This window comes from Gluconobacter sp. GP1, assembly GCF_032913585.1.
Taxonomy (GTDB): domain Bacteria; phylum Pseudomonadota; class Alphaproteobacteria; order Acetobacterales; family Acetobacteraceae; genus Gluconobacter; species Gluconobacter cerinus.
In genome coordinates, this window is record NZ_JASGXC010000001.1 from 689,392 (window position 1) to 804,734 (window position 115,343).

General features: G+C 53.9%; 97 protein-coding genes and 1 tRNA gene (2 of these 98 only partly in view). 62 read left to right on the plus strand and 36 right to left on the minus strand.

The annotated features are described in order from the left end of the window. The 3 genes from R5H23_RS03135 to R5H23_RS03145 all read left to right on the plus strand — a co-directional run. Positions 1-637, plus strand: the 3' end of a protein-coding gene (locus R5H23_RS03135) for an oligosaccharide flippase family protein (RefSeq protein WP_317214317.1). It extends 692 nt beyond the left edge of the window; the window shows 637 of its 1,329 coding nt (coding positions 693-1,329); the start codon falls outside the window, past its left edge; the stop codon is at positions 635-637. A 516-nt stretch (positions 638-1,153) separates the two neighbouring features. Then, positions 1,154-3,493: a TonB-dependent receptor domain-containing protein gene (locus R5H23_RS03140; RefSeq protein ID WP_317214318.1), complete on the plus strand. Its 2,340-nt coding sequence runs from the start codon at positions 1,154-1,156 to the stop codon at positions 3,491-3,493. Next, positions 3,493-4,845: a PepSY domain-containing protein gene (locus tag R5H23_RS03145; RefSeq protein WP_317214319.1), complete on the plus strand. Its 1,353-nt coding sequence runs from the start codon at positions 3,493-3,495 to the stop codon at positions 4,843-4,845. The genes R5H23_RS03140 and R5H23_RS03145 overlap by 1 nt, the downstream gene beginning before the upstream one ends. Here R5H23_RS03145 and R5H23_RS03150 read toward each other — a convergent pair. Then, positions 4,828-5,472, minus strand: coding sequence for an SCO family protein (locus tag R5H23_RS03150; protein ID WP_317214320.1), 645 nt, complete (start codon positions 5,470-5,472; stop codon positions 4,828-4,830). The two genes, R5H23_RS03145 and R5H23_RS03150, sit on opposite strands and share 18 nt — an antisense overlap. 70 nt (positions 5,473-5,542) lie before the next feature. Beyond that, positions 5,543-6,307 carry a GntR family transcriptional regulator gene (locus tag R5H23_RS03155; RefSeq protein ID WP_317214321.1) on the minus strand — a complete coding sequence of 255 codons (765 nt, stop codon included), beginning with the start codon at positions 6,305-6,307 and terminating at the stop codon, positions 5,543-5,545. Positions 6,308-6,483: 176 nt separating this feature from the next. Between R5H23_RS03155 and R5H23_RS03160 the strand changes: the two genes are divergently transcribed. Genes R5H23_RS03160 through R5H23_RS03185 form a run of 6 tightly spaced genes read left to right on the plus strand, consistent with a single transcriptional unit; the run spans position 6,484 to position 14,971 of the window. After that, the gene (locus tag R5H23_RS03160) at positions 6,484-8,835 is read left to right on the plus strand and encodes a TonB-dependent receptor domain-containing protein (RefSeq protein ID WP_317214322.1); all 2,352 of its coding nucleotides are present in this window, start codon (positions 6,484-6,486) and stop codon (positions 8,833-8,835) included. Between the two features lie 4 nt (positions 8,836-8,839). Then, complete coding sequence (locus tag R5H23_RS03165) at positions 8,840-10,192, plus strand: NCS2 family permease (RefSeq protein WP_317214323.1); 1,353 nt, start codon at positions 8,840-8,842, stop codon at positions 10,190-10,192. Between the two features lie 13 nt (positions 10,193-10,205). Beyond that, positions 10,206-11,282 (plus strand): nucleoside hydrolase, encoded by a 1,077-nt coding sequence (locus R5H23_RS03170; RefSeq protein ID WP_317214324.1) that lies wholly within the window; start codon positions 10,206-10,208, stop codon positions 11,280-11,282. Beyond that, complete coding sequence (locus tag R5H23_RS03175; RefSeq protein WP_317214325.1) at positions 11,275-13,050, plus strand: adenine deaminase C-terminal domain-containing protein; 1,776 nt, start codon at positions 11,275-11,277, stop codon at positions 13,048-13,050. Before R5H23_RS03170 ends, R5H23_RS03175 begins: the two co-directional genes overlap by 8 nt. Next, on the plus strand, positions 13,050-14,312 hold the full coding sequence (locus R5H23_RS03180) for an amidohydrolase (protein WP_317214326.1): 1,263 nt from the start codon (positions 13,050-13,052) through the stop codon (positions 14,310-14,312). Before R5H23_RS03175 ends, R5H23_RS03180 begins: the two co-directional genes overlap by 1 nt. After that, on the plus strand, positions 14,309-14,971 hold the full coding sequence (locus R5H23_RS03185) for a phosphoribosyltransferase (protein WP_317214327.1): 663 nt from the start codon (positions 14,309-14,311) through the stop codon (positions 14,969-14,971). Before R5H23_RS03180 ends, R5H23_RS03185 begins: the two co-directional genes overlap by 4 nt. Before the next feature lie 84 nt (positions 14,972-15,055). Here R5H23_RS03185 and R5H23_RS03190 read toward each other — a convergent pair whose 3' ends face one another. Next, positions 15,056-16,747, minus strand: a complete 1,692-nt coding sequence (locus tag R5H23_RS03190; RefSeq protein WP_317214328.1) for a thiamine pyrophosphate-binding protein — start codon at positions 16,745-16,747, stop codon at positions 15,056-15,058. Positions 16,748-16,845: 98 nt separating this feature from the next. Between R5H23_RS03190 and R5H23_RS03195 the strand changes: the two genes are divergently transcribed. The 3 genes from R5H23_RS03195 to R5H23_RS03205 all read left to right on the plus strand — a co-directional run bounded on the left by R5H23_RS03195 (position 16,846) and on the right by R5H23_RS03205 (position 19,691). Further along, positions 16,846-17,742, plus strand: coding sequence for a LysR family transcriptional regulator (locus R5H23_RS03195; protein WP_203548875.1), 897 nt, complete (start codon positions 16,846-16,848; stop codon positions 17,740-17,742). Positions 17,743-17,931: 189 nt separating this feature from the next. Beyond that, positions 17,932-18,231 carry a hypothetical protein gene (locus R5H23_RS03200; RefSeq protein ID WP_317214329.1) on the plus strand — a complete coding sequence of 100 codons (300 nt, stop codon included), beginning with the start codon at positions 17,932-17,934 and terminating at the stop codon, positions 18,229-18,231. Next, the gene (locus R5H23_RS03205) at positions 18,231-19,691 is read left to right on the plus strand and encodes a PepSY-associated TM helix domain-containing protein (protein WP_317214330.1); all 1,461 of its coding nucleotides are present in this window, start codon (positions 18,231-18,233) and stop codon (positions 19,689-19,691) included. Before R5H23_RS03200 ends, R5H23_RS03205 begins: the two co-directional genes overlap by 1 nt. A gap of 286 nt (positions 19,692-19,977) precedes the next feature. On the opposite strand, the gene R5H23_RS03210 is transcribed toward R5H23_RS03205, so the two are convergent. Then, the gene (locus R5H23_RS03210) at positions 19,978-21,249 is read right to left on the minus strand and encodes an MFS transporter (RefSeq protein WP_317214331.1); all 1,272 of its coding nucleotides are present in this window, start codon (positions 21,247-21,249) and stop codon (positions 19,978-19,980) included. Between the two features lie 395 nt (positions 21,250-21,644). On the opposite strand from R5H23_RS03210, the gene rfaE1 reads away from it, so the two are divergent. The 4 genes from rfaE1 to purU all read left to right on the plus strand — a co-directional run bounded on the left by rfaE1 (position 21,645) and on the right by purU (position 27,066). Further along, a complete protein-coding gene (gene rfaE1, locus R5H23_RS03215; RefSeq protein WP_317214332.1) occupies positions 21,645-23,075 on the plus strand; it encodes a D-glycero-beta-D-manno-heptose-7-phosphate kinase in 1,431 nt (476 codons plus the stop codon). 222 nt (positions 23,076-23,297) lie between these two features. Then, complete coding sequence (locus R5H23_RS03220) at positions 23,298-24,119, plus strand: SDR family oxidoreductase (protein ID WP_086633893.1); 822 nt, start codon at positions 23,298-23,300, stop codon at positions 24,117-24,119. 91 nt (positions 24,120-24,210) lie between these two features. Beyond that, a complete protein-coding gene (locus R5H23_RS03225) occupies positions 24,211-25,614 on the plus strand; it encodes a DUF2252 domain-containing protein (RefSeq protein ID WP_317214333.1) in 1,404 nt (467 codons plus the stop codon). A 573-nt stretch (positions 25,615-26,187) separates the two neighbouring features. Then, complete coding sequence (gene purU / locus R5H23_RS03230; RefSeq protein ID WP_086633890.1) at positions 26,188-27,066, plus strand: formyltetrahydrofolate deformylase; 879 nt, start codon at positions 26,188-26,190, stop codon at positions 27,064-27,066. Between the two features lie 10 nt (positions 27,067-27,076). Here the strand turns inward: purU and R5H23_RS03235 are convergent, their stop codons facing one another. The 3 genes from R5H23_RS03235 to R5H23_RS03245 all read right to left on the minus strand — a co-directional run bounded on the left by R5H23_RS03235 (position 27,077) and on the right by R5H23_RS03245 (position 28,981). Then, the gene (locus R5H23_RS03235; protein WP_211515338.1) at positions 27,077-27,943 is read right to left on the minus strand and encodes a DNA/RNA non-specific endonuclease; all 867 of its coding nucleotides are present in this window, start codon (positions 27,941-27,943) and stop codon (positions 27,077-27,079) included. A 65-nt stretch (positions 27,944-28,008) separates the two neighbouring features. Continuing rightward, positions 28,009-28,093, minus strand: a tRNA-Leu gene (locus R5H23_RS03240). Positions 28,094-28,198: 105 nt separating this feature from the next. Next, complete coding sequence (locus tag R5H23_RS03245; protein WP_317214334.1) at positions 28,199-28,981, minus strand: methyltransferase domain-containing protein; 783 nt, start codon at positions 28,979-28,981, stop codon at positions 28,199-28,201. 168 nt (positions 28,982-29,149) lie between these two features. On the opposite strand from R5H23_RS03245, the gene R5H23_RS03250 reads away from it, so the two are divergent. From R5H23_RS03250 to R5H23_RS03265, 4 genes are all read left to right on the plus strand, one after another. After that, positions 29,150-30,007, plus strand: a complete 858-nt coding sequence (locus R5H23_RS03250; RefSeq protein WP_317214335.1) for a neutral zinc metallopeptidase — start codon at positions 29,150-29,152, stop codon at positions 30,005-30,007. Positions 30,008-30,162: 155 nt separating this feature from the next. Continuing rightward, positions 30,163-30,681 carry a hypothetical protein gene (locus tag R5H23_RS03255; RefSeq protein WP_317214336.1) on the plus strand — a complete coding sequence of 173 codons (519 nt, stop codon included), beginning with the start codon at positions 30,163-30,165 and terminating at the stop codon, positions 30,679-30,681. Further along, positions 30,681-31,577 (plus strand): cytochrome c peroxidase, encoded by an 897-nt coding sequence (locus R5H23_RS03260; protein WP_317214598.1) that lies wholly within the window; start codon positions 30,681-30,683, stop codon positions 31,575-31,577. The genes R5H23_RS03255 and R5H23_RS03260 overlap by 1 nt, the downstream gene beginning before the upstream one ends. A gap of 152 nt (positions 31,578-31,729) precedes the next feature. Then, positions 31,730-32,188, plus strand: coding sequence for a cytochrome c (locus R5H23_RS03265; protein WP_317214337.1), 459 nt, complete (start codon positions 31,730-31,732; stop codon positions 32,186-32,188). Positions 32,189-32,258: 70 nt separating this feature from the next. Here R5H23_RS03265 and R5H23_RS03270 read toward each other — a convergent pair whose 3' ends face one another. The 3 genes from R5H23_RS03270 to petA are packed head-to-tail and all read right to left on the minus strand — an operon-like array spanning position 32,259 to position 34,803. Beyond that, the gene (locus R5H23_RS03270) at positions 32,259-32,945 is read right to left on the minus strand and encodes a cytochrome c1 (protein ID WP_317214338.1); all 687 of its coding nucleotides are present in this window, start codon (positions 32,943-32,945) and stop codon (positions 32,259-32,261) included. Further along, entirely contained in the window at positions 32,942-34,138 is a 1,197-nt protein-coding gene (locus tag R5H23_RS03275) for a cytochrome b N-terminal domain-containing protein (protein WP_317214339.1), read from the minus strand. Before R5H23_RS03275 ends, R5H23_RS03270 begins: the two co-directional genes overlap by 4 nt. Before the next feature lie 8 nt (positions 34,139-34,146). Next, on the minus strand, positions 34,147-34,803 hold the full coding sequence (gene petA / locus R5H23_RS03280) for a ubiquinol-cytochrome c reductase iron-sulfur subunit (RefSeq protein ID WP_211504407.1): 657 nt from the start codon (positions 34,801-34,803) through the stop codon (positions 34,147-34,149). 243 nt (positions 34,804-35,046) lie between these two features. Here petA and R5H23_RS03285 point away from each other — a divergent pair, with 243 nt between their 5' ends. Then, entirely contained in the window at positions 35,047-37,125 is a 2,079-nt protein-coding gene (locus R5H23_RS03285; RefSeq protein ID WP_317214340.1) for a phosphocholine-specific phospholipase C, read from the plus strand. Positions 37,126-37,186: 61 nt separating this feature from the next. Here the strand turns inward: R5H23_RS03285 and nadC are convergent, their stop codons facing one another. The 7 genes from nadC to R5H23_RS03320 all read right to left on the minus strand — a co-directional run bounded on the left by nadC (position 37,187) and on the right by R5H23_RS03320 (position 45,114). Next, complete coding sequence (nadC, locus tag R5H23_RS03290; protein ID WP_317214341.1) at positions 37,187-38,044, minus strand: carboxylating nicotinate-nucleotide diphosphorylase; 858 nt, start codon at positions 38,042-38,044, stop codon at positions 37,187-37,189. An 11-nt stretch (positions 38,045-38,055) separates the two neighbouring features. Next, positions 38,056-39,525 carry an L-aspartate oxidase gene (locus R5H23_RS03295; protein WP_317214342.1) on the minus strand — a complete coding sequence of 490 codons (1,470 nt, stop codon included), beginning with the start codon at positions 39,523-39,525 and terminating at the stop codon, positions 38,056-38,058. A gap of 2 nt (positions 39,526-39,527) precedes the next feature. Then, a complete protein-coding gene (gene nadA, locus R5H23_RS03300) occupies positions 39,528-40,511 on the minus strand; it encodes a quinolinate synthase NadA (RefSeq protein ID WP_317214343.1) in 984 nt (327 codons plus the stop codon). A gap of 81 nt (positions 40,512-40,592) precedes the next feature. Further along, positions 40,593-41,474, minus strand: a complete 882-nt coding sequence (locus tag R5H23_RS03305; RefSeq protein WP_317214344.1) for an NrtR DNA-binding winged helix domain-containing protein — start codon at positions 41,472-41,474, stop codon at positions 40,593-40,595. Between the two features lie 101 nt (positions 41,475-41,575). Next, the gene (locus tag R5H23_RS03310) at positions 41,576-42,646 is read right to left on the minus strand and encodes an NAD(P)-dependent alcohol dehydrogenase (protein ID WP_317214599.1); all 1,071 of its coding nucleotides are present in this window, start codon (positions 42,644-42,646) and stop codon (positions 41,576-41,578) included. A 105-nt stretch (positions 42,647-42,751) separates the two neighbouring features. Continuing rightward, a complete protein-coding gene (locus R5H23_RS03315; RefSeq protein ID WP_317214345.1) occupies positions 42,752-44,110 on the minus strand; it encodes an amidohydrolase family protein in 1,359 nt (452 codons plus the stop codon). After that, positions 44,107-45,114: an ABC transporter substrate-binding protein gene (locus R5H23_RS03320; RefSeq protein WP_317214346.1), complete on the minus strand. Its 1,008-nt coding sequence runs from the start codon at positions 45,112-45,114 to the stop codon at positions 44,107-44,109. The genes R5H23_RS03315 and R5H23_RS03320 overlap by 4 nt, the downstream gene beginning before the upstream one ends. A 313-nt stretch (positions 45,115-45,427) precedes the next feature. On the opposite strand from R5H23_RS03320, the gene R5H23_RS03325 reads away from it, so the two are divergent. After that, positions 45,428-46,450 (plus strand): isopenicillin N synthase family dioxygenase, encoded by a 1,023-nt coding sequence (locus R5H23_RS03325; protein ID WP_408874325.1) that lies wholly within the window; start codon positions 45,428-45,430, stop codon positions 46,448-46,450. A 3-nt stretch (positions 46,451-46,453) separates the two neighbouring features. On the opposite strand, the gene R5H23_RS03330 is transcribed toward R5H23_RS03325, so the two are convergent. From R5H23_RS03330 to R5H23_RS03350, 5 genes are read right to left on the minus strand one after another with little or no spacing between them, the layout of a single operon-like run. After that, positions 46,454-47,635 (minus strand): MFS transporter, encoded by a 1,182-nt coding sequence (locus R5H23_RS03330; protein ID WP_317214347.1) that lies wholly within the window; start codon positions 47,633-47,635, stop codon positions 46,454-46,456. A gap of 57 nt (positions 47,636-47,692) precedes the next feature. Then, a complete protein-coding gene (locus R5H23_RS03335) occupies positions 47,693-49,000 on the minus strand; it encodes a lipase family protein (RefSeq protein WP_317214348.1) in 1,308 nt (435 codons plus the stop codon). Further along, positions 48,997-49,866 (minus strand): methylenetetrahydrofolate reductase, encoded by an 870-nt coding sequence (locus R5H23_RS03340; protein WP_317214349.1) that lies wholly within the window; start codon positions 49,864-49,866, stop codon positions 48,997-48,999. The genes R5H23_RS03335 and R5H23_RS03340 overlap by 4 nt, the downstream gene beginning before the upstream one ends. Further along, a complete protein-coding gene (locus R5H23_RS03345) occupies positions 49,863-50,717 on the minus strand; it encodes a bifunctional 5,10-methylenetetrahydrofolate dehydrogenase/5,10-methenyltetrahydrofolate cyclohydrolase (RefSeq protein WP_317214350.1) in 855 nt (284 codons plus the stop codon). The genes R5H23_RS03340 and R5H23_RS03345 overlap by 4 nt, the downstream gene beginning before the upstream one ends. Before the next feature lie 28 nt (positions 50,718-50,745). Next, complete coding sequence (locus R5H23_RS03350; RefSeq protein ID WP_064274384.1) at positions 50,746-51,327, minus strand: NAD(P)H-dependent oxidoreductase; 582 nt, start codon at positions 51,325-51,327, stop codon at positions 50,746-50,748. Positions 51,328-51,480: 153 nt separating this feature from the next. Here R5H23_RS03350 and R5H23_RS03355 point away from each other — a divergent pair, with 153 nt between their 5' ends. Together R5H23_RS03355 and R5H23_RS03360 are read left to right on the plus strand one after the other, a co-directional pair. Next, positions 51,481-52,236 (plus strand): IclR family transcriptional regulator, encoded by a 756-nt coding sequence (locus R5H23_RS03355; protein ID WP_317214351.1) that lies wholly within the window; start codon positions 51,481-51,483, stop codon positions 52,234-52,236. A 9-nt stretch (positions 52,237-52,245) separates the two neighbouring features. Next, positions 52,246-53,127, plus strand: a complete 882-nt coding sequence (locus tag R5H23_RS03360; protein WP_317214352.1) for a bifunctional 5,10-methylenetetrahydrofolate dehydrogenase/5,10-methenyltetrahydrofolate cyclohydrolase — start codon at positions 52,246-52,248, stop codon at positions 53,125-53,127. Positions 53,128-53,170: 43 nt separating this feature from the next. Here R5H23_RS03360 and R5H23_RS03365 read toward each other — a convergent pair whose 3' ends face one another. Both R5H23_RS03365 and R5H23_RS03370 read right to left on the minus strand, forming a co-directional pair. Then, positions 53,171-54,529, minus strand: coding sequence for an FAD-binding oxidoreductase (locus tag R5H23_RS03365; RefSeq protein WP_317214353.1), 1,359 nt, complete (start codon positions 54,527-54,529; stop codon positions 53,171-53,173). Beyond that, positions 54,526-55,362, minus strand: coding sequence for a creatininase family protein (locus R5H23_RS03370; protein ID WP_317214354.1), 837 nt, complete (start codon positions 55,360-55,362; stop codon positions 54,526-54,528). The genes R5H23_RS03365 and R5H23_RS03370 overlap by 4 nt, the downstream gene beginning before the upstream one ends. Before the next feature lie 219 nt (positions 55,363-55,581). Here R5H23_RS03370 and R5H23_RS03375 point away from each other — a divergent pair, with 219 nt between their 5' ends. From R5H23_RS03375 to R5H23_RS03415, 9 genes are all read left to right on the plus strand, one after another. Beyond that, entirely contained in the window at positions 55,582-56,106 is a 525-nt protein-coding gene (locus tag R5H23_RS03375) for a DUF2165 domain-containing protein (protein ID WP_317214355.1), read from the plus strand. Positions 56,107-56,229: 123 nt separating this feature from the next. Next, positions 56,230-57,231, plus strand: a complete 1,002-nt coding sequence (locus tag R5H23_RS03380) for an ABC transporter substrate-binding protein (protein ID WP_317214356.1) — start codon at positions 56,230-56,232, stop codon at positions 57,229-57,231. Beyond that, the gene (locus R5H23_RS03385; protein ID WP_215750299.1) at positions 57,228-58,025 is read left to right on the plus strand and encodes an ABC transporter ATP-binding protein; all 798 of its coding nucleotides are present in this window, start codon (positions 57,228-57,230) and stop codon (positions 58,023-58,025) included. The genes R5H23_RS03380 and R5H23_RS03385 overlap by 4 nt, the downstream gene beginning before the upstream one ends. After that, the gene (locus R5H23_RS03390) at positions 58,022-58,786 is read left to right on the plus strand and encodes an ABC transporter permease (RefSeq protein WP_317214357.1); all 765 of its coding nucleotides are present in this window, start codon (positions 58,022-58,024) and stop codon (positions 58,784-58,786) included. The genes R5H23_RS03385 and R5H23_RS03390 overlap by 4 nt, the downstream gene beginning before the upstream one ends. After that, on the plus strand, positions 58,783-60,069 hold the full coding sequence (locus tag R5H23_RS03395) for a cytosine deaminase (RefSeq protein WP_317214358.1): 1,287 nt from the start codon (positions 58,783-58,785) through the stop codon (positions 60,067-60,069). Before R5H23_RS03390 ends, R5H23_RS03395 begins: the two co-directional genes overlap by 4 nt. A gap of 32 nt (positions 60,070-60,101) precedes the next feature. Then, positions 60,102-61,691 (plus strand): CocE/NonD family hydrolase, encoded by a 1,590-nt coding sequence (locus tag R5H23_RS03400; protein ID WP_317214359.1) that lies wholly within the window; start codon positions 60,102-60,104, stop codon positions 61,689-61,691. Positions 61,692-61,696: 5 nt separating this feature from the next. Beyond that, entirely contained in the window at positions 61,697-62,122 is a 426-nt protein-coding gene (locus tag R5H23_RS03405; RefSeq protein ID WP_046901873.1) for a cupin domain-containing protein, read from the plus strand. Then, the gene (locus tag R5H23_RS03410) at positions 62,119-62,880 is read left to right on the plus strand and encodes a cysteine hydrolase family protein (protein WP_211500824.1); all 762 of its coding nucleotides are present in this window, start codon (positions 62,119-62,121) and stop codon (positions 62,878-62,880) included. The genes R5H23_RS03405 and R5H23_RS03410 overlap by 4 nt, the downstream gene beginning before the upstream one ends. Before the next feature lie 493 nt (positions 62,881-63,373). Further along, positions 63,374-63,739 (plus strand): hypothetical protein, encoded by a 366-nt coding sequence (locus tag R5H23_RS03415; RefSeq protein WP_317214360.1) that lies wholly within the window; start codon positions 63,374-63,376, stop codon positions 63,737-63,739. Here R5H23_RS03415 and R5H23_RS03420 read toward each other — a convergent pair. Next, positions 63,688-66,096, minus strand: a complete 2,409-nt coding sequence (locus tag R5H23_RS03420) for a TonB-dependent receptor (RefSeq protein ID WP_211500825.1) — start codon at positions 66,094-66,096, stop codon at positions 63,688-63,690. The two genes, R5H23_RS03415 and R5H23_RS03420, sit on opposite strands and share 52 nt — an antisense overlap. Before the next feature lie 511 nt (positions 66,097-66,607). Between R5H23_RS03420 and R5H23_RS03425 the strand changes: the two genes are divergently transcribed. After that, entirely contained in the window at positions 66,608-67,519 is a 912-nt protein-coding gene (locus R5H23_RS03425; RefSeq protein WP_233126160.1) for a LysR family transcriptional regulator, read from the plus strand. A gap of 18 nt (positions 67,520-67,537) precedes the next feature. Here R5H23_RS03425 and R5H23_RS03430 read toward each other — a convergent pair whose 3' ends face one another. Next, positions 67,538-68,656: a THUMP domain-containing protein gene (locus R5H23_RS03430; RefSeq protein ID WP_317214361.1), complete on the minus strand. Its 1,119-nt coding sequence runs from the start codon at positions 68,654-68,656 to the stop codon at positions 67,538-67,540. A 238-nt stretch (positions 68,657-68,894) separates the two neighbouring features. On the opposite strand from R5H23_RS03430, the gene R5H23_RS03435 reads away from it, so the two are divergent. The 7 genes from R5H23_RS03435 (at position 68,895) to R5H23_RS03465 (ending at position 76,983) form a co-directional block, all read left to right on the plus strand. Then, positions 68,895-69,917: an aldo/keto reductase gene (locus R5H23_RS03435; RefSeq protein ID WP_317214362.1), complete on the plus strand. Its 1,023-nt coding sequence runs from the start codon at positions 68,895-68,897 to the stop codon at positions 69,915-69,917. Positions 69,918-70,244: 327 nt separating this feature from the next. Continuing rightward, a complete protein-coding gene (locus tag R5H23_RS03440) occupies positions 70,245-71,891 on the plus strand; it encodes an FGGY-family carbohydrate kinase (RefSeq protein WP_317214363.1) in 1,647 nt (548 codons plus the stop codon). Between the two features lie 71 nt (positions 71,892-71,962). Beyond that, positions 71,963-73,279, plus strand: a complete 1,317-nt coding sequence (locus R5H23_RS03445) for a sugar ABC transporter substrate-binding protein (RefSeq protein WP_317214364.1) — start codon at positions 71,963-71,965, stop codon at positions 73,277-73,279. 11 nt (positions 73,280-73,290) lie between these two features. Further along, positions 73,291-74,199, plus strand: a complete 909-nt coding sequence (locus R5H23_RS03450) for a carbohydrate ABC transporter permease (protein WP_046901879.1) — start codon at positions 73,291-73,293, stop codon at positions 74,197-74,199. Position 74,200: 1 nt separating this feature from the next. Next, on the plus strand, positions 74,201-75,028 hold the full coding sequence (locus tag R5H23_RS03455; protein WP_317214365.1) for a carbohydrate ABC transporter permease: 828 nt from the start codon (positions 74,201-74,203) through the stop codon (positions 75,026-75,028). A gap of 53 nt (positions 75,029-75,081) precedes the next feature. Next, entirely contained in the window at positions 75,082-76,185 is a 1,104-nt protein-coding gene (locus R5H23_RS03460) for a sn-glycerol-3-phosphate ABC transporter ATP-binding protein UgpC (protein WP_317214366.1), read from the plus strand. A gap of 24 nt (positions 76,186-76,209) precedes the next feature. Next, complete coding sequence (locus tag R5H23_RS03465) at positions 76,210-76,983, plus strand: SDR family NAD(P)-dependent oxidoreductase (protein ID WP_046901882.1); 774 nt, start codon at positions 76,210-76,212, stop codon at positions 76,981-76,983. A 47-nt stretch (positions 76,984-77,030) separates the two neighbouring features. Here the strand turns inward: R5H23_RS03465 and R5H23_RS03470 are convergent, their stop codons facing one another. The 3 genes from R5H23_RS03470 to R5H23_RS03480 all read right to left on the minus strand — a co-directional run bounded on the left by R5H23_RS03470 (position 77,031) and on the right by R5H23_RS03480 (position 82,989). After that, a complete protein-coding gene (locus R5H23_RS03470; RefSeq protein ID WP_317214367.1) occupies positions 77,031-79,064 on the minus strand; it encodes a phosphocholine-specific phospholipase C in 2,034 nt (677 codons plus the stop codon). 12 nt (positions 79,065-79,076) lie between these two features. Further along, on the minus strand, positions 79,077-81,446 hold the full coding sequence (locus R5H23_RS03475) for a TonB-dependent receptor domain-containing protein (RefSeq protein WP_317214368.1): 2,370 nt from the start codon (positions 81,444-81,446) through the stop codon (positions 79,077-79,079). 190 nt (positions 81,447-81,636) lie between these two features. Continuing rightward, positions 81,637-82,989 (minus strand): inorganic phosphate transporter, encoded by a 1,353-nt coding sequence (locus tag R5H23_RS03480; RefSeq protein ID WP_064274565.1) that lies wholly within the window; start codon positions 82,987-82,989, stop codon positions 81,637-81,639. A 204-nt stretch (positions 82,990-83,193) separates the two neighbouring features. Here R5H23_RS03480 and R5H23_RS03485 point away from each other — a divergent pair, with 204 nt between their 5' ends. The 3 genes from R5H23_RS03485 (at position 83,194) to R5H23_RS03495 (ending at position 86,360) form a co-directional block, all read left to right on the plus strand. Continuing rightward, positions 83,194-83,361, plus strand: a complete 168-nt coding sequence (locus tag R5H23_RS03485) for a hypothetical protein (protein WP_157091186.1) — start codon at positions 83,194-83,196, stop codon at positions 83,359-83,361. 12 nt (positions 83,362-83,373) lie between these two features. Beyond that, positions 83,374-85,026, plus strand: coding sequence for an alkaline phosphatase family protein (locus R5H23_RS03490; RefSeq protein ID WP_317214369.1), 1,653 nt, complete (start codon positions 83,374-83,376; stop codon positions 85,024-85,026). 161 nt (positions 85,027-85,187) lie between these two features. Further along, entirely contained in the window at positions 85,188-86,360 is a 1,173-nt protein-coding gene (locus R5H23_RS03495; RefSeq protein WP_317214601.1) for a cytochrome c peroxidase, read from the plus strand. Positions 86,361-86,364: 4 nt separating this feature from the next. Here the strand turns inward: R5H23_RS03495 and R5H23_RS03500 are convergent, their stop codons facing one another. The 4 genes from R5H23_RS03500 to R5H23_RS03515 form a co-directional block, all read right to left on the minus strand. Next, entirely contained in the window at positions 86,365-88,494 is a 2,130-nt protein-coding gene (locus R5H23_RS03500; protein WP_317214370.1) for a M3 family metallopeptidase, read from the minus strand. A gap of 74 nt (positions 88,495-88,568) precedes the next feature. Beyond that, positions 88,569-89,126 (minus strand): thioredoxin, encoded by a 558-nt coding sequence (locus tag R5H23_RS03505; protein ID WP_317214371.1) that lies wholly within the window; start codon positions 89,124-89,126, stop codon positions 88,569-88,571. 16 nt (positions 89,127-89,142) lie between these two features. Then, entirely contained in the window at positions 89,143-89,565 is a 423-nt protein-coding gene (gene arfB, locus R5H23_RS03510) for an alternative ribosome rescue aminoacyl-tRNA hydrolase ArfB (protein ID WP_211496242.1), read from the minus strand. Positions 89,566-89,608: 43 nt separating this feature from the next. Then, positions 89,609-90,667, minus strand: coding sequence for an AraC family transcriptional regulator (locus R5H23_RS03515; protein ID WP_317214372.1), 1,059 nt, complete (start codon positions 90,665-90,667; stop codon positions 89,609-89,611). A gap of 182 nt (positions 90,668-90,849) precedes the next feature. On the opposite strand from R5H23_RS03515, the gene R5H23_RS03520 reads away from it, so the two are divergent. The 6 genes from R5H23_RS03520 to R5H23_RS03545 all read left to right on the plus strand — a co-directional run bounded on the left by R5H23_RS03520 (position 90,850) and on the right by R5H23_RS03545 (position 97,971). After that, on the plus strand, positions 90,850-92,232 hold the full coding sequence (locus R5H23_RS03520) for an ethanolamine ammonia-lyase subunit EutB (RefSeq protein ID WP_317214373.1): 1,383 nt from the start codon (positions 90,850-90,852) through the stop codon (positions 92,230-92,232). Between the two features lie 2 nt (positions 92,233-92,234). Continuing rightward, on the plus strand, positions 92,235-93,032 hold the full coding sequence (gene eutC, locus R5H23_RS03525; protein WP_317214374.1) for an ethanolamine ammonia-lyase subunit EutC: 798 nt from the start codon (positions 92,235-92,237) through the stop codon (positions 93,030-93,032). After that, complete coding sequence (eat, locus tag R5H23_RS03530) at positions 93,029-94,393, plus strand: ethanolamine permease (RefSeq protein ID WP_317214375.1); 1,365 nt, start codon at positions 93,029-93,031, stop codon at positions 94,391-94,393. Before eutC ends, eat begins: the two co-directional genes overlap by 4 nt. Before the next feature lie 67 nt (positions 94,394-94,460). Then, entirely contained in the window at positions 94,461-95,888 is a 1,428-nt protein-coding gene (locus R5H23_RS03535) for an outer membrane beta-barrel protein (RefSeq protein WP_408874330.1), read from the plus strand. Positions 95,889-96,023: 135 nt separating this feature from the next. Beyond that, positions 96,024-96,761: a DeoR/GlpR family DNA-binding transcription regulator gene (locus tag R5H23_RS03540; protein ID WP_308267184.1), complete on the plus strand. Its 738-nt coding sequence runs from the start codon at positions 96,024-96,026 to the stop codon at positions 96,759-96,761. Further along, positions 96,754-97,971, plus strand: a complete 1,218-nt coding sequence (locus R5H23_RS03545; RefSeq protein ID WP_317214377.1) for a Bcr/CflA family efflux MFS transporter — start codon at positions 96,754-96,756, stop codon at positions 97,969-97,971. The genes R5H23_RS03540 and R5H23_RS03545 overlap by 8 nt, the downstream gene beginning before the upstream one ends. Before the next feature lie 16 nt (positions 97,972-97,987). On the opposite strand, the gene R5H23_RS03550 is transcribed toward R5H23_RS03545, so the two are convergent. Together R5H23_RS03550 and R5H23_RS03555 are read right to left on the minus strand one after the other, a co-directional pair. Beyond that, entirely contained in the window at positions 97,988-99,583 is a 1,596-nt protein-coding gene (locus tag R5H23_RS03550) for an alkaline phosphatase D family protein (RefSeq protein WP_317214378.1), read from the minus strand. A gap of 98 nt (positions 99,584-99,681) precedes the next feature. Beyond that, positions 99,682-99,849: a hypothetical protein gene (locus R5H23_RS03555; RefSeq protein ID WP_249196749.1), complete on the minus strand. Its 168-nt coding sequence runs from the start codon at positions 99,847-99,849 to the stop codon at positions 99,682-99,684. Here R5H23_RS03555 and R5H23_RS03560 point away from each other — a divergent pair, their 5' ends adjacent. The 3 genes from R5H23_RS03560 (at position 99,850) to R5H23_RS03570 (ending at position 103,974) form a co-directional block, all read left to right on the plus strand. Beyond that, complete coding sequence (locus R5H23_RS03560; RefSeq protein ID WP_249210166.1) at positions 99,850-100,245, plus strand: RNA polymerase sigma factor; 396 nt, start codon at positions 99,850-99,852, stop codon at positions 100,243-100,245. Further along, on the plus strand, positions 100,245-101,183 hold the full coding sequence (locus R5H23_RS03565) for a DUF4880 domain-containing protein (RefSeq protein ID WP_317214379.1): 939 nt from the start codon (positions 100,245-100,247) through the stop codon (positions 101,181-101,183). Before R5H23_RS03560 ends, R5H23_RS03565 begins: the two co-directional genes overlap by 1 nt. A 100-nt stretch (positions 101,184-101,283) precedes the next feature. Beyond that, a complete protein-coding gene (locus R5H23_RS03570) occupies positions 101,284-103,974 on the plus strand; it encodes a TonB-dependent receptor (protein WP_317214380.1) in 2,691 nt (896 codons plus the stop codon). Positions 103,975-104,016: 42 nt separating this feature from the next. Here R5H23_RS03570 and R5H23_RS03575 read toward each other — a convergent pair whose 3' ends face one another. After that, positions 104,017-106,374 (minus strand): TonB-dependent receptor domain-containing protein, encoded by a 2,358-nt coding sequence (locus R5H23_RS03575; protein ID WP_317214381.1) that lies wholly within the window; start codon positions 106,372-106,374, stop codon positions 104,017-104,019. A 153-nt stretch (positions 106,375-106,527) separates the two neighbouring features. Here R5H23_RS03575 and R5H23_RS03580 point away from each other — a divergent pair, with 153 nt between their 5' ends. The 9 genes in view from R5H23_RS03580 to R5H23_RS03620 are tightly spaced (at most 13 nt apart) and all read left to right on the plus strand, a layout consistent with a single transcriptional unit that may run on beyond the window. After that, the gene (locus R5H23_RS03580; protein WP_317214382.1) at positions 106,528-107,856 is read left to right on the plus strand and encodes an LLM class flavin-dependent oxidoreductase; all 1,329 of its coding nucleotides are present in this window, start codon (positions 106,528-106,530) and stop codon (positions 107,854-107,856) included. Next, positions 107,853-109,331: an ABC transporter substrate-binding protein gene (locus tag R5H23_RS03585; protein ID WP_317214383.1), complete on the plus strand. Its 1,479-nt coding sequence runs from the start codon at positions 107,853-107,855 to the stop codon at positions 109,329-109,331. Before R5H23_RS03580 ends, R5H23_RS03585 begins: the two co-directional genes overlap by 4 nt. Further along, positions 109,328-110,278, plus strand: coding sequence for an ABC transporter permease (locus tag R5H23_RS03590; protein ID WP_317214602.1), 951 nt, complete (start codon positions 109,328-109,330; stop codon positions 110,276-110,278). The genes R5H23_RS03585 and R5H23_RS03590 overlap by 4 nt, the downstream gene beginning before the upstream one ends. Then, the gene (locus R5H23_RS03595; protein ID WP_317214384.1) at positions 110,275-111,108 is read left to right on the plus strand and encodes an ABC transporter permease; all 834 of its coding nucleotides are present in this window, start codon (positions 110,275-110,277) and stop codon (positions 111,106-111,108) included. The genes R5H23_RS03590 and R5H23_RS03595 overlap by 4 nt, the downstream gene beginning before the upstream one ends. Next, complete coding sequence (locus R5H23_RS03600) at positions 111,105-111,938, plus strand: ABC transporter ATP-binding protein (protein WP_317214385.1); 834 nt, start codon at positions 111,105-111,107, stop codon at positions 111,936-111,938. Before R5H23_RS03595 ends, R5H23_RS03600 begins: the two co-directional genes overlap by 4 nt. Further along, entirely contained in the window at positions 111,935-112,711 is a 777-nt protein-coding gene (locus tag R5H23_RS03605) for an ATP-binding cassette domain-containing protein (RefSeq protein WP_317214386.1), read from the plus strand. The genes R5H23_RS03600 and R5H23_RS03605 overlap by 4 nt, the downstream gene beginning before the upstream one ends. 13 nt (positions 112,712-112,724) lie before the next feature. Beyond that, a complete protein-coding gene (locus tag R5H23_RS03610) occupies positions 112,725-113,753 on the plus strand; it encodes a P1 family peptidase (RefSeq protein ID WP_317214388.1) in 1,029 nt (342 codons plus the stop codon). Further along, positions 113,746-114,609 (plus strand): alpha/beta hydrolase, encoded by an 864-nt coding sequence (locus R5H23_RS03615; protein ID WP_317214389.1) that lies wholly within the window; start codon positions 113,746-113,748, stop codon positions 114,607-114,609. Before R5H23_RS03610 ends, R5H23_RS03615 begins: the two co-directional genes overlap by 8 nt. Continuing rightward, a protein-coding gene (locus R5H23_RS03620) for a tetratricopeptide repeat protein (RefSeq protein WP_317214390.1) crosses the window boundary here: on the plus strand, positions 114,606-115,343 show its 5' portion. Its footprint extends 474 nt past the window's final position; the window shows 738 of its 1,212 coding nt (coding positions 1-738); it begins with the start codon at positions 114,606-114,608; its stop codon lies beyond the right edge, outside the window. The genes R5H23_RS03615 and R5H23_RS03620 overlap by 4 nt, the downstream gene beginning before the upstream one ends.

Consider the following 115,343-nt stretch of genomic DNA (forward strand, 5'->3'; position numbering starts at 1 on the left):
GCGTTTCACCTGGCTTACAAATCTGAATTCAATCATCGGGACAGGCTGCAATAATATCGTATTATTGCTTGTTGGTATTTTTACAGGTGCCACTGACGCAGGCCATTACCGTTTGGCTTACCAGCTGAGTCAGGCACTTGTCCGCGTATCAGAAATGTTTTCCCGAGCGGTATTGCCAGAGCTTGCCCGTGCCCATGCCAGTCAGGAAGCTGATAACATAAGACTATTACTTCGCCGTTCGACCGGTCTTGCAATCGTCGTAACCGTGGTTATCGCGGTAGCGCTTGCGGCCGGGGGGCGTCCGGTTCTTCAGTTAGTGGCCGGACATGCTTATTTAACGGCGTTCCCTCTGCTCGTGACGCTTGGCATTGCCGCCTCCTTGGACCTTATAGGCGTAAGCTTTGAACCAGCCCTTATTGCGACTGGTCACGCAGGCCGGGCACTTCAGGTTCGCATTGCTCGAACGGGGGTTTTGTTCGCAACGCTTGCTGTTCTGATGCCATATCTTGGCACTATGGGCGCCGCCTTAGGCATGGTGGCTTCAGCAATTCTTGGCCTTGGGCTTTCTGCCATTACAACCAGCAAGGCGCTGGCAAAGGCCCAGAAACTCTCTGATACGCTCACCAACAGGCCTTGAACGGAAATCTTACTCAGCCATCTGGTCAGAGCCGGAAAGAGAGAGTAGCACATCCGGTATGGATCGCCGGATCAGGAACTCAGCATATCTATTGGGCTTTTGGCCCTTGGTGCTGCTTGCCTTATTGGCACGCCTGACGTTTGGTAGCCTTGTAACAACGTCGTCAGTCGTTGACGATTCCTTAAACGAACTCAAAAAATTAAGCATTTTCTGTGCGTCGCAGGATGCCTCGTCCGATCCAGGCACACATCATCATCAGAACAATCAACAGGACGACGCGTTCCTGCTGTCTGATGCTCTGGATCTTTTCCAGCTAACAATCGCTTTCTGCACGCTCATAGCGTTGAGCATGGCATTCGTTCACCGCGTCTGGATGTTTGCGCCAATTCGCGGGCCACCTAGTCCCGAACGCACCTCTCAATGCCCCCAGGGCCCTCCCGTCTGATCTGAACTGCAAAAGCCACTCGCCTGCAAAACGCATGCGGGTTTTCGTGCTGTCTATCCAGGTTCAGACCAATGCCTCACTCTATGTATCGCTCTTCCCACCTGCTTGCAGGCGTGATGACCTGCGCCGTCCTCTGCTTCTCTCCTGCCATGTCTGCCCCCCTCCGGCATGAGAGAGGTACGTCTCTCAAAGACAATCGGCGCAAACCCCACTCTCCCCCCAAACAATCCTCACCTCTTACCAAACCAGAAGTTATTACCGTCACCGCAGCCAATCATGCACCGGCGACGGCACATCCGGCCGGGCAGACGACTTACAGTTCAGACCGCAGCAATTTTGGTAATCAGGTGGGACAAAGCGTCGCGGACATGGTGGTTACCATTCCAGGCGTCAGTTTCACCCAAGGCAATGGGCCGCGTGATACAGTCGTTTCTGTCCGCGGGTCGGGAGATCGGCAGTCCTATGGGCTAAAGAACCTGCAGGTGCTGGAAGACGGCTTTCCCATGACGCAACCAGACGGCACCGCAAGAGCCGATCTGATTGACCCCCATGCTTATCAGGGGGTGGACGTGTTTGAAGGGCCGGCGTCTACCCTTTACGGAAATTATGCGATCAATGGTGCAATCAATTTCCGAACCCGCAAGGGCACGGACATCCACGGGCTGGAATTAGGATCGGATTTCGGCAGCTTCGGTATGTTCAACAACTACGCGACGCTCGGACTTGGTAACCAGCGTTATGACCTTATGGTATTCGCGAGCGATGTCCGTGGAAATGGGTTTATCGCTAACAGCCGCTACAATACGTCAACAGAAAACGTCCGACTTCGGGTCAATCTGACATCTTCAGACCGTCTCATCCTGAAGTTCGTCAACAACGTGACAGACGCGTCCCTACCTGTTCGCCTGTCTTTGAACCAGTATCGCGCAAATCCTTATCAGAATGGGTGTTACAATACATCCAATTCCCGCGCTGGGTGCGCTTCCGTCAACCTGCTGGTTAATGGCCGGTATGGCAGCAAAGTTACTATGAGTCCCGAGGCTGCTGGTCTGGGTCGCTTTGATCGCCGTACCGTTACAGGACTTCGTTGGGAGCATGATTTTAACGAGCAGACGACCTGGCGCAACCAGTTCACATACGATCAGCGCCACGTAGACCAACCCACCTCACCAACGTCTTTCGTAGGCCCCTACAACTCCTATAACGTCAGCAGCGACGTTACCAATCACGCCCGGATCGGGGCAACATCCCTCGATACATTCGGCGGACTGGGTTTTGATTATCTCGACTACGGATATCAGACGTACAACGTCATGCCGTTAGGCGGTGCCACGCGGGGTGCCATGAGTTCTGCTTCCTACGGACATCAGTCAAATATCGGCGCACGTTTCCAGGAAGACTGGCACTTTGCACCCGGTTGGCATGCTGTTGTTGGACTAGGAGGTACATACTCAGATATCGGCGCCACTGAGACGTTATACGGATATTCAGCATCTGGCATGAACAGCCAATACGTCACCGCCAACCGGTTCTACTTCAATCTCGCGCCTGAAGGTGCTCTGATTTATGATCCGAGCGAACACTGGACTTTCCATACACGCGTTGGCACGGCTTATGGCACACCGTCATCTTCCAATTTCTTCATCACGCCCCAAGGGCAATATGGAAATAATACGCAACTGAAGAGCCAGACGAGTGTCGGAGTTGACCTCGGCGCGGATTGGCACCCCACAGCCACAACACATCTTCAGGTCACAGGATTTTACGAGTTTTACAACAATGAACTCGTCAATCAGTCTGCAGGCGTCAACGCTGTTGGGGCCTATACATTCAACGCTCCTGCCTCACAGCATCGAGGTATTGTTTTGGGTGCTGACTGGAAGCCTCTTCCCCATACCCTGCCCGGTGGACGGATCTCGCTCAGCTATACCTATGATAATCAGGTCTACACAAACTATACGGAAGTTCTTTCCGATAGCACTGCCTCAAAGCGTTTCAGCCGGAGTGGAAAATACATCCCGGGCGTCATTCCTAACTTCCTAAACGCCCGTTTCCTTTACGATCAGCCTTCTGGCCCTTTAGAGGGCGTTGGGGGATATGCAGAAGTCACCTGGCGTGATGCCTATTGGCTAGACAATGCCAATCGCCTGAAAGCGCCCGGATATGCCCTTCTAAATCTGGAGATGCATTACGATCCCCCCGCGCGGATGGGATGGGCGCATCGCCTGCACTGGTATTTCGAAGTACAGAACGCCACAAACCAGACCTATGTGTCAGGTGCTACAAATATCAGCGATCAGTTGCAGGCAAACGGGCAAGAAGAGACGGCAGCCACACTGATGAATAGCACTGGATCGATTTATGCGGGCTCCCCCCGGGCATATTTCGGCGGCGTACGGATAAAACTGTGATGCGCACGAATATAAAACATTATCTGGCTTCCTTTGGCCCGGACCGCCTTACAGTATGGCGATGGCATTTTTTTGCGGGACTGTTTTGTCTCCCCTTTGTCGCTCTTTTGTGTCTCACAGGCAGTATTTACCTGTTCAAACCACAAATTGAGGGATGGATTGACTGGAAATACGATCACCTGCCAGCAGCAATAGCCTCATCGCCTCAGGAGGACGTCAATTCTGCTCTGAAAGCTGTGCCCGGTGGCAGTTTTCTCGCATACGAACTTCCTACGTCCCCACACAGTGCTGCCCGCATTCTGGTCAATCGTGCCGATGGTGAGGCCGTGCGAGTTTATGTGGAACGGAACCACCATGCCGTCCTGAAAACCGTGCTCGAAGAGGATCGGTTTGAGCGATTGGTTTTCAAACTCCATGGGCAGCTTTTACTGGGCAATCTGGGCTCAGTTATCATGGAAATGGTTGCATCATGGACGATCGTACTTGTGGTATCGGGCCTCTGGTTATGGTGGCCGAGAAATCAACGCGGCTTGGCTGGTGTGCTGTATCCGCGCCTTACTCAGACTGGGCGGGCACGCTGGAGGGATCTTCATGCTGTGACAGGCGTCTGGGTTTCCATCGTGCTGACACTGTTTCTGATATCGGGCCTTCCCTGGTCTTATGTCTGGGGACATGCCCTTCTTTCTGTCGAGAATACTGTCGGCCACATCACATCAGTGAAAGACTGGGAAATTGGAGCGGTGCCGGCCCAAGAGACGATAGCCGGCCACCCGATGGTCTCACATCATGAAGACATGCCCGGAATGGACATGTCAGAGGATATGCCGTCACAGGTGAACTTGGATGGCCTGAATAATGTGACCCGAACAGCAGAAAAGCTGTCCCTTGCTGCTCCTGTTCTTATCACCCCCCCGGCTAACTCTGATGATGTCTGGACCATTAGATCCGACGCCCAAAACCGGCCTCTCAGAGAAAATGTGAAAGTGATGGGAGACGGGCATATTATTGCGAGAGAACCGTTCTCTCACAAGGCAGCCATTGACCGTGTCATAGGATATGGCGTTGCAGCGCATGAGGGGCATCTGTTCGGTTGGGCAAACCAGTTGCTCAACCTTCTGGTCGCCCTCGGCCTCCTGCTGATGAGTTGTGCCGCGACAGTCCTGTGGCTTAAACGTAGGCCCGACGGGGAATTTGGAGCGCCGCCCGTTCTTCCATCGTCTAAAATGGGTCTGATTGCGATCGGGGTGCTTTGCATCCTTGGCATTCTGTTACCCGAGTTGGGCATATCTCTGATCTGCATAGCAGTGGCTGGAAAGCTCTCGCGTTTGAAAGCATCACGAGTGAGCAGGTAAGAGACGCTTTAAATCTGTCGCTATCTGATGTGCGCTGGAATCAACCGGTATCATTCCGACCAGATGGTTCCGACCGTCCATCAGATAGAGCAACGAGCTGTGGTCAATCAGGTATTCAGGCCCCATGCCAGAATGATGCTGCATCTTTACGTGAAAGGCTTCCATAACAGGCTGAAGCTGGTCAGCCGTGCCTGTCAGCCCGATAATCCTGGGGGAAAAATTCTCTACGTAATCCTCAACGACTTTCGGGGTATCGCGTGTCGGATCAACGGAGATGAAAATGGGAGTCACAGATTTACCCTGCACGCTTATCTCATCGAGAGCTGATGAAACTGTTTCAAGCGTCAAGGGGCAGACATCTACACAGTGCGTGTAGCCAAAATAAATCAGAGTATAACGCCCTGCAAAATCTGACTGACTAACGGGATGTCCTTGCCCGTCAATCAATGCATAAGGGCCGCCAACTGCTGTCGTATGATGTGAGGTCAGGAAGGTCCTGAATGCTGCAGCGCCCACGAGCAACGCGAATGTAATGCTGACAATCAAGACAAGAGCTTTTCTGTCCTGCCGCAAAGGGGCGGCAGCTCTCTTGGCAGGATTTTTTTTGCGGGTCGGACGCCGTTTCATGGGGCATTCATAGCAAATGCCAATGCGCTATGCACAACATGTTTGTTACGCGGCAGACCTCGGCCTGCCCTCAAAGCACGCCTTCGCTCAGCATCTCACCATCCGCACCGATACGAAAATCTGCAGTCCCTTCCGTCACGAGCAGTCGGCTATACTCACAGACACCTTCTCCAAGGCATGTTGTCACACGCTTGATACGCATCAGCGCGGATTTCTCGGAAACATCGAGCCATTGAGCGACATCCGGAGACGCGTAAGACAGACCGATGGAAATGTCTGCATGAGCAATCTGGAACTTGAAAATATCCCGAAGAATTGCTGTCGATGTCAGGGAAGCAGCAAGTTCTGGCGTTACGAGTGGTGCAAGCCGTCCCGGATAAAAAACTTCTGTCACACCCAGAGGTCCTTCCTCGGAACGATAGCCGCGCCGGATGAACAATGTCTCGTCATTGACCGACAAAGCCGAGGCAACCTCCTCTGGGGGGCGACGCATCTGGTAGTCCAGAAGCGTCATCTCAGGGCTTAAGCCTTTGCCAGCCAGAATTTCGAAGAAGGAATGGATGGTTTTCTGGCGTCCTGGACGATGCAAGGCCCCCACAAAGGTCCCGCGCCCGTGTTGGCGGACAACGACATCCCTCTCGGCCAGATAGGATAACGCCTGCCGAACGGTGATGCGACTTACGCCGTACATCAGACAAAGCTCAGCCTCAGAGGGAAGCCGCTCCATGAAACGGCTGTCCTTGCCAATCAGCCCGGAAATATGATGCCCGACCTGAAGATAAAGCGGCGTCGGGCCATTCGTATCGAGGGCTGACGAGAAGACGGCGTTACGCATAGAGAAAAAATTCCAGAAAACGTTTCACTTTTGGATTGAAGAGCGCATCAAAACCCGATACCAAGACGTCTTATAACAACCTAATACGTCTTTGCCGATTCAGTCACTGTTTTGTGGCCAGTCTGCAGGATTTTCGTGCCTTTCTGGCGTCTCCGCAGTGTTTGAGAGCTTCTTCCATGCGTGCTTCAACCTTCCTGAGTACAGCCCTTATCGGCAACATGTTCTATGTTGCAGCCTACGCTGCTCCTGTTGCAGATACAAAACACGACGGGGAGAAGCGCCATTCTCCAGCCACGCGCAAGACTGTAAAAGCCGCTCCTTCCCGGCCTGAAGTCATCCGGGTGGCGGCAGAGTCCGTTGCTGGTGGCCGCATGGTTCCTCAGAACGGCACGAAATCACGCAGTGAGATCACGCAGGCCTATATCGCCAAGCAGGCTCCTACTCCCAACGTCTTCAAACTGCTCGGTAACTTGCCAGGCGCCAATGTCGCAAGCGCTGACCCCTTTGGCATGGTCAGCGGCAACATGACGATCCGTGGCATGAACAGTGACCAGATCGGCTTCACTGTTGAGGGCGCGCCTCTGAACGACATCGGGTCTTACATGGCGTTCCCAACGGAATGGGTAGATTCCGAGAACCTCAATGAAGTGACGATGCAGCAGGGCTCCGCCAATCTGGACTCCCCGGTCATTGGTGCATCTGGTGGGATCGTGACGATGAACCTGATTGATCCGTCACACAAAATGGGTGCGACGATTGCGGGCTCGTTCGGCTCCTATAATACGCACCGCGAATATGTCCGGCTTCAAAGCGGTGACATTGGCAGCACTGGCATGCGGGCTTTCGTCGCCTGGTCTCATCTTGAAGAACCGCACTTCCGCGGCGCGGGTGACGATCACAAGCAGCACATTGATGCAAAACTGGTCAAAGACTGGGTCAATGGAAGTCGCAGCACCGTGGCGCTGACATTCGATGATTCCATGAAGGTTGCTTATCTGAGCCCGTCCCTGGCTGCCTGGCAGCAGTATGGGCGTGGTGCCAACTACACCGAAGATTTCTCACCGACGGACACTAAATACTGGAAACTCCATCAGAGCCCATATCGGGTCCTGATCCTGAGTGCGCCGCAGAATATTGTGGTTAATGACAAGCTTGGCTTTGATTTCACCCCATATTTTTACTGGAACTCAGGCACGATCGCCTCGGCATCTCTTCTGTCTGAGAACGCCATCTATTCCGGCACGCAGAAATACAGCATCGACCTCAATGGTAACGGCACCACCAATGACAAGGTGATGATGTATACGCCATTCGGCACGCCTTACGTCTATCGTCCGGGCCTTGTTTCCAAAGTGCACTATACGGTGGGCAAGCATACTCTTGTCTTTGGATACTGGTTTGACTGGTCCAGGCAGCGCATGGTCAATCCCTACAGTGCGGTTGGAGAAAATGGTGGCCCGGCGAATGTCTGGGGATATCTGGGGAATGTGAAGCTGTCCGATGGCACGCGTCTTGCCAGCTATGACAACCTGACCATCACCCGCGTCAATACCTTGTTCTTCGGCGACACGTTCAACGCACTGCACAACCGTTTGCGCGTTGAAGCGGGGATCAAGGAGTCCATGGTGACCCGTATTGGTTACAACTATCTCCCCGGCGCACAGTATCGCACCAGCATGAACGCGGCAGTCGCAACGCCAAACCTTGGCGCTCGTTATCGCATCGACAGTCACAACCAGATCTTCGCGGATGTCGCGACCAATTTCCGTACACCGACGTTAAATGCGCTTTACAACACGTACAGTGCATCAACCGGCAAAGTGGCGACGCAGGCAAACCCTGCCCAGAAAACTGAATATTCGATCTCGGAAGAGCTGGGATACCGTTATCAGGGTGATATCCTGAGTGGGTCTATTACCTTCTTCAATTACAACTTCACCAACCGTCAGGTTTCTACGCAGGTTACGATTAACAACGCGCAGATCACCCAGAACATCAATGCGGGCGGCCAAACGTCCCGCGGTGTAGACATCGAACTTGGACTACGTCCGTGGCATCATCTGCGGCCATATGTCTCGGCGGAATATCTGCACGCGACGATCGATAATAACTATCAGGTCGGATCGGATTACCTGCCCACTGCCGGAAAAACCGCCGTGCGTAGCCCAAGTGTGCAGGCTTCCGTCGGACTGGATTATGATGACGGCACATATTTCGCAGGCTTTGCCGTCAAGTACGTAGGCCGACAGTTCTCAACTTTCATGAATGACCAGGCCATGCCAGGGTATGTCAACGCAGACATGAACTTCGGCTATCGGGCTCCTAAGATCTTCCATACACACCCGGAAATCAGGCTGAACCTCATGAATGTTGGCGATAACAAATACCTGTCAGGTGTCGCCGGGGTCGCCGCATCCTCACGCGCAGCACGTGGGATCTATGGCAGCACCATCGCATCGCAGGGTTCACCGACATACTACGTCGCCGGAAGCTTCGCCGCTCTGGTCACGGCCAAGATTGACCTTTGATCTGATGCTTCAAGCCCGTCTGGATCGTTTTTTCGGGCTCACGGCCAGCGGTACAACTGCTGGCCGTGAGGTCATCGCTGGCCTGACAACCTTCGCTGCCATGGTCTACTGTGTCGCAGTCAATCCCATGATCATGGCAGAAGCTGGCATGGACCGCGCAAGCGTCCTGAGTGCCACATGTCTGATTGCAGTCTTCAGCACGACGTTGATGGGCCTTCTGGCAAATCTGCCCCTTGGTGTGGCGCCCGCCATGGGATCAAACGTCGTCTTTGCAATCATTCTGGTCAAACAGATGGGCGTTCCCTGGCAGGCTGCCCTCGCCCTCGTCTGCCTGACGGGCCTGATTTTCATGGTCATGAGCCTGACGCGCATCCGCGAGCGTATTGCCCACGACATTCCTGACACCCTTCGGATCGGTATTCAGGTTGCGGTCGGTCTGGTGATTATGTTCATCGGAATGCGCAACTCTGGGTTTGTCGTGCCGAGCCCGTCCACGTTCGTCACCATGGGCCCGATTACCAGCCCCAAAGTGCTCATGACACTGGCTGGATTTATCCTCACGCCTGTCCTTGTTGCCAGACGGGTGCCGGGATCTCTGATCATTTCGATTATTGCGCTAACGATTGTGGGGCTCTTCCTACCCAACGGAAAAGGTGGAACCATCACCACTTGGCCAGCGCATATTTTTGCCCTACCCCGCTGGCCCCATGAGACAGCGTTTCAGCTTGAGCCGCTCTACCTTCTGCATCACATTTTCTACGTGCTGCCGATGCTCTTCTTTTTCCTGTGCACTGAACTCTTTGGAACGCTTGCCAACCTGCTAGGCGTTGTAACGGCTACAGGAATGGTGTCCGAAGACGGTCGCATTCCGCGGGCCAGAGAGGCGTTTATAACGGACGCAGCAGGCAGTATTCTGGCCCCCATGCTGGGGACGTCAATTGTAACGGTATACTCTGAGTCCATTACCGGCGTTCATGCAGGGGGCCGAACAGGCCTGACGGCATTGGTGATAGCAGGAGGGTTCTTCACCGCACTTTTCCTGTGGCCCCTGTTCATGATCATTCCACCGCAGGCCACAGCGCCATCGCTTCTTATGGTGGGAATGATGATGTTCCAGGGCGTTCGTCATCTGGACCTGTCAGATCTCAAAGAAAGCGCTCCTGCTGCTTTGACGTTCATCATTGCCCTGCTGACCGGCAACCTTATCAACGGCATGGCCATAGGGACCTTTTCCTACGCGACCATGGCTCTCGCCACAGGCCGGGGCCGAGCCGTTTCACCAGTTGTGTGGGGGCTTTGCCTAATTTTCATCATGTTCTTCGTCGTTTCCGCCCAGATGCACGGCCACCATGGCTGAGAGGATATTTCCCATGTTTCCCAGACTTTGCCTTTCAGCTCTTCTGACTGGCCTCTCCGCCTTGGCACCTATTCACGCGCACGCTGCATCTGCTCCGAATTACGTCATTATCGATAATGATTTTGCCGGACCGGGCGGAACAAACATCCAGTCGGTCATTCCACTACTGGGTCAGCCGGATAAAATAACGCTTCTAGGATTTACGGTTGTCGTAGGAGATGGCTGGGAAAACGAGGCCGTTGCCCATCTGTCCCGCTTTCTGGAGGTTGCGTCTGCTCCAGCAAAGCTCCCGGTCGTACCGGGTGCGACCCAACCGTTGGTCAATTCACGTCTACGCCTTCTGGCATGGGAGAAATCCAACGGGAAAATGCCATGGAAAGGTGCATGGCGCGGGGATGCTCCTGATCTCCAGCCTCCGGTTAAAGCCCTGAAAGAAGGACAGCCGACCCGTGCTGTCTCCCGGGAAACTGCCGCACTTTTCCTGATTAAACAGGTGCATGAACATCCTCATGAGGTCACAGTCCTTGCGGCTGGCCCCATGACAAACATTGCTCTGGCCATCAAGCTTGACCCTGACTTCGCCTCGCTCTGCCGCAGGCTGGTCTTCATGGGAGCCATCGTGGACGGCAATCTTTCCCAAGTGACAGAGAGCGCCGATTACTACACCGACTTTAACTTCATGTTTGACCCGGAAGCCGCCAGCATCGCCTTGGAAGCTCCCTTTCCGGAAGTCATCTCCGTGGGTTCGGTCGCCAACCCCATTCGTATGACATCAGAAATTCGCGATCGCGCGACCCAGCGTCCGGGACCGCTGTCAGACTACCTGAAGCACTATTTCCACCCGCAGCCCATGTGGGACGAACTGGCTGCCGCGATCGCTGTAGATCCCGCTCTGATTACACAAAGCGTGACGGCTTACATGACGGTTGATCTGACGCATGGCCCGAATTACGGGTATGCCCATGTGTGGCCTGACAGCACGCGCCCCCATATTGGTGAGCGCCCCGTCAAAATTGTCACAGCAGTCGATACGCCGCGTTTCATTCAGACGTTTATCGATGCAGCCAACCGGATGAATACGCATGGTTGATGTAACGGTACCTCTCACCTCACCTGAGTTGCGTAGACGCGCGGTGGATGCCGCAGCAGGTCGAGCTCCATTTGACGTCCTGCTCCGGAATGGCAAAATTGCCGACGTGGCTACCGGAGAGCTTCGTGACGCCGATGTCGGATTAGTGGGTCCGCTGATTGCCAGCACCCATCCAACTGGCCAACGAAACGATGCTCTCAAAATTTTTGATCTCGCAGGTGCAGTTATTGCACCTGGCCTCATTGACTCTCACATGCACATCGAGAGTTCGATGGTCACGCCTCGGGTTTACACACAAACCGTAGTTCCGCAGGGAACAACAACCATTTGCTGGGACCCGCACGAAATCGGGAATGTGAGCGGCCTGGCCGGAGTCCGGTGGGCTATTGAAGCCACCAAAGGCCTGCCTCTGCGCATCTTGGTTGAAGCTCCCTCCTGTGTTCCATCTGCGCCCGGGCTGGAACGATCAGGGGCAGCCTTTGACGCTACGGCCATGACAGAAATGCTGTCATGGCCCGAAGTGATTGGCGTTGCTGAAGTGATGGACATGCGCGGCGTCATCAATGGCTCACCCCGTATGAGCAGCATCGTCAGTGCCGGCCTTAGCAGTGAAAAATTTGTGTGTGGTCACGCCCGGAACCTCAAGGGCCAGGATCTCCAGGCTTTTATGGCGGCAGGCATTGAGTCAGATCACGAACTGACAAGCAAAGCCGATATCCTGGAAAAGCTCCGGTCTGGCATGACGCTGGAACTGCGTGTTTCGCACGAAAATATTTTACCTGAAGCCGTTGCCGCTTTTCAGGAACTGGGCTGCGTTCCTCAAACCGTTACCCTCTGCACAGACGATGTCTTCCCGGATGACCTGTCACGCCGCGGCGGAATGGTCCATCACCTGAAATGCCTCGTGTCTCTGGGAATGCGTCCGCTCGATGTGCTGCGATGCGCCACTCTTAACGCAGCGATTCGCCTTGAACGTAGGGATCTTGGCTTGGTGGCAGCTGGGCGCCGCGCTGATCTGGTTATTTTCGACAACCTGTCTGATTTCACGCCCCTAGAAGTGTTCACGTCAGGCGTCCATGCGGCCTCCCACGGAACATTTCTGGTAGATCTTCCTGCCGAACTTCCAGGTCTCCCGCTCAAGACCGTGAAGCATTCTTTAGTCACATCTGAAGATTTTCAGGTGCCCGTACCTGACGCTTCCAAAGCCCGCATTCGGACCGTTCGTACTCCACGGACGACCCAGTGGGGAGAACGTGACGTCGATGTGAAAGACGGTCACATCACGCTGCCGCCTGATACTGCGCTAATGGCTGTTTTCAATCGTTACGGAGAAAATAGCGCCCCCGGGCTTGGAGTTCTTGAAGGGTGGGGAGACTGGTCAGCTACAATCGGAACGACCATCCTGCATGACAGCCACAACCTCGCAGTTTTCGGTCGAAACCCCGAGGATATGGCGCTTGTGGCCAATACTCTTACAGCCAGTGGCGGCGGTATGGCCGTTGCACGAAATGGCCAAATTGTCGCTCATGTTCCACTTCCCGTCTGCGGCCTACTATCTCCGGAAAAACTGGATGTTGTCAGTCAGCAATTCGCGGCAGTACGTGATGCTGCCGCAGCAGCGACAACATGGGATGGCCCAACTGCCATGATCAAACTTGTGACAGGCGCATCTCTCGCCTGTAATCCCGGACCGCATGTCACAGATCTGGGCATTACAGATGGCATGACAGGCGAAATCATCACGAACATGGTCATGGAGACCATTTGATGACATTTCCTTCTGAAGTCACAGCCATGCGGCGCGATCTTCATAGCTTTCCTGAAACGGCATTCCTGGAATACCGTACTGCCTCGATCGTCGCAGCGCGTCTGACAGAACTGGGATATTCTGTCAGAGTAGGTCCCGAAATCATGTGCATGGATGATGTACGTGGACTGCCCTCGCAAGAGGATATTCATTCCGCCCAAAATGTAGCATTAGCAAATGGGGCCGCCCCTTACTGGCTCGAAAAAATGCCAGATGGGCAGACCGCTGTCTGTGGAGAAATCAAGCGTGGTGCAGGCCCCGTTCTGGCCCTTCGCTTTGACATGGATGCCCTCCCCGTTCACGAAAGCGCATCCGGGAACCATCGTCCTGTTGTGGATGGCTTCGCATCCAAATGCGAAGGTCGGATGCATGCATGTGGTCACGATGGCCATACGGCAATTGGCTTGGCAGTTGCGGAAAAACTGTCGCATCCCAATGCCGAATGGAAAGGAACACTCAGGCTTATTTTCCAGCCTGCAGAGGAAGGTGGCCGAGGAGCGCAACCTATAGTCTCAAGCGGCCTTCTGGATGATGTAGACATTTTTCTCGCAACCCATGTCGGCTGTCAGTTACCGAGTGGGCAGATTGCATTAACCGCAGACGGCTTTCTCTGGGCTGAAAAGTGGAACGTAACCTTCACGGGGCAAGCTGCGCATGCGGCCATGTGTCCGGAAGAAGGTCGTAACGCCCTTCTTGCTGCGGCAATTGCCATTCCTGGTCTCTACGCTCTGCCCCGCGATGGCCAGTCGGACACGCGAATTAATGTGGGGCTTTTGCAGGCCGGCCGAACGCGGAACGTCATTGCGGACCATGCCTATCTCGAGCTTGAATTGCGGGCGTCAACTCATGAAGGTCTTAGCCGCCTTACTGCGAGCGCGAGACGAACCTTGCAGGGCGCAGCACTGACACAGGGCGTTGAAGCCACAATCGACGTTTACGGGACTGCCATAAGTGCCGCCTCTGACCCGGAAATAATGGAACGCTTGCGAGACGCTGTCTGCTTCACCAAAGGCGGCAGTATTGTTCAAAGCTGGCCTATTGGTGGCGGAGATGACGCGACGTTCATGATGCAACGTGTTCAGGACCGGGGCGGCAAGGCTGGATATTGTCTTTTTGGTTCGGACATTACCGCGCCTCATCATGCCAGCCTGTTTGATTTCGATGAAACCGTTCTGCAGACAGCGGTGACGGTGCTTTCTCGATTTGTGGAGCTATCATCATGAGCACGCTTCCTTTCTGGCAGACTTTTGCTCCTGATGTAGCGCTGAAGCCCCCATACACAGATCGCTACAGAGTTCAGATAGGAAATCGGCACCTCGATCTTCCCCTGCGGGTTCTTCCGAGCAAGGACCAGGCAGTCTCATCGCTGCTGGTGAACCAGACATCCTTCGAAGTCATGGAGGTTCTCTGTGGTGAACTGGTGGCTATCGCTCGTTCGCTGGAGCCGGATCTGATTGTGGGCATGCCGACCTTGGGCCTGGGTCTGGCAGCCGCTGTTGCCCAAGGATGCGGGTTGGCGCGATACGTTCCATTAAGCACGTCTCGAAAATTCTGGTATGACGACGCGCTGTCTGCGCCACTTTCGTCCATTACCAGCCCGGATAACGTCAAAAATCTTTATCTGGACCCCAATCTGCTACCACTTCTAAAGTCAGCACAAAAGATCATCGTTGTTGATGACGTGGTCAGCACCGGACAATCACTCGCGTCTGGCGTGAATGTTCTTGCTGCGGCGGGAGTTTCCCCCTGTGCAGCCCTTTGTGTCATGACCCAGAGTAATCGCTGGAAAGATCGTTTTTCTTTTCCTGTCCTAAGCTGCTTTTCGTCTCCGCTCTTTGCGCGGGTTCAAGATGGGTGGCTTGAACAGAAATCTGCTTCCTAGAACAGCTTCTCCAAAAAAAACGTGGGATCTGAAGAATTACTCCAGATCCCACGGCATTTAATATAACTGAGCAAACGCGAATCTTCAGCTCAGCGTAGGCTTGCGGGAATTCGCAGCAGCGACAAATTTTCCCCATTCTACCAGCGTCTCTGTGCAATCCGTCCGATCAAGTTTGCACTCGATCAGGGTCGGGCCACGTGTGTTTTTCTTTGCCTTCTCAATTGCCTCGGCGAGTTCAGCACCGGTCGTGGCATGCAGGCCAAGGCCGTACTTTCCGCTTTCTTCACCGGGTACCCCCTGATTGAAGCAGTTGATCAGAGCAGCGTAATCCCAGTTCTGGATGTAATTGTACGGACCATCATGGATCTTGATCTCAATGACGTAACCGTAGTTGTTGATAAGGAAAATTATGACCGGAAGCTCATAACGCACCATCTGCGCGACTTCCTGCGCGGTAAGCTGGAATGAGCCGTCACCCACCATCAGGACATGCTGCCTCTCCGGCGAGCCCATGGCATTTCCGAACATGGACGGGACAGACCATCCGATATGGCCCCACTGCATTTCGGACTCAACCTTGGCCCCTTCGGGCAGGTTCATGCGAATGGCGTTGAACCATGAATCGCCTGTTTCAGCGAAAAGGGTTGTCTTGCCATCAACAAGTTCGTTGATCTGGCGAGTCATTTCATCGTTCGTCAGTGGCTTGGCCTGATCGGCCACTGGCAGCTTCACAGGCGCATACCCTGCTGCAAGAGACGCAGACTTGCTGGAAACACGCTCCGTAAGGGCCGTGACGAATTCCTTCAGGCGGAAGCCTTCGAAGGTTTTTCCTGCAACCGTGACACGATGAGGGTCGACTTCAAGGACACGCTCACCGCGGACCAGATCGCGCCAACCAACAGAGGAGTAGTCATTCCAGACGGGCGCAAGCGTAATGACGACATCCGCGCTCTTGACCACGTCTTCGACACCGGGGCTGCTGACTTCACCCCAGTAAACACCCCGGAACCCCGGATGCGTTTCGGGGAAGAAGCTTTTGGCTGCTGCCATGACGGTGACAGCGCAACCCAGCTTGTCAGCCAGCGCAATCGTTTCGTCCAATGCCTCGCTGGCCCGCAGCTTGCTGCCGACCAAAATGACAACCTTGTTGGCCTTCTCCACAAAAGCCGCACTCTCATCGAGAGCTGCGTTCAGACTGTCCGTGTCTGGGGTCAGGTGAGCCAACAGAGACGAGACCGGACCTGGGCGCGCACAAGGAGCATTCGCCACATTACAGGCGATTTCCAGATAAGCCGGCTTCTTCTCACGCAGTGCCGTCCGAATGACATGGTCAATTTTCTCGGGGGCGTTATCAGCGGACGTGATGCTCTCAGCAGCACAGGTGACGTGCTTCACCATCTCCATCTGATAGTTGTAGTCCGTGGTTCCAATCGTGTGATGCAGCACACGTCCTGAACCATGGTCATTGGAGTTTGGCGCGCCAGAGATCAGAATAACCGGCAGGTTTTCGGCATAAGCGCCACCAAGGCCGTTCATGGCCGAGATCGCCCCCACGCTGAATGTGACGATCGCAGCGGCGGCTCCATTGGCGCGGGCGTAGCCTTCTGCAGCAAAGCTACAGTTTAGCTCGTTGCAGTCATAGATCTGCTTCATGCCGCCATGCTCAATCAGCTGGTCCAGCAAGATCAGATTATAGTCGCCCGCAACTGCGAAATGGTGCTTCAGGCCGATCTGCGTCAGCCGTTCTGCAAGGTAATGTCCAACAGTGAAAACCATGAGATCCTCCGGAGTTCGTTAACCAGAGGGTGCGCGTTCAGGCTTCGGACGTCCAATATATAGTTGAGCTCTATACCATATCTAATTAATATGGATTTATGGATCTCCGCCACCTTCGCTACTTTATCGCCATTGCAGATCACGGAAGCTTTACGCGCGCTGCCGAGGTTCTGCATATCGAGCAACCCCCTCTCAGCCAACAGATCAAGAGTCTTGAGACTGAACTCGGGCTCAGACTGTTCGAGCGATCACGACGTGGGGCGGTTCTGACGGATGCTGGCGAGCAACTTGTTGAGCAGGCTCGCACAATCCTCACGCTCGAACACCAGTTTCGGCTTCTGGCAACGGGTCTTGCACGCGGTGAACAGGGGCGATTGCGCATTGGAATGGCTGGTGCCGTGTCGCTCCTTCCTCTCATTCCTCAGGCTATTCGCGCCTTCCGGGAAAAGTGGCCCGAGATTCAGATCACCCTTGAGGAGAGCAACACACCAGCATTGTGTGAAGCGTTAAACGAGAGCCGCGTTGATATTGCGATTGTGCGGCCTCCGGCTCCGGACCCTGGGATTTCGCTCCACCCTCTCTTTGATGAACCGACATTGATCGCGGTCCCGAAGGGGCACCCGCTCTCTCAACGCGGAACACTCAGACTGACAGATGTCGCCAATGAGCCCTTTCTGATCTTTGATCGCACTCTAGGGCCAGGCTTTTACGATGCCATTATTTCAGCCTGCCAGCAGGCCGGGTTCACCCCGCATTTCGGGCAATCCGCACCACAGATTGCAGCCACTGTTCCCATGGTTGCCGCAGGCCTGGGGGTTTCAATCGTTCCAGCTTATCTCAGCCAGATCCATGTTGACGGAGCCACTTTTCATCGCATCGAAGGCCCCTCGCCTCGTGCCAGCATCTCTCTCGCATCACGCACGCCAGAGCTATCCGGGCCAAGCGCCAACTTCCATAAAATATTGCTGAAACTGGCGACATCTGAAGGCAAGTGAGAGTGATCAGCTTACTGGTCTCGTGTTTGCGGAAAAGCACAAAGGCCTTCATTAAGCGGTAGCAACAAGACGTATACTTTCTATCCTCAACAATCTTGTTATGACCCGCTATGACAAGAACGCAGAACGCCTGACTCATTCGTTTTACAAACCAAGAGACACCATGTTGCCGTTGACACACGACGCCTGATGACAGTGAAACAGATTTCGTCTCCCCGGCAGAAAACCTCACCCACAGCGCTATGGATGTTGAGGGGGCTTCTGGCCCTTGGCCTCGCATGGACCTGTGCTCACCTCATCACCGTGGGATCTCCGCAATGGGGGCCCGGAGCACGACATGACTCTGTCGTTTTCGGCCAGATGATTGCGATTGCCGCGTTTCCTGTGCTTCTGCTCACTGCCTTTGGAACGCAAAAGCTATTGCATGGAGCACTTATCGCGGGAACTGCCTGTATCCTTGCTGCGCTCGGTTTACTGTTTCACGCCTGATGCAAGATAATCTTCGTACACGCATGGGCTGGCTCCATGCCTGGGTTGGCTTCATCGCCGGACTGCTTCTCTTCTGTGTTTTCGTGACGGGAAGCCTCTCGGTGTTCGATACCGAACTGACGCGGTGGCTCCAGCCTGAAGTCCCGCCCCAAGCGCCCGCTTTTTCTCCGCAGGTTCTGGATCGCACCCTCCCGACCGTCCGTGAGTTGCTCCAGCAAGGAGAAAAGCCGTTCATAACTTTCCCGTCGTCGCGGGACCCTTTCGTGCGCGTCCAGCACCATGATGGATATGAATTCCTAACGGTGCCGTATAATCCGCAGACTGGAGAGCAGCTACAGGCACGCGATACTGCAGGCGGAAAGTTTTTCTATGACCTGCACTATACCCTCCGAACTGGGCTTTACGGAGAAACACTTATTGCCGCGGCCGGCCTGGCTCTTCTTGTAACAGTCGGATCCGGAATCATCATTCACCTGCGGGGACTGATTTCGGATCTGCTTCTGGTGCGACCCTTCGCCGCGCGACTGCGCGCATGGCTGGACGTGCATGTTCTCGCCAGCGTTCCCTTTATCCCGTTCGTTATTATGATGGCCTATACGGGCACGTTCATTCGCACACGCACGCTGTTCCCGCCCGTGTCTTATATCAGTTCCATCCAGAATTTTGTTTCGCCTCATCGAGCCACAGAAGCCGAGCCACCAGAAACAAAACGGGACATTCCGGTCGGTCCCTCTCTGCCGCCCCTGCTGGATGTCGCAGAGAAGATGCTCGGCAAGGGGCAGACTGGGTTCATCCTCTTTCTGCCCAACAGCGTTCTTTTTAGTCGAACCGATATGTCTGGGCCTCTGCTGACACGGGAACACGTCGATTTCAGCCCGGTTGATGGGCATTTTCTACGGCATGTTCTGCTTTCAACTCCTGTCACCCAGACACAGCAGCTTATGGAAGGCATTCATTATGCCCGCTGGACAGGCACAGGCTTAAGATGGCTGTATTTTCTGTCTGGTGTCATGGGAGCCATCATGTTTGCCAGCGGAGCTATCATTTTTCTGATGAAGCGCCGCAAAGTCTCCGGAAAGCGCGTCATGTTTCGCGTGGCTGAGGGGCTCACGATTGGCTGTATTCCAGGATTTCTTTTGGCAACATTGGCTTTCTTCTGGGCAAACCGGCTTTTGCCAACATCTCTCCCAGTGCGCCATCTGGCGGAAGTTCACTGCTTTTTTGCCGTGTGGGGCCTGAGCAGCATTGCCGGGATGCTCTGGTCTCTGCTGCATCATGCACTACCGGGATGGAAGATACAGTTAAGTGCTCTCACATTCTTGGGCGTTCTTCTAACGCCGCTTGACTTTCTGACACGTCCCGGCGCCTCCATGCTGCATGTACCTACGGTTTTTGCGGGAACGGACATCTGCGCCTTACTCTTGGGACTTGCCTCTCTTCAGATGGTGCGCCGTCTGTGATGCTAATTTTATGTTTGGTCTTTTGGCTACTTGGCCTTGGCCTTCAGGCCGCGTGCGAACCAAAGATGCTTCGGTTCGCACGTCTGCCTGATCTGACATTGCCTCCGTCAGTTCGGTGGGGACGCTTCATTTTCCCACTGCTAGGCCTCGTTATCGTTTTTTGGACCAACCCGGTTGTGGCAATTTTTGTCTGGGCAGGCACATTCTCAGTGGCTGCTGTAATCGTCGCGATTGTCTGGGCCTCATTAGCTCGCGTGCTTGAATCCCGACGATAACAGATTTTTCCCTAGGCCTTTTCGGGTGAGAACCAAAGACCAACACCACCAATAAGCGCCGTGAAAGCAACGTAAATAGCGGGCGCAACTGGCGTATGAGGTGTCAGGGCTGAAATGATCGCTGGTGTGAGGCCACCAAAGATTGCGTAGGAAATATTATAGGACAGAGACAGGCCGGAAAAGCGAACCTGAGCCGGAAATGCGCGCAGCATCCCAATAGGAACGAGCCCGACGAACCCACAGCAAAGCCCACTCAATGCGGCCCAGGGCACGAGCGTGCCCGAGAACAACGGAAAGAGCGCGTAGAGCCCAAAACCTCCCAAAGCAAGCATGAGCCCGCAGGCCACGCTTAGCGCTCTGAGAGAGAAAACGTCTGTCAGCGCACTCACGAGAACAACTGAAACTGTAAGACAAAACGTCGCGGCAAGGCTCGCCAGCATGGTTTGGGAAGGTGACACATGATGGAGCGTCTGCATCAGCGGAGGCATCATGAGAACGAGCACCACAATGGCCGCTGTTAATGTCCATGTCGTCATCATTGAGCAAAGAATGGCGCGGCGATGGTCACGTAACAGAAGCTTTGCGGGCATGGCCTCGGCAGTTTTAGCCGTCGCATGCATCTCCCGGAATACAGGGGTTTCTTCTAGCCAACGCCGAAGGAACATCGCTCCAAAGCCGAAAACACCGCCCAGAATGAAAGGAATACGCCAACCCCAGTTTGACACCACATCAGGCGCCAGGGCTGCATGCAGCAACAAAATGACGATAGACCCAAGAAGAATACCGCCCGTCAGCCCGCCGGTGAGAAGGCCCGTGGCGAGACCAACACGGCGGCTGGAAGCATGCTCGGAGACGAACACCCAGCCTCCAGGGGCTTCTCCGCCAATTGCCGCACCCTGCATGATACGCAGGATAAGCAACGTGAGCGGAGCCATGATGCCGAGTGTCTGGTAGCCAGGCAGAAACCCCATCAACAAGGTCGGGAACGCCATCAGGAGCACGCTGAGCGTAAAGACCTTTTTTCTTCCTGCGACATCTCCAAAATGGGCCATAATAAGCCCACCTACAGGACGTGCCAGATAGCCGGCTCCAAAAAGGCCGAAAGCCTCCGCCTGTCGCAACCATTCAGCCTGACTGTCCGGGAAAAAGTGCGCGGCAATCAGCTTTGCAAGGAAAGCAAAAATAACAAAATCATAGAACTCCAGTGCCCCTCCCAGCGAAGCAAGAGCTAAAATCCGAAGCTGAGATAAACTGAGAGGCGAAGCTGCCGGGTTAGACGACATGAAGAAGTGTTTCCTGCGCACGGAAAGGTTTCAGCAGAGAGGCTGGAACAAAAGAATTGGATCTTATAATCGCGCTTGTTTCAAACCGTCCATATTTTTTGGAATAATATACCATACAAAAACCGAAAATTTGCACTTTCAGTCTCTATAACCTTCCATTTTACCTTGAACCAATCGGTATTTTAGCAAGGGTGGCTGAGTTATACCGAGTATTCTTATGCCCATAGGATCGGGAGGAGACCGCAGTAGGTGCATCTAGACCATCCGTTGAAAACGGGTAAGATAGCTCTCAAGGTTTTTGAGGCAACAAACTCTAGTAATCAAACGACAGGAACAGCATTTCGAAGATTTTTTAGAAAATTTTCTAAGGAATATTCAAATGCGATGTAAATGACATGATAGAAAACTTTGATTTTGGTCGTCTCACGGTTATCGGCGATATTCTTCTCGACCAATACATTGTTGGAACAGTAAATCGTATTTCGCCTGAAGCCCCTGTTCCCGTCTTGTTGCGCTCAAAGCATTCCGTTGTCCCTGGCGGAGCCGCCAATGTTGCTGTCAATGCTGCCTCTCTGGGGTGTACTGTCAATCTTGTTGGTGTCGTCGGGCCGGACGCCAATGCCGATATCCTCCGGACAATCCTGGGAAAACATAAAGGCATTAACGTCAACGGGTTAGTCGAAGAGCCTGAATGGTCTACCATTTCTAAAACCCGCGTTCTGAGCGGCCAACAACAGATCGTCCGCATTGATGAGGAAGAAGTAACGGGCTTTACCGAGCAAACTCGGCAGAGGCTGATCTCCAATGCACAGGTCGCGATCGATAACTCGGACGTTCTTGTCTGTTCAGACTATGCCAAAGGTGTACTGGCTGATGACGTTCTTGAAGCAATCATAAGGTATGCACGCGGGAAAAATATTCCTGTTATCGTAGATCCGAAACGCAAAGATTTCACGGCCTATTCGGGGGCGACCTTGGTCACCCCGAACCGTACCGAAGCGGCTCTTGCTACCAACCTCCCCGTAAATACGGATGAAGAGGTTCTCAAGGTGGCCGCGACACTCTCCGAACAATTCGGCGGAGATGTTCTTCTTACGCGTTCTGAAAAGGGCATGACACTCTGGCAGAGAAACGGCCACGTTCATCATGAGGCTGCCCACCAATCAGAGGTATATGACGTTTCAGGTGCAGGAGACACCGTTCTCGCAACAGTGGCGAGCATGCTCTCGGCTGGTCAGGACCTTGATACAGCGGTGATGGTCGCAACCGTTGCTGCCTCCATAGTCGTCAGAAAATTGGGTACTGCGGCGATTTCGCGAGAAGAGCTGAGCCAGCAACTTCTCAAAGACGTTCCAGAAGCCGGGTTGCTGGCGTCTTGGGAGAGCGCGGCGCGAACTGTCGAAAACTGGCGCAAACATGGGGCTTCTGTTGTTTTCACAAATGGATGTTTTGACCTGCTCCACCCCGGACATATCGCTTTGATCAAAGGCGCGGCCGCCGAGGGCGATAAGCTCATCGTCGCGATCAACAGCGATGCGTCCGTCAAGAGACTCAAAGGCGAGACACGCCCCGTTCAAAATGAAATCGCACGCTCAACAGTGATCGGCGCATTACGGGACGTCGACATGGTTGTGATTTTCGATGAGGATACGCCTCTGGACATCATAAAAGCATTGAAGCCGAATGTTGTCGTAAAGGGCGCCGACTACACGGAAGATGCTGTTGTTGGAGGGGATTTTGTAAAAGAACATGGTGGTCGAGTAGCTTTGGTGGATATTGTCAATGGACACTCGACGACGAGCATCGTTAAAAAAATAAGTAATTGAAATTATTATTTTATGAAATATCCACCGAATTACCTGAATAACGTTACAATAAGGCAGATAAAATCTTTCTGTAGGAGGCCCTCGCGGAAGTAAAATTAATTTATTTCAAAATATGCCTGATCCCTCTAGATTTAATTTACGGGAAATAGGAGTATGAGTATCGTCGCTTTCAAATTCTTCTCACCCGACATTCTCTCCATGCTCACAACGATTGTGTCCTAGATGCCTTTCAAGTCACACTGCAGGCCGGTCTCCGCCTCTAAAACCATCGTTCTTACGGGCGCGTCTGGAGGCATCGGGACGATCGTTACCCAAAAACTGTTGGACCAAGGGCATGTTGTCGTCGCGCTGTCCCGCACTGCGCCGGATATATCGCATGAGGCACTGACACATATCCGATACGATGCTGCGAACTTGCACGATATCAGCCAGATCAATAAGAAAATTTCAGAAAAAACTTCTCATATTGACGTTTTACTTCATTGCGCCGCAATCATAAGTCCAAGCACGATAGAAAATTCTCCACCAGAAGATATAATACGGCAAATATCGATTAACCTGACCGCACCCATTACTCTGACGTCTCTTCTACTGCCAAAAATTCCGGCTGGTGGTCGGATCATTCTGGTAAATTCGATGGCTGCAACAATTCCTTTGGCCGGAAGTAGTGTCTACGGCGCCACAAAGGCAGGATTGCGTAACTTTGCATTATCATTAGCTCAGGAAGTGCGTTCCAAGGGTATTTCTGTTTCCTCTATCTTCCCGGGCGCTGTGGAAACCGGGATGCTACGCCAGGAAATGGAAAACGGTGGCTCGGTTCTCAATTTCGTTAGTGATCCCGCAAAGCCAGAAGACGTTGCGTGTGAAATTCTGAAGCTCATTCGCAAACCAAAACTGGAGCGTTTTCTTCCGACACTCGACGGAATTTTCGGTGGCCTTTGCCTGCTGATGCCTACGCTCCTGCGTCTTAGCATGCCAGCGCTCACGTTCTTTGGAAAACGAGGCTTTCAGAAGTTTCTCCGGAAACAGACAAGCCAGCAGTAACTCGGGCAACCTTCACACCGGAGCCGAAAGCTCGACCTCCTGACCCTACAATCCGTCTCTCAAAACTGATCTATAGGAAGGCAGAATATCCATGCAGAATACATTGCCAAAGATAACTGCTCATGCCTCTGGTCTTTTGACGCGCAAAGAAAGCCATTGTCAGGGGGCCAAGCTTAGAAAGAAAATTCCGCGTGGAGCTCATGCCGAGTGGAGTTCTCCTTCGACCCGGCAAAGCCCCGTAAGCCTTCTATCTCAACAGGGTAAGGACCGGATCCCGTCTCTTTTGCCTGTGCGCTATGACCGAATGAAGGTGTCTCCCTTCACGTTCCTCCGCGGCGCAGCGATTGTTATGGCTCAAGACCTCGCATCCACCCCAGCATCCGGCATTGATGTTCAGTCTTGTGGAGACTGCCATCTTGCTAATTTCGGCAGTTATTCGTCTCCGGAAGGCGTGCCGGTCTTTGATATCAATGACTTTGATGAAACTCTGAAGGCCCCATTCGAATGGGATATCAAGCGCCTGGGAACGTCTCTGGTTCTTGCAGGTCAGGAAAATGGGTTATCCAGCAAGGCGGCCAGAGATCTAGCCGCCAATATGTCCCTGTCATATTGCGAGCAAATGACGCGGCTAGCCGCGATGACCCCACTCCAGATCTGGTCAGAGCGAATTGACCTGACCGCTGCAATTGCCGGCTTCGACGATCAGAAAGTTCGGGAACGTGCCGAAAAACTTTTGTCCGACCGGTTGGAAGCGGCGAAGGGGCATTTCGGCCTGATCGCCAGCGACGGAAAAAATCCATCTTTCAAAGAAAAGCCACCGCTCGTCATGCGGCTGCCAGAGCAGGAAGAAACCATTCGGCTTGCCTTCAACCGATACGTTGAAACGCAGCCGTTAGAACGCGCCATTCTGCTACGTCGCTACACCCTTAAAGACGTTATTTTCAAGGTTGTCGGGATCGGAAGCGTCGGGACATTCTGCGCGATCGGACTGTTCGCGACCGCCGATGGTGAAACTATGCTCCTGCAGATCAAGGAAGCTCAGGTTTCCGTTCTACAGGCTGATACGCGGACCTCACCATTCGCCAATCAGGGCGAACGTGTCGTAACAGGCCAAAGGATCATGCAGGCTGTCTCTGACACCTTCCTCGGATGGACACACAGTAATGCATCGACCTCCAGTGACACACCAGATCTATCCGGAAGCGGACGGCAGTTTTACGTTCGTCGCGTGAAAGACAGCCGATTAGCTGCAATTGGTTCAGACGTTGCTCAGGATGGTCTGGCGGACTACGCAAAATTATGCGGCCGTACGTTAGCTCGAGCCCACGCACGCTCTGGAAATGTCAGTATGATCTCTGGATATCTCGGCAAAGGAGCTTCGTTTGCTGCGGCCGTATCGGAATTCTCCGAGACATATGCAGACCAGACGCACAAGGACTGGAAGACGTTTTGTTCAGCTCTGGAAAGCGGTGAACTTATTCAAAAATCTGCCTAAAGATACGCATTATGGGAAGGTCCGGACCGGATTTTTCGTCTTCACGTCAAACTTTCGGACCTTCCCGGTGCTCGGGTCTAAGTGACATTCCCATGTGAATGTCACCCACTCAAAAGGGTTGGTTTTCGTCTGATATTGCCCTCGCCCTTGTATCAAAGAGGCGTTTATCACTCTCTGGCTCTCAGGCTTGTCGTCTTGAAGAAAAAAGCGGTTACTTGAACTTCCCAGCCTCACGAGTTCACGTCTGGCAGCAGACTGACAGAGATAGGTTGTCATAAGCCATGCCGTTCCTTGCGTCGCCACGGCATTCCTCTCTTGAGGATCACGAATAGAGGCGATCTGACGCGAAATAAGTTTTTGCTCTGCGGGTGACGGGCCTGTCTTTTTATGGGCACCCGCGTTCGCAGTCCCGGACAGAGCAACGAAGAGTAGGAACGATCCCGCTAGCAGATAATCATAGATTTTCATAAAGTCCCCTGCACCGTGCTTTGCCTGTCTCTGATCCCGAGCGTATAGGGTGGGACTAAGCCGTCACCCTGCCAAGCAGCAATTCAATCCTGGACCCCGCCCTTCATGATCCGTCAGTCATCTACGCTTACAACGTTCGTAGTCACCCTGAGCTGCCCTAACCGACCTGGCATTGTAGCGGCAATCAGCCAGCGTCTTTACGAACTTGGTGCCAACATCACGGAAGCACAGCAGTTTGATGACACAGGCAGTACGCAGTTCTTCATGCGAATTGTTTTCGATGTGGCAAAAGAGGCGTTATCTGAAACCCAGTTGAAAACAGAATTTTCCCGTCTGGCGGAAAATTTCTCAATGGACTGGCAAATTAGTGACATTTCAAAGCGCCAGAAAGTTCTTCTTTTTGTATCCCGCTTCGATCATTGCCTTGTGGACCTTCTCTATCGCTGGCGCATCGGTGAACTACAGATAGATCCGGTCGGCATCATCTCCAATCATGCTCGGGAAACCTATGCTGATCTGGATTTCCATGGTGTTCCATTTCACCATCTTCCCATTACCAAAGATACCAAGGCGGAACAGGAACAACGCATCTGGACTGTCTTTCAGGAGAGTGGTGCTGAACTGGCTGTTCTGGCGCGATATATGCAGGTCCTTTCCAACGAAATGGCCACTCGCCTTTCTGGACGTTGCATCAACATTCACCATTCCTTTCTACCAGGATTCAAAGGTGCTCGCCCCTATCATCAGGCGTTCAGCCGTGGCGTAAAGCTTATTGGTGCAACGGCCCATTATGTCACCAGCGATCTGGATGAAGGACCGATCATTGAGCAGGACGTTGAGCGGATCTCTCACGCTGACGACCCGGAAGACCTGATCCGTAAGGGACGTGATATCGAGCGTCGCGTACTTGCTCGTGCTGTACGGTATCACATTGAACGACGGGCCATTTTGAACGGAAACAAGACGATTGTTTTTACGCCCTGAGCGAGACGCTTTATTGAACAAGCGCCTTGACGAGAGCCTTGATCGCCTTCTGTGCCGCTCTGGACCCCCACTCCTTAAGTAGCCTGTTGCTACGAGGACGTTTGGAAAGTGCATAAGGACTTTCCCTGATGGGCGGCATGCCTACAACCTGTTCCTTCATGGATTGTGGAAGAGCAGGAAACGGGTCCACGTTCACGAGCTGCATTAAAAGTGCAACGGCTATGATCTTACAGGTTGGCTTGCGAGTGTTCAGGCACACATAGGCGCCCGTCCCGTTGGAGGCGGGATCGTATATGGCTTTCCATGTCACAGCGGGAACCGGAATACGCCCTCTTCCAATCTTTGCTGTGTGCTCGGGATCGTATCCGGGGCCAGTAACGACGAATATTTCGCCTTCCTGACGTGCCCATCCTCTGACAGCGCTTTCAACACCTTCCCACGGTCCACGGTTCAACTCACCCGTTTGGGGAACAATATTGGACAGCAGGAAAGACTGTTGCTGAGGCGCAAGACCCGGCTCATTGCCGCTTGGTGTCATATGTCCCCGGTCATAGCCTGAGGCTTTGTAGTCGGTCAGTGACGCACGCATTGAGGCAGGCAGCCTCATATCGGGAAAGAATTTTCCTTGTCGGTTCGTCTCATCGGCAATCTCAAGATTTTCTTCGGTCAGGTCTTCAGCAGACCAGAGCGGACCCTTTGTCGCTTCCGAAACCAGAACGGCATAATGGTCATTACAGAGCTGAACGGTGCCTGAGCGCGCGGTCTCTGACAAAAGTGCGGGAGGGAGGCCTTTGGCAAATAAGGCCGGGCACGAAGCCGCATGTGCCGGACATGCGACAACCAGAAACCCGACGAAACCAAGCGGAAGATATTTCAACGCCCCTCACAGACCTAAAGCCAGACAATCTTGTCTGCCGGAACAACGAGGATATTGAAAATGACTGGTACGGGCAGAGGGACTTGAACCCCCACAGCTTGCGCCACCAGAACCTAAATCTGGCGTGTCTACCAATTCCACCATGCCCGCAGACTGTGAAGTGGGTCTAGACGATCTCCACGGCTCTTGCAATGGCTATCAACGACCTAAATGACTGAAAAATCACACCTCACAGAAAGAAAACTGATTTAGGAGTTAATTTCCAACCTTCTGGAATTTCAGAACAAAATTGTCCCCTTCCCCGATGGCGGCATATTTGGCGCGATCAACCTGGCCCAGAGCGTATGTCGGAGGAAGGGTCCAGATCCCTTTGGGCCACTGTGCCGTATCCCGGGGATTGGCGTTAATTTCGGAGCTCCCAACAAGCTTGAAACCCGCCTTTTCAATCATCTGGATAGCGTATGCCTGTCTCACATACCCATCTTTTGCCTGGGGGTCCTGCGGAGCGCTGGTGTTTCCGCGATGGTCTTCAATACCCAGAATACCGCCAGGCTTCAGCACTTTGTGGATTGCCTCCAGCATTTGCGGGGCATTTCCAGCTTCCATCCAGTTGTGCATATTCCGAAATGTCATGACGAGATCCGCACTGTCTGCCGGTACGAAATTCAAATTCTCTGCATCAAAACGGGTTGTTTTGACGGCTCCGTAGATATCCGGATGCGTCGCCTGAAGCTTGGCAATACTCTGCTTTTTGATATCTGCTGGCCCGAGAGCAACTGTATAAGTGCCTTGGTCACGAAGATACGGCGCAAGAATTTGGGTCCAATACCCTCCAGCAGGCCAGATCTCTACGACATTGGACGTCGGAGTTATCCCGAAAAACTGCAGCTCTTCCAGCGGGTGCCGAACACTGTCACGGGCGACAAATGCCGGCGTTCGCTCTGAAAGTTTGAGAGCTTGATCCAAACTTGGGCCAGCCAATGCTGGCGTGGCTGTCAAACATGACAAGGCCAACAGAAAACCGGATCTCGACAGCATGATAATGACTCCTGTTGCAGATGTCGTGACTGTGACACGAGGTTGTAGAGGCTGTCTTCACACTTCTTCGAAGCCTGGCGCCCAAACGGTGCTTTACAATCGCGAAATCTGATAAAGGATAATTTAACAATCATCCCATCCGGGAAACGGCAACAGGGCAAAGTACACATGCGTCTCGACGACCAACGAGAAAGCACCAACATTGATGATCGACGCGGTTCCGGAGGCGGAGGACGTGGCCCTTTGAGGATCGGAGGGATTGGCGGCGTCATCCTTGTCATAGGGGCGCTGTACTTCGGCGTAGACCCTCGTGTAGTCCTGAGCCTTCTGGAAAACGGACCGACAGCAAATACACCGGCGGCCACCCAGACCCAGGCAGCAAAAGACGACCCCGGCAGAAAATTCATCGCCCGTATTCTCGGCTCAACCGAAGATGTCTGGAGCAGCACCTTTCAGCAAATGGGCCGAACCTATCATGATCCCGGTCTGGTTCTCTTTTCAGGCGGGACACAATCTGGCTGCGGTTATGCACAAACGTCCGTAGGCCCGTTCTATTGCCCTGCTGATCATAAGGTCTATCTGGATCTGCAGTTCTTTCAGGAATTGCAGGATCGTCTGGGAGCAAGTGGCGACTTTGCCAAGGCCTACGTTGTGGCTCATGAGGTTGGGCACCATGTTCAGAATGAGCTGGGCATTATGCAGCAGGTCAATCAACAGGGCAGCGCTGCCCAAAAAGGGGCGAATGGCCTTTCTGTCCGTGTTGAATTGCAGGCGGACTGTTTCGCGGGTGTCTGGGCCAAGCGTGCGAACGATACCCGCCACTTCCTTGAGACGGGAGATATTGAAGAAGGCATGAACGCAGCCTCAGCCGTTGGTGACGATCGCCTGGAGCGCAAAGCTCAAGGTTATGTTGTCCCGGACAGCTTCACCCACGGGACATCTGCCCAAAGAGTCGCATGGTTTAAACGTGGACTAGAAAGCGAAGATATCAAACGCTGTGATACGTTTAACGCCCCCGCGCTCTAATCTTTCTGGCCTCTGGGCATGGAGAACTCAAACGTTCCTGCAATGCCCGGAGGCCAGACATCTGACACGTTTCGATGCCGTCATACCTCTGGAAAATTTCCATATTCTGGTGCTTCAATAGGCGCATCTTAAAGCGTCTGCTGGAAACCATGACCATGAAGCACATCCTGCCCAGTGTTCTCTCCATAGCCCTGCTTTGTAGCGCCGGTACAGCACTGGCCGAACCTGCATCTTGTACGCCTGGAACGACCTCGTTACCTGCTGGGTATGAGGGCTGGAGCAATCCCACTCCTTTGACCGCAGCCACAGACAAGGCTGGTCTTTCTGCAAGTCATCTAACACTCAATCACGCGTCTGCCGTTCATCTGGCACACACTCCAGACGTTCACTTCCTGCAGAGGCCCTATGAACCAGGCGGAAGTGTGAGTTATGGAGGAATGATTGCTTTTGAAGTGCCCAAATCGGGAACTTATCGCATCATGCTGCCAAATAAGACGTGGATTGACGTTCTTGGACAGGGGACACCAGTCGTTTCGACGCATCATCAACATGGTCCCGACTGTTCGGGTATCCGCAAAATGGTAGATTTTCAGCTGCCAGCTGGGCAATACACGCTTCAACTTGCAGGAAGCGGTCTGCAGGATATGCCCGTCATGGTGTCTGCCTTGCCGTGATGCGCTATCCCATAATGCTGTTTCTGGGCTTTCTTACGACTGGAGCAGCATTTCCTGCGATAGCCGCGAATATTTCCCCAAATGGTGCGAAAATCGAACTGGGGCACAGACTTTTCTATGACGCGGACCTCTCTCGTGACGGAAGCATGTCGTGTGCAACCTGTCATGAACAGCGTCATGCCTTCTCAGATGGGAACCCGACCCATCCGGGAGTAACAGATGAGGACGGAATCCGGAATGTTCCACCCTTAGCGAATGTCGGGCAATTTCATACGCTCACTTGGATCAACCAACACGTTATAACACTTGAAGATCAGTTCTTTATTCCGCTGAGTGGCCATCACCCAGTGGAAATGGGCATGACAGACATGCCCGAGCTCGCTCGTCGGCTGTCCACAAATTCTTGCTATCGCGTTCTGTTTTCAAAAGCCTTTCCTGAAAAAAATATTCCGATTGATGTCCGTTCTGTAGCCCAAGCCGTGTCGGCCTTCGAGCGAGAATTAATTTCCGATAAGTCACCGTGGGATCTTAGGTTATCCGGCGCGACGCGGTCACAAACAAACGGAAAAAGGATATTTTTTGGCAAGGGGAAGTGCAGCTCATGCCACCAACCGCCCCTATTCACTGATCAGGAATTCCATGCACTGTCGACATCTTATTCCGAACCCATCAGGACGCCTTCTCTTCGGAATGCCGAAGTAACCGCTCCTTATTTGCATGACGGTTCTGCCCCCACTCTCAGAGAAGCTATTCTGGCGCACCCAAGAAGCAATCTGCTTTCGCAAAACGAACTAATAGATCTAGTGGCGTTTCTTAAGCTGCTGACGGATCGGAATTTTCTTTCTGATGCCAGCTTGGGGTTGCCATCTGAAGAATGCCCAATAAGCACGCAATGATCAGCGCTGGATAACGTAGCTAGTCTCCACACACGTTATACAAATCCGATCGCGCTTTTCAATTGAACCGGGCCGGTGGCTTGGTACGAGGCCTCGATACTGATACATCCATTGGTCTCTGCTCCACTCAGATGATCTGTCGGGAACCATTCATGACCAAACTTGCAGCTCTTTTTATAGGACTTCTGCTCGGATCTACAGCGATAGCTTACGCAGAAGATGGTCAGGCTCTCTACAGTAGCAAGTGCAGCGTGTGTCATCAGGCCGCCGGAATTGGATCGCCAGGGCAGTTTCCTCCCCTCAGCGGAAGAATTGGAAAAATCGCCTCGTCTCCTGAAGGAAAGGCTTATCTGAAAGACGTTCTTCTGAATGGCCTCCATGGCGCGATTGACGTCTCAGACGAGACATATATGGGCTTTATGCCGTCTTTCAATTCGCTGACAGACAGCCAGATTGCCGCGGTTCTTACATATGTTTCGTCCCTGAATACGCCTGGAAAGGCTCCAGCTTTTTCTGAAGATGAAATCAAGGCTGCCCGTGGCACTCCAAAAAAAGCGAAAGAAATCGTTTCAGAACGGGCCGCACTCAATTCCATCCACCCGCTCCCATAAAAACTCATTTTTAGAGAGCGAAAGCTATTTTCTGTGACTTCCCATTAAAGAAAATATGGGATGTCACAGGCTAATTCTTAACCTTTTTCCATATTCTCTTCTTGAGAAAAAAGACCAGAATACTCATCGCGATCAGGTACAGCAGAGTAAAAACGCCTACCTTACGTCTGGTGTGAAGATGTGGATGGGCCGCCCACTCCAGAAACGCACCTACATCCTGCGACATCTGTGGAATGGTTGATGACGTTCCGTCTGAGTATTGCACCTGACCATCATGTAGAGGCTGAGGCATCGCGATATGGCGATGCTTCATCGCCAGATTATAGTACGAGCCTTTAGGCAACACCGTCCCTTCCGGGGCGGATGCATAAGACTGCAAAATCTGAATAATGCGCGCCGTGCCTCCATGTTGGGTCAGAGCAAGTCGTGAAAAATCTGGAGGAAGACCACCGTGGTTGGCTAGTCTTGCCAGGTTTTCACTTGGATAAGGCGATCCAATTCGATCTGACGGGTGGGCTGGCCGTGTTTTAGGATCGCCATCATCGTCAAGACCATCGGCAACCTGATGCTGTGAAGCGTAATCTTTAATGGCCACCACAGATAGGCCGAGGTCTGAAAGATCTGAATAAGCAACATAGTTCAAGCTGTGGCAACTACTGCAAACCTGCCTGAATACCTGAAGCCCGCGCTGCTCAGGCGTAGATGCGCCTGCTTTGAAAGAAAAAAGGGCAAGTAAAAATAAAAGAGGATATTTCATTCCCCGCCCTCTTTTGCGAAGCCCAAGGAAGATGCTGTTTCGCCACGCGATTGAAGTGGCAAAAGTATCAGAAAATATAAATACCAATAGAAAACAGCAACGCGGCTAAGCCACAGCCACCCTCCTGCGGGTGGATGCATTCCAGCAAAACCCAAAGCAACAAACGAGAAGAAAAGCATTAAAAGCGCTGGTCGGAGGAGAGGTCGAGACTGTGCGGATCTGACAGGGGAATTATCCAGCCATGGTACCGCAAATAATACTCCTATACTTCCTGTCGCAAGGATGAGGCCTCCAAGTTTGGAAGGAACCGCCCTTAAAATCGCATAAAACGGTGCAAAATACCATTCCGGCGTAATGTCCTGAGGCGTCACAAGCGGGTTTGCCTGTACGTAATTCTCTGCAAGAGTCAGAAAATCCGGAGCGAAGAAAACAATTACTGCATAGACGATAAGAAAAAAACAAAGCCCCAATCCATCCTTGGACGTATAATAGGGATGAAATGGGACTGTTTCATCAGAAGGTTCAGGATCTATTCCTGTCGGGTTATTTGATCCCGCAACATGCAATGTTGCAATATGAAGCGCAACGACGCCTATAATAGAAAATGCTGTCAGGAAATGAAGAACGTAAATCCTGTGTAAAGCAACATTACCAAGGCCCTCCCCTCCCATTAGCCAGGACGTCAGGGCTTTGCCGATCAATGGCACAGTATTGAGCGCATTCACGACAACTGTAGCGCCCCAATAGGACATCTGCCCCCACGGGAGAATGTACCCCGCGAAAGCCGTTATCATGACCATTAAAAGCAGTCCAAGCCCAGTGAGCCAGATCAGTTCGCGAGGCGCTTTGTAGGATCCGTAATACAGCCCTCTCGCGACATGGACGTAGAGAGCGGCAAACAGCATAGAAACGCCGCCCATATGAATGGATCGAACCAGCCAGCCCGATGCGACCTGCCGATCCATGGTCTCTATGCTGGAAAACGCATCTGACACTGTCGGAGTGTAATTAAGAGCAAGAAAGATCCCGCTCAGCAAAAGCATCCCGAGCGAAACCGTGGCAAAGGCACCGAAATTCCATAGATAATTGAGGTTTTTCGGCATCGCGAAGTCAACATATTCACGCCGGAAAGAAGAAACAATCGGGAGGCGTTTCTCTACCCACTCGGAGAGATCGTGAGGTTTATCGGTCATGAGGGCAATCAGATCTGCTGGATCGTCGCGATATCAAAATCCGGATCGCCTTTACTCTTCCCAATGAGAAGGTGCTGATCAGAAATTATCGTTACGGGCGGAACAGGAAGATTATAGGGCGCTGGCGCATCCTTATATGCCCGCCCTGCGATATCGAATTGTGACCCATGGCAGGGACAGGCATATTTCCCGGATCGATCGCCAGACGATGGCGCGTCAAAAGATGGCACACACCCCAGATGCGTACAGATTCCGATCAGGACGCCAATTTCAGGCACAACAGAGCGATGCCAGTTGATCGCATCCTGAGGTTGCTGGTGCATTTTGGAATCTGGGTCACGCAGCCGATGCGCCAGTTCAGGAACACGGAGCGAAGCCAGCATTTCTGGTGTACGCCGCTGAACGAACACCGGCCATCCACGCCACGTCACCACAAGCTGCTGCCCCGGCGCCAGCTTCGAGCAATCAACCTCAACAGTATCATCTTCGCCAATGCGACTGCTCTGCGTACCATTCAAACTGTTGAGAAACGGATATGCCAGTGCACAGGCCCCTGCACAGCCCATCCCCAGCGTGACTGTCGCGAGCACATCGCGTCGCCGAGGGTGGTTTTCCTCTTCCAATCCCTGTTGGGACGAGGAAGGAGGTGCATCATCCTGTGTCATGGTGTCCTACTCAAATAACCAGCTCAAATCATTCAAGCCCATATGGGTGAAGTCAATCTTAAAGATACGCTGCACGAAACGGAGCCTCTGTTTCTCATCATGCACCTTCAGGGGCCAACCCCCTCTTTTCAACACCATACCCATTCATAAAAATGACATGAAACTCTTGAAATTCCTTGATGATTTCATCCGCCGGGGCTGATAAGCGTCTTATCACAATTGAGTGTATGGAAGAGATCAACGGTGGCAACAAAACTGAACCGTCGCAGCGTACTAGGTCTGGGAGCAGGCTTTTCCCTCAGTGCGCTTCTTCCATCCATTCAGCGTGCCCGTGCCATCCCTGCCCGTCGGGACACAGGAACGATCGAAGACGTCCAGCATATCGTTGTGCTGATGCAGGAAAACCGATCTTTCGATCACTATCTTGGTCATCTGTCAGGCGTTCGTGGGTATGGAGACCGGCATGTCGTGCGTGGTCCGAACCGCGAACCGATCTGGTGGCAGCAACGGCAGAAAGCCGAAAATGGCTGGATCACGCCGTTCCATCTCCCAACACAAACTACCAGTGCAGAATGCGTGATTGATCTGGACCATAGCTGGGCTCCTACGCACGCAGCGATCAACAAAGGCTGGAACAACCAATGGCCTCGTCACAAGAAAGATATGACGATGGGCTATTACACACGGGAAGATATTCCCTTCCATTACGCTCTGGCTGACGCGTTCACGGTCTGCGATCACTATTTCTGCTCCACGCCGACACAGACACACCCCAACCGTTTTTACCTCATGTCTGGCACCGTTGATCCCAATGCGACAGGCGGTGGCCCGATCCTCGATAATGTGGATTGGGTAGACAGAGATTTTTATCCCAAGGTGCCTGAACCTTTCACCTGGACGACCTACCCTGAGCGCCTTCAAGAAGCCGGTGTGTCATGGCAGGTTTACCAGCAGGGCCTGTCTGGTGCCGATGTTGAGAATGGTAATTTCGGCACAAACGTTCTGATGTGTTTCAAGAATTTCGCTGACGCCAAGCCGGGATCAGCCCTGCATGAGCGTGCCATGACTGCGCGAACACTTGATCACTTGAAACAGGATGTTCTGGCCGATCGGCTGCCACAGGTGTCATGGATCCTGCCTCCGGCGGCGTATTCTGAACACCCCCGGTGGACGCCCGGCTACGGTGCAACCTTTATTGCTCACGCGCTCGATGCCCTGACGGCCAACCCGGATGTCTGGGCCAAAACTGTCTTTCTCGTGATGTATGATGAGAACGACGGGTATTTCGACCATATGCCGCCCCCACAGCCTCCCACACCGGTTCTCCCCGGTCAGAGCACGGTGACGACAAGAGACGAAATTCACAATCACCTCCAAAGCTTCAGGCCAGACCGCTACAAGGCAGACGATCTTCCTTATGGCCTGGGGCCGCGTGTACCAGCTTTCGTTATCTCTCCCTGGAGCACCGGCGGCTTTGTCTGCTCCGAAGTGTTTGACCACACCTCTGTGCTACGCTTCATCGAAGCCCGTTTTGGCGTCAAAGAAACCAATATCACGCCATGGCGCCGTGCAGTCTGCGGCGATTTGACCAGTGCGTTCGATTTCTCGCGCAAAACTACGGTTAAGCCGCCGCTTCCGGACACGGCCGCCTATAGGAAAACTGCTGACGCGTCCTGTAAGCTTCCCTCGCCCGTTATTCCTCATCAGAGCACGCTCGAGGATATCGGCAACCAGGAACGAGGTGCACGCTTGGCAAGGCCACTGCCATACAAACTCTCTGCAGACCTCCTGGAGACCAGTACAAGCAGCTTGACTTTCGAAATCCGCAATGACGGCACATCTGGGGCATGTTTTTACGTATACCGTGATGGAACCGAGGAAACCCCTCGCCGCCATACTCTGGAACCAGGAAAAGCCATCACTGACGTTTGGAAAATAGAGAGCGCCGGACAACACGACTTTACCATTCTCGGGCCAAATGGTTTTGCGCGTTACTTCCAGAACGCAAAACCTATGGATATCCAGGTTCAAGCGCGGGGAGACACTCAAACCGGCAATCTGGTCCTAAACCTCAAGAATACTGCATCTACAGAAAAGAAGGTCAGGATCCAGGATAACGCTTATGGTGCGGAAGACCGTTTTCTTTCCCTTGAAGGAAATCAGTCGGCATCCGTCTCCGTTGAGCTCGATGCCAGTCATCACTGGTATGATCTTGTTCTCTCCTGCTCCGATGAACCGGGCAATCAATCTCGATTTGCCGGGCATGTAGAAACCGGACAAACGAGCATCACAGACCCTGCTATGGGCAACGTCCTGGCTTGATGGACACAGGTATACTCTCGGCAAGAGCATATTCTGGAATGCTCTTGCCGGAAACGCCAGCTTAGCCGCTTATATCAAGGCCGATGTCCAGCGCTTTGACCGTATGTGTAAGCCAACCCAAAGACAAAACGTCCACCCCAGTCTCTGCAATCGGGCGCGCCGTCTCCGGTGTAATTCCACCGGATGCCTCAGCAATAGCGCGGCCATCGATAAGTTTGACAGCTCTTCGAAGCGTTTCCACACCCATATTATCGAGAAGGTAAGCATCTGCTCCGCCAGCCGCGAGGGCTTCTTCGAGCTGGTCCAGCGTATCGACCTCCAGTTCAATCTTCATCAGATGCCCTGCCCGCTGACGCGCCGCCCTCAAAGCTGCCGAGACGCCTCCGCATAGGGCTAGATGATTGTCCTTAATTAGGATAGCGTCATCAAGCCGATATCTATGACTGGAACCACCTCCTGCACGTACCGCATATTTCTGAACCGCTTTAAGGCCAGGAAGCGTTTTGCGCGTGCAACAGATCCGAGCCTTCGTGCCATGAACAGCATCCACGATCGCCCGCGTCGCTGTAGCGATGCCGCTCAGGTGCGAGAGCAGATTTAACGCCGTGCGTTCGCCAGCCAAAACCGTACTCGCAGACCCGTCAATGACGGCCAAAACATCCCCGGCCCCAATCCTGTCGCCATCCTGCCTGTGAGAAATAAACTCAGCCTTGCGGTCAAGAAGACTGAATGCAAGCTGGGCCCCCTGCAACCCAGCCAGAACGCCACTTTGTCTTGCACGAAAAACTGCCTGAAGGGGCTGTTCAGGATCAAGAAGAGCCTGTGTCGTCACATCTCCGCCCGTTCCCAGGTCTTCAACAAGCGCAGCACGAACTACAGGTTCCCAGAGAAGATCAGGCAGAAAGGTCTGAAAGGTCATGCAATGTGTCCTTATGGCGAAGGAAGATCAGTTATGGTCAGCACAGTTCGGTTAGGCATCGTTTGATTCGGAAAGTCCGTGCGCCAATGGCTTCCACGGCTCTCCCTACGTTTCAGGGCAGACGATGCAACGAAGGCGGCAATGAGCGCTTCATTACTGACGTGGATATCCGGAAGAATTATTTCAAAAAGGGCCTGCAATCCACGCTCGTCCCTGAGCAGTCCAGCATACTTGCTCATGAGTGAGGCCAAATCATGCACAGCAGGAGCATTGCTGACTTCGCGCGGCGCAATCGTCCCGAACGGCACCTTTGGAAGCATGCTGTTATCGACGCTTTCTGCGACCCATTTCCCGGTTACGAAGGCTTCGAGCAATGAATTACTCGCCAGTCGATTAGCGCCATGAAGGCCGGTACAGGCCGCTTCTCCGCAGGCCCACAGACCCGGCACAGAGGTACGCCCGTGCTCATCAACATCCAGACCACCCATGTGATAGTGCATTGCTGGACTGACTGGGATGAGCTGTGCGTCCGGATCAATCCCCATGGCCATGCATGACGCTGTTATGCCCGGAAACCTCAGACTAAAGGGCGTTTTTCCTATTGCCCGCGTATCCAGAAAAACGTCGTGTCCGCTTTGAATATGAGCCGAAATCGCTCGCGCGACGATATCGCGTGGCTGGAGTTCTTCCGTAAATCTGTTTCCAGTTTCATCGACCAGAAGAGCACCCGCCCCGCGTACCGCTTCGCTCACCAGAGGTCTGCGGCCAGTCTGGCCAACACCTTTGAGAGCTGTTGGATGAAACTGGGTGAATTCCATATCAATCAGTCTGGCGCCGGCACGTGCAGCATGAGCCAGACCATTCCCGGTCAATGTTCCAGGGCTGGTGGTACAGTCATAAAGAGCACCGATGCCCCCGGATGCGATGACGCAGCATGAAGTGGGCAGAAAACCTTGTGAGGTCCTAACGCCGATAAGGCGCCCTCCTTCCGTAACCAAGCCCTCTAGTCGCGTTCCTTCCAGAACAGTGATGGTATCGCGACTTCGAACACGCTTTATCAACGTCTGCATGATCGCAGCACCGCTTCCATCTCCGCCGACATGGAGAATACGGTGCCTGGAATGCGCGGCTTCCAGATGCAGGTCCAGCGCTTCGCCCTTTTTTGCAAAAGGGACGCCCCACTCGAGCAAGGTCCTGATGGCGTCAGGTGCCGAGCTCGTAATCAGTTTCACTATGTGGGGAACACTGAGGCCGACACCTGCGGCTAACGTGTCCTGAGCGTGCAGATCCGGTGAATCTTCTGCTCCAACTGCGGCTGCAATTCCCCCCTGAGCCAAAGAACTCGCCGCCTCGTGCCCTAACGGAGCCGGGCTGAGAACAACACAGGGCTGGCGAAGGTGCAGGGCAGCGGAAAGACCTGCCAGTCCTGCCCCTACGATAACGGGTTGCCCAGCGAGATGACTTAAAAGAATGTCCGTCACAATTAGATTGCCAGCATTCTCTCGACCGCCATGCGGGCTCGCCCTTCAAGCTCGGACGGAATGGTTACCGGAGTTTCGAGGTTTTCGAGCGCTCTGCGGATTCCTGCCAACGTAATGCGCTTCATGTGTGGGCAAAGATTACACGGGCGAACAAACTCGGTTTCCGGATTCAGCGCGGCCAGATTGTCGCTCATCGAGCATTCTGTCACCAGCAACACTTTTTCCGGGCGGTGGGTCGCGACGTAGTCAATCATATTGGCGGTGGAACCGGAATAGTCCGCCTCGGCAACCACGTCTGGCGGGCATTCAGGATGCGCTATGACCGTCACACCTGGATGAATTCGCCGATACTGCCGAATTTCCTGCGGTGTGAAGCGTTCATGCACTTCACAATGACCCGCCCAGGTCAGCATTTCGATGCCTGTTTCGTTCTCGATGTTTTGAGCCAGAAACTCGTCTGGAATCATGATAACACGAGGAACACCCAGGCTTTCCACGACCCGTCTGGCATTGCCCGACGTGCAGCAGACGTCTGTTTCCGCTTTCACTTCCGCTCTACTGTTAACGTACGTGACAACCGGAACCCCCGGATAGCGCCGCTTCATCTCCCGGACGTTTTCCGCCGTTATGCTTTCTGCCAAAGAACAGCCAGCTCGATCGTCCGGAATTAGAACCGTCTTGTCGGGATTCATCAGCTTGGCAGTTTCTGCCATGAAATGAACGCCAGCCATGACAATGATGTCTGCGTCGAGGTTCTGAGCATCACGAGCCAGAGCCAGACTGTCTCCGCGGATGTCCGCGACACAGTGGAAAATTTCCGGCGTTTGATAGTTATGAGCCAGAATAACGGCATTTCGTTCGCGTTTCAGGCGAAGAATAGCCTCGATATCATCCGCGTATAAACGTTCCCAATCCTCCCGCGCCATCAGGCGGGAGACAGGTTCGTAAAGCCTGTCACGGCTTTCCAGGACATGCTGACGGCCCATGACGGACTCCGTAATAACATTATGCTCCTATTGAGCATAATGCATCTTACCGTATTCACAAGCCTGCCGGTCAACACGTTTTCAGGAGAACGTTCCCAGTGGAAGCTTGGCCCCTGTCAGATAGCAGTTTTCAGAATTATCCGTCCGAAACCTGTAAAGCCGCGCAGGTCTTCCCTGAACCCCGCTCTCGTAGCGATCGGTTTCACTGACCAGATCCTGATTTTGTACCAACCGACGAAAATTCTGCTTGTGCATCAAACGCCCGGAAAGAGCTTCCATCGCTTGCTGGAGTTGAAGAAGCGTAAATTCTTCGGGCACGAGCTCGAACACGGCAGGCGTGTAACGGATTTTCGCTCTTAAACGAGACATCGCCGTTGCGAGAATACGCCGATGATCCCAGAGCATGGGGCTTTCTCCCAGCCCCGCACTGCAATGAGGTGACTCCTGAACCAGCCCAGCCTCCCACAGCAGCTCATAACGCTCCAGCACGGCTTCGTCGTTCCAGCTTTCCCCGTTCAGGCCAAACGTGGCCTGACAACGGTCGAGCTTTTCCTCCTCATGGGCCGCCCACTCAAGAAGGGCTCGCTCAATGGTCTTGAGGAGGGCAACGCTTCCTTCAGTTCGGCGGTCTTCCCAAGGAAAGTACTGATACCATCCCCTCCATCCCGCCTGATCGCCACTGTCGCGCGTCAGGGCCATATAGGAAATACGCACGAGCCGTTCAGTTTCAGCAGGAACTGAGTCCCCGAACGTATAGAGTTGCTCAACATGACCCAGGCGGAACCCCGTGAGTTCCTCTACCCAATGGCGCACACCACGCTGCAATGACGAGTGTTCCGTTTCCAGGGCGCCTGCAGGTAAGCAGGCCCCATTCTGAACGGTCAGAACTTCTGGTGTTCCGCTCTGGAGTGTGGTCAGGACGGCAACCAGTTCCGCCCGACACGTCGCAACGTGATGATTCATTCTAAAATCATGTCCTCCCGTTGGGTAGAAACTCCAGAAGTAAAATTTTTCTCAGGAAGGAGGCTGGGAGTTTCTTGCTGCCACCTTCCCTCCCTAAGGTTTCAGCCTGCGATGCTGTCTGGCATGGACGCCATATCGATCACGAAGCGGTATTTGACGTCTGAACGCAGGACGCGCTCATACGCCTGATTGATCTCATCCATCCGAATGATTTCCACGTCACTGACGATGTTATGCTGACCGCAGAAATCAAGCATTTCCTGCGTTTCCTGAATACCGCCGATAGCGGAGCCAGCCAGACTACGGCGCTTGGCAACAAGGCTGAACGCCCCAACCGACATCGGCTTTTCCGGCAGTCCTACAAGCACCATATGTCCGTCCTGCTTCAGCAGGGACAGGTAGGCATTGATGTCATGATCTGCCGACACAGCATCAAGAATGAAATCAAAGCGGTTCGCCTCGGCAGCCATCGCTTGTTCATCGCGGGAAATGACAACCCGGTGTGCACCAAGTCGCTTCCCATCTTCGACTTTACTCGGAGACGTTGTGAACAGGGTTACTTCGGCACCAAGCGCAACGGCAAATTTGACCCCCATATGGCCAAGTCCACCGAGCCCTACAACACCAACACGATGCCCTGTCCCGATTTTCCAGTGAGACAACGGAGACCATGTCGTGATCCCGGCGCAAAGCAATGGTGCCGCCGCCGCCGGATCAAGATTTTCGGGAATACGCAGGACGAAACCTTCATCGACAACGATGGCGCGCGAATATCCGCCGAACGTGTAGGCGCCTTCTGCCGAAAATGCCGGATCGGGGCTGTTGTATGTCCATGTTGGACTGGCATCGCAATACTGCTCCAGACCAGCCTCGCAGGACGCGCAGGTTCGGCATGAATTCACCATGCAGCCCACGCCCACTCGGTCACCGACTTTAAAGCGTGTTACGTCAGGCCCAACCGCTTTGACATGTCCGATAATCTCATGCCCCGGCACGCACGGATAAGAAGCAGGTCCCCATTCGCTCCGTGCAGTATGAATGTCAGAGTGACAGACACCGCAGTGGGTAATGTCAATCTGAACGTCCAAAGGACCGCAGTTACGGCGCTCAAAAGCGAAAGGAGCCAAGGGAGATGTCGGGCTGGAGGCCGCGTAACCAACACAGGTAAGCATTGCAGGTCCTTGTCGAGACAGAAGAATCAAAGCGTCAAAACGATTGGTCCACTCTAACAGGAAGTCCCGCTGAACTGTACCCATGCTGACTTCGCACAGGTTTCCTCAGGCACGCGCGAGACAACCCACAACCTCACGAGCCTCTGCCAGTAACGCCTCAAGATCCAGTCCCGGAATAGCGCCATCCACTACCACAGGCACACCGTCCATAAGGACATGACGTACAGTTGCCGCGCCCGACACGACCGGAGCAATCAGTGGATCATGCAATCCAGCACATCTGGGTGCATCCAGACCATGGATAACCAGATCCGCCGCTGCGCCGACCTCAACCCGGCCGACATCAGGAAACCCCAGGATTTGCGCTCCCGCGGATGTTGACCAGCGCATGACATCCTCAGCCGTGACAGCGTCAGCACCGTGAACTGCGCGATGAATCATCCACGCACAATGCATCTCTGCCCCCATGTCACAGGCTTCATTAGATGCTGCCCCATCAACTGCCAGCGATACGCGCCCGCCCAGAGCGTCCAAGGCCGGTGCAGGCGCGATACCTGACCCAAGGCGGCAGTTACTCTGAGGACAATGCGCCATACCGGTCCCGGTTTGGGCCATAAGCGCCAGTTCGCTCTCATCAAGATGAACCAGATGCGCAAACCAGACGTCTTCTCCAACCCAGCCATGCTCGGCAACAAACTGAAGGGGCCGCATTCCGTAAGTTTCCAGACAGAACCGGACATAGTTCTCTGTTTCAGACAGATGCGAGTGTAGCGAAATACCTATGCTTCGGGCGGCAATAGCCATTTCTCGAAGCTCATCCGGTGTGACACCCCAGGTTGGCGTGTTAGGGGCCAGGGCAATTCGGCGTTTCGCATTCGGGCCAGATTGATGATACCGGCCGACAAGCCCTTCGACACGTTTCATCATTACATCCAGCGTCTCCGTCGGCGCTGGAATAATGTCGTCCGTATCGAATTTTCTGGCGCGCGTGGTGCCTCCACGCGCGAGAACATAGCGCAGACCAAGATCTTCAGAGGCTTCAAACAAAACGGCAGCCGGATCGTATGCATACATATCTGCAAACAGGTAATGATGATCAGCGACCGTCGTGCAGCCCGACAAGAGCAATTCCACCATTCCAACCCTGGCCGCCACATTGAGCGCCCGCTCATCTATGCGGTTCCAGTAAGTATTGGGCACAAGGCGAAGCCATGGCTCCAATGGCTTATTGATGGCCGTTGGAACCGCTTTGAGCACACTTTGAAAAAGGTGATGATGCGTGCTGATAAGCCCCGGAGTTGCAATTCCTCCCTTGGCATTCAGAACCTTCTCCCCAGAGCCAGGTACCAAATGACCAATTTCCGTGATCCTGCCATCGCGAATGCGAATGTCACCGGTACGTCGAGCGGCATCGCCGCGTAATCCAGTTAAAATTCCACCGATATTCTGTATCAGTAAGCTCATGCTGGCATCACCCGTAGAGTATCCACAAATTCTGTGGTGAAGGCACTTTTCCAGTCAGCATCGGCTGGCAAGAGGTTTTGGCTGACCATAAAGTCCCGTGTGGCCTGCCACCGGGCAAGCGTCATCGCGCCAAGACCTCGCTCTTTGACATCTGGGGATGACAGAGCATCTGCTTTTTTCAGTCCGGCGTAGCCAAAAGCCAAGTGCTCCAGCGTCATGTTAGGGTTAGCTTTGAGGATCAGAGCATTCCCCGGATCGGGGTTTTGAAAATAATCACGCCATCCCATCAAAGACGCTTTCACAAAGCTGCTTACCTTTTTCTTATCGGTCGCAACCATCTGCTGAGTTGTGACCATAGGAGCGCCATAGGGCGGATAACCCAGATCCTTGAAGAGGAAAAACTCGACCGGCATTCCTTTCTGCCGGGCATCCCACAGTTCGGAGGATGCATAAGCCTGAACGGCCATTTCCTGATCCAGAAAAAATGGCTGGAGATTGAAAGAATAAGGCCTCGCCTGCTCTTCCCTGTAACCAAAGCGATTTTTGAGCCATGGCCAGAACGTCGCATGGGAAGATGCTGCTATCAGAATTGGATGGTCACGGAGCTGGGCGAGATCCGTGACGCCAGCATGCGTCATCAGACCCTGCTGATCGTGCTGAAATGTACTGGCTACTGCAACAAGAGGAATTCCAGAGGCGACGGCGGAAAGAAGCTGGAAGTCGTAGCCAGTAATGAAATCTGCACGGCCGGCAGCCAGAAGCTGAGGAACATTCATTTGCGGGCTGGCTGCCTCTATCGTGACGTCCAGTCCTTCCTGTGCGTAATATCCCTTGGCCAGAGCTTGATAAAACCCGCCAAACTCAGCTTGTGCATACCAGGATGTTATAAGCTTGACGGGCGTCCCCGCATTTTGCGCCCTACTGATGAGCGGCATAGATAATCCGCCTAGACTTCCAGCCAACCCCAAAAGGGTTTGCCTGCGACTGAGAGACATCCTGGACATACGGAGCGTTCTCCATTCTTCATTCAGTCACAGTTTATGAATCGAAACGGTTTTCATGAAAGTGCCTAATTTGAGAATATTGAAATGCTTTTATGAGAACGGCTTTTATAATTGACAGGCAAATGCCCACCATGTTTTGTGTTGGAAACGAGTAGAAGCGGTCGAAGTCCTGTTGCAGGCTTTGGGCATTGCTCCAACAGATCCGGACTACGGCTCTGGTTGGGGGCATATGCCATTATTGATCGCCACAGCCCCTCACCCATGCCGTAGTTCCGTCTCTGTTGTCTTCAATACGTTTATGGAGAAAACGAGTATGGTCCCGACAGGTCTGAGCGAACTTGAAACCGAACGCCATATTGGCGGAATGGGGACGAATATCGCCCGTCAAATTCCCAGGATCGATCTCTCCTCTTTTGAAGAACGGAAATACCAGATTGCGGACGAACTTTGGTCTGCGGCTACGGAAATCGGATTTTTTCAGGTTTATAATCACGGTATTCCGCAGAACGACATAGATCGAGCGTTCTCACTGGCAACGGCCTTCTTTGCCCTTCCCAAAGATGCAAAAGCCCGCCTTCCCCTCAAACCTGGTACAAACGCCGGATGGGAATTTCAGGAACAGGTGCGGCCTTCAACAGGCACACCTGACCATAAAGAATCATTTCAGATCACTCTTCCCAGAATGGCGGCTCTGTGGCCAACAGAGCATGACGCGCCGGACTTCAAGGAATTCCTGTCTCACTTCGAGCACCAGAACTGGCTTCTGGGTATGAAGATCCTGTCCTGCTTTGCCATCAAGCTCGGGTTTGACGAAAAGTTCTTCACCGAACTGCACGACCCGTCCTCCCCTGACTACCAGTGCACCCTGCGTCTCATTCATTATATGAGCATGGAGAATGCTAAGCTGGAGGATTTCAAACTCTGGCGTGCAGGCGCCCATTCGGATTTTGATTGTCTGACACTTCTTCATCAGCGAACAGGCGAAGGAGGCCTTCAGGTTTGCCCTGGGAAGGATGCAAAGAGCGGGGCATGGACCGACGTTGAACCCGTCTCAGGATATGTGACCTGCAATATTGGCGACATGCTGATGCGGTGGAGCGACGACAAGCTGCTGTCCACGCTTCATCGTGTTCGTATGCCACAACCGGGCGAATATCTTGGGGAGCGCCTCTCTATTCCCTTTTTCTGCCAGGCCAATCGGGATGCAATCATTCAGGGGCCAGAGAAGAAATATGCTCCGATCTCTGCTCAGAATTATCTTTTAGAGCGCCTGAAGGCTAATTTTTCGGCGACTGAATCGAAAGGCAGCACCCCAGAAACTGATGCTGCCCTTTAAAGATCAAGCCAGCGCCTTACGTTGCCTGACCTGGAAAATTGTCAGGCAACCCACCGCCAAGGCGCAGAACGCAAACAGGGCGTAACTGGTCCAGAGTGTTGTCGAGAAGTACAGGTAAGGCATCAGAACTGCCGAGACGGAAATAAATTGACCGACCGTGCCTGCGACAACGCCACGGGTCTTCCTGTCCGTCGCAACCACCGGCAGCAAAGACATCCCTGCACCACTCAGGCCGCTATAGGCGAATGTCCAAAGAAATAGCCCGGCAGACGCGACAAGCATCGTGCTTCCCGGGAAAAGCAGCAGCCATTGAGCCAGCATGCCAATAGCCGCCATGATGCAGAACATCAGCCTGGAACGACGCTCCGTTCCGACACACAGACTGACAATCAGCCCACCTGCCAGCATTACCACAATCTTGATGATTGCAACTTCTGCGGCAGACGCAGCCAAACTCACGTGGTGAACGCGCGCAAGGTAGGAGGGCGCAATCAAACTGGTACCGTAAGCAATCCCATTCGGCAGCGTTACTGACAGCCCGAGAGCCGTGACCAGCCAAGGTGACAGTCGCTTGGCCGGACCGCTTTCAGTCAAGACAACCGGCGGCTCTTTCAAGCCAGCGAGTGTCAGAACGCCAACAGCAAGAATAGCAACCATCAGCGCCATATGGGCCGTGCAGGCTGCCTGCCAGCGTCCCCCATTCAAAAAAGGAATGGCAAGAAGAAGACCGGCTGAATAACCGGCCGGCGCAAAAGTGGACCAGAATGCCAAAGCTTTGGAGCGACTTTTTTCCGGCAAATAGCGCATGAACAACACCGGAGAACCCGCTGTCGCAAACGCAAACCCGCACCCACACAGCATAAGCCCAATCCGCAGGCTCCATAACGTGGATGTTGATAGGAGGAGACTGTCACCAATCAACGTAAGGACAACGGAAATTGGAAAAGCGCGCTTTACGCCAATACGGTCGACCACCATGCCGAACAAGAAAGATGTGAAGGCTGCGGGCACCGAAAAGAAAGACAAACTGGTGCCCACAGGACCCGGAGAAACATGTCGGGCTTCCGCGATCGCACTGATAAACGGAACCACCAGTCCGACAACAGCCATGGATACTGCCGAATAAACGTAAATCACCAGAACAAGAAAGAGATGATAGCCTGATCTGTCGCTCGTGGTCTGCATGGTCTTGTATCCTTGAAAAGGCCGGCCACGGGTCCGGCTAAGGGCTATTCAATCGGCTTAGTTATTCCATGGAACATTCGGCAAAGCTGGCTCTACCGGGCCTGGCGGCTTGATCGAAGCGCAGTTTTGCGGAGGCATATGACCAGCCAGAAGCGTTTTCACGAAAGGAATGGAATCCTTCAAAGACACGTTGACTGCGCCATTATGGGTCATACCCGGATAGCGCTTCCACAGAACATGAGTCCCCGCATCACACATGGCTGCAACGGCATTATACTGCCCATTCACTCCGGCCTCACCATCCGCCAGACCTGTCCCGGCGAACACAGGAAAGCTGATTTTGGCATCCGGGATCGTGAAGGCTGCGTCGTGTCCAGCTTCGAAAGCAGGAAGCTTTTCGTTGAAAAGTGCGTTACTTTGCACTTTGAGCTGGTCAGCTTTGTCGAAAAGATTGTGCAGGCAGGCATGGCGAGCAATCTGGGACATCTGGCGCCCCGCACTCGTCAGAACTGTTCGACTGTCTGTCTCAGGCTGCAAAGACTGGTCAGATCCTTCAACCCGCAACATGGCAAAGGCGGAATCCATTTTGCTGGCGTCCGTATAAACTTCAGGAATAGGCACATGTCTCGCGCCTGGTGGGACTGCGAACCCTGTTACGAGGCCTGTAGCAACGACTCCCCGAATGTTTAACTCGGCAGCGTATGAGGGCGCTAACCAAGCGGCTCCAAGCGCTGCCCCAGATCCCTGCGATTGCCCGACCAGAACGATCCAGTTTCTGATATCATTAGGGAAAGCGCTCAAAGACGCTCTCAATCCGTCCAGAACGCTATAACCCTCCGGTCGATAAAACAGATACGGGTGCGGTCCTGGCGTGCCCAGACCCTGATAATCCGTCGCGACAACGACAAACCCTTCAGACAACCACCGCGACAGATAGGCTTTATCCCGACTGGAATACCCCCGCCAGGATGGAGCACAGACATCCGCAACACCTGTCGTTCCATGCTCCCAGGCCACAACAGGCCATCCACCGACAGGAGGCTTGCCCTTCGGAAACAGAATCTGCCCTGAAACTGCAATCGGACCGCTTTTGCTCACGCCGTTTTGGGAAGAATACAGGACCCTAACGCCGCGACTGGCGCCTTGAGGAAGTTTGGTCAGATCCATGTCTTCGTGCTGGATCAGCGTTCCGGGTATTGGGGAAATAGCCGTATTGGCCGTGTAAAAAGCACTTACGCCACCGTCGCCATATCGGTCGTCAACACTCGCGGTGGTGGACGGTGATTCAGGTGAAACTGTGCATCCACCCAGTGCCAGCAGGAAAGCCCCTGTAGCGCATGTCAGGCCAGATAGTCGTGGCGTCATGAGTGGTCTCCGGTGCTGAGGGAGAGTGCACGGCGCCATTCCAGCGTGCGTGCAATTGCTCCAAACGGATAAAAGTGTAGCCCACGAAAATTCGTGTCGGGTGTTTGAGCGATTTCTTGGGCTACAGCATCAACAAGATGTTGCGGATTGCAGGGCATAAACCAGCGATGAAGTTTCCAGCGTTGACGCTGCATGAAACGCAAAGACTGCCCAACACCACAGGCCAGACCATACCGCACCAGCGTTTTTGGCGTCGTTAGCCCGTAAATTCCCAGGTTGATTGGCAGTGTAATGCCGCCATCCCTCAGCCGTTTCTCCCAGGCAAGAACTGGAGCCGCATCAAAGCAGAACTGCGTTACGATCTGCATATTCAAACCCTGCGTCCGTGCAAGATCCTGTTTGCGGCGCATATACTCCAGCAATGTTGCCTCGGTGGCCTGCGGGTGCCCTTCAGGATGCCCCGCAACGTAGACAGTGCGAATGCCCGTGCGAACCGGGATCTCTGTTTCCAGAATTTGCACCGTATCTGCAAAGATACCAGCAGGCTTATCCGCTCCACCCGCGATCAGGAGCATTCGCGGAATATCCCGCTCGGTCAATGCAGAGCAGATTTCCTGCAGGTGACCTTCATCACGGATAGATCGGGCTGCAACGTGAGGAACTGGCAGATAACCACACAACTTCAGCAGGTCACAGGCCGCTAGAACGTCTGCAAAGGGAACACCTGGAAGCCATGTAACGAAGACCCTTGATCCGCAGGCAAGATCAGGCAGAACGCCCGAGAGCTCCAGAATACGGGATGGCAGAAGCTCAATGGAGCTTTCCGTCATCAGATCTGCACGCACCTGGCCGACCGATATAGTCATGCAGCAATCCTTTTTTCCGCGAGATCCAAAACGGTTTTGAGAAGCATCATGCGTGTCATCACGCCAAAACTTCGATCAGGTGGCGTCATCCAGCTCGCAACATCAGCAACTGCAGGATGGACATCCCCTTGCAGAGAGCCCTCGGGCCAGCTCATCCCAACATCAATGACGACAGCTCCCGACCGCACCATATCCGACGTTACGAGATGCGCTGAACCCGCGGCGGCTATAATGACGTCGGAGTTCTTCAGAACATTCTTAAGGTTCCGGCTTTTACGATGCAATATCGTAACGGTTGCGTTTCTGCTTTTTCCAGACAGCAAGAGCGCCGCCGGGCCGCCGACGAGACGTCCCCGCCCCAGAACAGCAACATTGGCCCCTTCCAGAACAAAGCCTGCATACTGCAACACTGCATCAATGCCCCTCACGGTGCAGGGAATAACAGACGGATCTGATGTCGTCAGAGACATCAAGTTAACCGGATGAAGACCATCCACATCCTTTTCAGCGCTGATCGCCTGAAGAACCTGCCCTTCTTCTAGGTGCGCCGGCAGAGGAAGTTGAACCAGAATTCCAGTGATGGCTGAATCTTCATCAAGCCTTCGGATTTGTTCCAAAAGATCTGCCTGCGTGATAGCTTCAGGCAGAACAATCTTCCGAACTGCTATTCCAGCCTTTTCACAGTCCTCGATTTTACGACTGACATATGTAGCGCTTTGTGGATCATCGCCTACCTCCACTAGCGCCAGGCCGGGAATGGTGCCCTGTTGCGTCAGCGTTGCGGCCCTGCTCTTGCTCTCCTCCAGAAGTGCGAGACCTAGTGCATCCAGATCAAAGAAACGAGCAGCCACCGCAATTACTCCCCAGCCAGAAACGGTCTCAGATAGCTTTGAGACGACGAATGATTTTTTTCATAAACGTCCGACGGGCGTTCAACGTGGTGTTATTCATATTGTAAAGCCCCAGGTAATCGACGCTGACACGACGGTTCATGACGGCACGCAGAAAACGTGTCCCATTCTTCCGTGGTGGATCACCAAGAACAAACGCACGATGCCGCGGGCAACCGTAAGTCGTGACGGTCATGACCTTCTTGATGTTTGTAAAGCCAGGAGAAAGCTTTCCATCTATCAATTTAAAGGAAACGTCCGGAAGAAAAACGCGATCAAAATAGCCTTTAAGAATTGCAGGCCAACCAAAATTCCAAACAGGATGACATAAAATTAGTACATCCGTACTTTGCAGACGCTTCACGTAATCCGCTACGCGATGCTGATTAATACTAACATCGTGATACTCGATACGATCTTGCGGGCTTAAAACAGGATCGAAATTGTCCCGATACAGGTCCAGAGCATCGACTTCGTGCCCTTCAGCTTCCAGTGTCTGCGTTACCAGCCTGAAGAGTGCCGCATTGAAGCTATCTTCAAGCGGGTGGGCGAAAATGACGTGGACTTTCACGCGGGCTTCCCTGTTTTTCTGGTTCTATCAGAAGAGATTTGTTCGTTATTCGAACACTTGTTCGTTATATTTATTTTAGGCATAATCATTTTCAGCCTGCAATGATATTCGTAACGGCTATGCATAGTTTTTTGCCCAGAAACGGATTTGTCCATGGACCAGCCCTCGCCTGTCCCCGATACCGAGATTTCCCTGACATTTGTTAAGGGCCTCGAAGTCCTACGTGCTTTTGAAAATGGCCAAACAGACATGACTGTCGCAGACATTGCGCGTCTGGTAGGGCACACGAGGGCCGCCACGAGGCGACTTGTCAGAACGTTGGAAGTTCTTGGATATGTCCGGAGTATCGATCAGCGATACAGGCTTACAGCACGCGCCTTGAAACTGGGGCTTGGCTTTCTACAAAGCCGCTCCATCGGTCATCTTGTCGGGCCGGTTCTTCGAGCTGAATCCATTGTTATCGGAGAATCAATTTCTCTCGCTCTGCTGGACGCAGACGAGGCAATCTACGTCTTCCATAATCCCGCAGACAAATCTGCCGAAATGTCCGGGCATACTATCGGCAGCAGCATGTCTCTTGCCAGAACCGCGACTGGCCAAGCCATTTGCGCCTTTCTACCCGAGATCAGACAACAGACCATACTGGCCACCTCAGGCCTTTCTGAAACAGAAGCGGCATGCGTGGCTAAAAGTCTTAAAGACGTTCACTCTCAGGGTTTCGCCTTGAGAGATGTGTCTCCGCAAAGCGATCTGCGTGCCCTTGGGGTTCCTGCCTTTAATGTAAATGGCCAAATTGCTGGTGCGCTCAGCATCGTCTTTCCAACCAGTCGATACTCCATCATACAGATTCAAAAGGATTTGGTTCCCCACCTTCAGCGATGCGCGACCTATCTTGTCAGCGCCCTGTGAGACCCACAAATGACAATCATCCTGCATACCTCTGAACTTGCTCAAAACTATTTGGCCAGCCTCAAAGCACAGATCCGCTCACAGCAAAAAGCTCTGGGCAATACGCCGACTCTCGCGGTCGTCAACGGCTCTTCTGACGCGGGGCCATCGGCCTATTTGCGTCGCATTGGCTCACTGGCGGAACAAGCCGACGTTAACCTACAAGTTGTTGACCTTGCAGGACAAAATGAAAGAGATTTTTGCCAAACGGTCAGAGAACTTGGTGCTAACAAGCAGATCGATGGAATTCTGATCCTCTTCCCACTCCCGGAAGAAATTTCCCGCCAAGCCATCATAGACGCCCTTCCCCCGGAGAAAGATGTGGATTGTCTCCATCCGCTCAATCTTGGAAGCATCATGAACGGCGCTCCATACTTCGAGCCCTGCACGGCAACAGGCGCCTTAATGGCGGCAGAACATCTCGTTGGAGATCTGCGCGGAAAAGACTGTGTCATCATTGGCAGTTCGCCCGTTGTCGGGCGCCCTTTGAGCATGCTTCTTCTGGATCGCGGCGCAACGGTTTCCGTTGTGCACATCGATACTCAGGACATCCAGTCACATTGTGAGAAAGCAGACGTCCTCTTTTCAGCAGTAGGAAAAGCCAGATTAGTCACGGCGGACTGGATCAAGCCACGAAGCTGTCTCATCGATATTGGGATCAGCTATTGTCCGGATGAGGGCCGTGTCGTAGGGGATGTCGATCTCAAATCTATCGAAGAAATCGCATATGCGGTTACTGCGGTTCCAGATGGTGTTGGGCCACTGACAACCTGTACATTACTGGCTAATACCGTGAAAAGTGCTTTTAATCGGGCAGAATTAAACTTCAGCTATCCGGCTCTTTCGCAATAACAATAAAAAAGGCCGGAAAGAAGATCTTTCCGGCCCATAATCTTTAACCCTCTGCCTTCAGCGTTTTGGCGCTGAGCATCTTTCCGGGGTTCAGAAGTAACATCGGATCATATCGCTTCTTGATTGCGGCCAGATCCGGTGATGCCACACGGTGCATGCCGCCCTCCTCAATGGTCACGACATGCGGGTTGGCAATATTGACCCCCCGCTTCTCGTGTTCCGCGATGATATAGTTCAGGCGCTCTTCGTCAGTAAAGCGAATAACCGGCAATGCAGCACAACTCACATGACCGCCCATCGGAAAGAATTCCAGATGCATCATCAGGTCATCAGGGAAAAGCGCACGGATTTCCGCCACCTTCTCTAGTGTCCCGACGTGCGGATAACCGCACTGCAGATACGTGTAACCACGATCTTTCTTCAGAACCTGAAGCGTAGTGTGGTTCCATGTCAGCTCATAAAGCGGAGTTGCACCCGCCGTGTCCTCAGCTTCTCCGGTGTTGGCTTCATAACAGAGCTGACCGTTAGCAGCTTCTGCAAGCGCCTTAACAGTCTCAATACCTGCCGGAGCAATCATGAGAATGACCAGTGATGCCCCATCCGGCACGTGCTCGCGTACGGATGCGAAGAATTGTGGCAGGTCACCGTCAACAACAGAAACCAGCTTCTTCTGAATACCGGCCTGAAGAGCAATATCACGTGCAAAAACTGCTGCTTCTTCAAACGTGCCGAATGAGATGGCCATATCCTGCCAATCCACGGCTGGCTCAACACCAATTTCCAGTTCGGTAATCAGGCCTGTCGTACCGTAGGTGTGAAGAATACCCCTCGCGTCAGAGCCGCGAAGTTCGAGAGCTTCCGGATTTTCACCCAGAGTGACAAAGCGGAGCCCCAGAATATTCCCCGGTGACGAAAGACCGCCCCATCGAACAGACCCAATACCGCCGGACCCACCCGCAATAAACCCGCCGATCGTTGCTGTCCGTTTCGTGGACGGATACATGCGGACTTCCCAGCCCCGTTCATGCAAAGCACGATCCAAGTCCAGCATGTTCATGCCCGCCTGTACGCGTGCGACACCATCCTTGACCCAAAGGAGCTTATTGAGCTCCGTCATTTCAACGACAGCGCCCCCCTCCATCGGAACGGCCTGTCCATAATTTCCAGTGCCACCCCCACGCGGAGTCAGTGGCGTTTTTGTCTCACGTGCCACGCGCGCAATATGAAGAAGATCCTCTTCATTGCGCGGCATAACGATACAATCGCCAAAACAGCTATCAAGCTGCCGCTTCAGAACCGGACTATACCAGTAAAAATCACGGCTTTTCCGCTTCACAAGAGCCGGCACCGTCTGAACAGGAATATCGCCCAGAAGCGACAGAAAGGTCTCAACCGAGCTCATCGACCCAGATCCTCCGTAATGGGACGAAGACGATCCAGCGGATATTCAGCAATCTCGGCAAGAAGTTCAAGAAAACCTTCAATCCACTGATTGGCAACAGCTTCGCCCTTCTCGGCCGTAGCAACCCTGGCATTTCCTGCCGCACCTGACGGGTGAATATCGTGCGTCAACCAACCAAAGCCGACACGACCCTCTGCTTCCAGCCATTTGGCCGTCTCGGCCAGCTTCTGGGGCCATGGCTCGAAATTATCAGCGCGTTCCATCTCAACAAGATCCGGGCGCAGGTGAAGCATCAGGGATGTTTCAATGTCGCCACCATGAATCCCATACCGGCGCTCCTCTTCGGTAAACATGCCATCCGGCACGCCAAAACGGGACCAGCCAACACAGACAACAAACATTCCATGTGTCCGGCGGAGTGTTCTGGCAACAATATCCAGAATCTGTGGCTGCCCACCGTGAGAATTCAGGAGCACCAGCCTCTTCACACCAGATCGTGCGACACTTTCACCAATTTCGATGAGGACCTGCGTAAGGGTCTGCGCACTGAGGGTCAGTGTTCCAGGATAAGCAACATGCTCTTCGCTTTTGCCGACAGCCTGAATAGGAAGTGCGGTGGCGGGGACGGTCCCGGGGAGCGCCTCCATTGCCTTATCAAGCAGCATTTCGTTGATACAGGCATCCACATAGACCGGAAGATGTGGGCCATGCTGTTCCACCGCCGCCACAGGAAGAATGGCTACGGTCTCAGGAGGAAGCTGACGAAACTGGCGGGAAATCATGTCACACCAGCGCTTTTTGGGCCAGAAAACCGTCTCGGAACTGCTTGTCATGGGCTTGTCTTCCGTTGTCTCTTGTGTGGAATGACACGCCCCGGTGAGGACGAGCCAACACATTCCCTGCTCCGATATGATATCATCCCGGAACGAAAAGATAGATGAAACAGGAAGATCGCAGCTTTTAAAGCATCTATTTTCGACAGGAGCGATGCAAAAAAGAGGGCGCAAATTTCACGGGCATTCCGCTAGCGTTTCAAAAAACAGGAGCCAGCCATGTCCGAACTTTCAACACAGTCATTGCCTACGCGCTCCCTGCGCCTGAATCGTCTCTCCAAAACCGTGATGGTCGCGTCGCTGGGAGTCTTCGGCCTTCTCGTCGCACTTAATAATATTACAGATTATGGTTCAAACTACGCATTTGTTCGTCACGTTCTGTCGATGGATACCACGTTCCCGGGCAACAGTCTCAGATGGCGCGCGATCTCGATCCCGCTGCTGTGGCATATTTTTTACGTCCTGATTATTGGCGCTGAATTCGCAACCGGTGCTCTTTTTTCGTTTGCGGCTTGGAAGATGGCGAAGGCGATCAACATGGATAGTTCGGCCTTCAAGGCCGCTCATACCCTTGTTCCCGTCGCGACGGCCGTAGGATTTCTCATATGGTTTTTCGGCTTCTCTGTCGTCGGAGGCGAGTGGTTCGCGATGTGGCAATCCCATAGCTGGAACGGACAGGAAGCCGCCTTCCGGTTTTTTATGACCATGCTGGGAGTTTGTATTTTCACCCAGCAGAAAGAATGAGTGCATCCTTTTTGCGCGCACAAATGGGTTAAAAAGGTATCGGTCCAGCAGCAGAATAGCTCTTCCCACGGAGACAAAAAAACCGTTACGGTCTAATTATAAATGGACGTTGGGAGGGAGCTCATGACACCTTACAGGCTTGATCGACGCAGTATGCTCCGCGGCATCATGGCTGCGGGCGCGGTGTCTTCCCTACCCTCTGGGCGAGCAAAAGCGGCATCTAGGCCCCTGAGTCTGCTGACCAACTGGTATGCTCAGGCAGAGCACGGAGGCTACTACCAGGCCTCCGAAGACGGACTGTACAGCGCTCAAAATCTGGATGTTTCAATTCAGATGGGTGGCCCCCAGATGAACATGACCCAGCTTCTGATGGCGGGGCAATGTGACATTGCCATCATGCAGGGTGAAGAAGCCATCCGCTGTGCAGTGCAGGGGATTCCCGCCGTCGCAATCGCTACGACTTTCCAGAAAGGCGTTGGCGGCTTGATGACCCACCCGGATATTCATGACATCGCCCAACTCAAGGGCCATCCCATTCTGATCAGTTCAGAAGGGCGAGCCAGCTTCTGGGTGTGGCTTAAGAAGCGTTATGGCTTCACGGAAGATCAGGCCCATCCCTACACCTATAATCTCCAGCCCTTTGCTTTCAATCCGCAGATGGCCATGCAGGCCTTTGTTTCCTCGGAGCCCTACGGCGCCAAAAAAGCGGGTATTCCATTCAATTTCTTCCTCCTCGATGACTTGGGCTACGCTGCCTATGGAAACGTGCTGATGGTGTCCCGCAAGACTCTCGAAGAACGTGGCCCCGAGCTCCAGAAGTTCATCGCGGCCAGCAGCGAAGGCTGGAAACGCTATATTTTTGGAGAGTCCACCAAGGGGGATGCTGCGATCCGTAAAGCCAATCCGGATATGAGCGCGGACCAACTCGCGTGGTCCCGCCAGAAACTCCGCGACATCAAAGCTCTGGGCGCACCGGGAGCACCAATTATGACAATGAATGATGAGCGCTGGCAGCGCATTTACGACATCCAGCTTTCAGCTCAACTCATTGCAGACAGTCCGAAATGGAAAGATGGGTATACCCTCGATGTCGTCCATAACAGCCTGGCGACTGTCCCCGCATGAGCAGTCCCGTTCTTTCCCTGAGCAGCGTTGAGAAAATTTTCCCCAACGGCGTGCGCGGTCTTTCTCCTGTCGATCTGAGTGTAGAGAAAGGAGATTTTGTTACGCTGATTGGGCCATCTGGATGCGGCAAAAGCACGCTCCTCAAGCTCATCGCCAATCTTCATACCCCGTCGGCTGGCACACTGAATTGGTGGGGCGGTGGCTTCAGGGACGTAGGCCAGAAAGGGCGCCGTATGGCGTTCGTCTTTCAGGACGCAACGCTCATGCCATGGGCCACGATCGTGAAAAATGTGCGCCTTCCGCTTGATTTGGAAAAAGTGGATCGGACAACGGCTGACAAGCGTGCCCATGCCGCTCTTGAACGCGTTGGCCTAGGTCATGTTGCCGATCAATATCCGGCACAACTTTCCGGCGGCATGAAAATGCGCGTGTCCATTGCCCGTGCACTCGTTACTGAACCAGATCTTCTTTTGATGGATGAGCCATTTGGTGCACTGGACGAATTTACCAGAAACCGCTTGGATGAAGAAATGGCCCGTCTTTGCTATGAAGACGGCCTCACCACCCTGTTCGTCACACATGCCCTTCATGAGGCTGCATTTCTGTCCAGCCGCGTGATGGTGATGGCGGCTCATCCTGGACGTATTCATGCTCAATACGAAATAGATCGTGGCATTGTTCGCGACGAAACTTTCCGCCTTTCCGATCAGTTTGCCGGCATCAGCAAAGAATTGGCGATCCTCCTCGAAGATGCCAGTCGGGACAGCATGATTGGTCAGGAGGCGCGGCAATGATGACATCCCGCTCTCTCTCGCTCCTTGCTCCCATCACGCTCGGAATCATCATTTTGGCAGCATGGGAAGCGATTTGTCGCTTCTGGCATATCCCGCCTTACCTGATGCCCTCTCCGTCTGCCATCTGGCGTGCTTTGATGCTGGACGGCGTGTCATTACTCCATGCGCTGCTTATCACTCTGGAAATCACATTTGCGGCGCTCGTTGTGGCCGTCCTCGGGGGTGTTCTGATAGCGTTCCTGTTGGTGCAAAGCCCGCTGATCGAGCGGTGCCTGATGCCTTATGTGGTCATCATGCAAGTGACCCCGATTGTAGCAATTGCGCCGCTGATCATCATCCTGATCCACAATACTCCCCTCGCCCTCACTGCCTGCGCAGCATTGGTAGCGATCTTCCCTGTGATCTCGAACACTCTGCAAGGCCTGCGCAGCGTAGATCCAGATCTGGCGGCTTACTTTCAGATGCACAAAGCCACCCGCCTTCAAATGCTGCTGCGACTGCGAATTCCAAGCGCTCTTCCCATGTTCATGGCGGGCTTGCGCATCGCAACAGGCCTCTCACTTGTCGGTGCCATTGTAGCTGAGTTTGTTGCCGGAACGGGCGGCAATTCGGCTGGCTTGGCGTACCAAATCCTTCAATCCGGCTTTCAGATGGATATTCCCCGGATGTTCTCGGCACTGTTCCTTATTACAGTCGCAGGTCTCGTCCTGTATGCCGCAGCAGCCAGCCTCCAGCGCTTTGCTCTGAGACATCGCTCATGACTTTTCCAGCTTCTTCCAGCACCGCCCCAGGCGTCCTCCTGAACGCGACTATTCCGGCAGGCCTGCGGCCTTCGTCATTTACTGATGAGTCCATGCGCTACGATATCGCGCTCTCAGATGGGAAGATCTCAGATATTCTACCGGCAGGAAATCTTTCTTCCGTCGGGGACGCAATTGATCTGAAAGGTCAGATGGTCTGGCCATGCTTTGCAGATATTCATACCCATCTGGACAAGGCCTTCATCTGGGAGCGCACACCCAATCCTGATGGAACCTTCATGGGGGCCTTGCAAGCCACAACCAAGGATCGAGAAGGGTATTGGACGGACGCAGACGTTGAACGCCGCATGGAGTTCAGTTTGAACTGTGCCTACGCGCACGGAACAAGCGCCATAAGAACGCACCTGGACACCTTCGGAACGCACGGGAACCGCGTTTGGCCGCTTCTGCGCCGCCTTCAAAAGAAATGGTCCGGGAAAGTTGCTCTGCAAGGCGTCTCCCTGACCATGCCTGAGCGCTACATGGGTGAAGACCGGGACGGCATCGTTAGAAATGTCGCCGAGACAGAGGGGGGCGTTCTGGGCGCCGTCCTGATGAAGCACAACACGACGCCGGAAGCCCTCGAAGTTCTCTTTGGACTAGCCACAGAATACGGGCTCGAACTGGATCTGCATGTCGATGAGAATGGAGAAACAGACGGAACGGCTCTGGAGTTGATTGCCAAGACAGCCCTGAAGCTTCGGTTTCGTCAAAAGATCTTATGCGGCCATTGCTGTAGCCTTAGCGTTCAAAGCGAGACGCAACAGACGCACATTATTTCCCTGCTCGGCGAAGCCGGGATTGGCATTGTGAGTCTCCCACTTTGCAACATGTACCTTCAGGACCGCACCGCAGGGCGCACACCAAGATGGAGAGGTGTAACCTTACTGCAGGAACTCGATGCCGCGGGTATTCCAGTCATGCTTGCCAGCGACAATGTCCGAGACCCCTTCTACGCTTACGGGGACTTTGACATGCACGAAATTCTTCAAGGGGGTACGAGGATCGGCCAGTTGGATCATACTCACCGTCCTTGGGCGCAGTCGGTCACAAGCCGTCCGGGATCCTGGATGGAAAGGACCCATCGCCTCGAAAAAGGTGCACCAGCCGATCTGATTATCTTTCCAGCTCGTTCCATGAATGAATGGATGAGCCGCTCTCAGGCCGGACGGACAGTTCTCAGAAACGGTCGCATTCTCGAAGCAACTCCCCCTTCATACGAAACTCTGGGAGGTGAAATCTGATGTTAGCGCTGAAACCTCGCCGGACGGAGACAATGCAAACGCGGGATGGCGTTTCACTGGTTGCTGATATCTGGGAACCAGAAGGAGACGGCCCCTTCCCCGTTCTTCTGATGCGACAGGCTTACGGTCGCAAAATTGGTACGTCGCTCTGCTACGCACCGCCAGAATGGTATGCCAGTCACGGCTATATCGTCATCATGCAGGACGTGCGGGGACGCGGAGATTCTGGCGGTGAGTTTGTCCTGTTCGAGCATGAAGCGACAGACGGCGCAGATACGATCGCTTGGGCTGCATCCTTACCGCGCAGCAATGGTCGCGTGGGGATGTTTGGCTTCTCCTTTCAGGGGAGCAACCAACTTCTGGCAGCCGGAGAAAAACCAGCAGCGCTCAAAGCGGTTGCGCCTGCCATGATCGGCTGGCAGCTAGATCAGGACTGGGCGTATGAAAATGGGGCATTCCCGATGCGCGCCAATCTTGGTTGGGCGACCCAACTGGCAGCAGAAACCGCAAGGCTTCAGGGAGACTACGAAGCCCAGCAGGCGCTCTTTGCGGCTAGTCGGGGCATGTCTTTCAATGGGCGACAACCAACAGTGCCTGCACATGACGCACTTCTGGCAAAATATAGCCATTATACCCGCTGGAGGGAGACGCCTCCGGGAGATGCCTACTGGGACAAAATCTCTCCCGCATCGCGGTTGACCGAAATCACGGAGCTGGCACCCGCAGTTCTACTGATTGGGGGATGGTACGACAGCCACCTGCCTGGCACGCTGGAAGCATATCGTGCTCTGTCCCCGCACATGCCAACACGCTTGATTGTTGGCCCTTGGTCACACTTTCCTTGGGATCGACATATCGGGGATGTGGACGTGGGTGAGGCTGCCATTACAGACATCGATCAGCAGCAAATCGCATTCTTCGATCAATATCTAAAAGCTGCCCCTATACCCGACGCGAACCCAGTACGCCTTTTCGATATGGGCGCCTGTTGCTGGCAGGACTTCCCGACACTCTCGACGGGGACAGTTCCAAGCTATCCAATCGGGACGGGTCGCTCCGCGATTGACACACGCGATGGCATTCTGAGCGCGTCAACAACTCCTACAGCACTGTCAGAGAGCCTTACTCTCGATCCGTGGCGCCCTTCGGGTCCGTGTGGTGGAAGCTTCGGATTTCCAGGGGGCCCAGTAGATCGTGCCCGCACCGATGCGCGTTCGGACGTCCTGACATTCACGACGCTCCCGCTCGACTTTGATCAGTTGCTCGCAGGAACGATCACAGGGTGCTTTGAAATCGAAAGTGAATACGCCGGTTTTGACCTTCATGCCTGCGTCTCGCGTATCGATCAGAACGGCAAAGTACACCCTCTCGCAGAAGGATATGCGCTGACTGCCCCTGGTCAGGCATCTCTGCCGCTGCGGGGAACATGCGTCACATTGAAAGCCGGAGAAAGATTGAGGCTGTCCGTGTCTCTCGCCTGCTTTCCCGTGTTTCCAATCAACCCCGGCACAGGGGCCAGCCCTATTACCGCCACTCTGGACCAACAACAGGTGACGACAGTTCACTTCAAATGCGGCTCCGGAACCTACCTTCTTCTTCCTTGGATCAAACAGGAAAGATAATTCTCATGCCTTTCGCAAAATGCAGCCCTGATAGCGTCGAAGCCTTCCGGATTGCTCCGGATTCAACCAATTACTTTGCCATTTTGTTTGACAAGACAGCTGGCGATTACGCGTCTATTGCCGTTGTCGAAATTTTTGAACCTGGTGGCGCAACACCGCCCAACACACACACTGATGCGGACGAAATGTTTTTCGTGCTGTCTGGCACAGGCCGCGCCTGGTGTGATGGTCAGAGCTGCGAACTCAAGGCTGGCGACGCGCTTCTGGTCAAGCCGGGATCAGAGCATGTTCTGGAAAATACAGGCACCAACAAGCTCTACACTTTGACAGTAATGACCCCGGACGAAGACTTTGGAAAACTGATCCGTAGCGGAGTTCCAGTCAAGCTTGATGCAGAGGATCTGGCGGTGCTTTGCGGAGGCAGTCAATGAGGCGTCTGGGCAGCACACACGTTAACAGTTGGGGGGCAACTGCGTCCTCCATAAGTCTTTTACGGCCAGAGCGTCCTTCTCGGCCAGTTAGTGTTCCGTCTCAGCCTCAGGCACTGACGTTCGATCTTGCTCGTACCGCGATTATTGTGATCGATATGCAAAATGACTTCTGCCACCCGGACGGCTGGCTAGCGTCCATTGGTGTCGACATCACGGCTGCTCGCCGCCCCATTGATCCGCTGAAGACACTCCTTCCCGCGCTTCGAAAGCATGATGTCCCTGTTATCTGGCTAAATTGGGGAAACCGTCCAGACAGGCTTAACCTTCCCCCTTCTGTCCTGCATGTTTATGACCCCGCAGGTGAAGATAAAGGCATCGGCGCGGCTATAGGCGCCACAGACCGCAAAGTTCTGGAAGACGGCAGTTGGAATGCTGCAATCGTTGACGAGCTCGAAGTCGATCCGGAAGATATTCACATCTCCAAGTATCGAATGAGTGGCTTCTGGGACACGCCACTCGAGGGGATACTCAAAAACCTGCGTGTAGACACATTGCTTTTCTCAGGCGTCAATAGCGATCAGTGCGTTCTCAGTACACTGACAGACGCAGGATGCCTCGGTTACGACTGCATCCTACTCGATGACTGCTCCGCGACGACTTCTCCAGATTTTTGCCAAGACGCAACTGTTTACAATGTTCGCCAGTGCTACGGATTTGTAGCATCCGGCTCAGATCTAGCGAAAAATCTTATTCGCTAAAATAGTGGACACAGCGGCTTTCAAAAGCACCCATAGTGCTATTGGAAGCCGAAAAAACAAAAGCCTTCTGATGGTATAGTTCCAACCTTACCCCCTTAATTATGGCAATAGTATAGAAGACCAGTTAACAATATAATTTATTTTTTTATGGTAATTATTTACTTTAAAATTCTACAGATCATCATAAAAAGAGCTTCGACAAGCTATTTTCTCCAATCATGAAAACATAGCGATCATATCGTATGTGTATAATATTAATTTAAATAAATAAAAGAAATTATAAAATATATTTACTTTTACATTATTTCCGCAGACACAACCTAATCCAACAAAAAGTCCAACCAATTGCAATTATTGTAACCACAAAGATACGAATACGAATTTTATACCCTCGTAGACCAAAAATGCACGGTTAAGAAGTGAGATCCGAGGGGCAATTGCCTTGCCTAGCTGTCTTTCAGCGATACGCAATTAATGCACGGCGGCGATGGTCATGACGCTGACTGAGGCTTCAAAGGCAAGTCAGAAATGGTATAGATTAAAACCTCAACTCAAAATCGAAGATCTCATGAAGAATTTTCCTGATACAACAAATAGATACGATCATAACGAATACTATTCAGAGCAGCCGCCGAATAAAAAAAGACCGTCACGTTATGCACATTTCAGACCATTCACGTTGCTCGACACAACCATTATGCTGCTGTTTTTGACGGGAAGAAACGGCAACCACGAACCTGCGAAACTCAACAACAAAAAAAAGCCCCCGGAACGTATTGTTCCGAGGGCTGACAAAGAGTTTGAAAATCAGAAGCCTGTAGAAATCGTCCCTGTCATGCTGAAGCGCGGCTCAACATAGAACTGGGCACTGGATCCATTACCTGAAAGATTACCATTCATCAGACGAACAGCCGATGCGTTTGTACCCACACCCACAACACCCGTCCGGACAATCGACCCCGTTAGGTTCGTAAAGTTCAGACGGATTGTCGGAGACTTCGCATACCACACTGGCTTAAAGTGATAGCCGAGTGACAGTGTGTTCGTTACATACCCAGGAATACGCTGATCACCTGCGATGGTGACGGACTGCGGACCCGTGTAGTGAACGGTTGCATTTGCGAAGAACCCTTGATGCACATACGTCAGACCAAAATTCGCCATCACGTGCGGGGATAGAGGTGCCTGCGTACCCTTAGTCCTGAAGGCCGTCAGATTACCACTCGCATCAGATGCAGCAATATTCGTGTCCATCCGTGCATTCAGATATTCAAACGAAACATACGGACTGAAACCATAGATCGGCTGCGTAGAGAACATAGCATCAAAACCGCGAGCAGTCTGATTACCAGCATTAACGACACCAGTCTGACCGTTCCCAACATACGTCGTGAGAAGACGATTGGTAATGTTATAATTAAAGAGATCAAGATCTACGATAACGTACTTGTCGTTATATCGATATCCAAGTTCTTCCTTAATGGAATACTGGTTCTTAGGCAGCGTCCCCGTGTAGGGCGTGTTGGCCAATGCTGACGCAGACGGTTGACGGAAGTCACCCTCAGCATTGAGGTAAACCTGATGGTGCTCATTGAAATGATAGCTGACGGACAGGTGCGGCAGAGGTGCCGTCAGGTTCTGGCCCATCTGCTTGTGCCCAGGATATGTTATGTACCAGACATTGGACATTACATATTTGAAGCCAGCATTGACCAACAGGCGGTCATGAAAATACTTCGCTGTGTCCTGCAGGAATAGCGAGTGAACTTCGTAGCCAGTTGTATTGCCAAAATAGGAACGGGTAGCCCCGGAATATACCTGATACGTTGAGTCGTTCGGGCTTGGATTGGAGCCGTCTGCTTTGGTCACACTGGTTGGAAAATGCTGGGTATAGTCCTGATTTTCATACCAGTAACCAAGCTCAAAATGATTGTGCTTGTCGATGTCATAGCCCAACTTGGCTGTCGCCCCGACATCGAGTGCCGCGTTCTCCAAGAAGTAGCTTGTGATCGGCGTACCGTAAGCAATGGTTTCGCCTGACTTGTAGTTGGTAGTCCCATCGGCAGCAGTTCCTGGAGAGCCATCCCAGCCTTTACCCATGTTGTAATATGGGCGAAGATCAAACTGCAGCTTGTCTGTAAGAACGATATGGATTGGAGCACTCAGGAAAATCTGGTTCCAATGATCGATATTGTTCTTCCAATAGTCATTTGCCTTGGTGGAATCAAACCCAGCCTTGCGCCCGTACCCCTCGCCCGTTGCCTTGTATTTGTAGAACTGAGCGGCGGTAGGATAGCGGTCGATGGTAAAGTCTTCATTATTCCAGGACATGAAGAGCTTCGCAAAAGAGCCATTCTCCCAGTCCTTGCGAATACCGAAATCAAGATGACGGCGCTCGTTGATACCGGCACCCATCCATGAACGGGCATGAGTATTCGAAAATGAGAGGAAGGTGCGAACGCCAGTCTTTGCGATATCACCACTCTCAACGCGCAGGAATTCGCGAGAAAGGTTATTCGTGCCGTATGAGAAATCCATTAAGCCGCCGAACTCATGCGACGGATCATGGGACACTTCGTTCATGACGCCCGCAGCAGCAGACGTAGCCGGCAGATCCACTGCGGACGAACCCGGCGTGAGGCTGACGCTATCCAGATTTTCTGAATCAATGTCTTCGGCCATATAAGCGGCGCTAGCAGCAGGCGCACCGTCGACCATAAGGGCCATATCAGCATCGGTCAGGCTTCGGCTCTGAATACGTCCACCCTGCATACCGGACGTATCCGGCGTGGAGACGTTTACGCTTGGCAGGTTCTTGATGAGATCAAGTGCCGTACTTGTCGGACTTTTAGCCTCAATGAATGCCTTCGTGATCGTCTGGATTGCGTAAGGAGCAGTCTCAACGCGCATCATGCCGCCGCCGCGGCTTCTAGCCAAGCGTGACGTCGACACTGTAACGTGTTCATCACCTGTCGAATTGATCGAGGCAGGCCGACGCATTTTCGGATGTGCAGGAACAGCTACAACATCGCTTTTCTGACCCGCAGCAGCTTGGGCGCGGGCTGCATGACGCGCGTGAGCCTTATGGTGGACTGGAGCATCACTCGAAGCTGCCTGCGCAGATGCAGCAAGAGACGACGAACCAAAGCCAGCCAGACACGTTACAAGAAGAAGCGCCTTCCTGGACGAGTACTTTTCAAATCGGTACGGACACATAACCTTTTGGCTTCTCCTGCTGCAAAACGATTTTCGTTCCTGACAGGACCTGATCTCTGTCAGAAGAGACCCTTTCCCATAACGAAAACGTAACATAATCGAGCGCTACCTCAGAAGGCGAATAATTGCCTCACACCGACATCAAAAATAGGACACAAGGCAGATCCCGAACACATGATGTGTCTTTTTCACACGCCTTCACATGTTTTGCAACATTCCAGCGATAGATCATGCCCAGTTCTTTGATATCAGAAATATATGTTTTATTTCAGTAATCTATAAGAGTTTTTGCCTGGAAAATATGCACCTTTCCAGTGGCCACATCTCTACCGCTCGGGCTATTATTTTCCGCCCAAGGGCAGTGGATACTCCAGTGTGCTTTTGAGGCAACATACCCCACCCTAATTACGAAAACTGTGCTTACCAACGGATCTTGCAGGCAGTTTACTCTCTTTTCTTGAAAGATCTTCGGAACGTTCTTAGTCTGCATCTTTTCGGTGCGAAAACTACGATGCTTCACAGTCGCCTTCTCATCTATCTGGATACGGTCGCCCGCTGCGGATCCATCCGAAAGGCAGGCGAGCATCTGAATGTGGCCTCAACGGCTATCAACCGACAGATCCTGACACTGGAAGATAACCTGGGGACCCCAATCTTTCAGCGTCTTCCACGCAAGCTGGTCCTGACAGCCGCAGGAGAGATTTTGCTCGCTCACGTCCGTGATACGCTCAAAAACATGAATCTCACGCGGCAGGTTCTTGAGGACTTGAAAGGCCTCAAACGCGGCGAATTCTCGATCGCCACAATGGTAGGTCCGATTTCGACCTTTCTACCACTCGCTCTGGCTGACTTTCATAATACGCACCAGAATGTTCGTATTCATGTCAGCACCTACGGCACACATGATCTGGTCGAGACAGTCAAAAATGGACAGGCCGATATCGGTATTGGGTTCGATATTCCAATGGACAACAGCCTCGTTGTTCAGACTGCGCGTACCGTTCCTCTGGGCGTCGTGATGAGCGTGCATCATCCCCTCGCCCATCAGGAATCCATTACTCTTGAAGAATGCAACGCATGGCCCCTGACGGTAGCAGACGACAGCATGGCCATCCGCCCCCACCTTGAAGATCTCTATGCCGCCCGCGACTTGAGCCTGACGCCAGCCATCGAGACCAACTCCATTGAACTGATGCGTCAGATGGCTCTATCCCCAGGAAATATCACCTTCCTGACACCATTGGACATCATTCAGGAAAGAGCAGAGGGCAAGCTCAAGTTCCTGTCTCTTAACGAGCAAGGTACTCAGCCCCAGACCCTCTCGATCGTGGCGAGATCTAAGATATCCAATCCATTCACTGCGCTCTTCATTGAGAGAGTGGAGTATTTTCTCCAGGATTACACGAGTACCTACCCGGTTTGATCCGGCTGATAAACGCTATCAGGAGAGCGCTTCAGTCTGGAAAAGAAACACCTTCAACCCGCCATGGGGAATGGGCGCGCCTGTCGGCAGGAATGGAAGACCTGTTGCGTGGGCCAATGAGACTTCCGTTGTCAGAATACCCACACGCCACCCCTTGAACTGCTCGAAAAGCCTGTTTCCCAGGGCACGATAGAGTGCAGATAACTTCGTCTTGTCGCCGATGCGTGTGCCGTAGGGCGGGTTCAGAATAACCAGTCCGGGAGAACTCCCTTCTGGCGGCATGATTTCGCTGATCGTGGCCTGACGAAACTCTGTGCATGCCGTGACACCCGCTCGCAACGCGTTGGCTTCGCTCATAGTAATGGCGCCCGCGTCTCGATCACTCCCGTAAAAGCGAAACTCAGGCGTACGCTCACTTTTAACAGAGCGCATTGTCTGCCAAGCGTCTTCATCGTAGGTGGCCAACTGCTCAAAGGCGAAATGCCGTGATCGTCCCGGATTGAGGCGGGAGGCGATCTCTGCTGCTTCAATCACGAAAGTCCCGGAACCACACATAGGGTCCAGCACAGTTTCCTGACCATTATACCCGCACTTCCGTAGGAACAGCGAAGCCATGGTTTCTCTCATCGGAGCACGATTAACGGCTTCCTTATGCCCTCGCCTGTGCAGGAGATCGCCAGATGTATCGACACTGATGGTGCAGAAATTTTGGTCAATCCGAACGCGCAGGACGACATCTGCATTATCTTCCGCAGATGCGCCTAGCAGTTCCGTGACAATCTTGGAGATCCGCTCAGCCGCCGCGCCGCTATGATAGATCCGCGAGGACGAACACGAGACCTCCACTTTGAACGGCACGTCAGGGCGAAGAAACTCTGCCCACTTCACTTCTCGGGCGCGTTTTTCTAGCTGAGACAGGTATTCTGCCTTGAACTGCGCCACGCGCGCCAGAACCCGACTTGCACCCCGGATCCAGAGGTTGGCACGCCAGACTTCAGGCCACCCACCTCGCAGTGTCACACCACCAGGTACGACTTTTGGCTGGCGAAAGCCCTTCATCCGGACTTCGGAGCAAAGGGTCTCTTCCAGTCCCGGAGGAGCAGCAAGAAAGATCTCAAAGTGCCTGTTATTCGTCATGCGCTCTGAATGGCAGGAAGAGAAGGAAACAGCAATCGTCCGTTCTGAGTTTCCGCTGAGCTAAAACTGGGCCGGTGGATCACAACCGCCGACCATAAAATTTTTGTGCTCACGCAAACAAGCGCCTCCCTGCAACGTAAGCTGGAGATACGCGGAAGCCCCCTGATGATCCTTTAACCAGCGGCCTTTCCTCTCACAAACTCTGTGCAACGCGATCATCCCATCAGGAGGACCGATCATGAATCCTTCAGAACGTCGTAAGTTCGGGCGGAAAGACTTTAGCGTTACAGCCTTCGCTTTCGGAACGGCCCCACTTGGAAATTTTCTACAGGAAGTCGGCGAGCAGGAGGCAGATGACATGATCCAGCAGGCCTGGAACGCTGGCATTCGCCTGTATGACACGTCCCCCATGTATGGTCATGGACTGGCAGAGCTTCGGCTGGGGCATTCCCTCCGGTGGAAAAACAGAGATGACTTCGTCATCACAACAAAAGTCGGCCGAACATTACATTCTGCCCGCAGGGCTGAGATTGACTTTGCACCGTGGGTCAATGCGGCCCCTAACAAAATGACCTTTGACTACAGCTACGATGGAACGATGCGAGCTTTTGAGGACTCTCTTCAAAGGCTCGCTCTTGAGCACATCGACGTTGCTTTCATTCATGATATCGACCGCTTTACGCATGGCCCCAACCAACCTGAAGTTTTTCGGCAGGCGATGGACGGAAGCTGGCGTGCGCTGGAAAGGCTTCGATCAGAAGGCGTCGTCAAAGCCATTGGCGTCGGCGTCAACGAATGGGAAGTCTGCCATACCGCGCTTCAGCAACGAGATTTTGACTGCTTTCTTCTGGCAGGCCGATACACGTTGCTGGAACAGGACGCCCTGAACGAATTCTTACCCCTCTGCGAACAGCGAGGCGCTACGCTTATTGTGGGAGGCGGATTCAATTCAGGCATTTTGGCGACAGGGGCAGTTCCTGGCGCGAAGTATAATTACTCCCCTGCTCCCGCGAGTATCCTTGAACGCGTCAAAAAAATTGAAGCGGTCTGCGCAGACTATAATGTGCCCCTCCCGGCGGCTGCGCTGCAATTTGTGGTGGCACATCCCACAATTTCTTCTTTTTGCGCAGGGACACGAAATGTGAGCCAACTCCAGCAGAATCTAAAATGGTTTACGCATCCCATCCCTGAAGGCTTCTGGGCTAAACTCAAGTCAACCGGCCTGCTTGCAGAACGCGCTCCCGTTCCAGCCATGGCTTGACTTTGCCATCCGTAAGCTCGGGATTTTTCTGAGGGCTATTCCTGCTTTGAGGCATAATCCCGAGCTTCAAAACATCATCTTTTTGCGAGGCGAACCCTTATTCGTCGAAAATGATGCCCCACACTCTGGACACCATTAATGATACATGTAACATTAATAACGTTATATGTTGTTGTGTGAACGTTATTCCTACAACAAGAAGCACATGCCAGTTCCATTGAACGTAACATCCCAGAATGTTCGGTCTCTGATCTGATGGTGCGTCTTTCAGGATGACCCAGCCCAACGGCCTGTTTTCTGCGCGTTTGTCAGCTTTAGGTGTGCTGTATGGATCTGGTTCTCGGAATTGATGTTGGGACTGGCAGTGCGCGCGCTGGCATTTTCACCCTGACAGGGCAGAAAATGGCCTCTGCCGTTCAGCCAACCAAGACGTGGTCACCAGCACCAGATTTTGCTCAGCAGTCCTCAGAAAACATCTGGGCAGCCATCTGCACAGCCACACGCACCGCCCTCGCCACCCTGACTGAGCCTTTCCGCATCATTGGGATCGGCTTTGATGCAACCTGTTCTCTCGTCGTGCTCGATACAGAGGGCAAACCGCTATCAGTGGATCCGCAAGGCGCGGCAGAGCAGAACATTATTCTCTGGGCCGATCACCGGGCATTGAGAGAAACTGCTGAAATTAACAACGGAGGATATGAAGTCCTGCGTTATGTTGGCGGAAAAATCTCGCCAGAAATGGAAACACCCAAGCTTCTTTGGTTGAAGCGTAATCTGCCCGAGATTTTTGCCCGGGCTGGCCATTTCTTTGACCTCCCCGATTTCCTGACTTGGAGGGCAACCGGTTCCCTGTCACGTTCAGCCTGTTCCACAGCCTGCAAATGGACCTATCTGGCTCATGAAGACAGATGGGACGATACTTATTTCAAGGCTATCGGCCTGGAAGAACTAACGGATGAACACTACGCCCGTATTGGCAATGACATTCGTCCGCTCGGCGGGATCGTCGGAAATGGCTTGAGCCCAGAAGCCGCCACTGAACTGGGTCTTGAGTCTGGCATTCCCGTGGGTGTTTCAGCCATTGATGCTCATGCTGGCGGCCTTGGTATTCTGGGGATTGAAGCTCACGGCGAACTCTCTGACGATGTTCTTGAGCGCTCAATATCTTTAATCTGTGGCACATCCAGCTGCCATATGGCGGTGTCACAGGAGGCCCGTTTCGTGCCAGGCGTGTGGGGCCCCTATTGGAGCGCCATGGTCCCGGATATGTGGCTGAATGAAGCAGGTCAGTCAGCAACCGGTGCGCTGATTGATTTTGTCATTTCTCATCATGCCGCGGGGCCTGAGCTCAAGCAGCAGGCTGAGCAATCCGGCAGTAATGTATACGCCCTCCTCAATGCCCGAATTGAAGAGCTGGAAGCTGGTAAACTGCCAGGAGGCAGCACAGCCAATCTTCACCTGTTGCCAGATTTTCATGGAAATCGTTCTCCCCACGCAGACCCGGATCTGAAGGGCGTTATCAGCGGACTCTCCCTGTCAGCCACGCCTGATGATCTCGCCAAGCTTTATCTGGCAACCCTTCAAGGCCTTGCTTATGGCACGAAGGACATCATCGATGCCCTCAATGCCCAAGGATACCGGATCGACACCATTCTCGCCACGGGAGGGAGCACCAAGAACCCCATCTTTCTGCGTGAACATGCAAATGCCACTGGCTGTCGTATCCTTCTGCCCAAAGAGCCTGATTCCGTTCTTCTTGGGGCAGCAATTCTGGGGGCTGTCGCCAGCGGGCAATATGCCACTTTGCGCGCAGCTATGGCTCAGATGAGCCACGCCGGTAGCGAAATTCTACCAGATGCAAAGACCCATACCTATCACACAGCCAAGCGGTCGATCTGCCACGATATGCTCGCCAGCCAGCTCGCATGGCGTCAGCAAATGCAGGACGCTTTGGAAAAAACGTCCGCTTACTGATCTGCCTCCCGAAAACCCAAGCTGTCGTCCGTAATCCCGTTCACAGCTCTTTTTTCAAAGGTCTGAGTTCCATGCCCCGTCTGAAAACAGCCTGCACCCTTGCAGTTCTCTTGAGCGGTTCAGTTCTTTCTACTGCGCAAGCCGCAGGCACCCTGACAATCGCAACCGTAAACAACGGGGACATGATCGTCATGCGTCAGCTCTCGCAGGAGTTTGAAAAAGCGCATCCCGATATTCATCTCAACTGGGTGACTCTCGAAGAGAACGTTCTGCGCCAGCGCGTCACAACCGACATTGCCATGAAAACCGGTCAGTTCGACGTTGTGACGATCGGGAATTACGAAGTGCCCATCTGGACGAAACAGGGCTGGCTCACAGAAATCAAGCCGGACGCCGCATATGACATCAACGATGTTCTTCCATCGGTTCGGGAAGCCCTGACATCAGACGGCAAGCTCTACGCGCTGCCCTTCTATGCCGAGAGCGTCATGACCTACTACCGCAAGGATCTGTTCCAAAAAGCCGGTCTGACGATGCCAGACGCCCCCACCTACGATCAGATCCGGCAGTTCGCCGACAAGATCACAGACAAGTCAGGACAGGTCTATGGCATCTGTCTTCGTGGCAAGCCTGGCTGGGGTGAGAACATGGCCTATGTCTCGTCACTGGCGAACACATACGGCGCCCAGTGGTTCGACATGTCCTGGAAGCCAATGCTGACGTCAGACGCATGGAAAAAAGCCCTGACGTGGTACGTCTCGGCGCTGAAGGAAGACGGCCCACCGGGCGTAACGTCCAATGGATTCAATGAAAATCTGGCACTTTTCGCGAGCGGACATTGCGGCATCTGGATTGACTCCACCGTTGCTGGTGGCCTCCTGTTCGATCCGAAACAGTCTCAGGTAGCCGACAAAGTCAGCTTCGCGTCGGCTCCCAAAGGCCCCTACGGCAAGGGGCCAACATGGCTGTGGAGCTGGAGCCTTGCCGTTCCCGTCAGTTCCCATCAGGGCACGGACGCCCAGACGTTCATCACATGGGCAACATCAAAGGAATACGTGAAGCTGGTTGCGGACCGAAAGGGATGGGTTGCCGTTCCCGCTGGAACCCGTGCCTCAACATATGCTGCACCCGAGTACCAGAAAGCAGCCCCGTTTGCGTCGTTCGTTCTGAACGCGATCAAGACTGCCGACCCGAGTGGACAAACAGCAGAACCACGCCCGTATACCGGAGCACAGTTTGTCGGAATTCCTGAATTCCAGGCGGTTGGCACACAAGTCGGACAGACGGTCGCCGCGACCCTTTCCGGGCAGATGACCGTGGATCAGGCACTGACTGCCGCACAATCTTCTGTCACCCGTTCGCTGCGCCAGTCCGGCCGCGCCAAGTAAGGCAGAGTGCCATGCAGGCAGTTCTAGAACACAGCCCCCCAAAAGGGGCATCAGAACGCAAGGGCAAGCGAACGGGGCTTCTGCTCCTCTCGCCTGCCGTTCTGATCCTTCTCGTCTGGTCTCTCGTCCCATTGGCAATGACGCTGTGGTACTCGCTGATCAACTACAATCTGATTGACCCGACACTTCACGGCTTCGCTGGCTTCAGCAACTACTGGTACCTTCTGACTGATCCGGATTTTCTGTACTCCCTGTTGCATACAGTCATTCTGGTCGTTGGCGTCCTGATCATCAGCGTAGGTGGTGGTACGCTTCTGGCCATCCTTTACGATCAGGAGTTTTTCGGGCGCGGCATTGCACGTGTTCTGGTCATTTCTCCGTTCTTCGTCATGCCGACAGTGTCTGCCCTGCTGTGGAAGAACCTGATGCTGCACCCGATCTATGGCGTTTATTCCGCCATGATGCGGGCTGTCGGTTTAACGCCAATTGATTGGCTTGCCCGGTTTCCACTCCTGACAGTCATGATGATCGTCAGCTGGGAATGGTTGCCATTTGCCGTCCTCATTCTCCTTACAGCCGTCCAGTCACTGGATAGCGAGCAGAAAGAGGCCGCACGGATGGATGGTGCCGGTCCGATCGCGCAGTTCCGTCATATCATTCTCCCTCACCTGAGCCGCGCTATCAGCGTCGTCGTGATGATCGAGACGATTTATCTGCTGACAATCTTTGCGGAGATCTCCGTCACGACGGCAGGCGGCCCTGGAGTGGCATCCACCAACCTGGCGTATCTCATCTACTCCCGCGCATTGCTTCAGTTTGATGTCGGCGGTGCCTCTGCCGGTGGTGTCCTGGCCATCATTATTGCGAATGTCGCTGCGATGTTCCTCGTGCGCTCCGTCGCACGTAACCTGGAGGTGTGAGATGGCGATCAAGACAAAACGCAGTACAAAAATCGCCGTCACCTGTCTGAGCTGGGGTATTGCGCTATGGCTCTTCTTTCCCATTTTCTGGATGATTTTGACGGGCTTCAAGAGCGAAGTTCAGGCGGTCTCAACACCACCAAAACTGATCTTCGCGCCGACCCTTAGCAGCTACGCAGAAGTGTTCGAGCGCGCAAGTTACTGGCACTTCACCCTTAACACCGTCATCATCTCGGTTGGCGCTACTGTGGGCGCGCTCCTGCTTGCCATTCCGGCTGCATACTCGATGGCCTTTATGCCCTCAAAGCGCACACGCGGGACGTTGCTGTGGATGTTGTCGACACGCATGCTGCCTCCTGTAGGGGTGCTCGTACCCATCTATCTTCTGGCCCGCAGCACCCACCTTCTGGATACCTGCACAGGACTGGCCATCGTCAACATGCTGACGAACCTGCCCATCATCGTCTGGATGCTGTTCACATTCTTCCGGGAAGTTCCTGCCCCAATTCTTGAGGCTGGTCGCATGGACGGGGCAACACGCTGGCAGGAAATGACAATGGTCCTGCTTCCGCTTGCCCTGCCGGGGATCGCCTCCACAGCCCTGTTGTCGCTGATCCTGTGTTGGAATGAGGCTTTCTGGTCTCTCAATCTCACCTCCTCCAATGCCGCTCCACTCACGGCATTTATTGCTTCCTTCTCCTCACCGGAAGGTCTGTTTTTCGGCAAGCTATCCGCCGCGTCCACACTCGCAGTCGCTCCGATCCTTGTTCTGGGCTGGATCAGCCAGAAACAACTCGTACGTGGCCTCACCTTTGGAGCCGTCAAATGATGGCTACCCTCGCATTCTCCGTCCCCCAAACGCTCAGGAACGGGACCTGATTCATGGCAACGCTTGAACTCAAAAACCTCCGTAAAACCTATCTTACGGAAGAAATTATCAAAGGCATTTCGCTGTCGATCGAGGACCGCGAATTCGTAGTTTTTGTCGGCCCGTCCGGCTGCGGAAAATCAACGCTGCTTCGTATGATTGCAGGCCTTGAAGACATCACTTCCGGAGACCTTCTGATTGACGGTCAGCGCGTCAACGACGTGGAACCGGGAAAACGCGGCCTTGCCATGGTGTTCCAGTCCTACGCGCTCTACCCGCACATGGACGTCTACAAGAACATGGAATTTGGCCTCAAACTCGCTGGGGTGCCGGAGAAAGAACGGAGCGAAAAGATCAAGCATGTTGCCGCCACGCTTCAGCTTGAACCCTACTTGCATCACAAGCCAGGTCAGCTCTCAGGCGGTCAGCGGCAGCGCGTTGCTATCGGCCGCGCCATCGTACGTAACCCGAAGGTCTTCCTGTTTGATGAACCTCTCTCAAACCTGGATGCAGCCCTGCGAGGCCAGATGCGAGTGGAGCTTTCGGCCCTTCATCGCAAGCTGAACGCGACCACCATCTATGTGACCCATGACCAGGTGGAAGCCATGACAATGGCGGACAAGATCGTGGTTCTCCAGAAGGGTGTTGTGGAACAGATTGGCTCACCGCTGGAGCTTTATCACCACCCGCGCAACCTGTTTGTCGCCAAGTTCATCGGTTCACCTCCCATGAATTTCTTCTCCGCAATCTTCCAGAACGGCGGCCACGACGGATCGAGTGTTCAGCTCCGGGACGGTACTCTTCTTCATGTCCCGGTCTCGCCACCGGATATTCTGCCCGGAACCAAGATTACAGTCGGCATTCGCCCAGAACACGTGGAGCTGGCTCCCGCGAGTGATGATAGCGGGGTTGTGGAAGTTATCGAGCGCCTCGGTGCCATCACGCTGGTTCATGTCCGCTGTGCCGACGGGCAGATCATCGTTGTTCAGACAGACGGCTTTACAACCCTGGAAGTAGATACGCCGGTCAGCCTGAAGCTTCCTCCGCAGCATTGCCACCTTTTCGCCCCTGATGGCCTGGCGTTCGAGGCCTGCCGCCGTCATCCCCTTGCCGCCTGATTTTTCTTCCCAGGAATATACATCATGTACATGGAAAAACTTCGCCTTGACGGTCGCGTTGCAGTGGTTACGGGCGGTGCACAGAATATTGGCCTCGCCTGCGTCACGGCTCTGGCAGAAGCAGGCGCACGCGTCATCATCGCAGATCTGGATGAAACTCTTGCTGCACAATCCGCGGAAGACCTTCGCAAGCAGGACCTGAATGTGGATAGCATCCGGATGGATGTCACCAGCACTGAGAGCGTTCAGTCCGCAATCAAAACCCTTCACGAGAAAGAGGGGCACCTGGATATTCTGGTTGCCTGTGCCGGTATCTGTATTTCCGAGGTCAAAGCCGAAGATATGACGGACGGGCAGTGGCTCAAACAGGTGGATATCAACCTGAACGGCATGTTCCGGTGCTGCCAGGCTGTTGGCCGGATCATGATCGAGCAGAAAAAGGGCGCCATCGTTGCGATTGGCTCCATGTCCGGACAAATCGTCAATCGCCCCCAACAGCAGGCGGCCTACAACGCGTCAAAAGCGGGCGTACACCAGTATATTCGTTCGCTGGCCGCAGAATGGGCCCCTCATGGCATCCGCGCGAATGCTGTCGCCCCGACCTACATCGAGACAACCCTGACGCGTTTCGGCATGGAAAAGCCAGAGCTCTATGACGCCTGGATCGCCGGAACCCCAATGGGCCGAGTTGGCCAGCCGGATGAAGTGGCATCCGTCGTTCAGTTCCTGGCTTCCGACGCCGCCAGTCTCATGACCGGTGCTATCGTTAACGTCGATGCCGGTTTCACTGTCTGGTAAATATCAATTCCGCAATCGGGCCTCTCGGTGAAAGGCCCGATTGTTTCTCAGGAACGCCGGGCCATAAGAGGGTCTGTCTTTCCCGGCCGCCCCGTTTCGATCCGACCGGCAAAATGGACGTGTCCTTCCGTTTTCCCGCTTCGGCTGGTCACGGTCAGATCATACCAAAAGTCACTTCCGACCAACGGATAAAAGCGTGACGTCTCCTGCCCTGGAGGCAGTACGGTCGTCCATTCTCCTGCAGGGCCGTAAGCATCTTCAATGGTCAATTCCGCCGTCACTGACTGGACGTTTTTGAGCACAAGCCTCACACCATCATGCTCTTCCAGAAGCTGAACCTGCAATCCGGAAAACCCGTTGCCCGCCCGATAAAACCCGGCTGGACCATGCAGGGTGAAGTCATGCTCAATCTGTAACGGGATATTTTGCGTGTGCCCTGCCCCAACAGTGTATTGGCGTGATGCTCCCTGGCCGGAAAGCCGGAACACTGCCCCACGCGTCCCGCTGTTGGTGACTATCAGATTTTGCAATTCTCCCGTGACTTGAACATCAGCTGATAATTTATATGGCAATGCACAAGTTGCTCGCTGCCCTTCCTCCTGTCGAGGCAACGTTTGATATTGTGGAACCAACGGAAGCGGAAGCGGAAGCATGCAGGACTTTCGCGTCTGAGGCATATAGTCGTCTGTATTGGGCAGGTTGGCTTGCCATGATGTGTCAGTCTCGGAAAAATCAAAAGCCGATGTCAGATCGCCACACACAGACCGGCGCCAAGGCGTAATGTTCGGAGCACGAACCCCAAACCTGGCTTCAAGGAACATCAGGACGGATGTGTGATCAAACAGCTCCGAATTGACACGTCCTCCCTTACTCCACGGTGAGATCAGAATTGCTGGAACCCGAGGACCTAGCCCCACACCAACGCCGTGATAGGTCTCTCCGCTCACTGAAACGGTGCTGCTGCCCTCATCCGGATGCAAAGCCGGAACAGGCGCCGGAACATGGTCAAAAAACCCATCATTTTCATCATAATTCAAGATAAAAACGGTTTTTGACCAGACGTCCGGGTGTCGAACGAACACGTCCATCAGTCTTGAAATCAGGTGTTCGCCATATCCGGGTGGAGCATTGGGATGTTCAGAAAGAGCGGCGGACGGCACAATCCAGGAGACCTGAGGAAGCGTCCCCGACGCAATATCTTTCTCAAACGCCTCTACAAGGAACTGCCCTTCAGATGTCGCAGCATTTCTGGCGGTTGAGCCTTCAACAATCGCCCGACCTCGCTGATACTGCCATGAGGTCTCTGACAGCCCGCGAAATGCGCTAAATCCAGCGAGGGCATTATCACCGAAATTATCGTACTCTTGATATACTTTCCACGAGACGCTCGCCTTCTGCAGTTCTTCTGCATAAGTCGTCCATTGGAAGGCCTGAAACTTCGGATTGTCATGCCGCATATCAGCCGACGTGTTGCCATCATCGACATTTTCAACGGCCTGCCTGCCATCATGCCCGACACTCAGACCATTGGTACCTGAGAACAAAAACAGGCGGTTTGGGTTGGTAGGACCGAAAATCGAACAGTGATAGGCATCGCAGATCGTAAAGGCGTCTGCCAGGGCATAGTAGTAAGGGATGTCACGGCGGGTGAAATGCCCCATCGTCATGGCGGTTTTGTGAGGGACCCAGCAGTCCCACTCATTCCAGGTTTTCTGACTGCCTTTCCAGCTATGATCCAGACTGGCAATGCAGGCACTAGAGGTGTGAACTGTGTTCATGCGGAAGGGCATAACCATAGCCCCATCCGCAGTTCTCTGTGCGAAAACTGACGTTCCATCCGGTTGATGCGGGGCACGCGGGTCTCCATACCCCCGAACACCCTGCAAGCAGCCGAAATAGTGATCGAAAGAGCGGTTTTCCTGCATCAGGATCACCACATGCTCGACGTCCTGAATTGTGCCAGTTTTCCGGTTGGCCGGAACCGCAAGCGCCTGTCGCAGATTACCCGGCAGTGACCCTGCAGCAGCAAAAGCAACTCCCAGTTCAAGAAATCTGCGTCGGCTGGAAAGCGGTCCGGTCATGATGTCGTCCGATCAGTCGAAATGCTTGCGAATTGTAAAGAAGACCATGCGCGGAGCACCAGCCTGTAGTGTCTGGAAAGTCCCCGAGGGGTCGGAATTGACGAAGCCGTTGCTTCCGACTGTTGCCACATAACGCTTGTTAAACAGATTGGTGACGTTGATCTGAGCATCCATGCCACGCAGGAACCAGTTCTGGCTCTGGAAACGGTAGCCAACGTTCAGGTTGAAGATCGCATTGGCCGGCACAGAGGCATCGTTGGTGTAGGTGTAGTAGCGCTTGTCCTGAAACTGCATCAGAACATTGCCCCAGATCGCGCCATCATCATATCCGAGTTCCACATTGGCTAGATTGGACGGCATCCCGACTGTGTGCTTACCCTTGATGCGCGCAGAGACCACGCCGTCTGCGTAAACATTGTTATCATACAGGGAGTTGTTGAACGCGTAGGATGCAAAGAGCGACCAGTTGCGGGCAAACTTCCAATTTGCAGCAACGTCCACGCCGCGCGCCGTTACACCGCCAACATTGCTCAGAACCGACGCATTGCCCTGAATGCCAACACCCTGCGTCACAGCCAGAAGGCGGTTCTGGAACTCGACATAGTAGCCGGTGACAGAAGCCTGGAACGTGCGGTTATGGAAGCGATATCCCAGCTCTTCAGTATTGGACATTTCCGGCTTCAGCTTCTTTTGAAGCACTTCGAAGCCAGCCGTCGTTGTAGAGAACGGACCTGATGTCTGTGCGCTATCGAAAGCTGCCATGTTGCGAGCAAAATCAGCAAAGATTTCGTTATGCTGGTTAATGCGGTAGTTCGCACCAATCTGCGGCAGAAAGCCATTCGAGGCACTCAGCGAACCCGACGGATAGGTCGTGCCGGTTGGCGTACCCATCAGGTTGCCACTCAGGGCGCGAGCAGAGTTGTCCACGATCAGCGACTTGAACCCGTAAGTCAGCTTCAGCGCTGGCATGATCTGCCAGGTATCCCCCAGGTGGACCTGATAAGTCTTGGTATTAAATGTGCTCTGCCACTGGGTGTAGAAGGAATTACCCTGATACCAGTGGATGGATGACGGAGATCCGCTGTCCTGAAGCGGGTAGAAACGCCGTGCCTGCTCGAAATTATTGTTCTCGAACCAAAAGCCCCAGTCGATCGTATGGTTAGCGATCTTGTAGCTCAGACCACCGATAAAGCCTGCACGATGAATGTCATATTCCGTAGTCCGGGTCGTAAGCGGAGAGCCACCAAGAGCCGCGGGGGTGGCGAGATAAGGCGTGACCCATGCGCCCTCACCCGTGTTGGTGTGGCCATATCCGGTCACAAAGCCTTTAAGACGGCTCGTAATGTCAAAATCCAGACGGCCATATCCCATGGCATCTTCACGCAGGCCCGCCGCATTGTAGTAAACCGTGTCCTGATCCTGAACGCTTGAGGGGAAAGCTGTGCCTGTCTGGTAAGCCGTAGCAATTTGCTTGGCGAGGGCATAATTCCCCGTAATATTGTCGAGATTATATCCGTACTTGCTAATCTGAGCGAGCGAGAGATCCTGGTAATCGTTTTCCTTACGCTTGGACCAGTCTCCATAAACCGTAAGTTTTACATGCTCGCCAAACGGCTGAATGTACTTGGCATTCGCCTGGTCCTGTACCTGAACACCATCGCCCTTCCACTTGTTGGCATCCTGATGGTTATAGGACACGTAGAAGCGGCCGCCGCCCTTCAGTTCTCCGCTGTTAATGCGGGCAAATGTGCGCCAGGTCGAAGCAGAGCCAATCGTGCCCGCAACATCGACACCAAATTTCTTTGTGGGATCGACAGACGTGAACTGAAGAGCACCACCCAGATCGTTGGATGCTGCCACACCAAGAGCACCAGCGCCCTGTGTCAGGGTTGACGGCCCGTTGTTTTCAGTTTCAAGGGCCCGCCCGATCGAAAGGCCGTTATCATTACCATAAGCAAGATTACCGAGCGGAATGCCGTCCATCGTGAAGCCAAGACGGCTCTGGTCAAAACCTCGGATGACAATCTGCTGAGACCATTCGTAAGATCCCAAGGGATCAGACGACGTGAACATGACGCCCGGCAGTTTGGAAAGTGTCTTGAACGGGCTGGTTCCCGGCGTCATCTCCTGAATGGCACGGCGCGACACGGTCTGTGTTTCGCGAGCGGCACCAGCTCCGAGGACGACAACAGATTCCGACGTTGTTGCTTCTACAGGCTGTGCAACCGTCTTTTTTGCTGATGCTTTCTTAACCTGCACACCCGACGGAGCGGCCTTGCGGGCAGATTGTGACGGGCTCAGATCATCTGCAAAGGCAGACTGTACACCGGAGAAGACGAAAACGCCGCTCAGGCAAGTCGTCAGTGCAAGCATCAGCTTCATCAATGTATTCCTACAAAGGGCACGGCACTGCCCGTGAATTCGCGGGAACGTTATGCAGACGGTTCATTTGTGTCTTGTGATCGTTTCAAGACATTGCCACACCACTTTAACAATTTGCAGTTCACCTACAAAAAAGGACCTGCCTCACGGCAGATCCTTCCTGAATACTGTCTTATTGTGAAATTGACGATCAGGCGAGAATATAGAAAAGGATCGCCGAGACAGTGATTGTCACGGGCAGTGTAAACAGCCAAGCCAGAGCAATCTTGGTCAACATGTGCATGTTGATCCCGGAGCCTGAGGCAACCATGGTTCCAGCCACACCTGATGTAATGATGTGCGTGGTGGAGACGGGAAGGCCCGTGTAGCCAGCCGTCATGATCAGACCTGCGCCAACAACTTCGGAAGCAGCGCCCTGTGCAGGCGTAAGATGTGCCTTGCCAATGCCCTCACCCAGTGTCTGAACAATCCGGCGATACCCGATCATTGTTCCTACGCCTAGGCAAAGTGCACTCAGCAGTCGAACCCAGAACGGCGCATATTCCACTGTGGGGCGAAGCTTCTTGGCCAGAGATCCGGCCTCTTTCTTCTGCTCGTTGGATGCAGCAGGATTGGACGCTACGGAACGCAGGCCAGACAGAACCTGATAGATGTCCCCGCGTGTTTCAGCGGGGCTGGCATGAATTTCCGCGCCCTTTTCCAGTCGATCAATGGACGCAAGGGCATCAGATTTGAACGAATAACGATCAAATTCAGCAACAAGCGGGCGAGCAGCCTGCACGTCCTGACGAATGATATCGTACTGCACCGGCACCTGAGGGTTCAGGGCAAACGTCGCCGGCATCAGACCGATGATCGTCAACATGATCAGGCCAATGCTCTTCTGCCCATCATTGTTACCATGCGAAAAGCTGACCAGCGTACAGGTGGTGACCAACAGAGCACGAACAACCGGGTTCGGCTTGTGATGCGGCTCAGGGCGCTGATAAAGGGCCGGAAGATGCACGAATTTCCGAATGATCAGGAACAGAATGCCTGCCCCAATAAAGCCGAGCGGCGGAGATACGGCCAGCGTCGTCAGGACCTTCCAGATCTGGTTCCAGTCCACGCTGTGCCCCAGGTCGCGGGCATGCAGGAAGGAATCACCAATGGCGATACCGACCAGGGAGCCAATCACACAGTGAGAGGAAGAGTTCGGAATACCGAACCACCATGTAAGAAGGTTCCAGGCGAGAGCTGTGCCAAACAGGGCGACCAGCATTGGAACTGCCGGATTTCCATTCGGCGGAGACAAAACATCCGGCGGCAGCAACTCTACGAGCGTGTAAGCAACGGCAATACCGCCGAGCAACACACCCAGAAGGTTCATCAGGCCGGACCAGACAACCGCAACCTTCGGTTTGAGGGAATTCGTGTAAATGACTGTCGCAACAGCATTTGCGGTATCATGGAAGCCATTGGCAAATTCAAATACGCAGACCAGCAGGAAGCAGATCCCAAGCGCAATGATTGACCATGTTGACTCTGGGGCGAAGTGCAGCATTCCGGATGCCATCTCCAAATAAAGGTATGTCTAATCTGGTAGCTGTTTCGGTAATTTTACTAAAGATCCAGGGAACTTCTTTCATGAAAGTTTCATCACACCCTGAAACTGATTTATATTTAACCGAACCATAATATTTCCCCGTCCATTCATCCGTTATGGTGCCATTGGCTCTGTCGCCTGCTTCACCCAGAAGGCTTTCCAATGAACCAGCCCACGAAAAAGCAGCCTCACGAACTCTGGCGGGAAACACTCATGACCGCCTGGAACGACCGGATCGGACAGGACAAAAGTTCTGGCCTCCACCTCCTGTTTGCCAGTACAGAACAGGCTGACAAACGCCGTACTTCCCAGTCTCACCAGAGAAGCTAGATTTCTGCCTGCATGACTTTACGTTCAGCTCTCCTCCTCACGACGTTCATTCCGTTCCTGCTTGCTCCGGCTCAAGCCGCGGAAACGCAGGCTCCGGAGCCTGCAACGCCAATTCGCCATCTTGTTGTGATCTATCAGGAGAACGTCTCCTTTGATCATTACTTCGGAACATATCCGTCTGCAGCGAACCCTGCCGGAGAGCCCGCTTTTCATGCGGCGGCAGAAACCCCAAAGGCCAATACGCTCATCGCGGCTGACCTTTTGTTGAAAAACCCCAATACGCGCGCCGAAAACGGCCGGGATGCAGCTCTGCCCTTCCGTCTGGACAGAACACAAGCCAGCACCGCCGATCAGAACCACGCCTATACTGCGGAGCAACAGGCTTATCATCATGGCCTGGCAGATCTGTTCCCTCTTCACACCGGTCGCGGGGCACCGGGTGGCGTCGGAGCATTTTCAACACGCGGCCAGGTGATGGGTTATTTTGACGGTAACACTGTCACAGCCCTATGGAATTACGCTCAGAATTTCGCCATGAGCGACGCCGCCTATACGGACACATACGGTCCTTCCACTCCCGGTGCTCTGGAAGTGGTTTCCGGACAAACCAACGGCATGAAGATCGTCAAAAGCGCTCAAGGACGGTCCACCCTGACAGTCCAGTCTCCGTTCATTCCGGACGGACAAGGGGGCTGGACGATGGTCAACGATATCGACCCTGCTGGAGATGTCTGTTCCGTCCCGACCGAACAGGTCATGATGACCAGCAAAAACATCGGTGACCTGTTGAACGACAAGCACCTGACATGGGGCGGCTTCATGGGGGGCTTCGATCTGACTGCTCGCAACCCTGACGGCACGACAGGCTGCAACCGCCAGACCTACTCCTCGGTCGTAGCCCAAAATGTGGTAGACTATATCCCTCACCACAACTGGTTTCAGTATTACGCCAGCACATCAAATCCGACACATGCGAGACCATCCTCTCTCGCCGTCATTGGCCGTACTTTTCAGCAGGACGGTATTCACCGGGATCCGGCCAACCATCAGTATGACCTGAAAGACTTCTACAAAACTGTCGCTGCAGGAAACCTGCCTGCTGTTTCATTCCTAAAAATGCCAGCCTTTCAGGATGGCCATGCCGGTTACTCGGACCCACTGGACGAGCAACATGGCGTGGTAGAGGCCATCAATCTTATTCAGCACAGCCCTCAATGGCACGATACAGCCATCATCATCGCCTATGATGATTCCGATGGCTGGTACGATCATGCCTATGTCACGCCGTCGCATGGCTCCTACGATAATCCGGCAGATCAGCTCAACGGCCCTGGCCGCTGCGGCACAGCCCCGGCTCCGAGCGGAGTTTCGGGTCAGCCGGTCAATGGCCGTTGTGGCCCTGGAACGAGAACACCGCTAATCGTTCTGTCTCCATGGGCCAAGCCTAACTACGTCAGCCATATCCAGATTACCCAGAGTTCCATCACGCGCTTTATCGAAGATAACTGGCTTCAGAGTCAGCGCCTTGGACAAGGATCATTTGACGCAGATGCTACTGATCTGTCTGATCTGTTCGACTTCAAGCAAATCCCGCACCTCACACCCGTTTTCCTGAACCCTGAGACAGGCGAACCTGTTAAGCAGGCTCCTGCCACACCACTTTGACTGTCTCACTCCGTTCTTTCACAGTCGTATTGGCTGGCGGCCTAATGTCCGCCATGCTGGCCAGTCAAGCCGTCGCTTCGGATCAATGTTTGCCAACCCAGGACGGCAGCAATCCATGTCCGGTCGAATTACATCGGCCGGCTCATGCACCTCTTTCCGAGATGGCGAAGATCGGGCGTGAAATCTTTTACGACCCCTTGCTCTCAGGGTCAGGACGTCTGTCCTGTGCATCCTGTCACAGCCCAGAACATCATTACGGGCCTTCCGGTGCTGCCTCCGTGTTTCTGGGAGGCCCAACACTGGCAAGCCACGGCCGCAGAGCCATTCCGTCCCTGACATATCTGGAGCACGTGCCAAATTTCAGCATAGGCCCGGATAATCCAGAAAGTGAGACGGCACCCGTTCTGGCTTCGGCAGCACCCGATGCTAATCGGTCGCCGAAGAATGCAGCCGCGTCCCCAACGATCAGTATTGTGCCTCAAGGAGGAATGTTCTGGGACGGTCGGGCCGATACGCTCCAGCAGCAGGCGTCAGGCCCCCTTTATGATCCGGCTGAAATGGCCTCCACCCCGGAGATTGCGCTTCATCGGCTTGAAAATGCCAAGTATATCCAACGGCTAAAAGCTCTAGGCGGCCCCACGACTGACGCATCCCCTGACCTGCTGCTGTCTGAAGCCTTGTTTGCTCTTGCGCGCTACCAGATCGAAGATCCGTCTTTTCATGCTTATGACAGCAAGTTCGATGCATGGCTTGAAGGGAAAGCCCGTTTCACACCGGAAGAGAGTGCTGGATATCGGCTCTTCAACGATCCGACAAAAGGCAACTGCGCAGCCTGTCACCTGGATCGTCCGCTTCCCGGTAATCTCCCGCCACTTCTCACGGATCGCCAATACGAAGCACTGGGCGCCCCGCGCAATCAGGCTTTAATGGGGCCGTACGACACGGGGCATTTCGATCTGGGATTGTGTGAAGTCATGCCGGGAGGCATTGAGACGTCATCGGCCTATTGCGGTATGTTCGCGACACCCACCCTCCGCAATGTGGCAGCACGCAAGGTATTCTTCCACAATGGCGTGTTTCATGACCTTCATCAGGTTCTGGATTTCTACGTCTTACGCGACATCCACCCAGAAGGCTTCTACAGCCGTGACACACACGGCCATCTTCAGGTTCCGGACGACATCCCGCCCCAGTATCGCTCCAACCTTGATCGCACGGACGCACCGATGGATCGAAAACCAGATGACCTGCCTGCCCTGACACCTCAGGAGCGCAGTCAAATCATCCAGTTTCTAAAGACACTTACGGACGGATGGTCTCCCACCCGTCCGTAACGCCTTACTTCTGGCTATCAGCTGTCAGGCCGCGATGCGCCAGCATCGGCTCAATATCCGGGTCTTTCCCGTAAAATGCACTGAACATCGGGCCATAATCCATCGTATGCCCTTTGGACAGGATCATGTCGCGGAAACGCTGACCATTCTCACGCGTCAAGCCACCATGCTGCGTGAACCAGGCAAAGGCATCCTGATCCAGCATTTCGGTCCACAGATATGCATAGTATCCGGCCGAATAGCCATTGGACCAGATATGCAGGAAGTAGCTCGAACGGTAACGCGGTGGCACGTTGGCCACGTCCAGTCCCATGCTGTTCAGGGCGTCAGCTTCAAACTTGTCCACATCCTGACGTGGTGCTGACGCCGGAAGGGCATGCCATTTCATGTCCAGTTCCGCTGCAGCGACGATCTCACCCAAGGCGTAGCCCTGATTGAAACGGGCAGCCTTCTTGATCTTGGCGACCAGTTCCTGCGGCATCGGAGCGCCAGTCTTGTAGTGCCGAGCGTAATGGGAGAGCACCTTCGGATCGAGCGCCCAGTTCTCGTTAAACTGAGACGGAAACTCAACAAAATCCCTTGCGACACTGGTCCCTGAAATCGAAGGATATGTCTGGCTGGCAAACAGTCCATGCAAGGCATGCCCAAACTCATGGAACATGGTTGTCACATCATCAGACGTGATGAGCTGCGGCTGACCTGGTGCGGCTTTTGTAAAATTGGCTACGTTGTAGATGACCGGCTTCGTGCCCAACAGGGTGGACTGACCAACGAAGTTGGACATCCATGCGCCGCCGGATTTGGTATCACGCTTGAAGTAATCGAAATACATCAGGCCAAGCTGTGAACCGTCCTTATCAAAAACCTCAAATACCATGACATCAGGGTTATAAACCGGGATGTCAGTGCGCTGTTTGAAGGTCACTCCGTAAAGCTGGTTGGCAGCAAAGAAAACACCGTCTGTCAGAACGGTCTTCAGTTCGAAATATGGCTTCACTTCATCCTGGTTGAGGGCATACTTCTCATGACGCACCTGCTCCGCATAACGGCTCCAGTCCCAGGGCTTCAGGGTGAAGTTCTCACCATCCCGATGGATGGCGTCCTGCAACACACCAGCTTCCCGCTTCTGTTCAGCTGCAACCGCAGGAACAAGCTGCTTCATGAAATTTTCGGCAGCTTCTGGCGTCTTGGCCATCTGATCATACAGCGTGTAGGCTGCAAAGCTCGGGTAACCGAACAGGGCTGCCTTCTGCGCCCGAAGCTGGGCGAGTTCTGCGATTGTGGACCGCGTATCGTTCTTGTCGCCCTTCTCCGCACGGTTCCAGCTCTGATCGAACAAGGCCTGACGCGTTTCACGCTTGCTCAGGTTTTCCAGCGCTGGCTGCTGCGTTGTGTTCTGGAGCGGCAGAACCCACTTACCGGAAAGCTTGCGACTTTCAGCGTCTTTCTGCGCGGAGGCGATGGTCCCGTCATCCAGTCCTGCGAGCGCCTCCTTGCTATCAACGACCAGAGCACCATTTTTCGCAGCAGCAATCAGCTTCTGCTGATAGGCAGATTCAAGATTGGCAAGCTTGGTGTTGATGGCCCTCAGCTTGACCTTGTCAGCTTTGGAAAGCTGAGCCCCCGCATGAACGAACTGCTGGTAATAAACATCCAGAAGCTGCGCCTGCTCTGCGTTCAGATTGAGGCTTGCGCGAGCATCGTAGATTGCCTTTACGCGCGCAAACAGGCGCTCATTCAGATAGACTTCATCTTCATGCTGAGACAGACGTGGCGCTTCACGGCTTTCAACCTTGTCCAGTTCGGCATCACTGTTGGCTTGATAAACACCAAAGAACGTTTCCTGCACACGATCCAGCAGACGACCAGACTTCTCCATGGCGACAATCGTGTTCTCGAATGTCGGAGCGGCCTTGTTGTTGGCAATCGCTGTGATCTCGCGCAGATGATCTGCCATACCGCGCTCAAAAGCGGGCGCGTAATCACTGTCCTTGATCAGGTCAAAGCGGGGAGCCTGATAGGGGAGCGTGCTGGCGCTGAAGAACGGATTTTCTGCGGCAGCATGTGCTTCAGTGCCAACGAGCGCGGCAAACGAGAGTGCAAAAGCCGCTCTGGTCCAGAGGTTGGAAGTCATTGAAAAGTCCTGACTGCTAAACGTTATGGCGACTGTATTGAAGAAGCCGCATAACGTCCAATCTCTCTGTCTCGTCAGTCCTTTACGGGAAACAGCTTGGCTCCCCACTCGTCCACACTGTCGCCACTACTGAAGGCTGGATCAATCAGACCATCCACCATGAAGGTTGGCGAGACATGAATGCCATTCTGGCGACCGTAACGAGCATGCCATTTGACTGCTGCCGTCACCTCCGGACGAACAAAGGCCTCAGCAAGCGGGACGCCGCTATAAACCTCGATACGCCGTAGAATGTCTGCCGGTGTAGCGTCCATATTCAGTCCACGGCAGTGATCGGTAAATTCGAACTCTTCCCGATGATCTGCAACAGCCATCATGACGGCTAAGGCAGCATCCCGGCCTTCGTCCAGCGAAGACGCAGCCAGAATGGCCCGTACAATGACGCCGGAGAACATATGCCACGGCTGGGACTGAAGCCGCACGCGAACCGTCAGGCGGTCTTGCCCCACAAGTTGGAGGAGATCTGGTATTTTGCGCAGGGTCTTGACGGAAAATGGGCAGGTCGGTTCCAGAAAGACTTCAAGAACCTTGGGTCCTGCGCCCCATTCCAAAGCAGAAAGGTGGAAGGTCATGTGTCTGTTCTCCCTCTCAATCATCAAGCCGGATGCGACGATTGCGTTTGATCCCGGCCCTATGGGCTTTGCCATCCAGTCGGCGCTGCCGCGCTCCTTTTCCGGGGCGTGTCGGCACCCGGTAGGCCTGTCGATGCGCAGCTTCACGGATCATTTCTGCCAAACGCTCGATAACGTCTTCCCGATTGCGTAACTGCGTCCGAAAACGCCGCCCGGTCAAAACGATCTCTCCATCCCGGGTCGCACGACTTCCCGCAATTTCTAAAAGACGGGTTCGTATCCGCTCTGAAAGAACAGCAGAACCGGAGACATCGAAACGCAATTGGGCGGCAGTTGCAACCTTGTTGACGTTCTGTCCACCTGGGCCAGACGCCAGAATATAGGTAACTTTCAGGTCCTCTTCCCGCAGGGACAGGCCGGGCATGACTTCAACACTCATTCCTCTTCCATACCACACGGATGGATGAACGTGCGACAGTCAGTTAGCTCGCTGAGACGATGTTCTGCTGTCTCCAGACCCGCGGAGAGACCCCGAACCATCGTCTGAACGCACGGCTGAAAGCACTGGTTTCAGTATATCCAAGGAGAGACGCAATCTCACTAACATCTTTGTTCGGCTCTGCCAGATATCGCAACGCATCGATCTGACGTGTCTCATCCAGGAGACCGGAATAAGAAAGGCCAAGTTGGGCAAGTCTGCGTTGAAGGGTCCAGGGCGATAGGGATAGTTTTTCCGCCACATCAGAGAATTCAGAGCCGCCCTGCCGCATCGACTTTCGGACCTGAACCATAACCTGTTCTTTGAGGCTTTGCCCTGAATCAGGCACCGTGTGCCCTGCCCCTCGCGCCAACGTCACAAGTGAAGATTTCATCACCTGTAGCAAAGCGGCATCAGCGTCTGGCATGGGCTTTTTCAGCCCCTCTTTCCGGAACACCAAAGCATTCATCCCGGCAGAAAAGCGTATATCGGCCTGAAACGCTTCTCGATGTTCGGAAGCCTGTTCTGGTTGCTCGTGAGCAAAAAGAACGGCCTGCGGGCACCAGTCCGCACCAAGACCAGCCCTTAAAATATTGGCAAACATGCCCATCGTCAGCTCGGCATCATGCCGTTTGTCCTGAATGGCCGTGTCTACGATCATATATTCGAGCCGGACATGATCATCCGCTTCAACAAACCGTGTAATGGTCTGGGCCTGATGGTACCCGAAATAAGTCGCCAAATTCTGCGCTGCCTGCCCCACTGTTTCTGAACAAAGCGCGATGTAACCAATGAGCCCGAGTTGTCGCGGTCTGAACTGTTGCCCGAAATGCAGACCGATGTTTCCGTCGTGCGTATCTGTTTCGGCTTCGGAAAACAAACGGCAGTACGCGCCCAGATTCAATGCATCTGTCGGCATGGCGAATTGATGCGTTGAAAGACCCGACCGCCCAGCGATGCGATCCATGTCTCCGCCTTGCTCCGTAAGGAATCTTTCCACACCGGCAGCGGCGGCCGCCAGGACATACACGTCTGATCCGGAAGACTTGGGAAAGGATGACATGGTGTCTTCCTGTTGCTGCTCACTTGACACGAGTGTTGGGCGCATTGTCGTCAAATGTCAAAACGTTGTTGTTTCGGGTCAAGTCAAACTCGGTCCGAAAGAGATATAATTGCGATAACGGACAAAACCTTGATTCTCCCAAATGCGACTTTCGGGATGAGCAAAGGCAGAGGACTCTGGCCATGGCTTACAGATGCACCCTGCGAGGGGAACAGTACATTTTTGATGATTTGAAAACGCTGCTGGCCAAAGCGTCTCCTGCCCGCTCTGGTGATGAACTCGCGGGCCTGTCTGCCTCTTCTGATGCTCAACGCGTGGCTGCCCGTTACGCTCTCGCAGACCTTCCCCTGGACACATTCCTGAAATCAGAACTCATCCCTTACGAAACGGATGACGTGACGCGGCTGATTCTGGATACACATGACCAGAACGCCTTCTCCCGGCTCTCATCGTTGACTGTTGCTGGCTTCCGGGACTGGCTGCTGTCCGAAGACGCCACGACAGAAGCACTGGCAGCCGCAGCTTCAGGCATCACACCGGAAATGGCCGCTGCTGTCAGTAAGATCATGAGAAATCAGGATCTTATGACAGTGTCGCGCAAGATCCGCGTCCTCACAAAATTTCGCAATACCATCGGCCTCGAAGGTTGTCTGTCCACACGGCTGCAACCCAACCATCCTACAGATGATCTGAGGGGTATTGCCGCTTCTACGCTTGATGGTCTTTTGCGCGGCATGGGCGATGCCGTCATTGGTATCAACCCGGCAACAGACAGCGTCTCCAATGGTCTTGCCCTGCTGGAGATGCTGGACCATGCCCGCCAGCGCTATGACATTCCCACACAGACATGCGTTCTGACGCACGTCACCAACACACTCGAAATCATGAACCGTGGCGGCGCGGTTGATCTGGTGTTTCAGTCCATCGCAGGTACACAGAAAGCGAATGAAGGTTTCGGAGTCAGCCTCTCAATTCTGAAGGAAGCCCATGAGGCCGCCCGAGCGCTGAACCGGGGTACCATTGGCAAAAATGTCATGTATTTCGAGACGGGTCAGGGCGCTGCACTGTCCGCCGATGCCCATCACGGCGTTGATCAGCAGACTGTAGAAGCCCGAGCCTATGCTGTTGCTCGCGCCTATGACCCCCTTCTCGTCAATACCGTCGTCGGGTTCATCGGGCCGGAGTATCTGTATGATGGAAAGCAGATCATCCGTGCAGCGCTGGAGGATCATTTCTGCGCGAAATTGCTGGGCGTCCCGATGGGATGTGACGCCTGCTACACCAATCATGCCGAAGCTGATCAGGATGACATGGACAACCTGATGGTGCTGCTGGGAGCCGCTGGCATCACGTTCCTGATCGGGGTGCCGGGAGCTGATGACATCATGCTCAATTACCAGAGCCTGTCGTTCCACGACCTTCTGAGCCTTCGGAAGCTTCTGGGCCTCAAGCCCGCTCCGGAATTTTCTGGCTGGCTGGAAAAAATGGGCCTCTATGATCCGCAAACGGAGCGCATGCTGGATATTCCACCCGGCCAGACCCTTCTTGGTGAAATGGCGCGCTGACCATGACGGATGATCGCAACCCACCCTCTATTCCGCCGCACGCAGCAGACCTCTGGCAGGATTTGCGGCGTCTAACCCGTGCCCGGATCGGCCTGGGTCGCGCAGGAAACGCGTTGAAAACAGAGGATGTACTCGATTTTCAGGCTTCGCACGCCCAAGCCCGAGACGCGGTTCACACACCTTTGGACGTTTCAGCCCTGACAGCGACTTTAGGGCCTGAACCCTATCTGATCGTCCATAGCCGCGCATCAGACCGTTCCACTTATCTGCGTCGCCCCGATCTTGGCCGCCGGCTGGCCCCTGAAAAGCTCGGCACTCTCACAAGAGGTGACTGGGACGTGGTATTCGTCGCGGGCGATGGTCTCTCTTCTTTTGCCACCCAGCAGAACGCCATCCCGCTCTTTCGGGCTATGAAGAGCCGCCTTCCGGACTGGAAAATCGCCCCGCTGGTTATTGCGACACAGGCACGCGTCGCTCTGGGGGACGACATTGCCGCCAGTCTCGGAGCGAAAATGGTCGTGATGATGATTGGCGAGCGACCCGGTCTCAGCGTCGCGGACAGTCTGGGCGTGTACCTGACATATGCGCCTTTTGTGGGCTGCCCGGATTCAGCACGGAATTGCCTCTCCAACATTCATGCTCATGGCATGACCATCCCGGCAGCCGCCACAAAACTGGCCTGGCTCATGCGTGAGGCCCGCCATCTGAAACTCACTGGCGTCGGCCTCAAAGACGCGGCGCCAGATGCCCCTCTGATTGAAAACACCACTCCCACCCTGGAAAAGGACAATGACCAATGAGCACTGCTCCAACGCATCTCAACAAGTCCCTTAGTGCGTTTCATCTCTGGGGAATTGCGGTTGGTCTCGTCATTTCGGGTGAATATTTTGGATGGAGCTACGGCTGGGCGACAGCGGGGACGTTAGGCTTTCTGATTGCCACAGTCTTTGTCGCGCTCGTTTATACCAGTTTCATTTTCAGCTTCACGGAGCTGACATGTGCCATCCCGCAGGCAGGCGGCCCGTTCGCTTACAGCCAGCGTGCCCTCGGGCGCTGGGGTGGCTTGATTGCAGGTCTGGCTACACTGGTTGAATTCATTTTCGCACCACCAGCCATCGCGCTTGCCATTGGAGCCTATCTGAACGTTCAGTTCCCTCATCTGAACCCAAAGGTGGCAGCACTGGGCGCCTATATTGTCTTCATGGCGCTCAATATCGTGGGGGTCCATATTGCTGCCACGTTCGAACTGTTCATCACAATCGCCGCAATCATTGAGCTGCTGGTATTCATGGGCGTCGTTGCTCCCGCGTTTTCATGGGACAACTTCCTGCACGACGGATGGGGCGTTGCCCCACATTTCGGACTGGAGGCCATGGGTGGCATCTTCGCGGCCATTCCTTTTGCCATCTGGTTCTTCCTGGCGATCGAAGGCGTCGCCATGGCGGCGGAAGAAGCCAGCAATCCTCGCCGATCCATCCCCATCGCTTACGTTGCGGGTGTTCTGACGCTGGTCGCACTGGCTTTCGGCGTCATGGTATTTGCTGGTGGTGCGGGAGATTGGCATGCTTTGGCCAACCTGAATGATCCCCTGCCTCAGGCGATGAAACATGTTGTGGGCGCACATAGCGGCTGGCTGCATATGCTGGTCTGGCTGGGTCTGTTTGGACTTGTCGCGTCTCTGCACGGAATCATCATGGGATATGCGCGCCAGATTTTCGCAATGGCGCGGGCTGGCTTTCTGCCCGCTGTTCTCGGCAAGGTGCATCCACGCTTCCACACCCCCTACACCGCGACCATTGCCGGTGGCGTTATTGGCATTGCTGCCATTTTCTCTGATGACGTCATTTCGATCCACGGTCAGTCTTTGACGGCAACGCTTGTCACCATGGCCGTCTTCGGGTCCCTGACGATGTATATTCTCAGCATGGCAAGCCTGTTTCGCCTACGCCAGACGGAACCAGATCTTGCGCGCAGTTATCGTGCCCCGCTCTACCCCGTTCTTCCGGGTATCGCCTTGGCAGGCGCAGTGATCCTTCTGGTCGCCGTCACGTATTACAACCCAGAAGTCTGCCTGATTTACGTGGCCTTCATGACGATACTGAGCCTCTTCTTCATGCGGAAATACCAGAACAGGCAGAAGCAGGCAGCGTCAGAAATCTGATCCGTTTTTCCTCACGACCCTTCCGAAACCTTCAGGAACGGAATTTCGCGTGTCAAAAAAACACGTCATGGCAGTCTTTTGTCTGCTGGCCGGAACCGCCCTGCCGTCTTTCGCCTATGCGCAGGCGGCAGCCTCTTCAAACACGACTATCACGCCAAACGGCACGCCCAATCCCAATCACCCGACACCACCGCCGACAGCATCTCATACGAACGATGCCGGAGATCCTGATCTTCCAGCGTTGAAAGCCGGAAATCTTTTCTCTCCCAAAGCCGGACGTCCCCTTACCTATTGGGATGGGCTGGTCGGACATCTCACGGTCGAAGCTGGTATTAGCGGGAACCCGTGGACGAGATCTGGACGCAATTTCGGGCAGTTTTATCTGGATCGCGCGAATACCGTGACCCTTAACCAGATCATGGGCTCTCTGTCGCATCCCGTCACCTCCATCGGAAACGGTTACGGGATCGGGTTTGTCGTAGAGATGATGTATGGATCTGACTCACGTTTCGACCCAACGATCGGAATGGGCGACGGCACGATTAGCGGCTTGTACCAGTGGGCACCCACACAGGCCCATATCGACATCCACACGCCATGGATTTTCCATCACGGCATCGATTTCCAGGCCGGTCAAATGTACGGCCTGATGGGCGCTGAAGGCACACCAGCCCTCGCCCGTCCGTTCTATTCTTTCAACTACGCTGCCGACTATATCGTTCCCTTCGAGACGGTAGGCGTCGTGGCCACGATGCATTTAAGCCATCACATGGACTGGATCCTTGGCATCGATGCAGGCAATTCCACAACCTTCGGAGGCGCTGGAAACAACAGCAGACCCAAAGGCTACTTTGGCTTTGCCTGGAATAATCTGATGGGTGGCAAGCTGAATGTCCATGCCATTGGCCATTTCGGCCCGCAGGCAAATAATGGCCGCACGATCGTCTCACCCGCCGGGTGGAACAGTGCGGGCATCGGGCGATCCGCCAACGATCTCATGCAGTATAACGCGGACCTTCTCGCCACTTATCATGTGACAGATGCCCTATCCGTCATGGCAGAAGCCCTCTATCTGCACGACGATGCGTCGCGCGACGATGCTTATGGCGTTTCTTCATATCTGTCGTGGGACATCCGGCCATCCCTCACACTTAACGTCCGAGGTGAGATTTTCCGAGACAACACTGGCGGCATCATCAACCAGTATTCCAGCGACATGTCCTACACAAACTCGCTGAGAAACCGCCCGTTCGAGTATTATTACGCCCTGCCGACCACATATGGAGACCTGACAGTTGGGGTGGCATATCGGCCCAGCTTCATCAACCGACATCTGGGTCCAGCCAGCCTGACCGTCCGACCTGAAATCCGTCTGGACAAATCCCTGAATGGAACGCACCCCTTCAATCAATCCGGCACAGTTTCTTCCAGAACGGTGAATAACGGGACGAACAACATGCTGTGGTTCAATCTGGATGCTGTCCTGAGTTTCTGATCTGCCACACCTTTCCTTTCAAAACAGAGGGACATGCAAAACTTCTTGACAGGTTATGCGCGTTTATGACGGTTTGCGCGTGTTTTAACCCGTTTCGGAGAAAGTCCCATTCTCAAGGACGAACGTCTCAGCCACATTCGTGCCCGTCTGCGAAGCCACGGCCGTGTTGTCGCGGCTGATCTGGCCACGGAATGGACCGTCCCGGTCGATATGATCCGGCGCGATTTGCGTGAACTCTCTGAAGCAGGAGAATGTCGTCGCGTTTATGGCGGTGCACTGCGGCTACAGCCCAATGCGTCTCATATCCGGGCGAGAATGGGTGAGAAGGTTCCGCTGAAGAACGCTCTCGCACGGCAGGCCGCAACGCTTTTCAAGCCACGGCAGGTTGTCTTCATCGACACAGGTTCAACCAATATTGCTCTGGCTGGATCGCTCCCCCGCGATACCCCTTTGACTGTGGTCACCTCCAGTCCCGCCGTTGCTGTTGCTTTGAGCGACGCAGACCAGATTGAAACCATTATGATTGGCGGACGTCTGGAAGGAACAACGGGTGGCGTAACAGGTTCAGTCGCCGTCCAGTCTCTTCAGCACTACCGTTTTGATCTCTGCTCTCTGGGCGTCTGGGCTATTTCCGCCGAAGGCCCAAGTGTCTGGGATCATGAGGAAGCCGCCTTCAAACGTGAGGTTCTGAGCCGGAGCGAAAGCGTGGTGATCATGGCCGAAGCAAGCAAGATCGGGTCCGGGGGGCGCTTCCCCGTTGCGCCTCTTGAAACTGTCCAGACCCTGATCGTTACCGATGATGCCCCAACAGACGAACTCACCCGCATGACGGCCTCTGGCGTCACCATTATCAAGGTTCCAGTCCATGACTGATCCCACTACCGAGACATCACGTCCCGCCCAACGGGATCTTATCCTCATCCTCGGACTGCTGACCTGTCTCGGTCCGCTTAACATCGACATGTACCTGCCGGGTTTCCCCAGTATCGGGCATGATTTTCACGCTGGAGAGACCGCAGTTCAGTTCAGCCTGACCAGCACCCTGATCGGGCTGGCGCTGGGACAGCTCATGGTGGGCCCGTTCAGCGACTCACGCGGCCGGAAAGGGCCGTTGCTGGCAGCGATGGCGCTTTTTGCGCTGTCATCCCTGTTCTGCGCCATTTCATCCAGCATCACAGCGTTCATCGTTGCCCGCTTTCTTCAGGGCCTCACAGCATCAGCCGGACTGGTTCTGTCCCGGGCGGTCGTGCGGGACGTGTTTAATGGACCGGAACTTGCCCGCTTCTTTTCCCGACTCATGATCATCAATGCTGTCGCCCCTATGGTGGCACCAATGATGGGTGGAGCCATTCTGGCCCTGCCATCAGCAACATGGCGCACCATGTTCTGGTTCCTGACAGGCTTTGGCGTCGTGGCGCTAGGTCTGGTTGGCGGCCGTCTGAATGAAACGCTTGAATTACACCGCCGCCTCCCCAATTCAGCACGCTCGACCCTAGAGACATTCCATAGTCTGCTGACGGACCGGGAATTCATTGGGCATGCGTTGACTGTGGGGCTGATCCATGGCGGCAGCTTTGCCTATGTGGCCGGCACGCCCTTCGTGTATCAGGACATCTACGGCGTCTCGCCCCAGACATTCAGTCTTCTGTTTGGAATTAATGGTCTGGCACTCGTCGGTGGGAGCTGGCTGATTGGCCGTGCTGGCAGCATGGCGCGCACCAATACAATGCTTCGAGCATCCGTGATCTGCATTACAACCGCAGCCGCACTCATCACGCTTATCGCGACACTGAAAGGACCGCTCTTCCTGCTGGTAGCAGCCATCTTCCTTTACATGACATGCATCGGCATGATTTTGACGGCCACATTTGTTCTCGCCATTGCCAAGCAGGGCCACCGTGCAGGCAGTGCGAGTGCCATCCTTGGCTCTCTTAACCTCCTGGTTGGCGGCGCTGCTGCTCCTCTCGTCGGACTGAGCAAAACCAGTGCCTTACCGATGGGACTGGTTCTGTTCTTTACCTCTCTCGCAGGCTTGCTGACCTGCTTTCGCATGACCTCAAGCCATCAGGACGAAACGCCCTGATGGTCGACATATCCGTTCAGGTCTTTTGAAGACCTGGGTTGCCACGCTCAACTGCAAAACTGGCGTAGATTGAGAGCTGCCCCTCGTGATTGCTCACCTGATCCAGAGTTTTAAGATCTGCTCGCCAGACATCCCGGCCAACATCACACAACACATAGCCACGCTTGTCTGTCGTTGCCTTAAGATGTGGGTTTTCACGCCGAACCGACTGGCTATGGGCGTCATTATCTCCAACGCCATCACCGCCTGACGAAATGGACGTCGCCAGAAATTCCACCGACACTGGCTTCTGCTTGGCGGGATCAATCACGAGATTGCCCGCATAATGCCGATGTGCATCCCCCGTCACGTTGACCACGTTTCCGGGGCAGTGCTCTCCGATGAACTGAAGCAGTCGGTTACGGCTATGCATATAACCGGACCACTGATCCATACTGTAAAGCAGCTCCGAATGGGCTGACTTGCGGTGAGCAAGATCCATAACCATGACCTGATGCGCCAGCAGGTTCCACCGCGTGTCAGATTGTCCCAGCCCGTTAAAAAGCCAGGATTCCTGCTGTTGTCCCATCATTGTGCGTTCGGGTGACCAGACATCCGGTCCCTGCGGAACGTCTTTATCACCATAAGCCTGATCGCTCCGGTACTGGCGGGTATCCAGCACGAACGTATTCATCAGATCACCAAAGCGGAAGCTTCGGTACATCTGCATGTGACTGCCATCCGGAAGAGAGCTGATACGAAGGGGCATATGTTCGTAATAGGCCTGCATGGCGGATGCCCGACGCAGACGGAAAATATCCGCCGGAGTACCGTCCTGATCGGTATCCCCTGCCCAGTTATTATCAACTTCATGATCATCAAAGCTTACCAGCCAGGGCGCAGCGGCATGAGCAGCCTGTAGATCCGGGTCAATTTTGTACTGCGCGTAACGGCGGCGATACTCGTCGAGGGAATAGATTTCTGGCCCGATGTGCCGACGGACCGCCGTAAATGGCTTTCCATAAACGGTGTGTACACCTGCGCCGATATCGGCTCCTTCGTAAATATAGTCCCCGTAGTGGAAAACAAAATCGACGTTCTCGTTCGCGATAGCCCGCCAGGCACTGTAATATCCAAACTCGTAGTGCTGACACCCTGCGGCGGCGAACCTTACACGCTGCACGCTTGCACCGGGCAACGGCAAAGTACGGGCACGACCTATCGGGCTCTCATGTCCCGCAATATGGAAACGATACCAGTAAGGCCGATCTGGTTGAAGTCCATCAACTTCAACATGAACGGAATGAGCGAGTTCCGGGTGAGCAATGGTCTGCCCTGACCGCAGGCGCGTTGAAAAACGCTCATCCTCGCTGATTTCCCAGTCCACCAGAACAGGCTTCAAGCGCTTCATTCCGCCCGCCTCTTCCAGCGGGTACGGCGCAAGGCGTGTCCATATTACGAAACCGTCTGGTGCCGGATCTCCGGATGCTACACCCAACTGAAAGGGCGATGCATCAAACTCAGGAGTCTTGTCCAAATTATGCGGGGCGGCAGCAGACAACTGCTTCAGGCGATAGGAAAACAGGAGCCCGGCTCCCAGACCTGTCAGTACCCGTCGGCGGTTTAAAAGCATGATGGAAAATCTTTCGCTGAAATCGAGCGGTCGCACTCTTTCCAAGACAGCGAATGAGAGCGTTTGCCCATGCCCTTCAGCCTCTTTTCATGAAACTGTCACAGACCCACCCCGCCAAAATCCGTAATGGAGCGCTTCAGGCAGTCCATCTTTAAAACAGGATGATAGAACCTTTGGCGGAAAACTGGTTTCCCTGTCAGCAGGAATGGCTGCGCCTTTGCCGCCGCATCAAAAGCCTGACGCATCGCGACGATGCGGAAGATCATCTGCAGACTGCGCTGGCGAATTATTATGAACGCGCCAAAGACGATGTGACGCATCCGGAGGCATACATCACCAGAAGTGCGCTCAACCTGCATCTCAATGATTTGAAAAAAGCCTCATCGCGCATGCAATCTTTCAGTGATGATCGGGATATTACATTAGAAATAGAAGATCCTGGGCCATCCCAGGAAGACGTTTATGCGTCAGGCCAAAGAATGGATCGCTTCCACGAGGGTTGCAGACAGCTTCCCGAAAAGACAAGGCAGGCCTTTCTTCTCAATCGTGTTGAAAAAATGAAGTATCGGGAGATTGCTTTAACGCTGGGAATGAGCGAAAGCAGCGTGGAAAAGCATATTGCAAAAGCCCTTGTCTTCCTTGCTTCCTGGATGGACCATTAATGCCTTCCGAAAAGCATTTCGCAGTTCGGGAACAGGCCGCCCTCTGGATTGCGCGCCTGCACGCTGATGATTGTAACGAAACGGACCGTGCCCGCTTTGTACAGTGGATGCGTGAGGACACCTGTCACGCCAATACTTTTGAACTCCTGACGGATTACTGGGAGCTTGGCGGCGGCGTTCCAACACAAAGCATTCCTGCAACACCCGCAAAACGCTTAGATACGCATGGTTTTTCGTTAGGGCGTAGAAGTGCACTGGCCCTTGCCTCAGCTGCGCTCATCGCACTTGTGCCGATGAACAAGACTGCGCGGGCATCCCGTGTTCTGCAGGCATCGACCGGGCATACTCTTCGCATTGCATTGCCGGATTACGGCACATGCCTCCTGGATTCAGGAAGCCGAATGACGCTGTCTGAAGATGGGCACCGCGCGAGACTGGAGCACGGACAAGTGTTGCTTTCCCCTGAAAGCCCATCAGATTTTCACCTCTCAGTTCGAAACGTCACAGTTCGGCTTTCACGACAGACCTCAGCGAATGTCCGCATGGAACAGAACTGCACAGACATCACGGCGCTTCGGGGCAGGATATTGCTCCGAAGCGGAACAACTGCGGCGCGTGATATCTGGATCCGCACGGGGCAGCGCTTTCGCATTGCCCAGAATGGTGCTGTGAGCATCGATTATCCCAACATCGAAGCGCTTCTTTCCTGGCAGACCGGACGTCTGATTTTTCGCAATACGCCTTTGCAGGAGGCTGTTTCAGAAATCCGACGGTATAGCCAACGTCAGATCATCCTGGCGTCGCCAACTGTTTCAAATATGCGGTTAAGCGGGGTTTATTTTGTGTCGCAGGGCGAGATGTTTTTGCGGATGCTTCCGCGCCTTCTTCCCTTGACCCTTCAGGAACAGGGAAACGTTTTCATCTTTCGTGCTTTGTGACGGTTTCATGAAAACCGTTGAACAATGCTGAGGTTTTTCAGTTTTCATTTGTCTTCCTGTTGAGACCGCCTTCTGCGATCACCAACAGGATAGAGAATACATGGCCGTCAACGTCCGGTGCCCCCTTCGCGCAGTTCTGCTTCTGACTGTAGGGACGACCATTCTGACCCATTCTGCTCTGGCTACACCGTCAGCCTCAGCGAATATTCACATTAACCGGCAGCCAATGGCACAGGCACTGGAATCCCTGAGCCAACAGACCGGCCAGAGTGTCATTTTCTCCCCTGAACTGGTGGACCACCTTCAGGCTCCGTCCGTTAATGGCGCCCTGTCAGCTGACGCAGCCGTGACGCGGCTTCTCAATGGGAGCGGTCTGGTTGCCGAGGTTGCTCCAGGCGGCGGAATGGTCATTCGACGTGGTGCTGCTACAAAACGCCTCCCAAAGCACCTACGCGCATCGCGGACCCGGGATGAGCGCGACATTGAGCAGATTGTTGCAACAGGCCATCGAACGCGGTCTGTGCTGAGCATCAGCGGCGACCAGATGCAGGAAATGATGCCGGGTCAGAACCCGATGCAGGCACTGGATCTCTTGCCGGGCGTGACGTTCACCAATGTTGATCCGTGGGGCAATAACGAGCAGAACTCAAGCATTTACGTTCACGGTTTTTCCAACAGCCAGCTTGGCTACACCCTTGATGGTGTGCCGCTCGGTGCAGGCGCTTACGGCAATTATAATGGCCTTTCCCCGCAGCGCGCCGCCATCAGCGAAAATATCGGCCAAACGTCCCTGTCCTCTGGGGCGGGCGCACTCGGAACAGCGTCCACCAGTAACCTGGGCGGAACAATTGAGTTCAATACGCGGGACCCGAAAGCAAAAGCCGGCGCAACAATCCGGCAGACTTTCGGCAGCTATTCCACGTTTCGCACCTATGCCCGTCTAGACACCGGTAATTTTGGGAACGGAAACGCGGCCTACGTCTCTTTTTCACGGCAGGATGCCAGACCCTGGAATCTTGGTGAAGGAAACAATCAGGGTGGCTATCAGGTAAATGGCAAGTTTGTTCATAAAGGTGAAAAAACCACCATCACGGCGTATTTTAACTGGCAGGACAAGGCAGAGCCCAACACACAAGGACTGACGGCGCCTACTGACCTCTATGCTCGCGGTGCGTTTTTCCCTGATTTGAACGCTGCCATGGCCAACTATCCTGCCATGACCTCCAAATCCGCTGCTCCAGGAACGCCCAATAATAAATACTATTACTCAGCAGCGCAGCGAACCGATTACCTCACCTATCTGAAAATTTCGCACAAATTTTCTCCAAACCTGACGTGGGATAACCAGCTTTATTTTCATTATGACGATGGCGCGGGCGTGGTCGCAACGTCTATTCGCACCAACGCTATCCTGACGATCCTTGGGAGCTACCTGGACCCGACTGGATCCAAATACATCAAGAATGGTCAGTTTACGTATAGCAATGCCGGAATTGACCCGAAGGTCTGGAATGCAACCGGCGGGACGGGTTTTGCTGTTCGTACGACCGAGTATGAAGACTATCGCGGAGGCCTGACCAGCACCCTGCACTATCATCTGGGCCACCATAATATTGAGGTTGGCGGATGGTACGAACGCAACAACAACACACAGGGGCGTCTTTGGTATCCGCTCACGGCAACAGACACACTGACGCCTTATAAGCGCGCGACCAATCCTCTTTTTACTCAGTGGATGAATGCGTTTTACACGAACACGTTTGTCACACACCTGCAGGATAGCTGGCGCGTAACGCCCCATTTGACCCTGACAGCAGGCTTCAAGTCCGAGATGGTTTATACCAACGGCACGTTGCCCGTCGCTGCTTTGCCGCAGTCTCTGGCATCATCTGTTAAGGGCGCAAAAACGATTGTTGATACCAGCACCCACACAGTGGCTGGTGGAACGATCCCGTCTTACAAACCCTTTCTTCCTGCTTTTGGTGCCTTGTGGAGCTTCACACCCCATGAGCAGTTATTCGCCAACATTCAGGAAAACATGAATTCGTTTGCCCAGACCGGATATGGCAGCACGTCACCTTGGGCCGTGACCAGCCAGGAAGCATTTGAAGACTTCAAGAAAACAGGAAAACCAGAAACGTCCTGGACCTATGAGACAGGCATTCGAACCAATCGGCCACTGTTTCTTGGCCCACTCACGGGGATCAGCGGTCAGCTTGAATATTACCATGTCGATTTCTTCAATCGTCTTGGCTCGATCAAGCCGCCTAATCAGGGAATTTCCGGCGTTGGTGGCACTGTCGCCAACCTGGGCAGCGTTTCGACAAATGGTATGGATCTGTCCTTCACACTCCGGTTCGGGCAGCACTTCTCGATTTATGATGCCGTATCTTATGTCAGCAGCATTTATGGCAGCGATTTCATGGATGGCACCACGCTTTACGCAACAAAAGGCGAGAAAGTCCCGGCTATTCCTGTCTGGTCTGACAAGTTCGCCATCAACTACAATCAGGCAGGCTTCAACGCTCAGCTCTTCGGAACCTATATGGGCGTTCGTCCTGGAACAATCACGAATACCGTCATGGTGCCGCCAAGGTTCCAGCTTGGCTTCAGCTCCGGTTATACGTTCAAGCACATCCCTCACATGCAGAGCCTCAAGCTCCAGTTCAACGTCAGCAACCTGACGAACACGCGCTCCTGGTCCACCATCACCGCGGGAGATGGCTCAACATATGTGGGTTATCCTACACCTCCGCGCATGTTCTTTGGCACGGTGGCGGCCTCGTTCTGAAAAACGTCAGAGGGATGGCAAAAAACGCCATCCCTCGCCTTTTTAGAAGTCTGCGCGAACGCGGACTTCCCAGGTTGCTGGCCGACCAGCAACTGCAATGTTGTCTCCACCCACAAAATAGCCGCGTGTCACGTCATAGTGCTTGTCGGTGATATTGCGACCAATACCTTCGATTTTCCAATGGCCCTTATGGGGCGCGAACGAAATATACCCGCCCCATAATGTATAGCCCGGAATGGTATTGGCGGAGTTCAGAGCCGTACTCGTGGTGCGCAGGCTGTAATCTACACCTGAAACGAGATCATATTTTCCAACGCGCCACGTATAATCGACGGAACCATTGGCCGTAAAATGAGGCACCTCAATCCCACGTCCAGACACATCCTGCGTGACACCAACCCAAACACCATTGACCTGCTTTGAGCTCGTAACAGCACTGAACTTGTCATAGGCACCTTCGACATACGCCCCAGACTGCGCCACGTGCAGCCCCGGGATCGGGGACCATTCGACTTCGTATTCGCCACCAAACATATGGGAGCGCGGCGCATTTACGAACAGACCAATAGCGGATCCGGTCGTTGGGCTATAGGCGATGGACTGAACCTGACGGTCGAAATAATCATAGTAAAAGAAGTCAGCATTTACCCGCAGGTTATACCTCGGCAGAATTAGCTTGTTTCCAACCTCGAAAGAATAAAGCTGCTCAGGCTTGAACGGATTGGTCATTTGCGTGACGTCAGACGAGTTGTACACCGTGAAGCCACCGGATTTCACACCTTTGCTGAAGGTGAAATACGTCATGTCATGGCTGAACGGATGATACTGAATGCTGAATTTTGCAGATGGCAACGTATAGGATTGCGACTGCTGGGCGACAGCGTTCTGCGGGTTCGTCACCACCCCGCCGACGAGGTAGTGAGCATAGACGTTATCGAGGGTGCGCTTCTCGTGTTCGACGCGAATGCCACCAACCAATTGCAGCTTTTGCGTAAGGTCATACGTCACCTGACCGAAGCCGCTGATTGTATTGACTGTCTGCGAATAACGGACGTCTCCATCCGTATTGTAAAGAGCCTCAAACCCCGACTGGTAACGGTCATTCAGCCACTGATGACCGTAGTAAATACCTCCAATCCAGTGAAGTCGGCCAGATGTATTGGATGAGAAACGCAGTTCGTCGGCCACGACATTAGCCCGCGTATTGAACTTCACGTCTGCCAGAGAGAGTGAGGAATCATCAAAATTGTCGTATTCGTCACGCTGCATGTAATCGTAGCTGGCGAGGTTCGTGATTGTGAAATCACGGAGATGCTTCTCAACCCGCAGACTGCTGCCACCCGTATCGATATGGCTGTATGGCTTTTGATCCGGCGTCAGACCAGTTTCTTTGGCAAACTGCTCCGAAGTCCCCCAACGGGTATTATAGCGACTGGAGGACGCAGGCATTGGATTGGTGGAGCTGAGGCTGGTGATAGGCTCCCACGCGTAGACGCCCGTTCCATCAGAACGATCCCGGCTACCATGCAGGTTCCACTCCACCTTCCAGCTCTCTGACGGAGTATAATCCACCAAAAGGCGAGCCGCGCCACGATTGACGTTCCCGAGATGGGCCTGAGCCTCAGGATTGTACTGCCACGCCCCGCCCTGCTGTGTTTCGCCAGACAGGCGAAACTTCAGTTTGTCGTTGATTGGACCGGAAATATACCCGTCGATCTTAGCGCTGTCGAAACGGCCATACTGGGCACTCACGCCTCCCACCAGCTTATCGGTCGGTTTGTTCGTGATATAGTTGATCGCACCGCCTGTCGTATTCCGACCATACAGCGTGCCCTGCGGACCGCGCAGAACTTCCACGCGCTGCATATCAAACATCATTCCGTTGATGCCGAACGGGACCGGGTTCGCCACCTCATCGATATAGATACCCACAGTCGGGGAGTTGTTGCTGGAGTAATTGCTAAATCCGACACCGCGGATCGTATAAGTGAACTGCCCACTGCCGTAGGACGGCTGGATCTGAAGCGATGGCGTAGCGTACTGGAGATCGAACACATTGTTGATGTTCCGATTTTCCAGCATCTTTGCGGAAACGACGCTGATTGACGTACCGATGTTCTGTGGGCTGTCTGCCTTGCGCTCCGACGTCACCACAACGTTTTCCACGCGGGAGGCTTCAGATGCGTGAACTTTAGGCGCAGCCGATGCATGAGCAGCTTTTGCAGAAAGCGCGCTGCCCTTTCGTGACGTAGCCTGAGCAGGCTTCTTCGTCTGGGCATTCTCTTCCGCAGCCGCAGCAACATTCCAGAGCGGCAGAAATGCAACGCTGGAAATCAGTGCAATACGCCCACGAACAAGGAGGGCATTCCTGCGGTACGGAGCAGTAAGTACGTCGTGCATCGGTTCCGCCTAATAACTAAGTTTTTTAGTTGTTAATGAAAACAACTATTTAATTGCGTTTAAGGGATAGAAAAACGATTCACAACAGGTTATGTTGTGGATGCAACAATTTTTTGTGTTTCTGACCGCGACATAAGCAAGAGATCAAGATCCATGGCTCCCCAGATGACACTCGCCGCATTTCTTCTCCCGACCGGCCATCATGCGGCAGCCTGGCGACACTCAGGATCCGCCCCTGACGCAGGAAGCAATTTCAAACGCCAGCTTGAACAGGCACGCCTCGCTGAACGGGGGCTGTTTGATGCCGTGTTTATCGCTGATTTTACAAGCTCCATTGACGAAGCGACAATCGATGGCTTCCGCAGGATGACATATGCGGCGTCTTTCGAACCTCTGACGCTCCTTTCCGCACTGGCTGCCACAACAGATAAGATTGGCCTGATTGGCACTGTCAGCACGACCTATTCGGTGCCTTATCACCTCGCCCGGCAGTTCCTCTCGCTTGACCAGATCAGCGGCGGACGCGCTGGATGGAACCTTGTCACGACAGCCAACGTCAAGGAGTCCATTCATTACGGGCGTCCAAGCCATGTCCCTCATGCAGACCGTTACCGTCAGGCCCGCGAATTTGCACAGATTGTAGAGAATTTCTGGGATAGCTGGACCGACGATGCATTCCTGAGAGATACAGAAAGCGGAGCATTCTTCGCGCCTGAAGGCCGGCGCCCATTTGATTTCAAAGGCGAGTTTCTCTCTGCAGCGGGGCAGATCGATATTCCCCGTTCGCCGCAGGGCAGACCCGTTCTCGTGCAGGCGGGCTCTTCCGAGCCGGGGCGCCAACTAGCTGCGGAAACTGCCGAAATGGTCTTTACCGCCCAGCAAGACCTTGAGGAAGCAAAAGCTTTCCGCCTCGATCTCCACCGCCGCATGAAAGAAATCGGCCGGGACCCTGCATCTCTGAAAGTTATGCCAGGCGTATATCCGCTCGTTGGTCGCACGCAGATGGAAGCAGAAGATCTGAAGGGTGAACTTGATGAACTTACCCATCCTGACGTCGGGTTGTTTCTGCTAGGAGGCATGACGGGCACAGATCTGCGTGGTCTGCCCCTTGATGCGCCCCTTCCAGAAGCCCCCGCGGACTTCAACGGAAACCGCAGCCGCCAGACACTGCTCGTAGAAATGGCCAAGAAGCGCAACATGACCCTGAGAGACCTCTACCTCGAAGTCAGCGGCGCGCGCGGGCACTGGTCCATCTATGGCGGTCCCAAGGAGATTGCAGATCAGCTTGAAGAGTGGTTTGTGGAAGGTGCGGCAGACGGGTTTAACGTCATGCCTCCCATTCTGCCGCAGAGCCTTGAAACGTTTGTGGATCATGTGGTGCCAGAACTTCAGAGACGCGGCCTGTTTCGCACAGCCTATGAAGGCTCCACCCTGCGCGAGCATCTTGGCCTCAAGCGCCCGGCTCCCGGCGAGACCCCATGAAGTCAACTTTTGCGCTTTTAACCATGGCGGGTCTGAGTCTGGGCACGTCCGCACTGGCCCAGACGCGCGATACAATGAGTATTGGTGTCTCAATTGAGCCGCCTGGCTTGGACCCAACCCGCAGCCCAAGCGAGGCCATCGGCACAATCACATACAACAACGTCTATGAGGGCCTGACCCGACTGGACCGTGACGGGCACGTCCAGCCCCTGCTTGCACGGGCTTGGACTGTCTCAGACGAAGGCCGCGTTTATCACTTCACTTTGCAAGAAAACGTTCATTTTCATGATGGAACTCCCCTTACCTGTGAAAATGTGCGGTTTTCCCTTTTGCGTGCAGGGGCGACGTCCAGCACAAACCCCGATCGTACATTCTTTACAAACATCGCGGATGTGAGCTGCCCCGACACCGCCCACGCAGATATCGCACTCAAAAAAGCCCATGGCAGCTTCACCTATGAGCTTGCGTGGAATGATGCCTCCATCCTGTCACCCTCATCAGCAGACAAGAACGCCAGCCATCCCATCGGAACAGGGCCGTTCCTCTTTCAAGCCTGGCAAAGAGGCGATCACGTCACCCTGTCCCGCAATCCCGATTATTGGGGAAAGGCGCCAGAACTGAAGGCTGTCACATTCCGGTTCATGCCTGATCCGCTTGCTGCCAGCAATGCGCTTCTGGCGGGAGAACTGGATGCTTATCCCTCGTTCCCTGCCCCTGAAATTCTCGGCCGTTTTGCAGGAAACCCGAACCTCAAGGTCGTGCGTGGAACCTTTCCGTTCAAAGCCATTCTGGCACTGAACAATGCTCGCAGGCCATTCAATGACCTGCGCGTACGTCAGGCTCTTGCCTACGCCATCGATCGAAAGGCCCTCATTCAGGCTGGGGCCGATGGAGAGGGAACGGTCCTGCAATCTCACATGGCTCCCAATGACCCAGACTATGCTGCACTCCCCGATCGGTATCCATACAATCCGGAGCGCGCACGGGAGCTTCTCAAAGAGGCTGGCATCAAACCGGGAACGCAGCTGACGCTCTCTTACCCGCCCATCACCTATGCTCGCGATACGAGCGAAATCGTTGCCGCTTATCTGGAGCAGGTTGGCCTGATCGTTACGTTACAGCCGCTGGAATGGCCATCATGGCTGGGACGCGTTTTTGGGCAGGGCTCTTTTGACATGACAGTCATTGCCCATACAGAGCCGCATGACATTGGGATCTACGATCGGGATAACATCTACTTTCATTACAAGAACCCGCAGTTTCATGAGCTATTCGAACAGTATGAAGCCAGCGACAACGCGGAGGATCGGCATCGACTTTCTGTCGCACTGCAAGATCGCCTCGCACAGGATGAGCCCAACGTCTTCCTGTATTCCCGCCCTCGGGACACAGTTCTGAACCGGCGTATCTCCGGCTTATGGATTAACCAGCAGATCGCAGCCTGCCCTATGGCAGATGTGACGTGGCAACCATGATGACCAATCTTGCCGCTGCCATTTCAGGAAGACTGGTGGTTCTCGCAGTCGCCAGTGTGATCGTGTTCGCTTTGTTGAACCTTCTTCCAGGGGATCCGGCCACAGTGATGCTTGGGCTGGATGCAAGCCCGGACAACATCGCAGCTCTCCATCACCAGCTAGGCCTCGATGCTTCCCCCGCAACACGGTATCTGCGCTGGATTTCTGGCCTGCTGCATGGAGAGGCTGGAACGAGTTACGCCTATGATGTCCCCGTTCGTGGGCTGATCCTTGAGCGCTTCCAGAGCACCCTCCCTCTGATCCTGCTGGCTACGGGCCTCGCTCTTCTCATTGGGTTACCCACGGGAGCCATCGCAGCCACTCAGCGTGGAAAAGGTCTCGATCTTGCCGTCATGGCAACATTGCAGTTCCTCAAATCCATTCCGGACTTCTGGCTCGCCATGATGATGACGCTGCTGTTTTCCCTGACGCTGCACTGGTTTCCGGCCGGAGGATTTACGGGCTGGAACGCAGGATTTTTCACCGGACTGCGAGCTCTGTTCCTGCCCACAGTCGCCCTGGCCATCCCGCAGGCAGCCATCACAGCACGCTTCATGCGCTCCTCTCTCATCGATGTTCTGAACCAGGACTTTATCCGGACAGCACGTGCTCAGGGCTACAGCCGCAAGGGCATTCTCTGGAAAGTCGCCATTCCAAACGCATTGATTCCAGTTCTGACACTGATCGGCATTCAGCTCCCCGTTCTGGTAACTGGGGCAATCATTGTCGAAAGCGTGTTCAATATTCCCGGTTGCGGAAAACTGCTTCTGGAAGCCGTGAACCAGCGTGACATTCCGGTCGTACAGAACCTTGTCATGCTGATTGTCGCGGGTGTTCTGCTGCTCAATCTGGCACTTTCCATCGTTGTGCGCTGGTTAGACCCGCGCCTTGCAGGAGAAAGTGCATGACCCGGCTTCGCACGAACAGGAGCCTGATTGCTGGAAGTGCCCTTCTTCTGACGTGCCTTGTTCCAGCAACCATTACGTGGATCTGGCGGGGTGGCCGCTCTCCTCTGATTGATATCGCGCATCGTTACGCTCCGATTTCTTTCTCTCACCCACTGGGAACGGACCCATTCGGACGTGACATTGCGAGTTATGTCCTGACAGGGGCTTTCAACAGCACGGTAATCGCCGTAATTGCGGTGACACTCGCGACAGTCATTGGAACAGCCTTGGGGCTAGTCGCAGCTTATGGCGGTTTGCGCGGCAAAGCCGTGATGAGCACAGCAGATCTGGGGCTGGCTTTTCCACCTATTCTGATCGCCGCCATGCTCGTCACAGCGCAAGGCGCCTCTGCCAGTGGCGAAATTCTCGCTATTGCCCTTTTCGGCATCCCAGCCCAGATCCGGATTACACGACAGGCTGCGCACTCCATTCTTGTACTCGATTACATTGCAGCCGCCCGCATGGCAGGACTGAACTCAATCGATACGATCCTTCGCCATGTTCTTCCGAACATCGCGCCTATCCTGATCGTTCATGCCTCGACGTCTTTAGCGTTGGCCATTCTCTCAGAAGCCGGCCTATCGTACTTGGGGCTTGGGGCACCGCCCCCTCAGCCGGATCTGGGACGAACGCTCGCGTCTTACCAAATCCATATTTTTGACCATCCCCTGCTTGTTGCAATTCCAGGTGTGACCGTGATGGTTCTGGTGCTCGGGTTTAATCTGCTTGGCGACGGCCTGCGTGACCTTCTGGAGCGCCCTTTCAATCGACTGAAAGGACAGCCGTCATGAGCCGCCTTCTGTCCGTTCAAAACTTATCAGTCCGTGCAGGCGCTACAGCCATTTTGCACCCTTTGTCCTTCACCATGAACACTGGTGAAACCGTCGCTGTCACGGGAGAGTCTGGATCGGGAAAATCCACGCTTGCCCGTACGCTTATGGGATTGCTCCCTGATGGCTTTGAAACGTCAGGTCAGGCTCTGTTTGAAGACCAGAACCTCATTTCTCTTCCGGAGCACCAGCTTCGAAGCCTGCGCGGTCAGAAGATTGCCATGGTTTTTCAGGAGCCCATGACCGCGCTTAATCCAGTCCGTCGGATTGGTCAGCAAATCGGGGATACGTTCCGACTGCACACCGCCATGACAGGTCGCGAAATCAAAGAGGCCGTTCATCAGCTTCTGGATCGTGTTGGCCTCAGTCGCGCAGGGGTTTCAGCAAACGACTACCCTCACACGCTGTCAGGCGGTCAGCGACAGCGTGTGCTCTTGGCTATCGCAATCGCGTGCAAACCAGCACTGCTGATTGCTGACGAGTTCACAACCGCACTGGATAGCCAAACCCAAGCCGAGGTCATGGATCTGGTCCAGGATCTTGCTGCTGAAAATCAGATGGCCATTCTGATGATTTCCCATGATCTGGGCCTGATCCGCCATAAAGCCAGTCATGTTCTGGTTCTTCAACACGGGACACTCGTGGAAAGTGCAAAGACGGAAACACTTTTTTCAGCACCTCAGCACCCATACACACGTGCTTTACTGAGCATGTCCCTACACGGAGTGAACCATCCGCCGCTGACACGCCTGCCAGTGCCAGAAAATCTGGTGTCTGAGGTGGCGCCATGAGCCATATTCTGGAAGCCAGACATATCCAGTACGATGTTGCAGGCCGAGGAACATCGCTGCTTCGCTCGCGGAAACCGAAGACCATTCTACAAAATGTCTCTCTTCACGTAGATAAGGGCGAAACACTGGGGCTCGTTGGGTCCTCAGGGAGCGGAAAATCCACGTTGGCTCGTATCCTTACGGGTTTAGTCGGTGCCAAAAGTGGTCAAATTTTCTTTGAAGAACAGGATATTACGTCCCTCACCGGCGCTGCCCGACACCGCTTCAGACCCCACATCCAGATGATTTTCCAAGACCCACAAGGAGCTCTGGACCCTCGGCAGACCGTTGAAAAAATCGTCGCAGAACCTCTTTATCAGACCGGTTTGAATGCTGAAGAGAGGAACCGTCGTGTTCTTGACGTTCTGGCGGACGTGGCTCTGCCGGAAGACGCCATTAGCCGCTATCCGAAGGAATTTTCCGGAGGCCAGAGACAGCGTATCGCAATTGCTCGCGCGCTTGTAACCCGCCCCGATGTTATCGTGGCCGACGAGGCTGTTTCGGCGCTGGACGCCTCCACTCAGGCCATCGTTCTGAACCTTTTGCTGGATCTGCAGGAGCGTCATGGGTTGTCATATATTTTTGTCAGCCATGACTTGGCTGTAATTCGGCACATTTCACATCGTATTGCTGTTTTAGATGGTGGGAGAATTGTCGAAACGGGGCCCACAGCGGACGTTTTGACACACCCCCAACACCCGACAACCCGTGCCCTCATTAACGCTAGCCTCTGAAATCACACGTGCCATGACTTCCAGAATCCGCCATAATCTCATCACGGACATTCCGGGCATTCGCGTTGGAAATGTGCGCAATGTTCAACAAAGAACTGGCGTCACGGCGCTTATGTTCGACCGGCCAGTTGTCGCTTCAGGCAGCTTTCTTGGCGGAGCCCCTGCACTTCGGGAAAATGCGCTTCTGGAGCCAGAAATGCTGGTGGATGGCATTCACGCCATCGTGCTGTCCGGTGGATCGACGTACGGTCTGGATGCAACTGCCGGCGTGCAGGCATGGCTGAGAGAAGAGTTTGACGCTCTTCCCACGCCAGATGGCCAAGTCCGTGTGCCTATTGTGGTGCAGGCCAGTCTTTTCGACCTTGTAAACGGCGGCGATAAGGACTGGGGGCGATACTCGCCTTATGCGGAACTGGGCTATCAGGCCGCACAAACAGCATCTCACGGTCCCTTCAAACTAGGGACCGAAGGCGCCGGAACCGGCGCAACTACTGCGACTGTGAGAGGGGGACTTGGATCAGCCAGCGCCATAACCTCCAGCGGGCACACGGTCGCAGCGCTTATGGTCGTCAATGCTGTCGGGACGGCCACAGTTGGAGACGGACCGCACTTCTGGAGCGCGCCTTTCGAACAGGATGATGAATTCGGAGGGCACGGTTTCCCGCCACATCTGACAGCAGATGACCTCAAACTCCGCATGAAGCCGAATTACGTTGCTGGAACCACAATCGGCGTTATTGCCACTGATGCCACCCTGACGAAAGCTCAAGCCAAACGCTTGGCCATTCTGGCGCAGGATGGCGTCGCACGTGGCGTTTTCCCCGCGCATCTCCCACAGGATGGAGACGCAGTGTTCGGCATCGCTACAGGCGATGCACCCGCGCCCGCTTCCATTGAGGAGTGGACCGAAATTCTCCATACGGCCACGCAGGTCACAGCCCGAGCGATCGCGCGCGGCGTTTATGAGGCATCGCCCTTGCCGGGTGAGCCCACTCGCCCCACGTGGCAGGAACGTTTTGGGAGGAATACCAGCCATGACTGAGACACTTCCACCAGCAGAAACATTTTTCCGCGTTCCAGGCCGCAGGCTTGCCGTCTCTTCAAAACAGGCTGGAAGTGACACAACGCTCTTTTTTGTGCACGGATTGGGCGGGAACCGTCAGCAGTGGCGGCTACAGTGGGACCGGTTTTCCAAAGAGCCCATCAATCTCGTCGCATGGGATGCGCTTGGACATGGCGAGAGTGCGCGCTCCAAGCACGAACAGGTTTTTGCCAGTCGGTTTTCGGTACAAGACCTTGCCGCTGTTCTGGCAGCGTTCCCCTCGCGCAAACGCATCATCGTCGCTCATTCTTTTGGGTGTCGCATCACGCTGGAATGGATTTCCGGATTACTTGCTGCTGGAGAGGACATACCCGTTGATGGCCTCATTCTGTTGGGACCGGCATCTCTTGCCCCGTCCCTAAAGGGGCCGATGTTTGGAAACTGGATGGACCGTCTGCCCTTCTGGATCGCCTCGTTTGCAAGACCGGCTTTACAGGCTCGCTTCGAGAAGCTGGCATGGGCTCCAGACGTAGATCCAGAGATACTCAAAACCGAGCGTCAGGCGACGAAGCGCAACAGCCTGTTCATGATCAATGCTGTCCGTTCAGGTGCGGCCCCGGTCAATACGGAAATCCTGCGCCATTTTGACAAGCCCGTGCATATTCTTGCGGGTCAGAACGATGGCATCGTCCCTCTGGCGGAAGTCAGAAAAGTGCATGATTTCCTTCCCGCCAGCACCTTGGATATCCTGCCAGACTGCGGTCATCAGATCATGCTGGAACAGCCTGTTATCGTAAACCAGTACGTTGAAAGAGAACTTCAGCGACTTTCCTCCTCTCCCGGAGAGGCGCCATGACTCAGGACGTTCTGAACAACGATATTTCTGCTGACCAAGCGTTCACGATCGCTGGCATCAATGATTTTATCCTTGGTTACCTCGGATATGACTTGCGTCTCGTCAAAATTCTTGAAGTTGCAGATCAGTCAGAGGACTGCCTGGCGAACACCTATGCTGGTCTGCTCTGGATGCTTTCTGAAACAGGTGATGTTCCATCAGAAGCGCGCCGATATCATGAACGCGCAACTCAATCCGTTACCAGTGCCCTTCCGCGTGAAAAGCTTCTGTTTTCAGTTCTGGAGGCCTCTATTGCGGATGATCCAGAGGCTATTCTTCGCCTGACAGATCGTATTCTATCCCAATGGCCGCGTGATCTGGTGACTTTGAAGCTTCGCCAGTATCACGATTTCATTCGAGGCCGCTTTGAGGACATGCTGGCCGTTGCGTTACGCAGCGAAGATGCCGCCGGAGACGTTGCCGCCCTGCACGGTATGCTGGCTTTTGCCTATGAGCAGTGCCACGATTTACCTGCTGCTGAGCGTTCTGCCCGCACAGCCCTTGCCATGGATGCATCGGAGCCGTGGGCCCAACATGCCCTTGCTCATGTTTTCCTGACGCAGGGACGCATTGATGAGGGTACCGCGTTTCTTGAAGAGCGGTCTGCTGGCTGGAAAACACTGACCTCCTTCATGGACACGCACCTGTGGTGGCATCTGGCTCTCTTTTACCTTGCACGCAATCGGGTAAGCGAC

Coding starts and splice junctions, on each gene's coding strand:
- R5H23_RS03140 (WP_317214318.1), top strand. CDS start 1,154: ATGCCTCACTCTATGTATCGCTCTTCCCACCTGCTTGCAGGCGTGATG.
- R5H23_RS03145 (WP_317214319.1), top strand. CDS start 3,493: ATGCGCACGAATATAAAACATTATCTGGCTTCCTTTGGCCCGGACCGC.
- R5H23_RS03150 (WP_317214320.1), bottom strand. CDS start 5,472: ATGAAACGGCGTCCGACCCGCAAAAAAAATCCTGCCAAGAGAGCTGCC.
- R5H23_RS03155 (WP_317214321.1), bottom strand. CDS start 6,307: ATGCGTAACGCCGTCTTCTCGTCAGCCCTCGATACGAATGGCCCGACG.
- R5H23_RS03160 (WP_317214322.1), top strand. CDS start 6,484: ATGCGTGCTTCAACCTTCCTGAGTACAGCCCTTATCGGCAACATGTTC.
- R5H23_RS03165 (WP_317214323.1), top strand. CDS start 8,840: ATGCTTCAAGCCCGTCTGGATCGTTTTTTCGGGCTCACGGCCAGCGGT.
- R5H23_RS03170 (WP_317214324.1), top strand. CDS start 10,206: ATGTTTCCCAGACTTTGCCTTTCAGCTCTTCTGACTGGCCTCTCCGCC.
- R5H23_RS03175 (WP_317214325.1), top strand. CDS start 11,275: ATGGTTGATGTAACGGTACCTCTCACCTCACCTGAGTTGCGTAGACGC.
- R5H23_RS03180 (WP_317214326.1), top strand. CDS start 13,050: ATGACATTTCCTTCTGAAGTCACAGCCATGCGGCGCGATCTTCATAGC.
- R5H23_RS03185 (WP_317214327.1), top strand. CDS start 14,309: ATGAGCACGCTTCCTTTCTGGCAGACTTTTGCTCCTGATGTAGCGCTG.
- R5H23_RS03190 (WP_317214328.1), bottom strand. CDS start 16,747: ATGGTTTTCACTGTTGGACATTACCTTGCAGAACGGCTGACGCAGATC.
- R5H23_RS03195 (WP_203548875.1), top strand. CDS start 16,846: ATGGATCTCCGCCACCTTCGCTACTTTATCGCCATTGCAGATCACGGA.
- R5H23_RS03200 (WP_317214329.1), top strand. CDS start 17,932: ATGACAGTGAAACAGATTTCGTCTCCCCGGCAGAAAACCTCACCCACA.
- R5H23_RS03205 (WP_317214330.1), top strand. CDS start 18,231: ATGCAAGATAATCTTCGTACACGCATGGGCTGGCTCCATGCCTGGGTT.
- R5H23_RS03210 (WP_317214331.1), bottom strand. CDS start 21,249: ATGTCGTCTAACCCGGCAGCTTCGCCTCTCAGTTTATCTCAGCTTCGG.
- rfaE1 (WP_317214332.1), top strand. CDS start 21,645: ATGATAGAAAACTTTGATTTTGGTCGTCTCACGGTTATCGGCGATATT.
- R5H23_RS03220 (WP_086633893.1), top strand. CDS start 23,298: ATGCCTTTCAAGTCACACTGCAGGCCGGTCTCCGCCTCTAAAACCATC.
- R5H23_RS03225 (WP_317214333.1), top strand. CDS start 24,211: ATGCAGAATACATTGCCAAAGATAACTGCTCATGCCTCTGGTCTTTTG.
- purU (WP_086633890.1), top strand. CDS start 26,188: ATGATCCGTCAGTCATCTACGCTTACAACGTTCGTAGTCACCCTGAGC.
- R5H23_RS03245 (WP_317214334.1), bottom strand. CDS start 28,981: ATGCTGTCGAGATCCGGTTTTCTGTTGGCCTTGTCATGTTTGACAGCC.
- R5H23_RS03250 (WP_317214335.1), top strand. CDS start 29,150: ATGCGTCTCGACGACCAACGAGAAAGCACCAACATTGATGATCGACGC.
- R5H23_RS03255 (WP_317214336.1), top strand. CDS start 30,163: ATGAAGCACATCCTGCCCAGTGTTCTCTCCATAGCCCTGCTTTGTAGC.
- R5H23_RS03260 (WP_317214598.1), top strand. CDS start 30,681: ATGCGCTATCCCATAATGCTGTTTCTGGGCTTTCTTACGACTGGAGCA.
- R5H23_RS03265 (WP_317214337.1), top strand. CDS start 31,730: ATGACCAAACTTGCAGCTCTTTTTATAGGACTTCTGCTCGGATCTACA.
- R5H23_RS03270 (WP_317214338.1), bottom strand. CDS start 32,945: ATGAAATATCCTCTTTTATTTTTACTTGCCCTTTTTTCTTTCAAAGCA.
- R5H23_RS03275 (WP_317214339.1), bottom strand. CDS start 34,138: ATGACCGATAAACCTCACGATCTCTCCGAGTGGGTAGAGAAACGCCTC.
- petA (WP_211504407.1), bottom strand. CDS start 34,803: ATGACACAGGATGATGCACCTCCTTCCTCGTCCCAACAGGGATTGGAA.
- nadC (WP_317214341.1), bottom strand. CDS start 38,044: ATGACCTTTCAGACCTTTCTGCCTGATCTTCTCTGGGAACCTGTAGTT.
- nadA (WP_317214343.1), bottom strand. CDS start 40,511: ATGGGCCGTCAGCATGTCCTGGAAAGCCGTGACAGGCTTTACGAACCT.
- R5H23_RS03305 (WP_317214344.1), bottom strand. CDS start 41,474: ATGAATCATCACGTTGCGACGTGTCGGGCGGAACTGGTTGCCGTCCTG.
- R5H23_RS03310 (WP_317214599.1), bottom strand. CDS start 42,646: ATGCTTACCTGTGTTGGTTACGCGGCCTCCAGCCCGACATCTCCCTTG.
- R5H23_RS03315 (WP_317214345.1), bottom strand. CDS start 44,110: ATGAGCTTACTGATACAGAATATCGGTGGAATTTTAACTGGATTACGC.
- R5H23_RS03320 (WP_317214346.1), bottom strand. CDS start 45,114: ATGTCCAGGATGTCTCTCAGTCGCAGGCAAACCCTTTTGGGGTTGGCT.
- R5H23_RS03325 (WP_408874325.1), top strand. CDS start 45,428: ATGGTCCCGACAGGTCTGAGCGAACTTGAAACCGAACGCCATATTGGC.
- R5H23_RS03330 (WP_317214347.1), bottom strand. CDS start 47,635: ATGCAGACCACGAGCGACAGATCAGGCTATCATCTCTTTCTTGTTCTG.
- R5H23_RS03335 (WP_317214348.1), bottom strand. CDS start 49,000: ATGACGCCACGACTATCTGGCCTGACATGCGCTACAGGGGCTTTCCTG.
- R5H23_RS03340 (WP_317214349.1), bottom strand. CDS start 49,866: ATGACTATATCGGTCGGCCAGGTGCGTGCAGATCTGATGACGGAAAGC.
- R5H23_RS03355 (WP_317214351.1), top strand. CDS start 51,481: ATGGACCAGCCCTCGCCTGTCCCCGATACCGAGATTTCCCTGACATTT.
- R5H23_RS03360 (WP_317214352.1), top strand. CDS start 52,246: ATGACAATCATCCTGCATACCTCTGAACTTGCTCAAAACTATTTGGCC.
- R5H23_RS03365 (WP_317214353.1), bottom strand. CDS start 54,529: ATGAGCTCGGTTGAGACCTTTCTGTCGCTTCTGGGCGATATTCCTGTT.
- R5H23_RS03370 (WP_317214354.1), bottom strand. CDS start 55,362: ATGACAAGCAGTTCCGAGACGGTTTTCTGGCCCAAAAAGCGCTGGTGT.
- R5H23_RS03375 (WP_317214355.1), top strand. CDS start 55,582: ATGTCCGAACTTTCAACACAGTCATTGCCTACGCGCTCCCTGCGCCTG.
- R5H23_RS03380 (WP_317214356.1), top strand. CDS start 56,230: ATGACACCTTACAGGCTTGATCGACGCAGTATGCTCCGCGGCATCATG.
- R5H23_RS03385 (WP_215750299.1), top strand. CDS start 57,228: ATGAGCAGTCCCGTTCTTTCCCTGAGCAGCGTTGAGAAAATTTTCCCC.
- R5H23_RS03390 (WP_317214357.1), top strand. CDS start 58,022: ATGATGACATCCCGCTCTCTCTCGCTCCTTGCTCCCATCACGCTCGGA.
- R5H23_RS03395 (WP_317214358.1), top strand. CDS start 58,783: ATGACTTTTCCAGCTTCTTCCAGCACCGCCCCAGGCGTCCTCCTGAAC.
- R5H23_RS03400 (WP_317214359.1), top strand. CDS start 60,102: ATGCAAACGCGGGATGGCGTTTCACTGGTTGCTGATATCTGGGAACCA.
- R5H23_RS03405 (WP_046901873.1), top strand. CDS start 61,697: ATGCCTTTCGCAAAATGCAGCCCTGATAGCGTCGAAGCCTTCCGGATT.
- R5H23_RS03410 (WP_211500824.1), top strand. CDS start 62,119: ATGAGGCGTCTGGGCAGCACACACGTTAACAGTTGGGGGGCAACTGCG.
- R5H23_RS03415 (WP_317214360.1), top strand. CDS start 63,374: ATGACGCTGACTGAGGCTTCAAAGGCAAGTCAGAAATGGTATAGATTA.
- R5H23_RS03420 (WP_211500825.1), bottom strand. CDS start 66,096: ATGTGTCCGTACCGATTTGAAAAGTACTCGTCCAGGAAGGCGCTTCTT.
- R5H23_RS03425 (WP_233126160.1), top strand. CDS start 66,608: ATGCTTCACAGTCGCCTTCTCATCTATCTGGATACGGTCGCCCGCTGC.
- R5H23_RS03430 (WP_317214361.1), bottom strand. CDS start 68,656: ATGACGAATAACAGGCACTTTGAGATCTTTCTTGCTGCTCCTCCGGGA.
- R5H23_RS03435 (WP_317214362.1), top strand. CDS start 68,895: ATGAATCCTTCAGAACGTCGTAAGTTCGGGCGGAAAGACTTTAGCGTT.
- R5H23_RS03440 (WP_317214363.1), top strand. CDS start 70,245: ATGGATCTGGTTCTCGGAATTGATGTTGGGACTGGCAGTGCGCGCGCT.
- R5H23_RS03445 (WP_317214364.1), top strand. CDS start 71,963: ATGCCCCGTCTGAAAACAGCCTGCACCCTTGCAGTTCTCTTGAGCGGT.
- R5H23_RS03450 (WP_046901879.1), top strand. CDS start 73,291: ATGCAGGCAGTTCTAGAACACAGCCCCCCAAAAGGGGCATCAGAACGC.
- R5H23_RS03455 (WP_317214365.1), top strand. CDS start 74,201: ATGGCGATCAAGACAAAACGCAGTACAAAAATCGCCGTCACCTGTCTG.
- R5H23_RS03460 (WP_317214366.1), top strand. CDS start 75,082: ATGGCAACGCTTGAACTCAAAAACCTCCGTAAAACCTATCTTACGGAA.
- R5H23_RS03465 (WP_046901882.1), top strand. CDS start 76,210: ATGTACATGGAAAAACTTCGCCTTGACGGTCGCGTTGCAGTGGTTACG.
- R5H23_RS03470 (WP_317214367.1), bottom strand. CDS start 79,064: ATGACCGGACCGCTTTCCAGCCGACGCAGATTTCTTGAACTGGGAGTT.
- R5H23_RS03475 (WP_317214368.1), bottom strand. CDS start 81,446: ATGAAGCTGATGCTTGCACTGACGACTTGCCTGAGCGGCGTTTTCGTC.
- R5H23_RS03480 (WP_064274565.1), bottom strand. CDS start 82,989: ATGCTGCACTTCGCCCCAGAGTCAACATGGTCAATCATTGCGCTTGGG.
- R5H23_RS03485 (WP_157091186.1), top strand. CDS start 83,194: ATGAACCAGCCCACGAAAAAGCAGCCTCACGAACTCTGGCGGGAAACA.
- R5H23_RS03490 (WP_317214369.1), top strand. CDS start 83,374: ATGACTTTACGTTCAGCTCTCCTCCTCACGACGTTCATTCCGTTCCTG.
- R5H23_RS03495 (WP_317214601.1), top strand. CDS start 85,188: ATGGCGAAGATCGGGCGTGAAATCTTTTACGACCCCTTGCTCTCAGGG.
- R5H23_RS03500 (WP_317214370.1), bottom strand. CDS start 88,494: ATGACTTCCAACCTCTGGACCAGAGCGGCTTTTGCACTCTCGTTTGCC.
- R5H23_RS03505 (WP_317214371.1), bottom strand. CDS start 89,126: ATGACCTTCCACCTTTCTGCTTTGGAATGGGGCGCAGGACCCAAGGTT.
- arfB (WP_211496242.1), bottom strand. CDS start 89,565: ATGAGTGTTGAAGTCATGCCCGGCCTGTCCCTGCGGGAAGAGGACCTG.
- R5H23_RS03515 (WP_317214372.1), bottom strand. CDS start 90,667: ATGTCATCCTTTCCCAAGTCTTCCGGATCAGACGTGTATGTCCTGGCG.
- R5H23_RS03520 (WP_317214373.1), top strand. CDS start 90,850: ATGGCTTACAGATGCACCCTGCGAGGGGAACAGTACATTTTTGATGAT.
- eutC (WP_317214374.1), top strand. CDS start 92,235: ATGACGGATGATCGCAACCCACCCTCTATTCCGCCGCACGCAGCAGAC.
- eat (WP_317214375.1), top strand. CDS start 93,029: ATGAGCACTGCTCCAACGCATCTCAACAAGTCCCTTAGTGCGTTTCAT.
- R5H23_RS03535 (WP_408874330.1), top strand. CDS start 94,461: ATGGCAGTCTTTTGTCTGCTGGCCGGAACCGCCCTGCCGTCTTTCGCC.
- R5H23_RS03545 (WP_317214377.1), top strand. CDS start 96,754: ATGACTGATCCCACTACCGAGACATCACGTCCCGCCCAACGGGATCTT.
- R5H23_RS03550 (WP_317214378.1), bottom strand. CDS start 99,583: ATGCTTTTAAACCGCCGACGGGTACTGACAGGTCTGGGAGCCGGGCTC.
- R5H23_RS03555 (WP_249196749.1), bottom strand. CDS start 99,849: ATGATCTTCCGCATCGTCGCGATGCGTCAGGCTTTTGATGCGGCGGCA.
- R5H23_RS03565 (WP_317214379.1), top strand. CDS start 100,245: ATGCCTTCCGAAAAGCATTTCGCAGTTCGGGAACAGGCCGCCCTCTGG.
- R5H23_RS03570 (WP_317214380.1), top strand. CDS start 101,284: ATGGCCGTCAACGTCCGGTGCCCCCTTCGCGCAGTTCTGCTTCTGACT.
- R5H23_RS03575 (WP_317214381.1), bottom strand. CDS start 106,374: ATGCACGACGTACTTACTGCTCCGTACCGCAGGAATGCCCTCCTTGTT.
- R5H23_RS03580 (WP_317214382.1), top strand. CDS start 106,528: ATGGCTCCCCAGATGACACTCGCCGCATTTCTTCTCCCGACCGGCCAT.
- R5H23_RS03585 (WP_317214383.1), top strand. CDS start 107,853: ATGAAGTCAACTTTTGCGCTTTTAACCATGGCGGGTCTGAGTCTGGGC.
- R5H23_RS03590 (WP_317214602.1), top strand. CDS start 109,328: ATGATGACCAATCTTGCCGCTGCCATTTCAGGAAGACTGGTGGTTCTC.
- R5H23_RS03595 (WP_317214384.1), top strand. CDS start 110,275: ATGACCCGGCTTCGCACGAACAGGAGCCTGATTGCTGGAAGTGCCCTT.
- R5H23_RS03600 (WP_317214385.1), top strand. CDS start 111,105: ATGAGCCGCCTTCTGTCCGTTCAAAACTTATCAGTCCGTGCAGGCGCT.
- R5H23_RS03605 (WP_317214386.1), top strand. CDS start 111,935: ATGAGCCATATTCTGGAAGCCAGACATATCCAGTACGATGTTGCAGGC.
- R5H23_RS03610 (WP_317214388.1), top strand. CDS start 112,725: ATGACTTCCAGAATCCGCCATAATCTCATCACGGACATTCCGGGCATT.
- R5H23_RS03615 (WP_317214389.1), top strand. CDS start 113,746: ATGACTGAGACACTTCCACCAGCAGAAACATTTTTCCGCGTTCCAGGC.